The sequence below is a fragment of the Noviherbaspirillum galbum genome, from assembly GCF_010974945.1.
Taxonomy (GTDB): Bacteria; Pseudomonadota; Gammaproteobacteria; order Burkholderiales; family Burkholderiaceae_D; genus Noviherbaspirillum; species Noviherbaspirillum galbum.
The window spans coordinates 1-96569 of the sequence record NZ_JAAIVB010000010.1 but is presented as its reverse complement, the minus strand read 5'-3'; the positions used below and the strand labels follow the sequence as shown (position 1 = coordinate 96569).

The window sequence follows — 96569 nt, the reverse complement described above, 5'->3', positions numbered from 1 at the left end:
CCTCGGGTGCGCCCGGAGGAGGCCCGGGCGGCGGCCCTGCCTGCCCGGATGCGCGGAGGTCCGGCATGGGCGGCGCGCCCGGATGGTCGCCTCGGCGCTCCGGCGGCGGACCACCGGCGGCCTCGGGCCCGCCCGGTGCTGGCCCGGGTGGCATGCGCCGCATCGCATAGAGCAGCCAGTTGCCGCCGTCCTCGGCAACGATGGAACGTATGGCATGGGTATAGGCGTTCTGTTCGCGCAGTTGCCTGACCTGGGCCAGCGTGGCCTGGTTGACGTCGCGGCCGAGCAGGTCGCGTCCCTGGTCGTCGATCACGTAGATCTGCTCGCGGCGGTTCTGCTCGAGCAGCTCGCGCAGCGCCCGGGTGCCGCCCGCGCGCAGCGTGGCGACGGCGGCGTCCAGCAGGAAATTGGCCGGCGGCCCCAGTTCGATGCTTTCCGCCAGGCGGGCGCGATGCCTGTCCTTGATCCAGATGCCGCCGCTGACCGTCATGACGACGATGGCCTGGGCAAGCCAGATGGAGAAGAAGATCTTCCAGAAAAGCCGGCCCACCGTCAGGCCTTCAGCAGCAGGTAGCCCTGGCGATGCACGGTCTGGATGCAGGAACGTCCATCTGGCAGCACGCCCAGCTTCTGGCGCAGGCTGCTCATGTGGACGTCGACGTTGCGGTCGAAGCGCGCCAGCGGACGTCCGAGCGCCTTCTCGGACAGCTCGTTCTTGCTGACCGTCTTGCCGGCATTGCGCAGCAGGACTTCGAGCAGGTTGAATTCTGTGCTGGTGAGTTCGACGGGGGTGCCGCTCCATTGCGCGCGGCGCTGCTCGGGCCACATTTCGAGCGGGCCGGCAACGAGGTGCGATGGGGCATCGCTGTCTTCCTGCGCCGGCCGCGCGCGGCGCAGGATGGCGCGCAGGCGCGCGCTCAGTTCGCGCGGGGTGCAGGGCTTGGGCACGTAATCGTCCGCGCCGAGTTCCAGTCCGAGGATGCGGTCCATGTCGTCGCCCTTGGCGGTCAGCATCAGCACCGGCATCTGGCTGTCGCGGCGCAGGCGGCGCAGGGTGTCCACGCCATCGACCTTGGGCATCATCACGTCCAGCACGGCAATGTCGAAGTGCCCCGTCAGCGCGGCGACCAAGCCTTGCTGGCCGTCATGGGCGGCATGCACGGTGAAGCCGTCCTGCTCGAGGTATTCCTTGAGCATTTCAACCAGTTCCACGTCGTCATCGATCAGCAGGACTCTTGCCATGTGTTTACTTCATGCATCGGGTTGGGGAGGTGCGCCATGATAAGCGCGACCGTGAAAACGCGCCTTCTCGGGCAGCTTATCTTTACAGGAATTTACCGGAGATGCCACCGCCTTGAAATGGAAAAAGCCACGCCTTCATCGAAGGCGTGGAAATTCCCGTCGCCGCAATCACGGGAAGAAAGGGAGCGAAAGCGCTAGCGCTGGGCTGGAGGCATGGGAGGCATCTGCGCGCCAGGCGCACCGGGCGGCGTGCCCTGCATGCCGGGCATCGGCCTGCCCCGCTCCGCTTCCATGCGCTTGCGCGTGGTCTCGACGCTGGCCCGCTGCTCAGGCGTGAGCACGGCAAGGATCTGGCTTTCGGCACGCGCATGGAGCAGGGCCAGTTCTCCCGACGAGCGGGCGATCGCGTCGGCGATCGGCTTGCCCCTGGCATCGCTGTACTGGCCGGACAAGGCCAGCTCGGACAAAGCCTTGCGGGCTTTCATCAGTGCCTTGTGCTGGTCCCGCACCTGGGGTTCCAGCGCATGGTGGATCTGGAAGATCTTGTCCTGCTGCGCCTCGTCCAGCGTCAGGCCGTGCAGCAGCGGCATCAGTCCGCCGCCATGCGGTCCATGGTTGCCATGCCTATCCTCGCCGCGCATGTCGTGGCCGTGCGCCATGGGCATGTCCATGCCCGGCGGCATGGCTCCCGCGAACAGCGGCAGACTGGCCGCGATGGCGGCGATCAGCCTGGCCTTGCCGGAAAAGCGAAAAAGCGAAGTCATGTCTTGTTCTCCTGTGAACGTTAGCCTGGGATGCGCGAATGCATGGACCGGATTGTCCGCCCCGTCCCTGTAAATCGGTGACAGCGGAGGTAAATTCAGGTAAATGGCCAGCCTGGCATCGCTCTTTACTCTTCTTTACCGGCCTTTGCACCTTCAAGGCAGATCTGCCCCGAGGCCGTAGATATAGTCGCCCCATTCACAGGCAACCAAGGATGGGCACGATGAACGATCACCGATGCCACGGCCACCGCGACCATGGACGCCTCGGCAACGACGAATGCCAGCTGCGCGTCGGTGCCGGAATTCAGTGATGGCGTCAGCTTGCAGACGGCTACCGTGACCGGAAATGCAACGACCGGGTCAACGGCGACGCTGGTCGCCGGGCTCTGAAAAAACATTCGAAGGAAGGGTGAGTTGCCCTGTCCGGGCATCCCCGGCACGCGCCGCGACGTGGAAACACGGCCGCGGTTTTTTATTGCCGGTTCATTTGCGCGCCAAGCCTAGGCAAGGCGGAAATCCGTCAATTATTTCCGTATGGAAATACAACCGGAGGGAAATGCGTTCTTTCGGACACAACCCCTTGCGAGTTATTGTTGCCGATGCGAAATTCGAGGAAAACACAATTATAATTAACATCTAATTGCAAGCGGATTGCGCAAGGGTTGTTACGATTCATATCAACCCGATGGTACGCCAAGGTTGCCTGCCGCTTCGCCAAAAAAACATCTTTCGTTTCTGGGCCGAGGACATTTGCGCATGACTACAGACACTCTGGAAAAATACTTCCGTGGCCAACAGGTTTCGGTCCAATGGCTGCCCGTGCTGCGGGCAATGGGTTCCGAACTGGCGGGATCTGCCGACGAAGGCGACCTGGCGCGCCTGTTCCACGCGATCGGCGGCCGCATGGCGGCGAGCGCCAGCGAGCACTTCCAGAGCGTGCAAACCCTCGACCAGCTGCAGGAGCGCCTCAATGCCTACTGGGCCCATGTGAACTGGGGCTGGGTCGCGCTGAACGAGGTCAAGGGCGGCATGGACATCGTCCACTATGCGTCGCCACTGGCGGAGGCATTCGGCCAGCAGACGATCAACTGGACCGCCGCCCTGCTCGAAGGTTTCTACCAGTCGATCTTCAAGGTCCTCGGCGCGGGCGACAAGATGGCGGTCCGGCACATGGGCGCCGCTGCCGAGGGCATGGAAATCCACCTGCGCTTCGGCCGCTGAACCGACCGACAACCCACCGCTTGCCAGGACGCCAATGAGCCAATTCGATCACAACATGTCACAGCTGTTCCGGTCGGTCGCCGCAGACAGGTCGGAAGACAAGAGCGCTTCCAGCACGCTCGCGCAGGAAGCCGAACAGCGCTGGCCCCTGCTCAAGACCATGCGTCCGGCCAAGCCGGAAGACACGCCGCCGCTGCATCCGCGCGCGCGCCAGCACATCGGCCCGCCGGGACGTCCCGCCGCCAGCGCGCGCAAGCAGGCGCTGACCCTGCCCAGCCTCGGCGACAAGCTCGCCGAAAGTTTGAACAAGATGGCCGCCGGGAATGTCTCAGCACGATCGCCTTTGACCGCTCCCCCGCCGGATGACGACATCTCCATGAACGCCGTTGACAACCATGCATCCGCTCCCGCCCGCCAGGACGGCGCACGCGCGCTTTTCGCGCGCGCGAGCGAAGCGCAGGATGAGCAGGAAGACATGAGCGAGGCACGCGGCGGCCTTGGCATGTTTGCCAAGCGCGCGGCCAAGCCGCAGCCCGCACCGCAAACCGTAGCGCCGCCTGCGGAAATGCCTCGCGAGACCAGGGACGGCAGCCTGTTCGGACGCCCTGCCGCCGCGCCGGTGCAAGCCGCGCAACCGGCACAGGCCAACCCGGAACGGCCAGGCATGTTCGGCAGGCGCGCGGAAGCGGCGGCGCCGGAAGAGCGGCCCGGCCTGTTTGCGCGCCGCGCTCCTGCGGCGCCGGTCGAGGAAGGCAAGCCTGGCCTGTTCGGCAAGCGCAGCGAGGAAGCACAACCGGCGCGCCAGCCGATCGCCGAACCGGTGAAGGACAAGAACCTGTCGAGCGTATTCGCCCGCCTTGAAGAGAAGGATGACGACGCCCCGGAGCCGAGCCAGTCCCGCGGTTCCCTGTTTGGATGGTTTGGCAAGCGATGAGTGTCATTGGAATCGTCTCGATGAAGGGCGGGGTGGGCAAGACGTCCATCACCGCCAACCTGGCATCGGCGCTCGCATCTCGGCTCGGACACGGACGCGTCTCCGTGGTCGACCTCGATCCGCAGAATGCATTGCATTGGCACTTCGGCATCGAAGAAGGCACCCGCGACGGCGTCTGCGAAGCCACCGTGCGCGGCGCGGACTGGCGCGGCGTGGCCTGCGAATCGGACTACGACGTCACCTGCCTGCCTTACGGCGCCGGCGCGGAAGAAGACCGGCTGGCCTTCGAGGCCCATCTCGCCAGGCGCGCCACCTACGTCGGCGACCAGATCCGGCGCGCCGGCCTCGATGACAACGCGGTGGTGCTGATCGATACCCCGCCGGGGCCGTCGGTCTACCTGAAGCAGGTCTTTGCCTGCGCGGACATCCTGCTGATCGTCCTCCTGGCCGACGCCGGTTCCTATGCCACCATCCCCGCGATGGAAGCCTGGCTGGAGGAGATGGATGAATTCCGGCGCGGCATGCCCAGCGTGTACGTCCTCAACCAGGTGGACACCTCGGAACCGCTCAGCCGCGACGTGACCAACCTGCTGCGCCAGCACCTCGGCAAACGCCTGGCGCAAGTGAGCGTGCATGCCGACGAAGCCGTGGGCGAAGCGCTGGCATTCCAGCAACCGGTGATGGCCTACGATCCGCACGGCCAGGCCAGCCACGACGTCGCCCGCCTCGCCAACTGGCTGGTCGATATTCTGAATCGATGAATCCACGTTCGGTTCTTTCCTTGTGGCGCGAGCGCTGGGGCAAGGCTTCCACGGCCGGGCTGAAGGTGCCGTACGCGCGCGGGAAACCCAACGTGATCATCAAGCGTCTCGTCAACGCTTCCTTCTGGTCTTCCGCCATCCTCTCCGGCGTCGCCACGGTCCTGTGCCTGGCGGCGCTTGTTTTCGTGGTGACGGTGCGCTATCCGGTGCACGACCAGGTCATCATTTCCGCCGTCCTGCTCGGGATTTCGGTTTTCCTGAACCGGTATTCCGGGACCTGGATCACCCTGCTGCTCGGCGGCTTCTCGACGCTGGTGGCGCTGCGCTACGCGGACTGGCGCGTCACCGAAACGCTCTCGCCGGAACTGGGCCCGGACTTCCTGCTCGGCTTCGGCCTGCTCGCCGCCGAGGCGTACCTGTTCCTGCTGTTCGGCCTGCGCTTCCTGCGCGGCGTGTGGGCGATGCGCTGTCCACCCCTGCCGATGCCGGAGGATGCGCGGCAGGTCCCCATCGTCGACGTCATGCTGCTTTGCCATGGCAAGTCGCTGGAAGAACTGCGCGGACCGGTCATCGACATCCTGGCCCTCGACTGGCCGAAGAACAAGCTGAAGATCCACCTCGTCGACGAAAGGCTGCGCCCCGACGTCGCCGCCCTCGCCTCCGCCGTTGGCGCGCACTACGATGCGCAGGAACCCGGCCATGCCGGCATGGCCGGCGGCATCCGATACGGCATGTCGAAAAGCTATTCGGAAGTGGTGGTCCTTCTCGATGGCGATTTCCGCGCCGGAAAAGACCTCCTCAAGACCACCGTACCCTGGTTCACGCGCAACTACAAGCTGGCGGCCACCATGACGCCGCATCATCCGCTGGCGCCGGAGCCCGATGAGGACGTGCTCGCCCTGTGCGGCGAAGCGCATGCCGGACAGTGCGCCATCGTCAGGCGCGCCATGATGGAAGAAGCGGGGACGATGGAGCCGGCGTTCGACCAGCAGGCCGAGGAAACCGCGCTCATCTTCCATCGCCTGAACTATGGCACCGCCTATCTCTGCAAGAACGTACCCGCCGACGCCTACACCGACGCCATGCCCGGCCTGTCGGTCTTGCCGAGCCCGTTCTCGTATGTCGTCCTGACGGGAAAACGCTGGCTCGCCTCCATGATCGCGATGCTGGAGTTTTACTTTCCGCTGGCCCGCCTGCTGTTCTTCACCGCGCCCGCGGCCTACCTGCTGCAAGACGTCGAACTCGTGCGCGCCACGCCCGCCGCGCTTGCCAGCTATGCCATCCCGCACTACCTGCAGGGCTACCTCGCCCATGGCCGCGCGCAGGGGCCGAAGCGCCTGGGCATCTTCACGGACCTGAAGGAAGGCCTGGTGGCCCTGTACCTGCTGATACCCACCGCCATCAGCGTGGTCCGCACCGCCGTTTCCCGTCCTGGAAAGCGGGAAGCCGGCACGCCGCGGCCCGGACTGCCCTTCAGCGCCAGGCGGGGCGCGGCCTATGCCCTGCTCATCGGCCTGAACCTTGCGGCCTTCGCCGCCGGCCTGCTGCGCCTGGACGGCATGCCGCCGGCCGATGCCGACATGGCACTCGCTTATCTCGCGTGGAGCGGGTGCAACCTGCTGCTGCTGGCTTCCCTGATGGCGGTGGCGTTCGAAGCGCGCGAAATCCGCATTCATGCGCAGGCGATCAGGCGCATGCCGCTGATGATGCGCATGCCCCTCGGCCGCACGGTCTCCTGCACCACGCTCAACTTTCCCTCGACCACGCTGGACATCGAACTGCCAGGCGCGCTGTCCGCCCGGACCGGATCGGCGCTGCGCATCGCAATCTTCCATGGATACCGCGAGCTTGCCGTGGAGGCGACCGTTCTCTCCTGCGACGAACACCTGCTGCGCGTCGCCATCGATCCGAAGGCCCACGCCGACTACCTCGCCTTCGCGGAAGCCGTCATGGCGCGCGGCGACAACTGGCCGAAATGGCTGCCGGGACGCGAGGCGGACCGCCTCGTTCCGGCCTGGGCCACCAACGGAATCCTTGCCTTCCTCATCGGCATCGTGGATTTCGGAACGAACCCCGTTCAAACTATGAAGACCTGGCCCGGACTGGCCAAGAAGCTACGATTTTGGAAAAAAGACGAATCATGACAACAAGGACTTCCTGGATCCGGTCGGCCAAGTCGACACTGGCCGGCGTGGCGCTCACCACCCTGGCCGCATCGCTGCTCGTTGCCATTCCTGCCGAGGCGAAATCGCGCAAGAAGCACAAGGAAAACGCTTCGCCGGTCGAGGAAGTTGTCGAGCCGGCGCGCGACAGCAGCCTGGTCAACGGCGGCGACGGCAGCACCGCGGCGTCGGCCGGTCAGCGCACCGTGTCGCTCACCTTCAAGCAGCTCGGCGCGTGGTCCTCGCTCAAGCTGCGCGGCGTGGACGGTTCGCAGTCCATCGGCTTCACCCTGCGGGCGGACGAAGTGGTGGTCGGCGCGAAGCTGCGGCTGGCCTATGACTATTCCCCCGCCCTTCTTCCCGACCTGAGCCACCTGCGCGTGCTGCTCAACGAGCGCGTGGTCTCGGTCGAGAATCTGCCGCAGGGCAAGAACGTCGGCAACCTGCGCGAGATCCCGCTCGATCCGCGCCTGTTCAACGAATTCAACGAACTGCGCTTCAACCTGGTCGGCCACTACACCCGCCAGTGCGAAGACCCGTGGCACACCTCGCTGTGGCTGACCCTGAGCGACCTCGGGCGCATCGAACTGACGCTCGCGCCGGTGTCCACCAACAGCGACCTGAAGAACCTGCCGGCGCCCTTCCTCGACACGCGCGACATCACCGCGCTCAAGCTGCCCTTCGTGTTCGTGCAGGATCCGCAGCCAGGCCCGATCCGCGCCGCCGGCATCGTGGCATCGTGGTTCGGCATCCAGGCCGGCAGCAAGGGCGCACAGTTTCCGGTCAACCTGAACAAGCTGCCCGACGGGAATGCCGTGGTGTTCCTGCAGGGGAACGACAGTTTTGCTGGCCTGAAGCCGGCCAAGGGCGCGACGCTGTCGGTCCATCCGCATCCGACCAACCCGCTTGCCAAGCTGCTGCTCGTTGCCGGCAACAACGAGGAAGACATCCTGCGCGCCGCGCGCGCGCTGGCGCTGGTGTCGCCCACGCTGATCGGCCAGTCGGTCACGGTCACCAAGGAAAGCGACGCGCCGGCGCGCAAGCCCTACGACGCTCCCGCCTGGATTCCGGTGGATCGCCCGGTGCGCATCGGCGAGCTGTCCCGTCCCAGCGACCTGCGTGTGCAGGGCTTCTATCCCGGCGTGATCCGCGTGAATTACCGCGTTCCGCCCGACGTGTTCACCTGGCGCACGCCCGGCGCGCCACTCAAGCTGAAATATCGCGCCACGCGCCTGCCCGAGCAGCGCAATTCCACGCTGGCCGTCTCGCTGAACCAGACCTATATCGACACACTGGCGATCAACGGCCCCAACAAGGGCCAGGGCGCCAACGGCCTCGACAGAATCGTGCCGGTGAAGGCGGAAAACAATTCCGTGCGCGACGCCTCGCTCTACCTGCCGCCCTACGAGCTCGGCGGCCGCGACCAGCTGCAGTTCGCCTATACCTTCGACCTGATCAAGGAAGGCGAATGCAAGAACCTGCCGCCTGACAACATGCAGGGCGCAATCGACGCGGAATCGACGATCGACTTCAGCAGCTTCCCGAAATACGCGGTGCTGCCCAACCTCGGCTATTTCGCCAACGTCGGCTACCCCTTCACCCGCATGGCCGACCTCTCGGAAACGGCGGTGGTGCTGTCCGAAAGGCCGACGGCGGAAGAGCTCGGCCTCTACATGACGGTGATGGGCCGCATGGGCGAAGCGACCGGCTATCCGGCGATCCGCCATGCGCTGCTGCGCCCGAACGCCGTCGATGCCGCCGGCGACAAGGACATCATCGTGATCGGCGCATCCAACAGCCAGACCCTGATGGCAAAGTGGGCCGAGAAACTGCCCTTCGTGCAGATCGACGGCGAGCGCCGCGTGCGCGCGCCATCGAAGTCATGGTTCCCCTCCTACCGCTGGCGGCAGAACGACGAACGCGCCGAATCCGGCGGCGCGGGCAGCATGAGCCTGGTCAGCAACGGCAACCTGTCCGCGGTGTTCGGCTTCGAATCGCCGCTCAAGTCCAGCCGCAGCGTGGTGTTCCTGTATGCCGACCGTCCCGCCGACTTGCGCAAGATCAGCGACGCCCTGCTCGATCCGGAACGCATCGGCCAGATCCAGGGCGACCTGGCGATCGTCGACGACAAGAGCGTTGCCAACGCCCGCGTCGCCGAGCCTTATGTGCTCGGTTCGCTGCCGGCGTTCGCCATGATCCGCTGGTTCCTGGCCGACCATCCCCTGCTGTTCGCCTTCACGGCGCTCCTGAGCTGCCTCGTGGTCGCCACCGTGGCCTACCGCGCGCTGCGTAGGGTTGCCTCCAGGCGCAAGAAAATCAACCTGACTTGACATGCGCAACATGAAAAAGACGGTGTGCCTGCTGACCCTGCTGCTGCCGCTGGCGCAGCAGGCATGGCCGGCCGACGACCTCATGACGAGCCAGCTCGTGGATGAGGCGCGCGCCTGGCAGCAAAAGGATCGCGACGATTTGGCCGCCGACGTGCTGCGCAAGCTGCTGCGCATCAGTCCCAATCATCCGGAAGCGCTGATCCGTCTCGGCGGCATCGAGGCGCGCTCGGGCAACCTGAAGGAAGCCGACGTGCTGTATGCGCGCGCGGCGCGGTTGTCGCCCGCGCCGCGCGGCCTGCACGACCTGCAGGCGCTGATCGCGGAAAAGAAAGGCGCTCCGGTCGCGCGCAAGCCGGCCGACGTGCCGCGCGTGGCCGAGGCACCCAGGGCGGAAAGCGCGAAGCCGTCCACCCCGCCGGCGGCTCCCGCCAAGACCGACACCGACAAGCCGCGGCTCAAGCTGGAAGCCGAGCCGCCCAGGCTCGCGGCCGCGCAGCAATCCGCATCGGCGGCGAAGCAGGACGACCGCACCGTCAAGACCATCACGACCAAGCCTGAAAAGGAAAAGACCGAGAAGCCTGAGAAGGTAGAGAAGAACGATAAGGCAGAAAAGACGGAGAAGGCCGAGCCTGTGATTCCCGCCACCGCCGACTGGGCCGAAACCCGCCTGCTGCTCGAGGAACGCGCCCGCAAGCATCCCGGCGACGCGAACACCCTGTTCGCGTTGGCCAAGCACCTGGCGCAGCGCGAAGCCACGCGCAGGGAAGCCTTGCGCCAGCTCGCCTACCTTGCGGGACAGAAGAACGCCCCGCGGGACGTGAAGGCGTCCTGGCGCCAGGCCTTGCTGGCGTTGGAAAGCCATGCCGGCGACGCGCCGCTCTATTCCGCCTATCTCCAGGCGCATCCGGACGACGCCGTCGTGGCCGCGCGCCTGCGCGGGCTGCCGAGCGATCCGGCGTTCGCAGCAAGCCCGGCGTCCGGGCTGGCTGCCCCGATGGCGCAGAACGTGGCGGTGCCGGCGGAAGCCAGTTTCGAAGGCGGCAACAAGGCAAAGGCGGCTGCGCTGCTGCGCCAGGCGCTCGACGACGAGCAGCGCGGCACCTACCGCAATGCAGTCAGCAAGCTCGAGAACGCGCTGCTGCTGGATCCGGCGATGCCCGCCATCCGCCTCAGTCTCGCGCGCCAGTATGAACGCCTGGGTGCCTACGACAATGCCGGCAGCCTGCTGGACGACATGCTCGCCATCAATCCCGGCAATCCGGACGCCCTGTACGCGCGCGCCCGCATCTTCGGCGCGCAGCAGCGGTATGACGACGCCATGGTCGCCTTCGAGCGCATTCCGCAAAACGTCCGTACCGTCGAGATGGCGCAGGAGCAGCGCCGGATCTGGCTGACGATCCAGCTCGCGCGGGCGAAGGACCAGTACCGCCGCGGCGACGTCCGCCAGGCGCAGGCCACGATGGAAAGGCTGGAGCCCGCCGCCCGCGGCAACGACCAGATGATGGCGCTGGTGGCGGCAGGCTGGAACGACGCCGGTCAGCCGGCGCAGGGCTTGCGCCTGATGCGCGACATCCTGAGCCGCAGCCCGGTGCAAACCGCGAGCACGCGCATCCGTTATGCCGAGCTGCTGCTCAACAACTTCCAGGACGCGGAACTGTCCGCGGTGCTGCGCGACCTGTCGGCACCGGGCAAGCTCAACCGGCAGCAGCAGGACGAGGTCAACGGCATCATCCTGAGCTATTCCATCCGGCTGGCCGAAACCATGCGCGAATCCGGCCAGTATGGCCAGGCCACCGCGATCCTGGCGCCGATCATGCAGCGCTCCGACGACATCCGCGTGCTGGTGGCGATGGCACGCATCCACCGGAGCGCCGCCGAGCCGGCGCAGGCGCTGGCCGTCATCGAGCAAGCCATCGAGCGCCAGCCGCGCGACCTGGAGCAGCGGCTGATCGCCGTCGACTCCGCGCTGGCGGCGCGCGACAACGACAAGGCGGACCAGCATGCCAAGGCCGCGCTGGACATCGCGCCGCGCCATCCCCGCGCCCTGGCCGCAGCCGGCCGCGTGGAAAAGGCGCTGGGCAACGTCGACAAGGCCATCGACCTCTTCCGCCGCGCCCACGCCGCGGAACAGAACGCCGATTCGTTCACCGGAGTGCCGCCGCACATGCAGTTGCGCCTCGTGAGCAACGCGGTCGAGGTTTCCCCCGCCTCGCGCGCGCCGGCCCCCGGCGGCCCGAACCTGCTGCCCATTCCCGACCTCGGGCCGGCCAGCGGACGGCCCGCCCCTGGCCTGCTGACGATCCCGAACGCGGTTGCGCCGCCGGCCGAGACCGCGCCGGCCCCTGCCTACGACCTTCCCGCGCAGCAGGTCAAGCCGCCCGCGAAGCCCAAGATGCCGACCTCGGTATCGGTGCCGGACAAGCCGGTGGCGAAGGAAGAACTTCCGCGCGGCCGGAACGACAGCGTGCGTCCCGCCGCGCCGGCGCCGTTCGCCGTGCCGCCCGCCAATCCGCGCATCCAGGCTTCGGCCGGCGGGCATGAGATGCATCCGGCGCAGCCGATGCAGCAGGTGTCCTTCGACTACCGCATGCCGGCCGCCAGCGCGCCGGCCCCGCTGCAGTCCGCCGAGGACGACGGCCTGAAGCTGCGCATGACGATGACCCTCCGGCCGCCCGGCGGACGCAAGACATGGAGATCCTGATGAAACGCCTGATCCTGGCCGGCGCCCTGCTCGCCGCCGTACATGCCATGGACGCCATCGCCGGTCCGCAGGACGCGGCCCAGCTCGGACGCGCCTACCTTGCCGAAGGCGAGACCGTGGCGGCGGCGAAGAGCTTCGCCGAGCAACAGCGCATGGCGCCGTACGATCCCGTCGCCCTGAACAACCTCGGCGTGGCCCGGGCCGCCGCCGGCGACTACCTGACCGCCCTCGACTACATCTCGCGCGCGCAGAAGGCGGCGCCCTACCGCACCGACATCCAGGACAACCTCAACGCCCTGCGCGAATGGGTGAAGGCGTATTCCGTGCGCAGCGAGGACGAGGTCCTCGCGGATGACAACGTGCCGCAGGAACCGCCCACGCCCTGGCCCGTCGCCCTGTCCCAGCAGGCGATGGCCGCGGAACCCGCGTCGGCCCAGTCGACCGACACGACCGAAGGCAAGCGCGCCGAACGCAAACGCTCCAAACGCTCGTCCAACCGCTGCAAGGCATCATCATGCAAGTAATCTCCCTGATTTCCGGCAAGGGCGGCGTGGGCAAGACCACGATCACCGCCAACCTCGCGACCGCCCTCGCCCAGCGCGACAAGCGGGTTCTGATCATCGACCTCGATCCGCAGAATGCCCAGCGCATCCATCTCGGCCTCGACCCGGAAGAAATCGCCGGCCTGTCGCGCGAAGGCATCTCGCCGAACGCCATCTTCGACAGCCCATTCGGCGTCAATTTCATTCCCTTCGGCCGCCTGGCCGACAACGAGCTGGAAGTGTTCGAGCGCGAACTGCGCGAGGACCCTTACTGGGTGGCGCGCGGCGTGGCATCTCTCGAAGACAGCGATTTCGACTACGTCCTGCTCGACACCCCGCCCGGCCCGACGGTCTACCTGCACCAGGCGCTGCTGGCGTCGCAGCGCGCCTTCATGATCGTGCTGGCGGACGCGGCATCCTTCGCCACGGTGGGCAAGATGATGGGGCTGATCGGCGAGGTCACCGCGCACGAACAGAACTTCCATGGCGTGAACCTGCTGATCAACCAGATGCCGGCGCAAAGCCGGCTCGGCCACCAGGTCCGGACCGCCTTGTACGATGCCTACGCGGGCAAGCTGATCCCGGTCGCCGTGCACAAGGATGCCAAGGTTTCGCAGGCCCTGGCCTTCGAACGCCCGGTGCTCGAATATGAGCCGGGCTGCATGGCGAGCCTCGACATCCAATACGTCGCCGACTGGGTGATCGACAGCACCTCGCGATGAGTGCTTCCCTGTTGCGCGCCGGCTTGCTGGCTGCGCTCCTGCTGCTGCAGGGAGCGTCTCCGGCCCAGCCGCAGTCCGAGAACAGGCCGCAACCCCAGGCTCAACAGCAATCCCTGCCGCAGCCACAGGCCCTCGGCTACATGGCGTGGTGGATGCCTGACAGCTGGCGCAGCGCGTCAGCCGCCCGGCTCGACAGGGTGCTGTTCTTCGAACTCAGCATCAAGCCCGACGGGCGCATCGCCGACAGGAACGGCTGGCCCGACCAGTGGCAGGAATTCCGTGCCGGCATGAAGCAGCGCGGCACGCCGGTCGACCTGGTCCTGACCATGTTCGACATCAAGGCCTTCAATCACCTGTTCGGCTCGGCGCGCGCCCGCGCGCGCCTGGTGGGCGACGCTCTGGAACTGGCGCGGCATGAGGACGTGGCCGGCCTGCACCTCGACCTGGAAGTCTATGATCCGGTGCCGGCCGCCAGCCTAAAGGGCGTGCAGCAGTTCGTGGATGAACTCGCCCGCGCCCTGCACGCGCAGTCGCCGCGCCGTCACCTGTCGGTCTTCCTGCCCATCGGCGGGGCGGTCAATCTCTACGACAAGGCCACGCTCGCGCAGGTCGATACCGTGATCCTGCAAGGCTATGACGCGCACTGGGCAGGCGCGCCGACCGCCGGCCCGGTCAGTCCCCTGAGCGGCCCCGAGGCCATGACCTGGGAAAAGGCGCTCGCGAAGGGTCTTGAGCTCGGCGTGCCACGCGACAGGCTGCTGTTCAGCTTTCCCTTCTTCGGCTATGAATGGCGCGTGAAAGGCGATGCGCCGCGCGGACCGACGATTGGAAAGGGTGCCACGACCTCGCTGGTTCCGCTGCCGGAAGGACTGGTGCCCGCCATCCAGGCCAACACCCGCGAGCGGGCCGGCACGCATGGCGCGCGCCGCGACGACCTCAGCGGCACGGTGTTCTACCAGTACAAGGCGTCGGACCGCCGTCACTACGAGGGCTGGTACGAAGACACCTGGTCAATGCAGAAGAAGATAGAATTTTTGCGGCGCGAATCCCTGGGCGGGCTGGCCTTTTTCGTGCTTGGCTATGACGGCGATGCGCTGCTGGACCACTACCTCGAAGGCCGTGCGGCGCCCGCCGTCACGCCGGAAAAGAATGCGCCGAGCGTGGCCGGCTCGGCCTGGCCATTCTCGACGCGTTGAAGAGGAGGCGGACGCAAATCGTCCGCCTGCGAAATCTAAGCGGGTGCTTAAGGGTCCTTTGAATTAACCTAAACACCATTGATCGTGCTCTGTCATCCCCGCCTGCGTGGGGATGACGGCAGTGGTTTGAAAGCATGCGGTCATGTCAAAAAACTTCTATAGATTTGCTTAGGCCAGCACGGACACGCTCGCGCTGCTGCCCGAATCCGTGCTTGCCACCGAACCCGTCGTTGCCGAGTTGTTGCCATAGGCTTGCAGCAGCTTGAGCAGCTGCATTGCCACCCGGGCCTGCTGGTCGTCGCCGGTGGTTGCGGCGGCGGTGCCATCGCTGCCGGCTGCTTTCGCGTGCTTCTGGGCGTGGGCGAAGGAATGCGCTTCCTTAGCGCTGATCTTGCCGTCGCCGTCCGTATCCGCCTTGTCGAAGTTGTTCACGAGGCTGTTCAGGAGCTTGGAGCGGCGGCTGTCGCTGGAACCGGTCTCCTGCAACTGGGCAGACAATTCATCCTTGGTGAAACCCGCGGCATCGACGGCGTTCGTGCCGTCCGAAGACGAAGAAGACGAGGACGATGAGGAAGGCGGGGGCGGAGGTGGCATGCCTTGCAACCCGCCGGGACCACCGTGCCCGCCGCCATGCATGCCATGCATGCCGCGCTCCATGCGCGACTGGTTGAACTGGCCGTCGAGCTGCTCTGCAACCTTGGTCAAGGCCTTGGTCAGCTCGCTTTGCGTGACCTTGCCGTCGGTGTCGCCGTCCAGCTGCTTGAACAGCGCGGCGACGTCGGTCGACTGGGTTCCGCTGGCGCTTGCGGTTGAGGATGTGGTGGAGCCGATCTGGTCGAACGCGGACTGCAGGTCGCTTTGCTCGATGTACCCCTGCTTGCGGGTGTCGAGCGTGGAAAACAAGGCATTGCTCCATGCGGAAATCGTGTTGCTGCCGATGCTTGAAACCATGGTGGCTCCTCAAGGAAATGGGAATCGCGACGGCATCCGCGCCATCGCCTGACGATTCGATTTTCCGTTGCGCAATGGTTAAGGGCGGTTAAGGAAATGTAAAGCTGGGTAAAGGGATGCTCCCGGATGCGGCCAGCCGGCACCGTTGGGCGGACGCCAAGGGAGATAGGCGAACGCAACGATACGAAGTATCATCCAGCGTTCAACAGGGCGCCTTTCGATGGTCACTCGATGGCCGCGCCGCGATGTCGACAACATGACAGGAATACCATAATGTTTGGATGGTTCAAATCTAAGGAAGCCAGCGCCTTCGGCGAAACGCTCGCCGACTACTACATGAAGCATCTCCCCGTCCAGGGCGGCAAGAAAGGCCAGTACTCGGCGAAGAAGCAGGAACAGGTTCTCGACAACCTGTTCGCGCAGGCGGCGGAATTCAAGACCCGGCACAAGCTCAACCTGTTCAGCAAGGCGGCGCTCGGCAATGCCTTCCGCTGGAAGCTGGTGCAGCACCAGTACGAAAGCAACCAGGCCGATGCCTTGACCAAGCTGCTCATGCACCGGCTTTGAGCGCGGCATGCTCAAGGCAATCAAGGCATGGATAGGCCGCACGGAAAGCCAGGCCGCCGAGGCGCCCGCGAAGGCAGCTGAACCGGCAGACATCGCCGTCTCGGCGGCGGCGCTCAAGCAGGAAGCCGACGCGTTGTTCAACCAGGGGAAACTGGACCTGGCGGCGCAGCGGTACCAGGCGGCATTAGTGGCCGACCCCGGCCTCTTGCGTGCGCGCTGCAACCTGGGCATCGTGCTGCATGCCCTGGGCCGCGCCGACGAGGCAGCCGGTCACCTGCGGCTGGCCATCGACGGCGGCATCGCGGCGCTCGGCATCCCGCTGGCCCATCACACGCTCGGGCTGCTCGAACGCGGCGCGGGCAGTCACGATGAAGCCTGCCGACTTTTCCTCGCGGCGCTGGTCATTTCGCCGGCGCATGAAGAATCCGCCACCGCACTCTGCGACATGGCGGCCCGCCTCGCCGAATCGGGCGAGCTGGCAAGGGCGCAAGCGCTGCTCGAGCAGGCCCTGTCGAGTGCCCCGCCTGCCGCTCCGGCCGGCGGCCATTTCCATCATTTCCTTGGAAACGTCCTGCGGCAAAAAGGCGAAGCCAATGCGGCCTTGGGCCATTACCGGCTGGCGCTGGAAGCCAGGCCGGACGACCCTCAGGCGCACTACAACCTAGGCGGCCTGCTGCAGGACCAGGGCGAACTGGACGCCGCGATCGCGCATTACGCCATCGCCGCCGCCAAGCCCGGCTTCACCGAGGCCCGCTGGGCGCTGGCGCTAGCCACCCTGTTGTCCGGCGACCTCGGGAAGGGTTTCCAGATGTTCGAGATGCGGCTGGATGCCGACGGCATCGAGGGCCTGAAGGGCACGGCTACCGTCATGCGCACCCTTGCCGGCAAGCCGCGCTGGCGCGGCGAAGACCTGCGGGGCAAGACCCTGCTGGTCTGGCTGGAACACGGCATCGGCGACAACCTCATGATGATGCGCTACCTTCCCCTGCTGAAGGAACGCGGCGCACAACGCATCCACGTCCTCGGCCCGTCCTTCCTCAACCGCGTCGTCGACAATTCCGGTTGCGTCGACGGCATCGGCAACCAGCTCGACCCGGCCGCCTACCCTGCCTTCGATTACCACTGCTCGCTGATGAGCATGCCCGCGATGTTCGGCACGACCCTGGATACGATCCCGCGCAACGTGCCTTACATCCGTCCGGACGATGCCTCGGTTGCGCGCTGGCGCGAGCGCGTGCAGGCGCAGGACGGCATGAAGATCGGCCTGGTCTGGAGCGGCAATCCTCAGTTCCAGCACGACTACAAGCGCAGCGTGACCCTCGGCATGCTGGGGCCGCTGTTCGGCGTACCGGGCACGCGCTTCTTCAGCCTGCAAAAGGGAGGCGGGCCGGCGATCGCGGCGGCGAACCTGCCGCTGACCGACTGGATCGAGGAATGCGGCGATGTCTATGAAACCGCCGCCCTGATGGCATGCATGGACCTCGTGATCACGGTGGACACGTCGATGGCGCACCTGGCAGGCGCCATGGGCAAACGGGTGTGGATGATGAGCCGCTTCGAAAGCGAATGGCGCTGGATGCGCGGACGCGAGGATTCGCCGTGGTATCCGTCGATGCGGATCTTTCCCCAGCAGGCGGCCGGTGAATGGGCGCCGGTGGTGCAGGCCATGGCGGCGGCCCTGGCCGCCGAGTGACTTTCTTGCTGCGGGGCGCCGCCCGCAAAGGCACGGCGCCCCGCGAACCTCAGAACGACTGCATCTCCGATCCGGCAACCGCACGCATGCGCCGTGCATGTGCCGGGTTAGCCGGTACCACTTTCCCGGTCGTGCTCTCGGAACGCGTCCCCAGAGAACGGACGAGGGACAGGATGGGCGCCTTGGGAGCCGAGGATGCAAGGGTGGCGTCCTCGAACGTTTCGAACGCTTCGGCCGCCTTCGACGACTCGCCCGCGCCGAGCTTGAACACGCTGACCATCTGCAGCAGGCTGCCCGCCTGATCCTGCAGCGACTGCGCGGCGGCGGCGGCCTGTTCCACCAGCGACGCATTCTGCTGGGTCGACTCGTCCATCTGGTTGATGGCCTGGTTGATCTGCTCGATGCCCGCGCGCTGTTCGCTGGACGCCGCAGTGATTTCGCCGATGATGTCCGACACGCGCCTGACGCTGTCCACCACCTCGCTCATCGTCATGCCGGCCTGGTCCACAAGGCGGGTTCCGGCTTCCACCTTTTCGGCTGAATCGTTGATCAGCGTCGTGATTTCCTTCGCCGCGGCAGCGCTGCGCTGGGCGAGGTTGCGGACTTCGGCGGCCACCACGGCGAAGCCGCGGCCCTGCTCGCCGGCGCGGGCCGCTTCCACGGCCGCGTTCAGCGCCAGGATGTTGGTCTGGAACGCAATGCTGTCGATGACGCTGATGATGTCCACGATCTTCTTGGCGGATGCGTTGATCGCATCCATCGTCCCTACCACTTCGGCCACCACCGCGCCGCCGCGCGAGGCGACTTCCGATGCCGAGCCCGCGAGCTGGTTGGCCTGGCGGGCGTTGTCGGCGTTCTGCCTGACGGTCGAGGTCAGCTCTTCCATCGAGGATGCGGTTTCTTCCAGCGACCCGGCCTGCTGTTCGGTGCGCGAGGACAGGTCCAGGTTGCCGCTGGCAATCTGGCCGGACGCGGTGGCGATAGTGTCCGTGCCGCTGCGGACTTCCGCCACGATGCGCACGAGCCCGCCGTTCATGTCCTTGAGGGCCTGCAGCAGCTGGCCGGTCTCGTCGTGCCGGTCCACCTCGATGGCATGGCTCAGGTCGCCGCCCGCCACCTTGCGCGCGGCCAGCACCGCGCGCTGGAGCGGATTGGTGATGCCCAGCGTGATCGCCCGCGCCACGGCCATGCCAAGAACCACGGCGAGCACGGCGAGGATGATCATCATGTTGCGCGTTTGCTGGTAAGCGACCTGCGACTGCGCGACCATGTCTTCGTTTTCCCGGGACTTGAGCTTCGCGAATTCATTCAGGCCGGCCATCCAGTGGAACTGGACCTGCCGCAATTCGGTCATGAGGACGGTGGCGGCTTCCTCATGCATGCCCGCGAGCCCGAGCTCGATGGTCCTGGCGATCAGCGGCGCCGCGGCGGCGGAGTCGGCCGCGACCTTGTCCAGTAGCTGCCTCTCTTCGTCCGAGGCCACGCCATCGCCCAGGATCTCGTTGCGAAGCTTGCCCAGCGCTTCCTCGAAGCCGGCATTGCCCTTGGCGATACGCTCCGCTTCCGGCTTCATCGCCGCCTGGTCGGTCAAGAGCGCCAGGTTGCGCAGCGCGATCATCCTGTCCATGACGGTGAAGCGCATGTTCATGAGCAGGCTGACCTCGACTTCGTTATGCCGGGTGATCTGCGTCAGGCGGTCCTGCAGCTGGGACATGCGGTTGAGCGACAGGGCGGTCATCCCGATCAGCAGCAACAAGATCAAACCGAAACCAATGGATAGCCTGACCCCGATCCTGGCGTTTTTGAGTTTCATCGCATGTCCCTTGAAGTAATAGGTATGAGTGTTCCGCACCTCGGATTGCCGCGAGACCGCCGCCGTCATGGCAAGCCACGGGTTCCAGGCGCATGACAATCATATAACTCCACGGATGACCTTCATAATCTATTAGGGCGGATTAATAATTTTTTGGGTATTGGGAATGCCTGGCGGGGAAGAGTGACGGGGACAACAGGGGCCGACAGGATTGACCGAAGCCCCCTGGACACTCGAAACCGCCCGATCGCGACACCGAAACATAGAGGGCTCCCCTTCAGTACAGCACCCGATACGAGTAACTTCCCGCCCCGAGCCGGTTGAAAACGAACGCCGCCCGATGGTTGTCCACCAGCCGTCCTTCCACGGCCGGCGAATACGGCGTCATCGGTTCCAGGCGCGGCGGCGGACCGCCGGTCTCGGGTTGCGTCGCCATCAAGGTGAGGCCAGGCCCGATCCCGGGCGCGCGGACGGTCAGCTCGACCACTTGCCCCCTGCCCTCGCCGCGCACCTTCACGCTGGCCCTGTCGCGCGCGCGCCACCACGCGGCGATGTCATCGGCGCGGGCCACCCAGGTCTTGTCACGGGAATCGGCAAGCCGACGGAAGAAGGCCGGCAGCGCGGCATTGACCGGGGAACCGGACGCGTAGCTCGATGCATGGATCAGAAGCATGTTGAGGGCGCCCATGTTCAGCGCTTCCTCGTATTCCCGCACGAGCTGCATGCCGGCCCGCTCCTCGTTCATGGCGTCGCCGCGGTATTCCAGGTCTTCCAGGCTGGTGCGCGGCAGCACCACCAGGGCGCTTTCCGGAGGGACGGCCTTTTCGGCGCTGGAAAAGTAAGGAAGACGGTCGATGGTCGCCGCCGCGTCCGCCACGTGGTATTGCATGCCGTGCCGGCGCAGCAGGATCTCGGTGGACTGGTCATACGATTCGTTCGGCGCCCGGAAGCCATGCAGGGCGAGCGGTCCCGGGCCGCCGATCTTCCGCACGTCCGCGAACATCGCCAGCATGCGCTGTTCCTGGATTTCCGCGTTCTGGTCCTTGAAGCCGTCGGGAACGTCTGCCTGGTAGGCAAGTTCATGCCCGCGCCGCGCAAGGCTGCGCAGCAGGTCGGGGAAAGCGCCGGCCTGGCTCGTGATCAGGAAGAAGCTGGCGCGCAGGCCGAGCGCGTCGAGCTGCTGCGACAAGGCGGCGACGCTTTCCGCCGCGCCGTCGACCTCCATCGCGATCAGCTGCGCCGCCAGCCTGCCGCCGGGCCAGGCTGCCTTGTACACGCGCGGTTCGTGCCGCAGCCAGGCGAGGATGGCGTCCAGCATCCGGTAGATGTCGTCGCGCGGATGGAAATCCATCGCGGGTTCGGAGAAGCCGAAGTAGACGCGGCGTGAATCGTAGCGTTCGGAAAAGGCGATGGCGCCGTTCGCGAGCGCGGGATCGCGGCTGCGCTCCCAGGTCATGTAGCGTGCCGCGACGTTGCGGGCGTCGATGCGCAGCGGGTTTTCGGCGATCTTGCCGAGGTACATCCGCCGCCCGGCAGGCAGCGGCCAGGTGAGAGGACCGTCTCCCGACGGCGCGATGAACCATTCCTCCGATTGCCGCGTGATTTCGCCTGCGACGCGCAGGTCGAACAGGTCCTGGACGAACTGGAAGCCGCGCCATTCCCCCTTGCCATCGCGCGCGCCCACGGCCCAGCTGCCGAGTATGCTGCCGCCGCGGCGTCCGAATTCCTCGACCGCGCGGCGTTCCTGGTCATCTAGAAGCAGCGCCGATGCCAGCACCAGCACGCCGCGAGGAGGCTGGGCCAGCAGGTCGGCGCGCCCGAGTTCCCGGAAATCCTTGCCGGTGTCCCTCAGGTAGGTGCGCCACTGACCCAGGATGGTGTCGTAATTGCCTTCATTCGCCTGGAAGAAGGCTTGCGTCGCCGGGCTTGCGTAGAGATAGACGGGAAAGGATGCGCCGGCCGGCCCGGCATCCGCGCTCCTTGCGAAGGGCGACAGGACCAGGCCGGACATCGCGACCAGCAACACGGCCAGGCGCATGACCACGGCGCGTCTCCACCCGCTTGAACGCGTCCCCCTGCGTCTCGAGGACGCAGCCTCCGCCGCCAAAGCACACCTTGCGCTCATCTTGTTGCCTATGGGAACCATTTCTACGGGGACCGGTCTGCCTGATGACGGGAAACATGCCATCAATGCCATCGTTACGCCAACTATTTGATGGCAAACGTCTGAAATAGGGGAAGAAACAAACATGTAACGCAACAACCAGAGTTGCGAATCCGCAATTCGGGTTAAAATTTTACTTGAACTTCGGAAAGTTCAGCCCTGACTTTGCAGCGTTTTTTGTGTAGCGCGACCAGGTCAGCTGCAACGCCGATACAAGCAAAACACGAGATGCGGCTTCGCATGGAAAGAACCCGGCGTCCATGCCAGATGAAGACAGTCCGCCGGCACCCTTTCGACGCAAGGTGCCGGGAATCCGGATGTCGACCGGAACGAGAAAAGAGGAGCTTGCTGCCATGAATGAAACATCCCCCGACATGCAGGGTCTGCCTCCCGTCCGGCTCGGCATACAAGGCCTGCCCAACCTGACCAACAGCATGAATACGGGCGGCCTCTATGCCATGATCGCCGAGACGCCCCCGGCCCGCTTTCCCATCCTCGCCGCCAACCTCGCCAGTGCCATTTCCGACGGCATTCCCTGCTCCGTCGTCGTTCCCTCGAATCCCGAACTGTTCGTCGAGCGCATCCGCTCCTTCGGTCAGCTCGACATGCATGCGCTGCTGGCATCCGGCCATCTCGGCGTGTTCGAGATGCAGGACGAATTCCCGAAAAAGATGTTCCGCTTCGGCGCCGACAGCTTCGTGCGCGAACTGGAGCAACTGCTCGACGTGCCGGACAACAGCTACATGCTGTTCGACCAGGCCGATGAATTGCTGGCCCTGCATGACGTCACACTGGCGCTCGACCAGATCGACATCCTGCGCCAATGGTACGAAGAGCACAACATCACCGCCCTGCTGGTGTTCTCGCGCGCGACCGGCGCGCAGCTCGCGACGATCCACGCCCTGATGGACAGCCTGACCGGCATGGCGCGGCTGTCGTCCGGAAAGAATGGGCTGGAACTCGGCTTCGACTACTGGCAATCGCCGGAAGGCACCATCGCCGGACGCAGCTATTCGCTGCTGCGGCACGAATCGGGTTTCTACGAGGCGAGCAGCGCCCCGCTGGTGGAAGCCGGCCAAGCCGCCATGCGTGCCGAAGGCGAGGCCGACCTGCCGCCGCCCGAGGAAGATCCGCACTTCTTCTACATGGATCCGGAGCTCGGCAACCTCGCGCAGCAGCTGCCCGGCATCTGGCAGCGCGTGGATACCGTGGTCGGCCTGGTGCATGCCAGCCAGGGCATCCGTACCGCCACCCTGATCCTCAGCTTCCAGCGCGACACGCACATCCGCCAGCTCGCGGAAGCGGTGCACACCCTGCGCCTCACGCTCGGCAAGCATGCGCGCATCGTCGTGCAGGAAAAGAATTCCTCGCTGCGCTACCAGAACGAAGCCCTGCTGCTGCGCCTCGGCGTCAACCTGGTGGTGCACCGCGACGTCGCGCCGAACCGCCTGCCGCTGCTCATCGAATCGCTGCGCGGCCAGGTCTTCAGCCGGGACGTCAACATCAACTTCGAAGCGGCGCTGGGCAGCGTGCTGCCGACCCGGCTGCGCGGCTATCTCGCGCCGGGCCGTTTCCAGCGCGAGGTCGAGGTGGTGCTCGGCCGCGCCGAAACCCTCAGCATTCCCTTCGCCCTGGTCGTGGCAAGGGCGAAGGATGTTTCCGGCATCGCCCCCACCATCGCGGCAAGCTCGATCTCCCGCGCGGGCGACCTGGTGACCTCGGACGGCGAACGCTATTTCATCTTCCTCAACGCCTGCCCGCAAGCCGTGCTGCTGCAGACCCTGAACCGCATTCTCGGCCGCCCCCATGAAGACGTGCTCGACGACTTGCGCTTCCTCGTCAGCCGCGACGACATCCAGATGGAACTGGGGCTGCTGACCCGCGCCGCCGAGCAAGGCAACCTGCCCGACTTCTCTCCCCAGATGCCGGCACAGGCCGAACCGGAAGAGCCCGCGGCCCCCGTCGCACCCGCGCCGCAGGCGAATGAACCACATGCGCCGGTGGATACCTATACCCAGCGCGCCAGGCCGGCGACCGTTGCCGCCGCCAACCCGGCGCCGGCTGCAACGCCCGCTTCCGTGGCGCCGCCGGTGTCGATCTCCGTTTCCGTGCCGGTCCAACCGGTGGTCCCGCCGATGGCGCGGCCGGCTGGAATCCGCCCGGCCCCGGTGCCGGCAATGGCAGCGCCTGCAGTGACAGCCAGTGCCCCGGCAACGACTGCGCCCATGGCATCTCCGGCGCGCGCGGCCATGACGCCGCCCGCCCAGGAAGACGCAACGGACGAACAGCGCTATTCCTATTCCGGCACGCCGGTGGAAAACCGCTTCGGCAAGCGCGAGGCTCCGCGTGCCACGCGCCGCTCGGCGACCTCCGACAAGAAAGAAGAAACGACCAGTTCCGCGAACCCATGATCTGCGCACGGCGCGGCGGAACGGTCCGACCGCCTGCCGCGCCGTCCGACCACCGCCAGCCTCCATGACGAAAACGACGCCAACCTCCGACACATCCAGCCAGCCCCGCGGCCGGGCATCGCGCCTTGCACGGATGCTGTCGCCGCTCGCCTTGAGCCTGCTTCTTCCCGCAGGGGCGGCGCTCGCGCAGAACGATCCGGCGGTCGGCGCCATTCTCGAACTGCACCGGCAGGCGCAATACGAGGCGGCCGCGAGCCGCGGCCTCAACGAATTGCTGGTCAAGCCCTGGAACCACCAGCTGCGCTTCGTGGTCGCAGACAGCCTGCAGCGGCTTGGCCGCACCGAGGAAGCGATCGCCCAGCTAGAAGCGCTCGAAGGCACGCCGTATGCCGACACGGCGCGCACGCGCCTGCAGGCGCTCCGTGCATCGCGCCGTCCTGCCCCGCAGGCAGCCACCTCTGCTTCCATGCCGCAAGCCGCCGCGCCGCTGCCGGCCGCGCCCTTGCCGCAGATGCCGCAGCCCGCTGCCCAGACATCGCCCTCGTCGGCCTACCAGCCGACGCCCCAGGTGGCCCAGGCTTACCAGAACATGCCCCGGCCTCCCGTCGCTCCTGTTGCTCCTGCCGCTCCAGCAGTTCCTGAAGCCGCACAAGGCTCGGCGACCGCACCGCGCGGCAAGGCGATGTTGCCCTACGTGCCCAGTCCGCTGATCTCGCAGTCACAGTACATCAGCCCGACCGGCGCGGCCGTGGTCGACCGGCGCCCCTCCGCGCCCAAGGCTACCGAAGCCAAGCCCGAGGCCGCGGCGCCGGAACCGGCGCGCTCCGCCGCCGCCAAGGCGATCGTCGACCTCAACCTCGAAGAGAAATACTACGAGGTCGGCACCGAAGGCCTGGCGCTGCTCGCCACCGAAAAGCCGGACGACGAGGTTCGCCTCATGATTGCCAACGCGCTTGCGTGGACCGGCCGCCTCAAGGAAGCGCAAGGCATCTATCAGTCGCTCACCGGCGGCGCCTACGCCAACGACGCCAAGATCGGCATCGCCAACATCAACCGCTGGCGCGGCCGCGACGACCTCGCACTGCCGATGTACAAGGAAGTGCTGGCCGCGGATGCGTCCAATGCCGGCGCGAACGAGGGCGTCGCGCTCGCGATGCGCGAACTCCGTCCGCGCACCACGCTCAACGTCGGCAGCTACGAGGATTCCTCCGACATCCGGCGCAAGTCCGGCACGCTGACTCACCGCTGGCACGACGGCAAGGGGCCGAACGTCTATGAAGTCGAAGTCGCGCGCTTCAAGGATCGCCAGATCAGCAGCAACCTCGACGAGCACGAGAATGTCTTCACCGGGCGTTACCAGGCAAACAATCTCCAGCTCAAGCCGACCTTCGAGATCGGCATGTCGAACAACGGCGCCGACCGCGGGCTTTATGGCGGCGTCAGCGTCAAGGTCGGCGAGAACGAAGACATCCTCGAAGTGAGCAAGGTGAACTGGGGCGTGCTGGCCACCAATCCGCTTGCCATCAACACCAACCTTTCCGCCACCCACATCGGCCTGCAGGCGACGCGCGCCAGTTCGCTGGGCAACGTCACCGGCAGGCTGGACCGCTACAACATCTCGGACGGCAACAACATCACGACCGGCTCGCTGCGGCTGGCTTCGAACTGGCGCCCGCTGGGCAATCATGTCAAGCCTTTCGCCGGCATGGAATTCCGTGAGGCTAAGTTCTTCAGCCCGGCCTACTGGTCGCCGAACGAGGGCTTCGGCACCGTCTACGGCGGTCTGACCGCGGAGTGGGATTCGCCGGACGCGACCTTCTACGCCTCGGGCCAGGTGGGCGAACGCCTCTATGGCGAGGCGGGACAGAGCTGGAGCGCGAGCATGGGCGGCAAGTACTGGATCGCCACCGACATGAGCGCGGGATTCTCGCTGTGGAGCATGGCCAGCCGCCGCAACGGCGCGCCCTACCGGGCCAAGTCGGCGAACGTCATCGTGGAGAAACTTTGGTAACGGCCAAGTTCACGCGCTACGCCTGGGCGACGGCGGCCGTGCTCGGCTTCGCCGTGATCCTGGCGGTCAGCTACGACACGGTGCGCAAGTCCCAGGGCTCGATGAGCGTGCTGCTGGAAAGCTACGTGCTGGCCGCCATCACGTTCTACCTGCTCGCCTTCCTCGTGATCCTGGTGGCGCGCTACGCCATCCTCATCCTGTATTCCTTCATGGACCACATCGAAGGCTTGTACGGAAAGCGCGAGGCGCCAGCGCCGAAGTACACCGACGATGCCTCGCTGCCGATGGTTTCCCTGGTGGTCCCCGCCTTTAACGAAGGACTGGTCATCCAGGCCGCGATCCGATCGCTGCTCGAACTGGACTATCCCAACTTCGAGGTCATCGTCGTCGATGACGGCTCGACCGACGACACTTATGAAAAAGCCATCGCCGTGGCGCGCGAGCAGTTCGAGATCCCGGTGCGCGTGATCACCAAGCGCAACGGCGGCAAGGCGGAAGCGCTCAACACCGGCATGGCGGCCGCTCGCGGCGAGTTCATCCTCAACATGGACGGCGATTCGAAGCTGTCGAACAACACGCTGCGCGCCTGCATCAAGCATTTCGAAAACCCGCGCATCGGCGCGGTCGCAGGCAACGTCAAGGTGATCAACCGCGAAAACATCTGGAGCCGCATCCAGGCGCTGGAGTATGTGGAAGGCCTGGCAATGGCGCGCAAGGCGCAGAGCTTCATGCGCTCGGTGAACATCATTCCCGGGCCGCTGGGCGTGTTCCGCAAGTCGGTGCTGCAGCAGGTGGGCGGCTATGACCACGACACCTTCGCCGAGGATTGCGACCTGACCCTCAAGCTGCTGATGCAAGGCTGGCACATCGCCTACGAGCCGCTGGCGATCGCCTGGGTGGAAACGCCGAGCCGGCTGCTCGACCTGCTCAAGCAGCGCTATCGCTGGACGCGCGGCATCCTGCAGGCCACGAGCAAGCACAGCGACGCCCTGTGGCAGCCGCGCAAGGCGGGCATCAATTGCCTGATCTTGTGGTACATGCTCTTCGAAGGCATCATGTGGCCGTTCTCGACCATCCTCGGCAACCTGTTCTTCGCCTACGTCGGCGTACGCTATGGCCTTGCCACCCTGCTTTTCTACTGGTGGCTGCAGCTCACCATCCTCGACGTCGTGGCGGCGGCATACTGCGTCATCATCGAGGAAGAAGAACCGTCGCTGATCTTCTACGCGGTCATGTTCCGGCTCTTTTACATCAATATCATTGACATCTCCAAGGTCCTGGCGACAATTGAAGAATGGCGCGGCCAAGCCATGACCTGGGGTAAGCTCGATCGGGAAGGAAAGCTCTGACATGGATCTCGTTTCAATTCTGGCAACCGTCATCCTGGTGACGACGATCGGTACGACCGTCGTGGGCGTGGGCGCCTACGCCGCCTTCAAGCTGCGCGACAAGCGCCGTCCCAAGGCCAAGAAATCCACGACCGGGCCGGGACACGAAGAGCCGGTTTTCCTCAAGCGCTACCTGCCGCCGGCCGAACCGGCCAAGGCGGAATGAGATTCGCGCCTAACTGACCAGATTCGCACTCGATGAAAGACAAAAGAGATTTCCGCCGTTCCAGGAAGCCGCTGTTCAAGCGGCTGGGCACCTACCTGCCGCTGATGATCGTGCTCGGCCTGGGCCTGCCTGCCCTGCTTTACATGACGGTCATGCAGACGCTCGGCTGGAGCGTGCCGATGATCGGTATCAACGGCGCCGTGGCGGCCGTCGCGCAGTCAAGCAGGCAGATCGTGCTCTACGCGTCGCCCAGCACGCGCAGCTTCTTCGCCCAGAGTGGCGGCAACTACGACACCTTGCTCGTGCCATGGCGGAATTACTTCGCCAACCGCAAGCTGCGCTATGCCGAAGTCAAGGACCCGGCCGATCTCCATGATTTTTCCGACGCGGTGCTGATCCTGCCATCCGCTGTCGCGCTGAGCGACAGCGAACGCACCGAGATCGCCGCCTTGCGCAGCCGCGGCGGTTCGTTGCTGGCGACCTGGGCGAGCGGCGCCCGCAACGCGAAGGGCGACTGGTCGGGCTGGCAGTTCCTCGAAGCGAACGGCGCGCGCATGGTCGGCGAGATTCCGGCCACCACCGAGGCAGGCTACCTCGTCCTCAATGGCGAATCGCCGGTCACGCATACGCAGCCCGCCGGGCAGCGCATCGCCCTGATCAAGACTGCCGAGACGCTGCTGCGCCTGAAAGGCGAGAACGTGGCCGGCCGCTTCATGAACTGGGCGCGGATCCAGGACGAGGAGCGCAAGGAAGAAGGCGCGATCGTCTATGCCGAACCGACGCCGGGCGCCAGCCGTTCGGTGTTCTTCGCGTTTTCCGAGTCGGTGTGGGAAGGCCGGCCGCTGCTGATGTACGACGTGATCGACGACGCGATCCAGTGGCTGCAGCGCGACCCGGCCCTGGTGCGCGCCGCCTGGCCGCAGGCTCGCAAGGCGGCCGAGGTCATCGAGATGGATACCGAGGACAGCTTCCCGAATGCCATGGTCTTTGCCGAGATGGCGAAGAAGATCGACTACCGCCCGACCTTTTACGTCCTGACCTCGGTCGGCCGGCGTTATCCCGACATCCTGGGCAAGCTCGCGCAGGACTTCGAGGTCGGCTACCACGCCGACGTGCACGACAGCTTCAAGGGCCAGCCCGCCCGGCTGCAGGAGCAGCGCCTGGAAATCATGAAGGCGGAGATGGCGACCGTGGTGGAGAACACCAAGAAGCTGACCGGCTTCCGCGCGCCGCTCGAGGGATACGACGCCACCACCGAAGTGCTGCTGCAGAAGGCTGGCATGCGCCACCATACCGCCGATCCGAGCCGCTCCGACGCACGCCTGCCGCTGGTGTTGAAGATGGACGACGTGCCCCTCGAAGATACCCTGATCATCCTGCCGCGTACCCAGCGCGATGACATCAACCTCAATGGCCAGAACCTGTCCATCGAGCAGTACACCAAGGCCTTGGTCGATGATTTCGATGTCGCGATGGACAACGGCGGCCTCGGCCTGCTGAGCGTGCACACGCAGAGCTTCCACAAGGACGGCGTGCTCGCCAAGTCCATGGAAACCCTGCTGCCGCACATCAAGGAAAGGAAGAACAAGATCTGGCTGGCATCGGCCGGCGAGGTGGCGGAATGGTGGCGCGATAGGGAACGGTTCAAGCTGTCCTACAGCAAGAGCGGCCGCCGCCTGGAATTCAACATTACCGTCACCGGAAAAAAGCCGCTCAACGGCGCCAGCGTGATCATGATGCTGCCGCAGAAGAATGCGACCCTGGCCATCAAGCCGGTGAAGATCGGCGCGCCGGAAGCGAAGGTCGTGCCGCTGGACGAATATCGCGCTTCGGTCCAGTTCGCCTCGCTGCAGCCCGGCGATTATGCCTACCAGGCGACCTTCTCCGCCGCCGGGATGAAGTGACGTGTCTACCTCGCCAGCCCCTGAAGCGGGCTGGCGGCCATCACAGCCCGGCCCACTTCGCGACCGCTTCGGTCACCTGCCTTGCCAGATAGCTCGTCTTTACCGGCTTGAGCTGGTAGCGGATACGGTGGTCCATCAGGATGCCGGACAGGCGGTCCACCCGCTCCGGGTGCGGCTGGTTTCCCAGCACGAAGATCGGCGCATCCTTTTCCTCGCCCGCGCGAATGGCATCGACGAGGCGCTCGAGGGCGCTTGATCCGGGGCTCCAGTCGGCGAGGAAGTCGAGCACATAGGCATCGAAGGGAGACGCCATCCTCGCTTCCGCCAGGGATGCCACGTCCGCGAAGCAGGCGGCGGTAAAGCCGCTCTCCCGCAGCAGGTCGCACAGCGCATCCGCCAGGGTGTCGTCACTCTCGAGCACCGCGACGGAAAATGGCCTTGGACGCCAGGGCTCGTGGCGCGATGAGTTTTCCATGTGATTGCTACGTCAGTTGGATGTCGATGGATAAGGTAACGATGCCCTTGCCTGCAGGCGCATCGGCCGCGGCCTGCCGCGCTCCCGGCCATTCCAGGCGAGCCGAACCCGGGCGAACGCAGGCGCTCAGCTCCGAGGACTTCACCAGGGCTTCCGCGATCACGCGCTGCAACTGCTCCAGCATCGCCTGCGCCGGCTCGGGAAGCACGGCTGCCGCGGAACCGTAGCATGCCGCCATGAGGCGCTCGAATGCGCGGTCCGTGGTCACGCGCAATTCCACGGCGTGTCCGGGAAACAGGTTTTCCACGCCGCGGCTTGCGCGCAGGCGGTCGGGATCGAGCGCGGCGGCGACCAGCGAACGGTCGGCGGCCTCCGTGAGGACCCAGCCATTGTGCGCGGCATATTCCCGGCTGATGTTCTGCTGCAGGGCGGGCAGGCGATCGATCGCGCTTCCGCTTTCATAAGGCACGCCGAAGAAGTGCGCGTAGGCGGCGCCGAGCGCGTCCATGCCGACCTGGAATTCGTCGAGCAGCACGTCCTCGAGGCTGGCCATCTTGCGGCGGGCGGAGCGCTTGGCGAGTTCAAGCTCCGGGCCGGCGAGGAAACCGAGCGCCACGAGCGGATCGTAGCGCGTCGTAATCGGCAAGGGTTCCGCAAGCCGGTCTTCGAATACCGTGCCAAGGACCAGGCAGAGTTCGCGCACGCCCTCTTCGATCATCGGGTCGAAGGGCCCGCCAAGCCGGTTGTTGATGATCTGCAGCACCCCGAGCAGTTCTCCGTTGCGGCTGCCGAGGATGGGAGCAGCCACCATTTCACGGCTGCGATAACCGGTCCGCTTGTCGACCGCGTCGAGAAAACGGAGTTCGCTGGAATGCATGCGGAGTTCGTCTTCGTCGTAGACGTCCGCGATGTTGAAGGTCCGCTTATGCATCGCCACGAATCCGGCGATGCTGTTCGTGGAGATCGGCAGCGAGAAATCCTTGAAGCCGGTCATTCCCGTCTTGATGCGCGACTTGATGCTGGTCCGGCAAGGCGTGACCGCGTACATGGTCATGCGGTCGCAGGAGAACAAGCCGCGGATGTCGCTCGCCAGTCCGAGCATGATGTCATCGAGGTTCGTGCTGCCGCGCACGCCGGCGGCCACATCCTGCAGGCGCTGCATGAACTTCGCCCGCTGCTCGCGGCGCTTGTGCGCCTTGTGTTCTTCCCATACCGCGTCCACCTGCAACCCTCCCTTGCCCTCGCTTGATCGTTCTTGCCGATCCTTTCCGGACCGTTCTTTTTTGTTCTCGCATTATTGCATGCCAACGCCCGCGCAAACTCACCTTGGGCGAGCGTGGCAAGGGAACGACAACATGCAAGGCATCCGTTCGAAGGTCCGGGATGCCAGCGCCAGCCAAGCTCAGGCGCCATCCTATGGATATGGCTTGCGGAAACCGCCGACCGGGCGCCTTTGCGTTGTCGCGCGGCATCTTGCGAGTGCATGGAAAGTTCGCCGTTCCAGAGCATCCCGTGGCTGCAGCGCCGGTGATGGAAGAGTAAAATACTGTATCCATATACAGCTCATTTCACCACGATGGAACTGCGCGACAAACTCGAGATTTTGGCCGACGCGGCCAAGTACGATGCCTCCTGCGCCAGCAGCGGCGCCCCGAAACGATCGTCTCAAGGGCAGGACGGCCTGGGCGCGACCACCGGCATGGGCATCTGCCACAGTTATACCCCCGACGGGCGCTGCGTTTCGCTGCTGAAGATACTGCTGACCAACTTCTGCATCTACGATTGCCAGTACTGCATCAACCGCCGCACTTCCAATGTGCCGCGGGCGCGCTTCAGCGTCGAGGACGTGGTGAAGCTCACCACGTCCTTCTACCTGCGCAACTACATCGACGGGCTGTTCCTGAGTTCCGGCATCATCCAGTCGGCCGACTACACGATGGAGCAACTGGTCGAGGTCGCGCGCCGCCTGCGCGAGGACCATCATTTCCGCGGGTACATCCACCTGAAGACCATTCCCGATGCCGACCCGGCGCTGATCGAGGCGGCTGGCCGGTATGCCGACCGCCTGAGCGTGAACATCGAGTTGCCTACCGAAACCGGCATCGAGAAGCTGGCGCCGGAAAAGAACATGCGCACCATCAAGCTGGCGATGGGCAACATCCGCACCCGGCTCGACGAAAAGAAGGAAGAACCCGGCTCAGGCCGCTTCGCGCCCGCCGGGCAAAGCACGCAGATGATCGTCGGCGCCGATGCCACCGATGACAAGACCATCCTCTCCACCGCCGAGACCCTGTATGGCAGCTACCGCCTCAAGCGGGTGTATTACTCGGCATTCAGCCCGATCCCGCAGAGTCCCGGCACGGTGCCGCTGAAGCCTCCGCCGCTGCTGCGCGAGCACCGCCTCTACCAGGCCGACTTCCTGCTGCGCGGCTACGGCTTCCAGGTGCCCGAGCTGCTGCCCGCCGAGGGCAACCTCTCACTGGACATCGATCCCAAGCTGTCCTGGGCCCTGCGCCACCGAGAGCAGTTTCCGCTCGACCTGAACATGGCTGAACCCGCGATGATCGCCCGCGTCCCCGGCATCGGCCTGCGCAATGCAAAACGCATCGCCGCCCTGCGCCGGCACCGGCAGGTCCGCTATGCCGATCTGGTGCGCCTGCGCTGCGGCATGAAGAAGCTGGCGCCATTCGTGGTGACCGCCGATTATCGGCCGCCGCATGATACCCAGCCGTCGGAGGCTTTGCGACGCGCCCTTTCCGATGCGCCCGAGCAGATGAGCCTGTTCCCCGCGCTGGAGGCGGCATGAACGCCGCCGCGCGGACTGCCATGGATGCGATCGTGACCACCGCGCCGTGGGAGGTCGCGACCTTCGATGCATGGCGGGCGGTCGCGCGCGCCTTGCTGCAGCGTGGCGTGCCTCCGCACGCGGTCCAGTGGCGCGCCCCGGGTCAGGATGGCGATCTGCTCGATGGCATCGCGCCTTCCGGTGGATGGGAAGCCAGGGACGCCGGGGACGTCATGCAGGCTTCCGGCATCCGGCTGCCCCGCTCGCTTGTCGTCAAGCTGGAATCGGCCAGCTGTTTCCGCGCCGAAGACCGATGGGCCTTCCTGTACAAGATCGTCTGGCGCTGGAACCGCGGCGAACACGAAGTGGTGTCCGAGGCCGACATCGACGGCAGCCGCCTGCATTCCATGCTGAAGGCAATCCGGCGCGAGGAACACGACATGCATGCCTACGTACGTTTCAGGGAACGCCAGGAAGATGCGGGTCCGCGCTTCGTCGCATGGTACGAGCCGGCGCATGACGTGTTGCCGCAGGTGGCGCGACATTTCGCGGCGCGCATGGGCAACCGGAGCTGGATGATCGCCACGCCCGACGCGACCGCGGCATGGGACGGCGCGCAGCTCGAATTGACCGGCCCTGTCGCGCGCGGGCAACAAGACATCGAGGATGATGGCGAAGCGCTCTGGCTGGCGTACTACCGCAGCATTTTCAATCCCAGCCGGCTGAATGAAAAGCTCATGCAGTCGCATGTCCCATCCCGCCATTGGAAGAACCTTCCGGAAGGACGGGTCGTGCCGGCCATGGTCGCCGACGCCGCTACCGGAGCCCGGCGCGTGGGCCAGGCGAGGACGGTTGGCGCGCGCGCCGGCGCCATCATTCCCATCACTGCCGAGCGGGCGGCGCCGCTGCGCCCGGCAGCGACGAGCCTGCAGGACTGCCGCCGTTGCCCGTTGTGGCAGCGCGCCACGCAAGCCGTCGATGGCCAGGGCAATCGCGCGGCCGACGTCATGCTGGTAGGAGAACAGCCGGGCGACCAGGAAGACCTCCAGGGCAAGCCCTTCATTGGCCCGGCCGGCCAGCTGCTCGAAGAGGCACTTGCGCGCGCGGCGCTCGACCGGGAATCGCTCTACCTGACCAACGCCGTCAAGCATTTCAAGTGGGAACCGAGAGGCAAGCGCCGCCTGCACAAATCTCCTGCCCAGCAGGAAGTCCTTGCCTGCCGCCACTGGCTTGAACAGGAATTGCGCGAAGTCGGTCCGCGCGTGGTCGTGGCCTTGGGAAGCACGGCCCTCCTCAGCCTCGTGGGCAGCAAGAACGTCAAGCTTACAGAAGTCCTGGGGCAGGCGCTGCAGCATGAGGGCCGGTGGATCGTGCCCATCTATCACCCCGCATATGTATTGCGCGTCCCCGATCCCGCACTGAAAACCCGTGCGATGGAGGTCATGGTCGCGGGACTTGCCTTGGCTAAACAACTGGCGGGCGGGGACCTGCCCGAGCCTCAAGAACCAGCAGCACTGGCCGGAATCTAAGACGATTTACGGCAAGCATCATGTCTGAACTCGGCCTCGTTTGCATTACCCATTCGGATGAAGTTCGGTACAAGACCATCACCCGCAAGCGGCTTCTCCAATTCGAACATGCCACCCAGCAGAAGATGCTGGACGATCTCTATCGCGAAAACCTGCAGCGCCTCGAGAAAGGGCTGCGCTACTGCAAGAGGGAGGGGATTTCCCTCTATCGCCTGCCCTCTTCCATCTTTCCTTTTTCGGACGAACCCGTCGGCCGGGAAGTGTTCGACAAGCTTGAAGGCGCGGTCGCACGGACAGGCGAGTGGGCCACCGCGAACGACATCCGGCTGGTCATGCATCCCGACCAGTTCGTGGTGCTGAGTTCAGATTCGGAAAACGTCGTCGCTAACAGCATCAAGATCCTGGAGATGCATGCCCATGTGATGGACTTGCTGCGGCAACCCCGCAGCCCGTGGGCCTTGCTCGAAATCCATGGCGGGAAATCCGATCGTGCGCAGGCCTTGGTCGATTGCATCGCTAGGCTGCCGGACGGCATCCGCCTTCGCCTCGCATTGGAGAACGACGAGTATGCCTACAGCGCGCAGGAGATCTACGACATCTGCATGCGCAGCGGCGTGCCGATGGTCTTCGATGCGCACCACCATGTCGTGCATGAAAAACTGGATAGCTACGAGCATCCCAGCGTGAAGGAAATGCTGGAAAAGGCACGCGAGACGTGGGCGAATCCCGAGCACCAGCTCGTGCACATCTCGAACGGCCGGACGGATTTCAATGACCGCAATCACTCCGACCTGATCGAAGACCTGCCGTCTTCATATGAAGAAGCGCCCTGGATAGAAATCGAAGCGAAATGGAAGGAGCTGGCAATCCAGCGCCTGCGCGACGCGCATGCCTCGCACGGCCGCCGGCGTTCAGCCTGAGCGCTGCGGCACCCATAATGAAAAAAGCCTTGCAGGACATGCCTGCAAGGCTTTTTGCTGTTTGCTTTCGCGGTTTGGCGATTAGCAGATCTTCGGGCTGGCCGTGGAGCAGGTGCCGCTAACGGTCCAGTTGACCTTGCCGGCAACGACGGACGGGGTCAGGATGTATGTTTCGCCGTTCAGACCATTGGCCGAAACTGCGGTTGCGGTAATCACGCCAGCAGACGTCGTGAGAGAAGCCACGTTTCCTGCAGCAGTAGAAATGTTTGCAGGAACGCCGTTCGAACCCGCCGTGCAGCCAGTTTCCGCGCCCAGATCTTGCACGCACAGTTCCACAGCGGTCTTGACGCCGCCGGTTGCGGTCACGACTTCGCTGAACTTGGCCTTCTTGGTGTAGCCCTGGTAGGCCGGCAGTGCAACGGCGGCCAGGATGCCGATGATCGCGACGACGATCATCAGTTCGATCAGCGTGAAACCCTTTTGTGCTTGCTGTTTGAATTGAGCAGCTTTCATGTTAGAACTCCCTTGGTGGTTTGGTTGAATTGGCCGTTTCGCCAATGCTTGCTCTAATGCATGATGCATGCCAGGTGGAAATATCATCCAGATCACAAGTTTATTGCCTCAGTGGCAAGGTTTTGCTGGAAAGAAAACCCTGTCACGTAATAGTGCCTGTCAAAAAGGTATGCCAAAATGCCCATGGCACATATTTCCTCCATGACATAAATCAAAGAGCCGATTGTGAACTTGATCAGCATTGCCGCCGTGATGGCATTGACGGGACAAAGCGAACGGACCCTGCGCCGGAAAATCGCGGACGGATCCTTGCCCAAGGTCGAACTCGGGAATCTCCACAAGGTGATGATCCCGATCGTCTCCATCCAGTCCCAGCTTTGCATTCCCGTTTCGGGCGAGGAATGGCAATTGGTCCTGCTTGCCGACGGCGGAGATGCGCAAGCCCAGACCGACCTGGCGCTGCTGCTCCTGGAGCATGGCAAGGAAAGCGCAGCCGTGCCCTGGCTGGAGCAGGCCGCCAAGCAGGGAGACGCAGAGGCGATGTACTGGCTCGGCCGCCTGCACCTCGATGCAGGCGGCGTCGCTCATGATGACAACTTGGGGATGATGTGGCTGGCGAGGTCTGCTGCGGCCGGCAGCCTCATTTCGAAACAGCAGATGCAGGTCTTGCGGGAAAAGGTGACCGCGGCCGATCGCGGCTGAGGCCGGTCAGGCGTAGTCCCCACCTCCCGAATCCCCCGAATCTCCCAGGTCACCCGACGCTCCCAGGTCGCCGCCGTCGCCAAGGAGGTTATCATTGCCGCCGACGCCGATGTCGTCGAGTCCGGCTTCGCGCGCCATGTCGCCTCCGCCGCCGCTGGAGTTGCTTTCCTGCCCGCGCGTGCCTCCATCATCCAGGAACTGGCTGGAAGACTGGGATTCCGGGAAATCCCCCATGCGACCAGGGTCGCCGGACGCATGATGGCCCTCATGGTGCATCAGGTTGCTGATGCCGTTGTAGAGGAATGATCCGGCGGCCACGCCGGCGGCGACGCCTGCCATGCTGCCGAGGAAGCTTCCCATTCCGCCACCCATCAATCCAGGGCGCGCCGCCGGCAAGCCGGCATAGCCGGCCTGCGGATAAGCGGCCTGGCCATAGCGCGCGGGCATGGGCTGCTGGCTGCCGGCAACGGCATCGTTGCGGGCAAAGGCCTGGCCGCTGCGTCCCCATTGCGCGCTTTGGTCGAGGAACCCTCCCGACCCGGATGGCTGGCTCGCTCCCGAGTTAAGCTGCTGCTCGAGCGCCGCAATCCGCTGCTGCGCCGCATTCAAGGCCTGTTCCTGCAGCAAGGCCCGCTGCACGAGAAGATAAGCGGCATCCGGCTGGGAGCGCACTGCCTGGTTGATCCACGCGTCGGCTTCCCCATCCTTGTTCTGCAATCGCGCCCGCTGCAATTCTTCCAGAAAATTGCGCAAGGCCATCCGTTCCTGGTCATTCATGTCGTGCTCCAAGATTAGTCATGGCAATTTCGACCATCGCGCCCGGTGAGCGTTCGTTATCTGGCAGTCAGCCATCCCGCCCTCAGGCGATTCCCAGCACCCTGTTGATACAGGAATGCAAGGCTTTCCACTCGAATGGTTTGAAGATGTACCCATCCGCCCCTTCCCGGAGTCCGCGCAGGACGTCGGCCTCGCTGGCCTGGGCAGTCACCATGATGGCGGGCAGTCCTCGGGAGCGATCGCTTGAACGGGTGAAGGCAAGGATGTCGAAACCGTTCACGTTCGGCAGGTTGACGTCCAGCAGCAGCAGCCCCGGCAGCGCATCCGCTTCGAGGGACTTGATCGCTTCCAGTCCGTCGCCAATTACCCTGACGATGAATCCGTGGCGGGTCAGGTAAAGCTGGATCAGCTTGGCAATTGCCTCGTCATCCTCCACCACCAGCACCTCCCGGCTTGCAGGCGCCGTGGGCGCAGCCGAGGGGGCGCCCGCCTGGCCCGTGGTGTAAAACCCGTTGCGGGTCAACTCCTGCGCGCCGCGCCGCGCTTCCGCCCACGCGCGCACGCCTTCCTGCGGATCGAGCTCTACCACCTGGTAGCTCTGCAGCGAAGCGTCATCATCGCTTGCCGACGACAGCGCGGCCGCGCTGGCTTCGTCTTGCTGCAGGAATACCCGGATCAGGCGCCGCGCCTCCAGTTCCTTCAGCGACTCGGAAAAGGTTCGCGCCTCGCTGCTGTGCAATCCTTCGAACAGCCTGCCTACCGTCGTCTTGCCGTCGATGCGCCGGAGCGCGCGAGCCATGGACTCCGACATGCCCTTCGCGCCATCCTTCAGTTCGGCGACGCCCTTCGCGGTCTTCGTGAAAATCGTTGTGCTGATCATGATGCCTCGGTAAAAACGCTTTCTGCCGCAGCGGGCACGAGAGGAAAGCTGACGTGAAAGGTGGCGCCCTGCCCGGCAACCGAGTCGAACCCGATGCGCCCGCCCATCTTTTCGACCATCGTCTTGGCCAGGCTCAGGCCGAGGCCGGTACCTTCGTTCTTGACCTTGCGGTCCGACGGGCCTTGCGCGAAACGCTGGAATATCCTGGACCTGAATTCATCGCTGATGCCCGGGCCGTGATCGCGCACGCTGATGCGGACCATGCCGCCGTCTACCCTGCTCGAGACGACCACGGCAGCGTCACGGGGAGAAAACTTGCACGCATTCGAGATTAGGTTGGTCAAGACCTGGTTGATGCGGGAAGCATCCACGCGAATGCTTCCCTGCATATCGGCGCCCTCGCATTCAAGGCGAACCTTGTACTTGCTGGCAAAGGGCAGGTTCAGGCGGCATGCCTCGCTGACCAGGCTTCCGACTTGCACGACGTCGGCGCTGAACCGCATCATCCCGGCGTCCAGCTTTTCGATGTCCAGGATGTCGTTGATCAGCGACTGCAGGCGCTGGCCGTTCAGGTAAGCGATTTCCAGCAACTCCGTCGTTTCCGCCACGCTCAGGCCGGAAAACTCTTCGCGCAACAAACCGAGCGCGCCGACGACGGAAGTCAACGGCGTGCGTAGTTCATGGCTGACCGACGATACGAATGCGCTGCGGGCACGCTCGAGATGCCGCCGTTCCGAGATATCCCGCACCACGCCGGCATAGATGACCTGATCGCCGGAACCGAGCTTGCGCAAGGACACCTCGGCGGGGAACAGTTCGCCGTCTCCGCGCTTGCCCGTTACCTCGAACTCGAGCGGCTTTTCCGGGCCGCTGTCCAGTCGCATCCGCTCCATGAAAGCGTCATGCCGGGCGTGATCCGCCTGCGGCAGGATGTCGCGGACGTTACGTCCGATCAGGTCGGCCGCGCCCAACCGGAACATCTGGCAAGCCGCGGGATTCACGGTTTCGATCACGCCGTCGAGGCTGATGCTCAGCACGCCTTCGATCGCGTGTTCGAGTACGTGCGCCAGCCTCAGCTTGTATTCCCAGCGCCGCGCGGCGTCGGCATCGGAGATGTAGGCATTGACCTCGCGCTCCGCCCAGGCGCTCAGGCTGGTCAGCTTGCCTCTTTCCTCGTCGGTGAGCGTGTGCGGACGGGTATCGAGCAGGCAGAGCGTCCCGACCTTCTTGCCATCGAGGGAATGCAGGGGCTTTCCCGCATAGAAGCGGATGCCTGGATCCCCGGCAACGAATGCATTGTCGGCAAAGCGCGGATCGAGGCTGGCATCCTGGATCAGGAAGATGTCGTCCTGCAGGATCGCGTGGGAGCAGAACGACATGATGCGCGGCACTTCCGGCGCATCCAGCCCAAGCCGCGACTTCGACCATTGGCGGTCGGCATCGACCAGGTTGATCAGGGCCATGCGTACGCCGAACATGTCGCGTGCAATGCGCGTGATCCGGTCGAAGCGTTCTTCGGGTGGAGTATCGAGCAGGCGCAAGGCGCGCACCGCCTCAAGCCGGCTTGCCTCATCCCAGGGCATCGGGATCGTTCTTGAAGTTGCCACGGCAATCACTGGAAGGGAAAACACCGATCTTACTGCAGGTCAATGGCGTGCGCGTTCCTGCATCAACTTTCTTGACGATCCGCCATGACCATGACGAGTTCCGCTGCGCTATCCACCACACTTTTCAGCGAAGGGCGGTAACCATTGGCTATCCAGCACAGGGCGATCTGGATCACCCCGCCCGCCACGCCGGCGGAAAGGAGCGACTTGCCGGCGCCCTGCCGGCCGGTTGCGCGGGCTAGGCCGTCGCCCAGTGTCGAGACGGAAGCCTCGAAGGCGGCATCCATGGCCGGGCTCACCCCCCGTATTTCGACGAGAAACACGCGCGCCGACTTGGGATCCTGCTTTAGCGTGGAAAAATAAGCATGGAGCATGGCGCTGACCCGGTGCATCCGGCTCGGATGCGGCGCATGCCCAACCGCGGAAAGCGCGCGGTGCATCTGCTGCGTCACGATCTGGAAGGATGCGACCAGCAATTCTTCGCTGTTCCCGAACGACTCATAGAAGTAACGCTCGGTCAGGCCCGCGGCGGCACAGACCGCCTTGATGGTTGCCTGCCGGTAGCCGGTCTCGCCATAGACATTGATGGCAGCCTTGATCAGCTGTTCCCGCCGCTGGGCGCGCCGCTCCTCCGACGTCATGCCCCGGTAGGATCGTTCAGGAATGGTCTCTTGGGTCATACGATATTCTGACATGACTAATTGCAAACGCCAAACTGACAATATATAGTGTCAGAATCAGAAAAGCGCTCCGGCGACCGGTCGAAAATAACGACGACAAAATGACGACGACGACTTCTCCCCATATCACTTTCGATCCGGCGCCGGACGGCGACTTGCTCGACGTCCTGATCGTCGGCGCCGGCCTGTCCGGCATCGGCGCCGCGCACTTCCTGCAGCAGCGTTGCCCGGGCAAGCGGTTTGCCATCCTGGAATCACGCCAGGCCATCGGCGGCACCTGGGACCTGTTCCGCTATCCCGGGATCCGTTCCGATTCGGACATGTACACCCTTGGCTACGCATTCAAGCCCTGGACCAACCCCAAGGCCATTGCCGATGGGCCATCTATACGGCGGTACGTGCAACAAACCGCGGAAGAAGCCGGCATCGTCCGCCACATCCGCTTCGGTCAACAAGCCGTTTCGGCATCCTGGTCGAGCCGGGATGCCTGCTGGACGATACGCGCCAGGCGCACCGGAACGATGGAAGAGCAGGTCATTCGCGCCAGGTTCCTGTATCTCTGCAGCGGATATTACAGCTACGACGAAGCCTACCGGCCCGAGTTCGAGGGAGAAGCGGACTACCAGGGCAGGATCGTGCAACCGCAGTTCTGGCCGGAAGACCTCGATCATGCCGGCAAGCGGGTGGTCGTCATCGGCAGCGGCGCGACCGCGGTGACGATCGTTCCCAGCATGGCGCAGACCGCGGCGCATGTAACGATGCTGCAGCGCTCGCCCAGTTATGTGCTGAGCCGGCCGTCGCAGGACAAGATCGCCAACTTCCTGCTTCGCCATCTGCCCGCGCGGCTCGCCTATGCCATCTCGCGCTGGAAGAACGTGCTGGTCGCCATGTTCTTCTACCGGCTGTCGCGCAGGCGTCCGGATCAGGTCAAGCAATACATCCTGAAGCTCGCGGGACAGGAACTGGGAAGCGGCTATGACGTGCACACCCATTTCAGTCCGCGCTACAAGCCCTGGGACCAGCGGGTGTGCTTCGTGCCGGACAGCGACCTGTTCCAGGCGGTGCGCGAGGGTCGCGCTTCGGTTGTGACCGACGGCATCGCGCGCTTCACGCCGGCAGGCATCCTGCTGAATTCGGGCAAGGAAATTCCAGCAGACATCGTCGTGATGGCAACCGGACTCAAGCTCCAGCTCATGGGCGGCATGACGCTGCAGGTTGACGGCCAGCCCTTTCAACCGGCGGAAGCGATGGCCTACAAGGGCATGATGCTGAGCGACCTGCCCAACTGCGCGATGGCGTTCGGATATACCAATGCTTCATGGACCTTGAAGGCAGACCTCACCGCCGCCTACGTCTGCCGCCTCCTGAACTACATGGACCGGCACCGCAAGACGATTGCCGTGCCGCGGCGCGATGAACAGGTAAGGCCGCAACCCTTCCTCAGCTTCACCTCGGGGTACGTTCAGCGCGCGAAGGATGTGCTGCCCCAGCAGGGAGAGCGGCGTCCATGGCAGGTCTACCAGAATTATTTCCAGGACCTGATGACGATCCGCTACGGCAGGATCGACGACGGCGTCATGCGCTTTGGCACCAGGGAGGCGTTGCCATGAAACTTTCCGACCAGGTAGCCGTGATCACCGGCGCCGGCAGCGGTATCGGCCGCGCGCTTGCGATGTCGCTGGCCCGGCGCGGCTGCCATCTGGCATTGGCGGACATCCGCCGCGATGGCGCCGCGGAGACGGCCAGGCTGTTGCAGCAGACCGGCGTGCGGACGTCGGTGCATGAACTCGATGTTGCCGATCGCGAAGCGGTCCACGCCTTACCCGATGCGGTCCTCGCCGAGCACGGACGGGCCGGCCTGCTCATCAATAACGCCGGCGTGGCGCTCGGGGGAACGTTCGAGCAGGTCAGCGAAAGCGATTTCGACTGGCTGATGGCAATCAACTTCCATGGCGTGGTCAGGATGACGCGGGCATTCCTGCCATTGCTCAGGCAGAATGACGAGGCGCGCCTCGTCAACGTGTCGAGCCTGTATGGCCTGGTCGCACCGGCCGGACAAACCGCGTATGCCGCCAGCAAGTTCGCCGTGCGCGGATTTTCAAATGCACTGAGGCACGAGCTTGAAGGTTCCAGCGTCGGCGTGACCGTGGTGCACCCCGGCGGCGTTGCGACCTCCATTGCCGCAAATGCCCGCGCGCCGGCGGGCGCGAATGCGACGGAAATTGCCTTGCGCCGCGAACGGGCAAACAAGATGCTGCGCATGCCGCCGGAGCGTGCCGGCGAGATCATCGCGCGCGGCATCGAACGCAACAAGGCACGCGTGATCGTCGGCGCCGATGCCAGCTTCGTCAGCTGGATGGAGAGGCTGATGCCCGTTTCCTACTGGTCCCTGCTCAAGAAAGCCTATCCAACGTGACCTCTCTTTCCTCCCTTCCGACCGCCATTGTGGTGATCGTTGCCGTCGTCCTTGCGGCGCTTGCCTTGCTTCTCCTGCTTGCCCTGTTGACGCGAACGCTGGCCAGTCGCGTGGAAGAGGCCTTGCCACCGGCGGGACGCTTCGTCGACGTGCCCGGTGCGCGCCTGCATGTGCGGGAATGGGGCCTGGGCCAGCCCGTGCTCCTGCTGCATGGCCTTGCCGGACACATGGCGCATTACAGCTACGGCGTCGCCGGCAAGCTCTCCGACCAGTTCCGCGTGATCGCGGTAGACCGCCCCGGATCGGGTTATTCGCTGCGCGACCCGGGCACGCCGGCCGACCTGCGGACGCAAGCCAAGGCCATCGTCTCCTTGATGGACGCGCTGCATGTCCCGTCCGCCTTCGTGGTCGGCCATTCACTTGGTGGCGCCCTCGCGCTTACCCTTGCGCTGCACCACCCGTCGCGCGTCTCCGGGCTTGCCCTCGTTGCTCCGCTTACCGACCTGCCCGGCGACGTTCCCGCGGCATTCCGCGCGCTCACGATCGCCTCGCCCTGGGTGCGCAAGCTGGTGGCCTGGACGCTGGCCGCGCCGCTGACCATCCTGCGCGGGAAGCCCGTGCTGGAGCAGGTGTTCGGCCCCGAAGCCGTTCCGGCGGACTTCGCGACGCGCGGCGGCGGCCTGATGAGCCTGCGTCCGTCCCAGTTCCTGGCGGCCGCCGCCGACCTCCAGGCCCTGCCGGATGCCATGCCTGCCATCGTTGCCCGCTACGGCGAACTGCGCCTGCCTGTGTCCATCCTGTATGCAAGGGGAGACCGTATCCTCGATCACAAGGCGAACGGACACGGTTTCGTCGAGAAGGTACCGCATGCGCGCCTGCGGATCGTGGATGGTGGGCACATGCTGCCTGTTACCCAGGCGGAGGTCACGGCGGAATTCATCCGCGAGGCAGCCAGTGCCCTGACGCCCGGCGCGGACGTGCGCACGGCCTGAGTCCGACCAGTTCCCGCGGAACATCTTTCCAGCTGGCCCCCTGTCACCTGCATCCAGAAGGTGCCAGCGGAGAACTCGCCCACGCTCGCGCGGTCATTTTATGGTGGCAAGGTCAGGCCATGTCCTGCAATAATGCGATGCCTTGAAAAAACGGTCCGGCGACGGACCCTGGAAACACCATGCCAATCCGCGCGACCGCACTCATCCCCCTCCTTGCCTTGGCCATGTTCGGCATTTCGCCCGCGGGCTGGGGCCAGCACGATTCCCACGAGCACCGTAGCAGCCAAGCGAACAACCATGGGAAGACGGCGCATGCGCATGGCGCGGATCTCGGCACGGCCGCCGCGATGGCTGGCAGCGGCCTGCTCTGGTTGGCAAGCAAGGAAACACAGGATGGCGGCCAGTACGTGGTCGTGCGCAGTTCCGAGGACATGGGCAAGACCTGGACCGCGCCGGTCCGGGTCAATGCGCAGGCCGAGCCCATTGCGGCGAGTGGCGAGGCTCGCCCTCACCTCGCCTTCGGCCGAAAGGGCGAACTCTATGTCAGCTGGACCAGCACGGTAGCGCGCCCGCATATCGGCAATATCCGTTTCGCGCGGTCGCTCGACGGCGGCAAGACGTTTTCCCCGCCGCTGACGGTGCACGCCAATCGGGAGCACGTGACGCACAGTTTCGAATCCATGATCGTCGATGGAGACGGCAGGATATTCATCGCCTGGATCGACGGGCGGGACCAGGCATCGGCGAAGGCGAAGGGAAAGCCTTATGCAGGATCGGCGATCTATTATGCGGTGTCGTCCGACCAGGGCCGCAGCTTCCGCAAGGATTTCCGCCTCGCCGATCATTCCTGCGAATGCTGCCGCATCGGCATGAGCCTCGATGCATCGGGAACGCCGGTCGCCATGTGGCGGCATGTGTTCGAACCCAACGTCCGCGACCACGCCATCGCAAGGCTGACGGCCGATGGTGAACGGATCGCGATCACGCGCGTCACCTTCGATGATTGGCGCATCGATGCTTGCCCGCACCACGGCCCTTCCCTGGCCTTCGGCGCGGACGGCGTGCGCCACCAGGTCTGGTTCAACGGCAAGGAAGCGGAGGGCAGCGGCGCGATGTATGCCCGCGTCATGCCCGGCGAAACCGCCATCAAGCCGGTCGGCCTCGGCTCGGCGCAGGCCTCGCACCCGGATGTTGCCGCCCAGGGGCAGCGCGTTGCGATCGTCTGGAAACAGTTCGACGGCAAGTCCACCGCGCTGCTAGGCCGCGTTTCCGGCGACAACGGACGCAGCTGGCGCGATCTCGCGCTGGCAGAGACCGCCGGCGATTCGGACAAGCCCTACCTCGTCCCCACGCCAACAGGCATGCTGGTGTCGTGGCGCACGCAGGCGGAAGGCATCCGGGTCATTCCTCTGGAAAAGTCAGGATCATGAAAGCGTTCGCGTTCGCGGCGCTGGTCACGATCACCGCCATGGCTGCGCCTTGCCTCGCAGCGGAACCGGTGCATGAATTCGGTCCGGAAAGCCTTGGCAAGATAAAAGAGGCCCATGCCGGCAAGCCGCTCGTCATCATGATCTGGTCCCTCGACTGCGCCTATTGCCTTGAGAGCTTCCAGGCGCTCGAGCAGGGCCGCCGCGGGCAAGGACTCGACATCGTCACGATTTCCACGGACCAGGCCGACGATGCGGAAACGGTTAAGCAAATTCGCAAGAAGATCGGCGCCGCCGGGCTTCATGCCGAAACCTGGGCGTTCGGCAACGCATCGGCCGAGCAATTGCGTTTCGCCATCGATCCCAAGTGGCGGGGGGAATTGCCAAGGACTTACTGGTTTCCGCGCGATGCGCCACCCTCCGCCTACTCCGGCCTGGTAACGAAGGACCTCATTGCGCGGCGCATGACGTCTAAATAGATGAAACCTTGCTTCCATTGCAGTTGACTAAGGGGTTTGGCAATACCCTCACCTCCAAGTCATTTTGTAAAGGACAAGCCCATGGCCGCCAACACCAAGAACAAGTATCCCGCCGACAAGACCGGAACCAAGTACAGCGAATTCCGCAACACCAAGCGCATCGCAACCGGCAAGAAGCGCCCCGAAAAGGAATCCAAGCAATCTAACGCGACGGAACAACAAAGTTGATACGCTTGATGTGGGGGCGGCTTGCGTCGCCCCTCGCCTGCCGCCAAGGCAGCGAAAGCCCCTGCGGCTAGCCGGGTTTCCCGAACGGTTTCTTGCTTAAATGATGTGCGCCATTTAAGATATCTTAACCCTGGGAAATATCTTAAGATGGCACGCTCCGACCGCAAAACCACCGAACGCAATAATCACGCGATTGAACTCGCGGCCGCCCGGCTTTTCCGCCTCAAGGGAATCGAAGCGGTGTCGATCCCCGAGGTCATGACTGAAGTCGGAATGACACATGGCGGGTTTTACCGCCATTTCAACTCCAAGGCGGACCTCGCGGTGGCGGCATGCAACGATGCCGTGCGCAGGGCGCGCCACCTGCGCGCGCTTTGGGTCGACAAAGGCGCATCCTCGCCGAAACCACTGGAACAACTCGCCGAACGCTACCTCTCCGCCGATCATCGCGACCGCGTGGGAGAAGGCTGCCCCATCTCGGCTCTCGCAACCGACGTTGCCCGCGAGCCTGTTGAATCCGCTCTGCGCGCCGAGTACGTGCAGGGAATGAAGGAATTGGCGGCGGACATCCAGGCGCTCCTGCCGGGCGACGATGCGAAACGCCACTCCGATGCGCTCGCCATCATGGCGGCCATGGTTGGTGCCGTCATTCTTTCACGCGCTTCCGCCGGCAATTCCCTGTCGGACGAAATGCTCGACGCGGTCAAGCACCTGATCTCCACCAAGCTGGCATCCTCCGGCGAGTAAGCGCGAAACTGCCTGCAAGCAGATCGTTCCGGCGCGACGCTGGCGCTTCCGTGGCGTGAAATGAAGCGCGGCCAAGCGCCCGCTTGATCCGTCGGCACAAAAAAAGACCCGCCAGGACAACTCCCCTTATCCTGGCGGGCCCACTCCCCCTCCCAAAGCGTTACTGAGAGAAAGCATCGCATATTTTTCCCTCCAGAAAAAGCGGATTGCGCTGAAGGAGTGGAAGAGTTGTGCGGCCGCCACGAACGGGCGCGACGGGTCGTTGCGGTCAGTCCTGCGGCGGCAGGTCGTGCTGGAGATCGCGGGCGCGTTCACGAAAATCACGGGGACTCATCCCGGTGAGGCGCCTGAAGAAACGGGTGAAGTAAGCCGGATCGGCGAAGCCGGTGGCGTAGGACACTTCGCTGATGCTCATCGAGGTGTAGACGAGATTGCGCTTCACCTCGAGCAGCAGCCGCTCGTGAATGAGCTCGAGGGCGGACTTTCCGGAAGCCTGGCGGCAAAGATGATTCAGATGGGCGGAGGTAATGCCGATTTCTTTGGCATAGTGGTCGATGTGGAAATGCCTGTCATACCAGCGATCGACCAGTTCGCAGAAACCCTTGAAGTGCCGGGCGCCCCGGTTGAGCTCCTCCGTCGCATGACAAGCCGCGGCGATCCGTGACAACCAGATCAGCAGTGCGGCCAAGAGGCTTTCCAGGAGTTCGTTGCGGTAGGGAGCATGGTCACGGTACTCGCGATGGATCGCGTCGATCATCGTTTGCAGCTGGCGGTCCTCTTCCTCGCCGCCGACCGGATGCAGGACCGGGCGCGTCAGGCGCAACATGCCGCCGTCAGCCACCTTGTTCAGGCGAGCGGCGAATGCATGCGCCAGCGTGACGACCGTTCCCTGCGCATCGTCGTCGAAATGAAATCCGTGGATGCATCCCGCCGGCACGAGCAAGAGATGCGGACCCGACACGTTGCGCCGCTCGTCATCGAGCTGCACGATCGCGCGGCCGGAACGCAGGTACAGCACCTGGAAAAGATTGACGTGTTCATGCGGCTTGATGTGCCAGTCATGCAGGCGGCTTCGGTCGGCAATGGATTCGCAATGCACCATGTCCGGCGTCAGCCACGACTCGTGTTCACCGTAGAGTTGATAGACGGGGATGGATCTGGCGCGGTTCATGGCTGGGCAGGGATATCCGGTAGAACGACTCTACCATGTTCCCGGATTTGCTTTACTTCGCAAGGCGGATACCTTCCGCGGCCCGGTTCAGATCGGCGGTAAAGCGGGATGCGGCCCCGGAGGGTTTCCAGTCGCTGCGGCGAAGCAGGCCGACGGGCTCCTCGCCCGCGGAGGGAAGATCGAGCGCCTGGATCGCGCCATTGAGCATGTCGTTGCGGACAGCGCCCAGCGGAGTGAACCATACCGCATCGGTCTGCAGGACCATCTGCCGCGCCAGCGCGACATCCAGCGTTTCGAGGCAATCAGGGGGAAGCTTCAGGCCGCGGCCGCGAAGGTAACTCTCGACATGATGGCGCGGTATCGTGTTGGCGGGCCAGACGATGAGCGGGAAGGCGACCACCGCCTGCAATGCCGGGGCCGAACGGCAAAGCGGATGACCGGCACGCGCCGCGAACACCATGGGCTCGACATACAGGAGTTCGAAGGTCAGGCCCACCATCATTTCAGGATCCGAGAGCCGGCCGAGCACCAGGTCGAAATTTCCATTCTTGAGTTGCGCCAGCAGCTCGGCGTTCGCGCCGGTGCGCACCACGAATCCGGTTTCCGGATACGCTTCCCTGAACGTCTTGATCGCGGCGGGAAGCAGGTCCGGCGCGACCGTGGGCAATGCGCCCACGACCAGCGTTTCCGCCGCGTGCTGGCCCTTGCCGCCAAACGAGGCTTGCGCGGCGCCGAGCGCTTCCATGACGGCGAGCGCATGACGCAGGAAATCCTCTCCTTCCCTCGTCAGCCGCGTGCCCTGCCGGTTGCGCACCAGCAGTGCCGAACCGGTGATCTCTTCCAGCTCGGAGAGCGTCTTGGAGACGGCAGGCTGGCTCATGCGCAGGGCGTCGGCCGCCTTGCCCACATGGCCCGTCCTGGCGACGCAGATGAAGCAGTCAAGGTGGCGCAGCCGGATGCGGCTCTTGAAAATATCCTGGCGTAGGTCGTCCTGTTCCATCGGCGCAGGTTATCAAGGAACGCCATGGCATGCAATCGGCTCCGTGCCCGCCTCAACCGCGGGATGCCAGACTTGGTGCTGCTTCTGCTGCTGCTTCTACTGTTGCTTCTCCAGCCGCGTCACGATCAACTGGCCATTGGGGTTGTCGGCGACGAAATTGATCTTGTCGCCCACCTTGACCTCGTTGAGCATCGCCGGATCCTTGACCTTGAAGACCATCGTCATGGCGTCCATGCCAAGGTTCTTCAGGGGGCCGTGCTTGATGGTGAGCCTGCCTCCGCCCTTGTCGACCTTCTTGATTTCGCCTGTGGACATCGCCTCCGGCGCGCTGGCCGCGGATGGCGCACTCTGCGCAGTGGCGACGGTGACCGCGCCGAGCGCCAGGGCTGCGGCAACGAGGGAGTTGAGAATTGCCTTCATGAGATTTTCCTTCATTGCTTGAATATTGTTAAACGCGCCATCAGTGATGGCCGTGGCCCTGCGGCTTTCGCACGTTCAGTTCGATGCCCGGCGTGCCGGAAGCAGCCGCAGGCGCGGGAGCAGGGGCGCGTGCCGGATCAGGGACTTCGCCGGTCCATTCCCACGGCACGGTGCCCTTGGGATGTTGGTACCAGCCCGGATCGCGGTAATCATTTCGCCCGAGGCCTTCACGCACCTTCACGACGGTGAACATGCCACCCATGTCAACGCTGCCGAACGGACCTTCGCCGCCCATCATCGGCAGCGTGTTGTCGGGAATCGGCATCTGCATCGTACCCATGTCCGCCATGCCCTTGTCGCCCATCGCCATGTAGTCGGGAACGAGCTTGCCGACCTTGCCGGCGATGTCGTCCTGCTTCACGCCTATCATGGTCGGAACCTTGTGCCCCATCGCATTCATCGTGTGATGCGACTTATGGCAATGGAATGCCCAGTCGCCCGGCACGTCGGCAACGAATTCCAGGTTGCGCATCTGCCCGACGCCGATATCGACCACGGTCTCGGGCCAGCGTGCCGTCCTGGGGATCCAGCCGCCGTCGGTCCCGGTGACCTCCATGGAGAATCCATGAAGATGCATCGGATGATTGGTCATCGTCAGGTTGCCGACGCGGATGCGTACGCGATCGCCGCGGCTCGCCACCATCGGCGCAACGCCGGGGAAGACGCGGGAGTTGATCGCCCAGAGATTGAAGTCGAGCATGGTGTTGACGCGCGGCGTATAGCTGCCCGGGTCGATGTCATAAGCCGACAGCAGCATGGCATAGTCGCGGTCCACGCGGTGCTCCGCCGGGTTCTTCGGATGCGTGACCCAGAACCCCATCAATCCCATCCCCATCTGCACCATCTCGTCGGCATGCGGGTGATACATGAAGGTGCCGGCACGCTGGGCGGTAAACTCGTAAACGAAGGTCTTGCCCGACGGGATGCCGGGCTGGGTAAGCCCGGTCACGCCGTCCATGCCGGAAGGCAGGCGCTGCCCATGCCAGTGGATGCTGTGGTGCTCCGGCAAGCGGTTGGTCACGAAAATGCGCACGCGGTCGCCCTCGACCACCTCGATGGTGGGGCCCGGGCTCTGGCCGTTGTATCCCCACAAGTTGGCCTTCATCCCCGGAGCGAGTTCGCGCACGACCGGTTCGGCGACGAGGTGAAATTCCTTCACGCCATTGTTCATCCGCCAGGGAAGCGACCAGCCGTTCAAGGTAACGACCGGATAGTAGGGGCGGCCATTGGGAGGCAGCGGAGGCGGCGATGTGCCCGCCCCTTCCGCGGTCACCAGTTCCGGCAAGGTTGCCGCGCCGGCGCGGCTGACCAGACCGGCACCGACCGCGATGCCGGCACCTTTGAAGAAGTCTCTGCGGGAAATCATGTTCGTTCCTTTTAATCGTGTCCCTGTGCCGTGCCTGCAAGCTGCCTGTCGGCGGGGCGCGGCAGGTTCGACGTGCCGCCGCTGCCGTTGATGGCCGCCTGCAGGTTTGTCTCGGCGATCCAGAAGTCCCGCTGCGCCTCGATGGCGGCGTTGACGCTGACTATCTGTTCGCGGGCGTCGGTCAGGAGCTCGAAGACGGAGGCCAGCATGCCGTTGTAGCGCAGCAGGAGTTCGTCGGAAATCTTCTTGCGGAGCGGCACGACCTCGTCGCGGTAATGGCGTGCCAGGTCATGACTGGTCCGGTAGGCGGAATACGCCTCTCGCACCTCCGAGCGGGCGCGCACGGCGGCGTCCGCCGTGCGGTGAACCGACTGCATGTAGAGCGCCTCCGCCTTGGCCGTGCGCGCGCTGCCCCAGTCGAACAGCGGCAGCTCGAGGCTGATTTCATAACCGTTCTTCCTCGGGTTGCCGGTTTCGCTCTTGTTGCGGTAGCCAGCGTCGAGCACGTTGACGAAACGCGTCGCCTTGCTCAGGCCGAGGGCGCCCGCGGTTGCTTCCGCATCACGCCTTGCCATCTGCACGTCGAGGCGCTGCTGCATCGCCTGCTGCTCGGCATTTGCCGCCTCGTCCAGGACCTTGGGAAGGTCGGGCAGACGATCGGGTAGCGTAAAGCTGGCCGCATCGTCTCCCCACAGTCCCAGCAGGCGGGCAAGCTGCTCGCGGGCGGCAACGTTGTTATGCCTTGCCCGGGCGACCTGCGCCGTCGCTTCCGCATAAAACGCCTGCTCGCGGCTCTGGTCGAGCTTGCTCCAGTTGCCTACCCTGGCCATGCGTCGCGCCAGTTCGGCGCTGGCCTCCGCCGATTCCTGGACCTGGGCCATGTATTGCACCGTTTGCGCCGCGGCCACTGCATTGAAATAGGCACGGCGGGTGTCGGCTGCCAGGCCGACTGCCTTGCTCGCCGCCTGCAGCTTTGCCTGCTCGAAACGACGCTGCTCGATACCGCTGCGTACCGGGATGGTCAGCAGCCCGATCAGGTCGAACATGATGCCGCGCTCGATTTCCACATCCTCGCCGCCGCGCAGGCGGCTGAACGAAACGCCGGGATTGCGCATGCGGCCGGCCTGCACCAGGTCGGCTTCTGCGATGCCGAGTTCAGCGAATGACGCCTGCAGGTTCCTGTTATTGAGCAAGGCAAGCTCGACGGCAGCGTCCGGGCTGAGCGGAGAGGCGAGAAGCTGCCGCGTGCGGGACCGGCCGGTCGATTCATCCTGCGTGGGGCGCTCGACCGCGTGGCCCGTGCGTTCTCGAGTCAGCGTGGAGACCATGTCGAAACCGCCATCGGCCGAGAACGTGGCGCATCCGCCGAGCAGCACGCTCGACATTGCCAGGGGCGCCAGCAGGCGCCGGCTCGTAGTTGCCTTGCGCATTCAGTGCCCCTTTCCATGCTGCATGCCATGCATCTGATGGTCCGCGTGGGAAGCAGCCGGCAGACCTGCTTTCCCGGACGGTTCGGGAAGGGCGGAAACGGCGGATGCCGCGCCCTGGCCGTCATGCCCTGCATGACTCGCCTGGCCAACGATCTCCTTGTTGGCGGCGATCCAGACGGTGTCGGGCGTATCCGCGTCTTCGGCCATGCCCTTGTAATCCTTGAAGCTGGACTGGAAGCCCAGGGCGGGAACGGCAGCCTGGGCCGCGGACGGGTCGGCAATCCGGGCGTCGGCCGGGTCCTGTTCCGCAGCGGCGAGCAATGGAGACAGCGCCAAGGCTGCCGCCGCAAGCCATCGGTAGATGATCATTTCTTTCCTCTGAATCGGATATCGGGTACACACCAGAAGGCACGCACCAGCGTGCAACAGGCATGCGCGCAAGCAGCGGCTTGCCACCGTGAATGCGCGCGGTCGATCAAGCGGAAATTTGCCGTGGAGGTCGTTCTAGACGGCTCGGGACATGGCCGGCGAATCCGGCCGGCGGAGGCAGGGCGTCAGCCAGGCGGACGCCGGGAACGGGTTTCCAGGTCATGGCGGACGGTGGCGCCGCGGCGCCAAGGCAGCACGCAGCACAGGCACTGCAATAATCGCTTTTCTGCGCGCTCTTGTGCGGACCCTTGTGGGCATGGCCGGTATCGGAAACGGATTGATCGGCGTCCGTTGGAGCCATGCCGTGATGATGGCCATCCATCGCCTGGTCATGCTGGTGATGCATCATCGTGGTTTCATGCCGCTCCGGCCCGCAAGATGCCTTGACGACCGCGGCCATGCCCTGGATGGGCAAGGCTGCCATCAACAAGCAAAGCAGGAAGGTCTTGAGAAATCCGGACATGGCGTCAGCGTGCTGCGGTGGAAATTTTCCAGTTCGTCGAATGATAAGCCTTCCCATGGGGGGAAGGTCAAGGCCAACCGTCCCTGGTGCGCGTGATGGATCGCCTTGGGCCGAACCTCGATATGTCAAAATGGCGCTTGATGCGGATGACGCGTCGGCAACGACTGGACTGGCACCACGGCATTCACTGTCCCGCCGCCGAAGCGGCCCACCGGAGATTGACATAAAGGAAATCATGAAAAAGCATTTGATGGCCCCGGCCCTCGCCGCCGGCGTGCTGGCCGTGCATCTCGTGGCATCGGCGGCACAACCCGTGATCGAAGTGTACAAGAGCGCATTCTGCGGTTGCTGCAAGGAGTGGATCAAGCATCTGGAAGCGAACGGTTTCAAGGTGAAGGCGAAGGATGTGGAGAATCCTTCGGATTACCGCGAGAAGATGGGCATGCCCGACGACCTCGGTTCCTGCCACACCGGCGTGGTGCAAGGCTACGCGCTCGAGGGGCATGTCCCGGCCCAGGAAATCAAGCGCTTGCTGGCAGAAAAACCGAAGGCCAAGGGCCTGGCCGTACCGGGAATGCCGGTCGGGTCGCCCGGCATGGAAGGCACGCGCAAGGATGCTTTCGACGTCTTGCTCGTCGACAAGGATGGTAGGCACTCGGTGTACAAGCACTATAACTAAACACCTGCCTTACCCTTGCTTGTCGGTGCCCTCCTCGGACCTGTCGCGTTTTGGAACGAGGCAAAACGGAAGCGATAATGTTTGTTGACATTACTGTTTCCGCAACATAATTTGGCAGACAGATTCCACTTCTCCAGAGGTGACATGTCTGCCCCTTCCCGCCTCACGCCTGCAAGCTTGTCGTTTCCTGCATGCGCCTTGGTTGCCTTCCTTCTTGGTGGTCACGGCACAGCCGCCGCCGCGGACGCGAACATCAATGCCTGCGAGGATATCGGCGAGTGGCCGCCCTACACTTATCTCGAAAGAGAGAATGGCAAGCCGACGGCAAAAGTGACCGGCTTCGCCGTGGACGTGCTGCGGCAAATCTTCAAGGACCAGCCGGCACCGCCCGGCATAGAACTCCTGCCCTGGGCACGCTGCCTCAAGGAAGTCCAGAACGGAAGCCGTTACCAGATGGCGCTCAACGTCTCGTACAGCGACGAACGCGCGAAGACGTATCTGCTGTCGCAGCCTTATTACCTGACGAGCAGCAATGTCTTCTACTCGCGCAAGCATCATCCCGCGGGCCTTTCCATCCGCAAGCTGGCCGACCTGCAGCAGTTCAGGGTCTGCGGCGTCGCCGGCTACAACTACGAGACGTATGGACTCAAGCCAGGTATGGTGGACCAGGGCACGCAGAATTTCCCTTCGCTCATCAGCAAGCTGCACGCGGGACGCTGCGATCTCTTCATCGAGAAGTACGAGGTCATGGCGGGGTTTTCCGCCATCGGCCAGCCACTGCTCTCGGACCCGGATCTCGGCCGGGCAACGCTGGAAGGCGTGCCGCCCACCGCTTTCCACATGGCGGTGTCGCGGGATTATCCGCAAGGCGAAAAGCTGGTCGCCCGCATCAACGATGGCATTGCAAGCCTGAAGGCGTCGGGCGCGATGGACCGGATGCTCCGCCGGTATTTCTCCCACTAAGCAATTAAGCGACTAAGCGACTAAGCAACCAATCGGCGTTCCTCAGTAAACGCTTCCGCCGTCCTGCCGCGGCAAGGCGGCCTCGGCGTCCGCACCCGCGCGGAAGCCGCGCATCAGTTCACGCGCGGCCCTGGCAAGCAGGCTGACATCCACTCCCGTCGCCACGAACAGGCAACCCATGTCGAGGTAACGCCTCGCTTGCAGCGGGTCGCTGGTGAGGATACCCGCCGCCTTGCCCGTACGCACGATCCTCGCTACCGCGTCGTCGATGGCGGCCTGGACTTCCGGATGCCCGGGCTGGCCGCGATGGCCTAATGACGCCGACAGATCAGCCGGCCCGATGAACACCCCGTCCACCCCGTCCACCGCGCAAATCTCTTCCAGGTTCTGCAATGCCGTGCGCGACTCGGCCTGCACCAGCAGGCAGACGTTGTCGTTGGCATGATCGACGTACCCCCTGCGCAGACCCCACAGCGAAGCGCGTCCGACGGCAGCGCCTTCGCCGCGGCTGCCTTCCGGCGCGTATCGGGTGGCATGCACCAGGCGCCTTGCCTGCTCGGCGGTATCCACCATGGGAATGAGCAGCGTTTGGGCGCCGATGTCCAGCAGCTGCTTGATCAGGGCGGGATTGCCATCGACGGCGCGCACGACGTGATGGGAGGGATAGGCAGCGAGCGCCTGCAGTTGCGCCAGGATGCGCGGCACGTCGTTGGGAGCGTGTTCGCCATCGACCAGAAGCCAGTCGAAGCCCGCAGTGGCGCATACCTCGGCGGTATAGGGCGACGCCAGCGACAGCCACAACCCGATCTGTGCCTTGCCGTTTCGCAAGGCCTCTTTGAAACCGTTGTTCATGGAATCCTTCCTGAGCCATCAGGTGATGAAAGATCCAGCGCAAAAACCGCGCCAGTGAGGGGAAATCAAGGAACCAAGCGTCTGGGCGCTCATCCAAAAATCATCTTGCCAACATGGTATCTCATTCCCCTGAATGGACCGCGACCCTTTGCGTGTCATGCAGCGCGCTTCCTTCCGGCCTGACGTTTCCGAAGTGGACGCGGCGCGGGCGGACTGGTATGCCTTGCTTTCCCATCTTTTCCTGGCCCCTCCTTCCCCTTCCCTGCTCGATGCGCTGGCGCAAAGCCATGACGCGGAACTGCCGCTGGACAGCGGCGTGCTGGCCGTGGCAATGAATACCTTGTCGGCGGCCGCGCTTGCCTGCGACGCGCGGGCTGCGAGGGAGGAATTCGATGCGCTGTTCGTCGGCACCGGCACGCCGCTGCTGAATCCTTACGGGTCCTTGTACCTGTGCGGTTTCATGATGGACTTCCCGCTGGTGACCTTGCGCGAGGACTTGTCCGGACTGGGCCTTGCACGTAGGACAGGCACCTCGGAGTCCGAAGATCACCTCGGTCTGCTGTGCGAAACCATGCGCGTGCTGATCATCGGCGCGCCGCCGTTTCCGCCGCAGCCACTATCCTTGCAAATGGCATTCTTCGAGCGGCATATCGCGCCCTGGACGAAACGCTGCCTTGCCGATATCCGGAACGCCGGACCGGCGAACTTCTACCGCGTCGTCGCCGACGTGGCAGACCTGTTCTTCGATGTCGAGGCGGAGGCATTCGCCTTCGAAGACACGGTGCTTGCCCGGGACGATGCCGTTTCCCTGACCTGAAGGATAAACATCCATGAACGCGACTCTTTCCGTCTTCCGCCAACGCCGGCGCAGCCTGCTGCTTGGTGCGGCGCTCACGCCCGCGGCCGTCCTCGCGGCCGACATGCGCCAGGTCCGGCCGGCTGCGCCGCTGCCGTCCGCTTCCGAAGCGGAAGAACCGCAAAGCGGATATCACGAGACCGAGCATATCCGCACGTACTACCGATTGGCGTCATTGATGTAGCAGCGGCCTGTCGGCCTGCTCGAAAGGAGAATCAAGTGACCTTGCTGCGCAAACGTGGTAATCCGGCCGCAAGGCAAAACGGCGGCAATCGTTTCGCTCATCATGGCGGCGCATGCGCCGAAGGAAACACCATGAACCGGCGTTCCTTCCTGCTGCGCGCCGGCATCATCGGCGGTGCGGGCCTGGCAGCCAGCCGCCTTCCCATGCAGGCGATCTCTCCCGCCGAGGCCATCGAAGTCAACGTTCCTCCCGACGGCAAGGTGGAGGTCAAGCACACCGTCTGCAGCCACTGCTCCGTCGGCTGCTCGGTGGAAGCGGTTGTGAAGAACGGCGTCTGGATTCGGCAGGACACGGCATTCGACTCCCCGATCAATCTCGGCGCCCATTGCGCCAAGGGCGCCTCCGTGCGCGAGCATGGCCATGGCGAAAACCGCCTGCGTTATCCGATGAAGCTGGTCGATGGCAAGTACCAGCGCATCTCCTGGGACCAGGCCATCGCCGAAGTGGGCGGCAAGCTGCTGGAGATCCGAGAAAAGTCGGGACAGGATGCCGTCTTCTGGATCGGCTCCAGCAAGCATAACAACGAGCAATCCTACCTGCTGCGCAAGTTCGTTTCGATGTGGGGCTCTAACAATTGCGACCACCAGGCCCGCATCTGCCATTCGACCACGGTAGCGGGCGTCGCCCAGACCTACGGCTATGGCGCGATGACCAATTCCTTCAACGACCTGCACCACAGCAAGGCGGTATTGTTCATCGGGTCGAATCCGGCGGAAGCGCACCCAATCTCGATGCTGCACTTCCTGCATGCCAAGGAACTGGGCGCGAAGATGATCGTGGTCGATCCCCGCTTCACCCGCACCGCGCGCTTCGCCCACCATTACGTGCGCATCCGCCCCGGCACCGACATCGCCTTCGTGTGGGGAATGTTGTGGCACATCTTCCAGAATGGCTGGGAGGACAAGGAATACATCGCGCAGCGCACCTACGGCCTCGACGAGGTCCGCAAGGAGGTCGCGAAATGGACGCCCGACAAGGTGGCCGATGTCACCGGCGTGCCGGAATCGGCGGTCTTCAAGGCGGCCGAGATGCTGGCGACCAACCGCCCGTCCTCGGTAGTCTGGTGCATGGGCATCACCCAGCACCATGTCGGCACCGCCAACGTGCGCGCGCTGTCCATCCTTCAACTGGTGCTCGGCAACATCGGCATTGCAGGCGGCGGCGCGAACATTTACCGCGGTCACGACAACGTGCAGGGCGCGACCGACGTCGGCCCGAATCCGGATTCACTGCCTGGCTACTATGGCATCGCGGAGGGAGCATGGAAGCACTTCGCGACCGTCTGGGGCGTGGATTACCAATGGCTGCTGTCCCGCTTCGCGTCCAAGGCATTGATGGAAAAGCCCGGCATGACGGTCTCGCGGTGGTTCGACGGCGTGCTCGAGCAAAAGGAATTCATCGACCAGCCTAGCCCGTTGCGCGCGGTGGTGTACTGGGGCCATGCTCCCAACAGCCAGACGCGCCTGCCCGACATGAAGGCGGCCATGCAGAAGCTGGACATGCTGGTCGTGATCGATCCCTATCCCTCGATGACCGCCGCAATGCACGGGCGCAAGGATGGCGTGTACCTGCTGCCGGCGGCGACGCAATTCGAGACCCAGGGTTCGTGCACCGCGTCCAACCGCAGCATCCAGTGGCGCGAGCGGGTTATCCAGCCGCTGTTCGAGTGCAAGACGGATCATGAAATCATGTATCTCTTCGCGAAGAAATTCGGCTTCGCGGATCAGCTCTGCAAGAACATCAAGGTGGCGAACAACGAGCCGGTGATCGAGGACATTCTCCGGGAGATCAACCGTTCCTGCTGGACCATCGGCTACACCGGCTGCTCGCCGGAACGCCTGAAGCTGCACATGCTGAACAAGCACACCTTCGACCCGACCACGCTGCGGGCGGAGTCCGGTCCCTGCAAGGGGGATTACTACGGCTTGCCATGGCCTTGCTGGGGCGCGCCCGAACTCAAGCATCCCGGCACGCCGATTCTCTACGACCTCTCCAAGCCGGTAATGGAAGGCGGCCTGCCCTTCCGCGCCAACTGGGGCGTGGAGCACGATGGTAAATCGTTGCTGGCCGGCGATGGCTCGACCAACAAGGGCAGCCAACTGGACGTCGGCTATCCGGAGTTCGATCACGTCTTCCTCAAGCGGCTCGGCTGGTGGAACGACCTGACGCCGGAAGAGCAGGCGCAGGCGGAAGGCAAGAACTGGAAGACCGACCTCTCGGGCGGCATCATCCGCGTCGTGATCCAGCATGGCTGCGCCCCCTACGGCAATGCACGGGCGCGCTGCCACGTCTGGAATTTCCCGGACCCGGTGCCGGTGCACCGCGAGCCCATCATGTCGCCCCGCCGCGACCTAGTGGCGCAATATCCGACCTTCGACAACAAGAAGGCGTTCTGGCGCCTGCCCACGCTTTACAAGTCCGTGCAGCAGGTGGACTTTTCCAAGGACTTCCCGCTGATCATGACGTCCGGCCGGCTGGTCGAGTATGAAGGCGGAGGAGACGAGACGCGCTCCAATCCCTGGCTTGCCGAACTGCAGCAGGCGATGTTCGTCGAGATCAGCCCGGTCGATGCGCGCCGCATGGGAATCGCGAAAGGCCAGTTCGTCTGGGTCGAGACGCCGAACGGCGCGCGCCTGAAGGTGCATGCCATGGTCACGCCGCGCGTGCCCGAGGGCCTGGTATGGATGCCGTTCCACTTCGGCGGATGGTGGATGGGCGAGGACCTCGTTCACCAGTATCCGGAAGGGACCGCGCCGCTGGTTCGCGGAGAAGCCGTCAACACCGGCTGGACCTATGGCTACGACGCGGTGACGATGATGCAGGAGACCAAGGTGTCCCTGTGCCGGGTGGTCAGGGCTTGAGCAGGCAGAACAGGAGATCCCATGTCCGCGCGAATGAAATTCATCTGTGACACCGAGCGCTGCATCGACTGCAACGGCTGCGTCACGGCCTGCAAGAACGAACATGAGCTGCCATGGGGGGTCAACCGACGGAGGGTGGTCACGATAGGCGATGGGGCGCCGGGCGAGCACTACATGTCCGTGGCCTGCATGCACTGCACCGACGCGCCCTGCATGGCGGTGTGCCCGGTGGACTGCTTCTACCACACGGAAGACGGCATCGTGCTGCATGACAAGGACCTATGCATCGGCTGCGGCTACTGCTCCGTCGCCTGCCCCTTCGGCGCGCCGCAGTTTCCGCAGAGCGGCGCCTTCAATCATCGCGGCAAGATGGACAAATGCACCTTCTGCGCCGGCGGCCCCGAACCAGACACCAGCGAGGCGGAGTTCAAGAAATACGGCCGCAACCGCATCGCTGAAGGCAAGCTGCCGGTGTGCGCGGAACAATGCGGCACCAAGGCACTGCTTGGCGGCGACGCCAATGCCATCGCCACCATCTATGAACGCCGCGTCGAGACGCGCGGCTACGGCCCCGAACTTTGGGGCTGGGACATCGCCTACAAACCAAGGAACGGCAAGCCCATCGAGAACAAGGGCGACGGCCCGCGGGTGAACCAGATGCCGGGAGCGTACCAGAACAATCCGAGGGAGCTGCCGACATGACGTTCCTTACCGTCCGCCATGTTCTTGCGGGCTCGCGGGGCTTGCGCATCCTGTTCCTCGCGCCGGCATTGTGCCTGCTAGGCGGCTGCCTGGAGGTCCAGCAGCATCCGGTCTGGCGCGACGGCAAGTACGACGGCAAGCCCGACGACCAGCATGAAGCGCGCCTTTTCCACAACGACAAGCTGGCCTGGCATGCGGCGATCATCAATCGCAACATGCACCAGGATGAATACAATCGCACGCGTGACGCGGGGGAGAGAGTCGATGTCTTGCCTGACAAGAAAGCCCAGCGCTAAGTTTGGCGCCAAGGCCGCAGCATCAAGCCCGGCCGCCATTCCCGGCTGGCTGCACCTGTTCGCCGCCATATGGCTCGCCGTTGCCCTAGCCTGCCTTGCGCGCCCGGCCGGCGCGGCGGTTCCCAACGAATCGGCCAAGCCGGCATACGCGGAAGAGCAGACTATCCTGCAATCCGAGAAGGACCAACCCGAGCCGGGCTTCAACTCCTCCGCCTCCGGGCGCCAGCATTTCGACCGGCACTACCTCATCTCACCGGGCCTCATGCCGGAACAGGATGTCATTCTCCAGCGCGGCGGGAATACCTGGCGCAACCTGCGCAATGGTGCGTTCTCCACCTTCGCCGGCATCGTGCTGCTCGTCGTGCCCTTCCTGATCTTCGGCTTCTACCAGGCGGTCGGTCCGGCTCGCGTCGAGCAGGGCGAATCCGGGCGCCGCATCACCCGCTTCACCGCATGGGAACGACTGGTTCACTGGACCACGGCAATTACCTTCATTGCGCTCGCGCTGTCCGGCATCGTCATCCTGTTCGGCAAGAAGATACTGATGAGCTGGATGGGACATGGCGCGTTTTCCTGGGTCGCCATCATCGCAAAGTACCTGCATAACTTCGTCGGCCCGCTCTTCATCGTCTGTTCGATCGCGATGTTCCTGACCTTCCTGCGGCGCAATGTCTTCCATCGCATCGATTGGGAATGGGTCAAGCGCGGCGGCGGCCTGGCGTCGCACCAGCACGTGCCAGCCGGATTCTTCAACGCCGGCGAGAAGGTATGGTTCTGGGGAGGCGTCGTGCTGCTCGGCCTGCTGATGTCTGTCACCGGATTGATGATGGACTTTCCTTATCTGCGCGACCTTGGCAACGGCATCGGCCTGACGCGTTACCTGCTGCAGATCGCCGACTACCTGCACCTCCTCGCCGGCACCATGTACATGGCCGCGGCGATGGGACACATCTACATCGGCACCTGGGGCACGCCCGGCGCCTACGACGCGATGCGCTACGGAACGGTCGACGAAAACTGGGCCCGCGCGCACCATGAACTCTGGTACCACGACGTGATGGGAAGCCATCCCGACGTGCCGCCGATGCCGCCTGCCGATGCGCGGAGGATCTGACATGCGTCCACCTAACGGATTCGTTCACCGTGTCCCGGCGCTTTGCCTGCTGGTGTTCTGCGCCGCATGCCAGCACGACGGAACCGAGGGCGCGGCGGCCAATGTCCGCAAGACCTCGTTCCCGGGGCAGGTCACGGCCGGCGGCGGCACGAGCGGTGAAGTGCTTGCGCGCGCTCAGGCTGCCGTACCCTCCGCAACTTCTGCAACTTCTGCACCTTCTGCACCTTCTGCGCCTCCATCACCTGCGGCATCCTCGGCACCCGCCCCTTCTGGCAATGTGCCGGCCGCGGCGAACGCAACGCCATCCAGCATGCCCGCCGGCACGCCGGGCATCCCCCAGGGGAACGAAGGCAATACTGGCGGCACGGCGCTGGGAGGCACGACCCCTGCCGGCGCGGCCTTGAAGAACCAGTCCTCGGACCAGGGCGCGAATCCCAAGTCCGCGTCGGGAGCGCAGCCCCCCGACCCGGCGGCCGCCAAGGCAAAGGCCGACGCACAGGCCGAACTGGAAAAGCAGAAGCTCGCGGAGTCCATGGAGCAGGTGGCCGCCCACTGGCGCGAACAGGCCAAGGCCAAGGGCTGGCAGACGCATCCGCCGGTGGCCGTGGCGCCGGTGAAAGGCATTTCAGAGTCCGCTTCCCCACCCGGCAAGGCTGGACAGGAAAAGACTGGCCAAGGGGCACCCACGCCGCCGGTGAAGAGCGAGAAATCTGGCACCGCTCCGCCCAGCCCGGACGCCAAGCCGGACAATCCGGTTTCCATCCGCGCGCCAGAGCAGCCCGCGAAGAAGTAAGCGAGTCGTCACGGAATCCGAATGCGTCTTGATCACCTTCCGATTGCAGTACTGATGCAGCGCCGGATTGCGCGCCACCCATGGGCACAAGATCATTGGGCCGCGGTCGGCGTGGTCCGCGATCCCAGCCAATCGAGCGCGCCGAAGGCATGGCGCGGCGAGGGTGGGCAGGATTACATGCTCTTGCCTGGACTGGAGCTGGAACTGTTCGCGGACGAGAACGAAGGATATTTCGAGAACTGGGCCGCCCCCGAGCCCAAGGTGTTCGTGATGTGGCGCCAAGAGAATGACCGGCCGGCGCCGGTACTTGCCTCTGTCAGTTATGTCGAGGGGACGAGGATGTTTGATTCGGGGGAAAAGGCGGATGGCGTTCGCATGCCGGTGGACATTCACGCCTGGCTGGGCGAATACCTGCGAGTGCATTACCAGCCCGGGGAGCGCAAGGGGCGGGGCCATCATGGATGAGAGGACTTGATTTAATCTGATGCGCCCGGCCAGGACAGTCAGCCTCGACCCTTCTTCCTGTCGATCGCCGCCAGCATCGCGCCGATGCTGGCCGGGGCCGTTCCCATGCTTCCCAGCAATGCGCCCGTTGCCGCTCCTGCTTCCGGGGACGCGCCGAACAGCGCGGCGAGGAGCGCACCCGACATGCCAAGCAGGAGTCCGCCTGCCATGCTGACCATCATTACCGGACGCACATGAGGCCACCAGGGCGTTCGTGCCGCCGGGGCTGGATTACGGTCGACGTTCTTCACGTGTCTCTCCCATTCGAACTTCACAGCTTGCTGAGTTGCAGCAAGGCATGATCGGTTCCCGTTTTCCGGCAACGATCAGCTTGTGTGCATGTTGAATTGTCAACGTTTAGGACATGTCCGTTCGTCGAATTGCTCAAGGATGGCGTTCGGAATCGCTGTTCTCCGATTTTTCCTTGCCCAGAAATTCCATGACGGCAGAAAAACTTGCCCTTGCCTTTGCAGGACCATGTTGACGAGGAGCATGTCGTCCTTTTTTACAAGGGAAGTTGCCATAGAGATTTGTCACATTGATTATTAAGGAATTTTCCCCTTGGCATAGCAGTTGCTAACCGTCATGTGGTTCTGCAGGGAATGATCTACCGCAAGGCTTTACCCAAGGAAAATCCATGATGCTCAAAGCACATTCCACGACGGTTCGACGCTGCGTTTTCGCTGCCGCCACCTGCGGCTTGACGGCCTCCCTGGCCTGGTTGTCCAGCGCCGGCAGCTTGTTGGCATCGGCGCATACGCCGGACAAGATCGCCGGGCAGCAATCCGCCGCGCCGCCCGAAACCCCTTCCCCTCAAGCCGCCGCACCGGCATCGCTGCAGCCTGCGCCGTCCGTACACGCATCGCCACCGCATGTACCCTTGCCCCTGGACCCGCTCGTGCCCGATCCGGCGTCCGGCGAATCCGTGTTTGCAGGTTCGGACCTTGTCCATTCGCCTCAAGCGTTCGAGAGCGGTGGACACGCAGACGCGATTGGCGATCTGCCGCCGCTCATGGCAATGTCCTCGCCGTCGTTCTTTTCCTTCGGCATGGCAGCGCAGGCGCCGGCAACGTCTGGATTGCTGGCACCCAAGCCTGGTGGCCAGATGAGTTCGAGCAAGGACGGTGCGACAGAAAGCAGCGGAACGGCGAATGACGTGGCACCTTCTGGTTCTGGCGGCAGTGGTGGCAACGACAGTGTCGTTGGCAGCCATGGCAGTACCGAACGTGGCGGCACGTCCGGCACCGGTCCGACCGGCACGGGGGCCGGCAGCGGCGGAACGAGCGCCAAGCCTGCAGGAAACGGATGGCCAGGCAGCGAGGCATCATCGCCCGCTGCTAATGAAGGTGCCCCCACGGTGGCACTAAACGGCGGCAGCGGCAGCGGTTCATCGGGTGAAAATCCGCCTAAGCGTGATGGCGGAGCTGCGCCCGATGCCGGCGAGAAAATAACAGACACGGGCAATGACGGCGCGCCGGGCGGCGGTCCGCTGTCGAGCCAGCCTGGCCCTGACCTTCTCGTGAAGGAAGTGTTGCAAGACCTGCTGGATCCTCAGCCGGAAACGCAGTCGAAGGCTTCCGACCTCGCCGCCAACGAGGATGACATTACCAGGCCGGGCAGCGGCCCCAACGCAAATCAGCTTGCCGCGCGGTCGGCCGATCCGGTACGCGTACCGGAGCCGTCCGCCCTGCTCCTGCTGGTTACCGGGCTGGCTTGGCTCGGCGCATCCCTGCTGTTCGGAAGACGCGCCGGCCGATGAACTTGGCGACGGCCTAGCGGCTGTAATCCCCGGCGGTGCCGACGTCATTCGGATTGCCCACCGGATTGGCGCTCTCGTTGCCGGCTGGTTGCCCTTCGCCCTGCTTGCCGGATTGCCCGTCCGGACGGTGACCAGATTCCTTGCCGGCCTTCTTGTCCTTTTCGTCCATGCCGCCGGCTTGGGCACCGGCCTGTGACTGGGATTGCATGAATCTCTCCTTCTGTCATCAATGGTCCTTAGACCCGAGACGGAAGAAAAATTCTTGTCAATCCTTCAGGTTGAGCATTCGGTTCAAGCTCAGCGCCGCCACCGAACTCGCGGCGCCCGACAGCAGGTAGAGCGAGACGAAGGCCAGTCCGAACTCGGCCGACAAGCCCAACGCCACCAGCGGCGCAAATCCGGCACCGACCAGCCAGCCAAGATCGGCCGTGAGCGCCGCGCCGGTGTAGCGGAATTTCGGCGAGAGGTTTGCCGTCAGCGCGCCTGCCGCCTGGCCATACGACAGGCCCAGCAACAGGAAGCCGACCAGCACGAAGGTATTCTGGCCGGCCTCGCCGCCGTCGATCAGCGTCGGCACGAATCCGCTATATACCGCGAGCAACACCGCGAGTCCGCCGAGCGTGGTGCGTCGGCCGAGGCGGTCCGCAATCAGGCCGGACATGACGATGCCCGCGGCCGCGAGCACGCCGCCGATGATCTGCACGTCGAGCACGCCGACGATGGGGCGCTTCGAATACAAGCTGATCCAGGAAAGCGGAAATACCGTGACCAGGTGAAACAGGGCGTAGCTCGCGAGCGCGGCAAGCGCGCCGAGGACGACCACGCGCCCTTCGGAACGGATCAGCTCGCCCACGCTCGCCGGCTGCAACTCGCGCTCTTCCAGCAGGCGCGTGTATTCGCTCGTCGACACCAGCCTCAAGCGCGCGAAGAGGGCCACCACGTTGATGGCGAAGGCGACGTAGAAGGGATAGCGCCAGCCCCAGTCCAGGAAGTCAGACGTGGCCAGGTTGGACATCAGGTAGGAGAACAGGGCCGCGGCAATGATGAAGCCGGTCGGCGCACCGAGCTGTCCAAGCATCGCATACCAGCCGCGGCGGTTTTCCGGGGCATTGAGCGCAAGCAAGGACGGCAGGCCGTCCCAGGAACCGCCCATCGCCAGTCCCTGGCTGATGCGGAAAGCGGAGAGCAGCAGGATGGCGGTGAAGCCGAGTTGATTGAAGGTCGGCAGGAAGGCGATGCCTGCCGTTGAGAAACCGAGCAGGAACAAGGCCACCGTCAGCTTCACCTCGCGGCCGAAGCGGCGCTGTATGCTCATGAAGAGCACGGTGCCGAGCGGACGGGCGATGAATGCGAAGGCAAACACCAGGAACGCATAGAGCGTTCCCTGCAGCGGTTTTTCGAAAGGAAAGAAGACCGCGGGAAAGACGAGGGCAGAGGCAATCGCGTAGACGAAGAAGTCGAAGTACTCCGATGCGCGGCCGATCACCACGCCGACGGCGATCTCGCCGGGCGAGATGTGGTCGTCGCGGGCATTGAGATTGCGGGCATCGCGCACGGCGGCGCCGGAAGCGGGATCGACTGGCATGTTGCCGTCATGAATCTGTGTGGTGGACATACGAAACGTTCCTGGGATTGAGATCGCAGCGACCCACATGGTAAGCCGAGATCGGCCCGAAAAACGCGGGTGGGACAATTTGTCCAATGCCCAAAGGGGGTCTGGAGCAGTAAAGTTCTGGAAAACTTGATCCAGATCCTTGACCCCAACCATGTCCCACATTAGAGCCCGCCGCCTGCCTGCGATGGCGGCGCTGCTGGCAACCCTGCTCCTGGCCGGCTGCGACACCATCGTCATGAATCCCTCCGGCGTCATCGCCGCCCAGCAGGCAACGCTGATCCGCGTCTCGACCGCGCTCATGCTGCTGATCATCGTGCCGGTGATCCTGCTGACGTTGTTCTTCGCCTGGCGCTATCGCCAGAGCAACACGTCCGCGCCGTATACTCCCGACTGGGATCACTCGACCGTGCTCGAACTCGTGATCTGGGGTGCGCCGCTGCTCATCATCATCGCGCTCGGGCTGATCACCTGGACCAGCACCCACCTGCTCGATCCCTACCGTCCGCTGCAGAAGGTCAATGCCCAGGGGCAGAACGTTCCCGTCGCCGCCAAGCCGCTCGACGTGCAGGTGGTGGCGCTCGACTGGAAATGGCTGTTCATTTACCCCGAGCAAGGCATCGCCACGGTCAACGAACTCGTCACGCCGGTCGACGTGCCGGTGCGCTTCTCTCTGACCGCATCGACCGTGATGAATTCGTTCTACATCCCCGCGCTGGCCGGTCAGATCTACGCCATGCCGGGCATGAGCACCAGCCTGCACGCCGTGCTGGACAAGCCGGGCCAGTACGAAGGCTTTTCCGCGAACTACAGCGGCGCCGGCTTTTCCAACATGCGCTTCCGCTTCCGTGGCGTGCCACAGGAGGAATTCAACGCCTGGGTTGGGCAAGTCAAAAAGGACGGCAACGCCCTGCAGAAGACCGACTACCTGGCACTGGAAAAACCGAGCGAGCGTGACCAGGTGCGCCACTATGCCAGCGTCGCCCCCGGCTTGTATGACGCGGTCGTCAACCGCTGCGTCGAAGCAGGCACGACGTGCATGAAAGACATGATGGCGGCCGATGCCATGCGCAACCGCGAGCCGGGCCGCCACGGCGAGCAGCAGCCGCGCCAGGATGCCGGCCAGCCCGTGCATGCGGAAGGCAAGGAAGAGGAATCCCGCCAGCACGAGGCCATGAAGAAACCGGAAGCGGATGGCAAGCCGCGTCCCTCAGGACTTGAGCCTGCGCCGAACGGCGCCACATCGGGCAAGACACACGACCATCACCACGAGTAATGAACATGCAAGCCCCTCTGGACATGAAAACGCTGCTTCTCGGCCGGCTCGGCTGGGATGCCATTCCCTACCATGAGCCCATCCTGATCGCCACCTTCGCGATGGTCGTGCTCGGCGGCATCGCCGTCCTCGCGCTTCTCACCCGCATGCGCCTGTGGGGTCCGCTGTGGCGCGACTGGATCACCAGCATCGACCACAAGAAGATCGGCATCATGTACATCTTGCTGGGCCTGGTGATGCTGCTGCGCGGCTTCGCCGACGCGCTCATGATGCGCCTGCAGCAGGCGGTCGCCTTCGGCGACAACGCCGGCTTCCTGCCGCCGCACCACTACGACCAGATCTTTACCGCGCACGGCGTCATCATGATCTTTTTCGTCGCGATGCCGCTGGTGACGGGCTTCATGAACTACATCGTGCCGCTGCAGATCGGTGCGCGCGACGTGGCCTTCCCCTTCCTCAACAACTTCAGCTTCTGGATGACCGCCATGGGCGCCGCCCTGGTGATGGTGTCGCTGTTCGTGGGCGAGTTCGCGAAGACCGGCTGGCTGGCCTATCCGCCGCTGTCCGGCATCCTGCAGAGTCCCGACGTAGGGGTGGACTACTACATATGGTCATTGCAGATAGCCGGCGTCGGAACACTGCTATCAGGCATCAACCTCATCGCCACCATCGTCAAGATGCGCGCTCCGGGCATGAGCATGATGAAGATGCCGGTGTTCACCTGGACCTCGCTTTGCACCAACGTGCTGATCGTTGCCGCCTTCCCGGTGCTGACGGCCGTGCTCGCCATGCTGTCCCTGGACCGCACGCTGGGCACGCACTTCTTCACGAACGACCTGGGTGGCAACGCCATGATGTACGTGAACCTCATCTGGATCTGGGGCCACCCCGAGGTGTACATTCTGGTGCTGCCCGTGTTCGGCATCTTTTCCGAAGTGGTTTCGACCTTCTCCGGCAAGCGCCTGTTCGGCTACACCTCGATGGTGTATGCCACGGTGGTGATCACCATCCTATCCTACCTGGTGTGGCTGCACCACTTCTTCACCATGGGATCGGGCGCGAGCGTGAACTCCTTCTTCGGCATCACGACCATGATCATCTCGATCCCGACGGGCGCCAAGATCTTCAACTGGCTGTTCACGATGTATCGCGGACGCATCCGCTATGAGCTGCCGATGATGTGGACCGTGGCCTTCATGGTGACCTTCGTGATCGGCGGCATGACCGGCGTGCTTCTCGCGGTGCCGGCCGCCGACTTCGTGCTGCACAACAGCCTGTTCCTGATCGCGCACTTCCACAACGTGATCATCGGCGGCGTGCTGTTCGGCCTGTTCGCCGGCATCAATTACTGGTTCCCGAAAGCCTTCGGCTACAAGCTGGATGCCTTCTGGGGCAAGGTATCGTTCTGGTTCTGGGTGATCGGCTTCTATGTCGCCTTCATGCCGGTGTACCTGCTCGGCCTGATGGGGGTCACCCGCCGCATGAGCCATTTCGACGATCCTTCCCTGCAGCCCTGGTTCCAGGTGTCGGCGGTCGGCGCGGCGATGATCGCGCTCGGCATCGCGGCGATGCTCGTCCAGTTCTATGTCAGCTTCCGCCGCCGCCATGCCCTGCGCGACGTGACCGGCGACCCCTGGGACGGCCGCACGCTGGAATGGTCCACGTCCTCGCCGCCGCCCGACTACAACTTCGCGTTCACGCCGAGGGTGCACGACAACGACACCTGGGCGGACATGAAGCGCAACGGCTACCAGCGGCCGATCGCGGGCTACGTGCCGATCCACATGCCGAAGAACACCGCGGCCGGCTTCATCATCGCCGCCCTCTCCGCCGCGCTCGGCTTCTCGCTGATCTGGCACATGTGGCTGCCGGCCGGCCTGTCCTTCATCGCGATGATGGCGTCGATCATCATCCATACCTTCAACTACAAGCGGGACTTTTACATTCCCGCCGACGAAGTGAACCGTGTCGAAAAGGCACACGCAGAAATGGTGGCAAGCTATGCATGACATGTCATTCAACCCCGCCATGGCCGGGGCCGCAGCCCTGAGCAGGCAGGACGACCGCGCGCCGGCCGAGGCAGGCCAGGCGCTCGACGGGAGCCGTTTCCATGTGGTCGAGCACCATCCGCACAATGGCACCCTGCTCGGCTTCTGGATCTACCTGATGAGCGACTGCCTGGTGTTCGCCTGCCTGTTCGCGGCGTATGCGGTGCTCGGCCGCAATTACGCCGGCGGCCCTTCCGGCGCGGAACTCTTCGACCTGCCGCTGGTGGCGCTCAACACGGCCTTCCTCCTGCTGTCGTCGATCACCTATGGCTTCTCGATGCTCGCCGCCCAAGGGCGCAGCAAGCCGGCAACGATGCTCTGGCTGGCGGTCACCGGCTTGCTCGGCGCCGCGTTCATCGGCCTGGAACTTACCGAGTTCGCGCACCTCATTCATGAAGGCGCCGGACCCCAGCGCAGCGGCTTCCTGACGGCATTCTTCGCGCTGGTGGGCACGCACGGATTGCACGTCAGCTTCGGCCTCGTCTGGCTGGTGACGCTGCTGTTCCAGCTCGGCAAGCATGGCCTGGTGCCGGAAAACAGGCGGCGCCTCACCTGCCTGTCGATGTTCTGGCACTTCCTCGACGTGGTCTGGATCGGCGTGTTCACCTTTGTTTACCTGATGGGAGTGCTGCCATGAGCGAACGGCAATTCAACCCGACCGACAGCGTCGACCATGGACATGGCCATGAAGAAGAAGGCATCCACGTTTCCCTGAAGGACTATGCCGTCGGCTTCCTGCTCTCGGTCATCCTGACAGCCATCCCCTTCTGGCTGGTGATCGGCAAGGTGTTCGACAAGTCCAGCACCACGGCGCTCGTCATCCTCGGTTTTGCGGCGGTGCAGATCGTGGTGCAGATGATCTACTTCCTGCACCTGAATTCGCGCGCGGAGAATGGCTGGACCATGCTGTCGCTGATCTTCACCGCGGTGCTGGTGGTCATCATGCTTTCCGGCTCGATCTGGGTGCTGTACCACCTCAACACCAACATGATGCCCGGCATGCACCACCAGATGGGCGGCATGTAAGCGGCAATGGCCAGGGGACGCGATCCGCAGCGGCCTGACGACGGACCGTCCCCGCGTCCACGCTGGCAAGGCGCGCTCGCCGGCATCCTGCTGCTCGCCGCCTTTGCGGCGTTCGTTACCCTGGGCAACTGGCAGGTGCGACGCTTGGCGTGGAAGAACGACCTGATCGCACGCGTGGACAGCCGCGTGCATGCCCTTCCCGTCCCCGTGCCGGCGCGCGACCGCTGGGCCGCCATCACTGCGGCGTCGGACGAGTACCGGCATGTCCGCGTGGCGGGACGCTTCCTTCATGGCCTCGCCACACGGGTCGCCGCGACGAGCGAACTGGGAAGCGGCTACTGGATACTGACTCCTCTGGTCGCCGACGATGGCAGCGTGGTGCTGGTCAACCGCGGCTTCGTCGCCCAGGATGCGGCAGGTTCGGTCAAGCCGGCGTCGGGCGAAACGGCCGCCGAGGTGACCGGCCTGCTGCGCCTGTCCGAACCGGGCGGCGGTTTCCTGCGCGCCAACGATCCCGGCGCGGGACGCTGGTATTCGCGCGACGTGCCGGCAATCGCTGCCGCCCGCGGCCTGGCGAGCTTCGGACCGGTCGCCCCCTACTTCGTCGATGCCGACGGCAACGGCCAGGACCCTGCCAGCGCCGCGCCGGGCGTGCCCGTCGGCGGGCTGACCGTCATTCATTTCCATAACAATCACCTGATGTATGCCTTGACTTGGTATGCTCTTGCCTTGATGACCGCGGCTTGCGGCGCCTGGCTGGTCCGCCGCCGGGGTACGCGGCGCGCGGCGGCCGGCGTCCGTGCGGCACGCGGCGGACAAGGGCACAACTGACGAAACCGAGGAGCTGGCATGTCGGGCATGGCGCAGGAGGAAGCGAAGCCGATCAAGGGAGACGGGTTTTCCGCCAGCTGGATGGCTGGGGTGGAGCAGGCCGCCGGACACCGCAACATGCTGCCCCTGATCGAGCTGCGCTGGGTCGCCGTGGTCGGCCAGGTCACGACCATCAACATCGTCACGCTGGTGTTCGGCATCACCCTGCCGCTGCTGCAGATGTACGGCGTGCTCGCCTGCCTGATCGCCTTCAACATCTTCAGCCACCGGCGCTGGCGAAGCCGCCGCGCCGCCAGCAACCGCGAGATGTTCCTTGCCCTGCTGGTGGACGTTGCCAGCCTGACGGCCCAGCTTTACTTCAGCGGCGGCGTCACCAATCCCTTCGCCTTCCTCTACCTGCTGCAGGTCGTGCTGAGCGCGGTCCTGCTGCGCGCCTGGTCGACCTGGACGATCACCGCCATCACGATCTGCTGCCTGGGCGGCCTCTCGGTGTTTTCCACGCCGCTGGAGCTGCCGCTCGATGCCGGCCAGTCTTTCCCGGCTCTGTACATCGAGGGCATGCTGATCTGCTTTGCCTTGAATGCGGTGCTGCTGGTAATGCTGGTGCGCCGGATCATCGGCAACCTGCGCGAACGCGACGAGCAGCTTGCCGCCCTGCGCCAGCGGGCGGCGGAAGAGGAACATATCGTGCGCATGGGGCTGCTTGCGTCCGGCGCGGCGCATGAACTCGGCACGCCGCTGGCGACGGTGTCGGTCATCCTGGGCGACTGGCGCCGCCTGCCGGAGCTTCAGGGCAAGCAGGATCTGCAGGAGGACATCGCGGAAATGGAGGCCCAGCTTCAGCGGTGCAAGGCCATCGTCAGCGGCGTCCTCAGGGCGGCCGGCAAGACGCGCGGCGAGTCGTCGTCCAAGGCCATGATCTCGCGCTTCCTCGAAGACCTTGCGAAGGAATGGCGGGATACCCGTTCCCCGCGCAAGTTCGCCTTCGAGAACCGCCTCTATCATGACTTTGCCATGGTCTACGATTCGACCCTGAAGCAGATGATCATCAACGTGCTCGACAATGCGCTCGAAGCTTCGCCGGAATGGGTGCGCTTCGAGGCGGCGCGCGAGGCGGATACCCTCAAGCTCCGGGTCGAGGATGCGGGCCCCGGTTTTCCGCCGGATATGCTGGAACGCTTCGGCACGCCCTATCAGTCGAGCAAGGGCCGGCCCGGCCGCGGGCTGGGCCTGTTCCTGGTGGTGAACGTCGCGCGCGCCCTTGGCGGCAAGGCCACCGCGCGCAACCGGCCCGAAGGCGGCGCGGTCGTCGAGATCGCCCTGCCGCTTGCGGCCATCACCCTCGAACAGGAGGCGCGCCATGCCGTCTGAAAGCCATCCGGACCAGCGGGGCGAACGCCTGCTGATGATCGTGGAAGACGATGCCGCGTTCGCACGGACGCTGGGGCGTTCCTTCGAGCGCCGCGGCTATGCCGTGGTCACCGCTTCCAACCTCGAGGATCTGCAATCGGTGCTGCAGCAGAAGACGCCAACCCATGCCGTGGTCGACCTCAAGCTCGATGGCAGCGCGTCGGGCCTTGCCTGCGTGCAAGCGCTGCATGAACGGGACGCGGACATGCTGATCGTGGTCCTGACGGGCTTTGCGAGCATCAGCACGGCGGTGGAAGCCATCAAGCTCGGCGCATGCCAGTACCTGGCCAAGCCGTCCAACACGGACGACATCGAGGCAGCGTTCGGCCATGTGGCAGGCAATGCCGAAGTTGAGCTGACCAACCGCTCCACGTCGATCAAGAACCTCGAGTGGGAACGCATCCACGAAACCCTGGCCGAGACCGGCTTCAACATTTCCGAGACCGCCCGCCGGCTCGGCATGCACCGGCGCACGCTGGCACGCAAGCTGGAAAAGCAGAGAGTGAAGTGAACGCGGCCGGATGCCGGGGCGGAAACTTAAGGTCGATGTTAATATCCCAGCCACATCCCCATTCCACGAAGAGGCAACGCGGTGACCTTCAGTTTCCGGCTCATGCGCGAGGACGACAGCCCGATGCCGGCCGTCGTCTTCGAGGATTCCACCAATCCCGGGCTGGTGCCGGTCTGGGACGCGGCCGGCGTCTACGACGCGCTTTACAACAGCGATGGACGCCAGGCGCGCGAGATCTCGCGCACCGTGGCCTACGGGCTCGACCGGCTGCAGCAGAGCGCGTCGCTCGCGAAGCTGGTGCCGCCCACGGCCACCCTGGACGAGGCCATCCGCTTCCTCGAAAACGTGCATCGCGGCTGTACGATCCATCCCTCGGCGCGCGTCGCGACCGCATGACGAGCAATCTGACGAATGAGGCGAACCGCATCCATTGCCATGCAAGCCATCCTTGCCGGCGCGACTACATGAAGGACGACCATGCCATTTACGACTGAATCCTACCCCGGCGTAGCCACCGACCTCCCGCAGGCGACGCGCGGCTTCGTGCTGAACCATTCCATGCTCAGGGTCAAGGATCCGCAGATATCGCTTGCCTTCTACACGCGGGTGCTCGGCATGCGCGTCTTGCGCAAGCTCGACTTTCCGGAGATGAAATTTTCGCTCTACTTCCTCGCGCGCATGCAGGACGGCGAGCAGGCGCCGGAAGATGCGGGCGAGCGCACTGCCTGGACGTTCTCGCAGCGCGGCATCCTGGAGCTGACCCACAACTGGGGCACCGAATCCGCCCCGGAATTCCGCTACCACGACGGAAACGCCCAGCCGCAGGGCTTCGGCCACATCTGCTTTTCCGTTCCCGACCTGCAGGCGGCGGTGGCATGGTTCGACCAGAACGAGGTGACGTACGTGAAGCGGCCGGACCAGGGAAAGATGCGCAATGTGGCGTTCATCAAGGACCCGGACGGCTACTGGATAGAAATCGTGCAGGCGGACCTGCTGAAGCAGCTCGGCCAGCCCGGCTAGGCCATCGGCGTGGAAGGGGACGGCAAGGAATCCGCGCAGGCGGCGCTGCTTCGCGTCCGCGACCTTCGGTCCCGGATCGCCGGTCCGTTTTCATTCGACCTGCCGGATGGCGAGTGCCTTGCCGTGCTGGGTCCTTCAGGCTGCGGCAAGACGAGCTTGCTGCGCATGCTGGCCGACCTCGACGAGAATTCCGGCACGGTCATGCTTGAAGGCAGGGAGCGCGAATCCTGGGAAGCGCCAGCGTGGCGGCGGCAGGTCGCATACCACGCCGCGGAAGCGGCGTGGTGGCAGGTTCGCGTGGACAGTCATTTCTCCGCGGGCTCGCTTGAGTTCATGAGGGAAGAAGTGACGGACTGGATGGCAGCGCTCCGCTTGCCGAAGGACCTGTTGTCCGCGGAAGTGGGCCGCCTCTCTACGGGCGAGCGCCAGCGGCTCGCGCTGGTGCGCACGCTGGTGCGCACGCTGGCGCGCGCTCCAGCCATCCTCCTGCTGGACGAACCCACGGCGTCGCTGGACCAGCAATCCGTCGCCGGCGTGGAGCAGGTATTGCGGTACTGGCTGCGGCCGGGCCGGGGCATGGTCATCGTCACCCATTCCGAAGACCAGGCCGGGCGCATGGCGGGCGCGACGCTTCGCCTCGGCGGCAACGCAGCGGGCAGGCATGCATCCGGTTAGCCTGCACGCGTCCGACTTAGGCATCGCCGCACTCCTGGTGCTGCTGAACGCCGCGATCTCTCTCGCGCTCGACCTGCGCCTGCATCGCGGCATCCTTTGGTCGGCCTTGCGCATGGTGATGCAGCTGCTGCTGGTGGGACTGGTCCTGCGCACGGTCTTTGCGCTTGCCTCGCCCGCCGCCACCGCGGGCATCGGCATGCTCATGCTGGCGGCGACCGCGCGCGAGGTGGCGATACGTCCTTCGCATGCCTTGCGCGGCATGGCCGCGTACCGGCTTGCGGCGGTCGTGGTCGCGACGGCGAGCGTCATGACCGCCTTGCTGGCATTGCTGACGGCGATACGTCCCGACCCGTGGTACGAGGCGCGTTATGCCCTGCCCATCCTCGGTATCGTGCTGGGAAGCGTGCTGACCTCGGCCAGCCTCAGCCTGGACACCTTCCTGTCGACGGTGGTGCGCGACCGGCGCGAGATCGAAGCGCGGCTGGCGCTGGGGGAAACGATCCGGCACGCGCTCACCGGCCCGCTGCGCACCGGCATCCGGCGCGGCCTGATCCCGGTCACCAACCAGATGGCGGCGGCGGGCATCATTACCCTGCCGGGCACCATGACCGGCCAGATCCTGGCTGGCATGGACCCGCTGGAAGCGGTGAAGTACCAGATCCTGCTGCTCTTCCTGCTGGCCGGCGCAAGCGGCCTGGCGGCGGTCGGCGCGGTCTGGCTTGCGTCACGCGCCGTCACCGACGCGCGCCAGCGCCTGCGCGTCGACAGGATCATCCATCATGCTGCCGACGGATGATCCGGGTGCCTTGTTTCAGCCCAATGCACCTCAGTTCACGAAAGGCAGGCCGGCGGTGATGCCGCTGACGTTCACGTTGACCGGAAGCTTGGTGTAGTAGTTGAAGTACTGCGGATGGTAGCCGAACACTACGAGGCCGAGCTGGTCGGTGCCATGCAGGAGCATGCTCACGCCCGGCAAGGTGAAGTCATGCGCGCCGAAGCCGCGCACCGGCTGAACCTGGTCATGCACGAGCTGGAGCTGGCCGGAAGCCGTCTTGCGCGCCAGGCCGACGAACAGGATCGGCGCATTGTCGATCGAGCTGTTGAGGATGTCGGTGGCATCGATCGAGAAGTGCACCGTCGGCGTGCCGAACAATGAGCGGTCCCTGCCTTGCGCGGGCGCGAGCGGCACGAAGCTGCCTGCATCCGGCGCCGCAAAGGCTTTCATTGCCGGCTCTGCGAGCGTCGACGGGTCGTTGGGCTTGATCAGGCTCAGCAAGGGAGCCGGCGCGCCGGCAACGATGTTCTGCAAGGTAGCAGGCGTGGCCGGGAATGCGTCGCCGCCGCGCTTGACAAGAGGCGCGCCGGAGGGATTGCTGCCGAGCTTGGCGATCTCGTAGCACTGCCCTTCGGCGGTCTCGCCATAAGGACCGCTGGCGGCGTTGCCATCCTCGAGCACGGCGCGGACGTCGGGAACTGTCAGGTAGTCAGCGGAATAGCTGCCGTCGAGCCGTGAGTCGACCAGGTTCTGCGACAGGAAGGAAAACGCGAGGCGTGCGACCGGGATCGATCCGCCGCCGGGTCCGCGGCAGGCGATGTTCTCTTCCGTGAACTTCGATCCGCTGGTGCTGCTCACCAGGACGTCCGGATGACCGAAGCGCAAGGCCATGAGCTTGGAACGCGGATTGTTCTTGCGGAAGCATTCGAAGGACTGGAAGCCTTCGTTCAGGTTGAACAGCACGTCGTTCGACGACTGGATGAAGAAGGAGGGAATGCCCGGCTGCTGCATGTCGGGACTGTTGCCTTCGCAGTACGAGACCGGGCTGTGCTGGTACATCTTCTGGCTGAACTCGGGGCTGGTGCGGCCGGTGGTGTTGGCATCGACGAAGGCCTGGTAGGTAAAGGGCTCGGCGCGCCCGAGACCCGCCGCGCCGACGCCGACCAGCAGGGCCAGGTACTCGCTCTTGGGCATGTCGTACAGGCTGTAGCGCAAGTCGGCCCAGGTGGTGGTCGGTACGAGGGCATCGATGCGCTTGTCGACGCCGGAGCCGATCGTCTGGTAGCCGCCTCCGTAGCTGAGGCCGACCGCGCCGACGACCGGATCGGCGACGCCGTTCTTGTTCTTGCGGTAGGCGAGGCGCGGCAGGTTGGCTTGCGCCCAGTCGATGATGGCCTGCACGTCCTTTCCTTCGATCTTGGGATCCATCACGTTGGCGAAGCCGCCGGAGTCTCCAAAGCCGCGCTGGTCGAAACTGATCACATACCAGCCGCGCGTGCCCTGCTTGCCGCCCTGCGCCCCCGAGTCGAGCGCCAGCTTGGCGGTCTGCAGCGGGGTGTTGGCGAGATCGGCATAAGCGGTGGTATCGAGGTTGCGGGTCCGCTTGCCGCCCCAGCCATGTCCTTCGATGAGCAGGGGTGCGGAATTGCCGGCCGCGATGTTGGGCGTGTAGACCGTGAAGGCAATCACGGTGCCATCGGCCGACACCGTGCTGGCGTCGATGCGGCCGGCAGTGGCCGCCGGGGCGAGATCATTCAGGGGAGCCAGCGAGGCCTGGTCGACGCCGGGCAGCAGGCCGCTGGAATCGACCAGGGTGAGCTCGGGCGCGGCGCGGGAAACGCTTCCAGCGCCGACCGCGCTTGCGCCGGCAGTGTCACTGCCGCTCGCGCCGCAGCCTGCCAGCGCAGCGGCCACGCCAACAGCGCACAAGGTCTTGAGAGTGGTGAAGGTAGTAGTGCTTGTCTTCATGGGTGTCGTCTCCAGTCTGAATTGGATGGCCGGTATGCCAGCCTGCATGTTGTTCCGCATTGCAGAACGACGTCTTCTAATTTGGAATAATATGTTCCATCAGACAAGATGACCCTCTTCCATGTTCCTGAGCGAAATTGAGCAAGCTCAACCCGGAAGTGAGAAACTTCGTCTTATCCTGCATAAATGTGCCGGGAGTAGACAGGCAAGCTGGAGAGCCCTAATCTTTAAGGAAACATAGTTTGACGAAAGTCAATCCAAGGGTTCTTTGTTGCCGAACGAAAGGCGGAAACAGCTAATGTTTCTTATGAGAAATGATCCCGGTTACCGCACCGTTTTTATCAAGAAATGGCAAGGCCAGCTAACATGATCGAACGTCCCATCCCTCCCCTACTCGATGCCCTGCTAGACGCCTGCCACGACGCCTTCATCGCCATCGATTCGCAAGGCAACGTCATCCGCTGGAACAACATGGCGACCAAGCTCTTCGGGTGGCATCCCGGCGAGGCCATGGGGCGGCCGATGGCGGAGCTGATCGTTCCGGAAGCACAGCGCGACCAACATGAAAGAGGGATGAAGCGTTTCCAGGAAACCGGCGAGGTCCGCATGCTGAACCGCCGCGTCACCCTGCAGGCGCGCCGCCGCGACGGTGAAATCTTCCCGGTGGAGATGACGGTCTCGATGGGCGAAGACCAGGGACGCGTGGTCTTCTTTTCCTTCCTGCATGACCTGTCCGAGCGCCGGCGAACCGAGGACCAGCTTCTCGAAATCGCCAGGACCGACACCCTGACCGGCCTGCCCAACCGGCGGCACGTGCGCGAGCGCCTCGACGCCGCGATCGCCGCCGCCAAGCGCAGGGATCGCGGCCTGGCCGTGCTCTTCATCGATCTGGATCAATTCAAGGTCATCAACGACCTGCAAGGGCATCACGTCGGAGACATGGTCCTCAAGGAACTGGCGAAGCGCCTCAAGGCCAACCTGCGGCAGAACGACTTCATCGGCCGCCTGGGCGGAGACGAGTTCCTGTTGCTGATGGAAGACGTGGAACAAGACAAGGATGCGGTCATCGTGGCCGACAAGCTGCTGGACCTGATCGCCGAGCCCATGCAGCTCGAACCGGGCAAGCCTCTCGTCGTCACGGCCAGCATCGGCCTGAGCATCTACCAGGGCGACGAGACGACGTCCGACATCCTCATCCGGCAGGCTGACGAAGCGATGTACCGCGCCAAGCGCGATGGCCGCGCCCGCCTCGCGAAGTGGCATGACCGTACAACGCCCGCAAGCGTGCCGCCCGCCGCGCCGCGCGCCCCATTCTTCGATTTCATGGAAAAGGTGTTTGCGAAACCGCAGGCGAACCCGGGCTTCGGCGCGCGCGAGCAGTTCCTGCAAGACGCGCTGCGTGCCACGCGCGAACACTTCGGCATGGACGTGGCTTTCATCAGCAAGTTCGAGGAGGGAAGGCGCGTGTTCGAGCAGGTGGATCCGCCGGTGAATTCCGCGCTGATCCAGCAGGGGAACAGCGACCCGCTGGAAGAAACCTTCTGCCAGCGCGTCGTCGATGGGCGCCTTCCGGAGTGCCTGCCGGATGCGATGGCAAACAGCGAGGCCTCGTCGCTGCCTGCCACCCGCGAAATTCCGGTGCGCGCCCATCTCAGCGTGCCCCTTCTCAGGAAGGACGGATCGGTGTACGGCACGCTGTGCTGCTTCAGCCACGCGCCCGACATGTCGCTCAACGAACGGGACGTGGACATGTTGCGCGTCATGAGCGTGATGCTCAATGAGCGCATGTCATGACGTTGCAATGAAGGCCCGGAGTCGCTAGCGACAGATCAACGGTCATGCGGGTTGTCACCGAAACGTCATGGGAAATTCCTACAATGGAACCATGACTCTGGAGCTTTGATGGGACACTCGCTTTTTCAACGCATACCGACCAAGACATCCTTGTTTCGTGCCTTGCTGATCCGGTTCAGACGCGGCTGGCGGCTGCACCGGTTCTGAACCAGGCCCTCCGCCTGCATTTGCGACACCTGGCGCCCCGGCCTACCATCTTCGCTTCAGGCGGACGCTGCTTTCTGGATGGCCAGCATGACCCTGACGGCGCGTTCGATGACTTCCGCCTGACTCTGCGCTCCCATCGATTCCTTGAGCTGATGCAGGCCCTTGCGGGTTTCCTCAGTCACCGGCACGTTGATGAAGCCATCCTGTCGCGATTTGGCTGCTGCTTTTCTCATGATTGGCGAACCGAAGAGTAGGTTAAGGGATAAAGCTCTCGCACGATAGGCTTGTGCGAGGGATATGTCAATTCGCGCCGAGCAGAGAACCTGGCGTCTGCATCATTCCCGTTTGCCTCCGCCTTACCCGCACCCCTTGTCATTCCAGCGAAGGCAGACATCCCATTTCAATCACACGGTGCGCCTCACATCATCCCTCTCGCCTCGACAAACCAGACATCCACAAAGCAGTCTACGCTCCAATAAAAAAACCGCCGGACGAAGCCGGCGGTCGGTAAACTCCGCTGCCGGATGGGCCGGCGGAGCAGTCACGGAAAGAAGCGGGAATTCAGAACTCTTCCCAATGTTCCGTCGGCGAAGGTGCCAAGGCGACCTGGTTCCTGCGAAGCTGGGCCGGCGACAGCTTTGATGCCACGGTACGCGCTGCAGGCGCGGCAACTACCTTGGCGGCTTTCCTGGGCGGCTGGGAAGGCGCGGCCAGGCTGACGGCAAAGCGGTCCACCTTGAACACGCTGACTACCTGCGACAATTGCGCCGCCTGATCCTGCATGGCTTCGGCCGCAGCCGCGGCCTGCTCGACGAGGGCCGCATTCTGCTGGGTCACCTCGTCCATCTGGGTGACGGCCTGGTTGATCTGCTCGATGCCCGAGGTCTGCTCCTGGGTCGCGGCGGTGATTTCGCCCATGATGTCGGTGACGCGGCGCACGCTCTCGACGATTTCTTCCATCGTCGCGCCGGCGTCGGCCACCAGCTTGCTGCCGGTCTCCACTTTCTCCACCGAGTTATTGATCAATGCCTTGATTTCCTTCGCCGCGTTGGCGGAGCGTTGCGCAAGGGTCCTAACTTCGGATGCGACCACCGCGAAGCCCCGGCCCTGCTCGCCGGCGCGAGCCGCTTCCACGGCCGCGTTCAGCGCCAGGATGTTGGTCTGGAAGGCGATGCTGTCGATCACGCTGATGATGTCGACGATCTTGCCGGCGGACTGGTTGATTTCCCCCATGGTGCTGACGACCTGGTGAATGGCTTCCCCGCCGCGCCGCGCCACATCCGATGCGGCCTCTGCCAGCATGTTGGCCTGGCGCGCGTTGTCGGCGTTCTGCTTCACGGTGGAGGTCAGCTCTTCCATCGAGGACGCGGTTTCTTCCAGCGAGCTGGCCTGCTGCTCGGTGCGCGACGACAGGTCCTGGCTTCCCGCCGCAACCTGCGACGACGCGGTCGCGATGGTTTCCGTGCCGGCGCGCACGTTGCCGACGATGGCTGCGAGGCTGTTGCGCATCATGGACAGGGCATGCATCATGCTGGCCTTGTCGTTGGGACGGGTAACGATTTCCACGCTCAGGTCGCCATCGGCGATCTTGCGGGCCGCCTCGACGGCTTCGTGCGGCTCGCCGCCGAGCTGGGCGGACAGGTTGCGCGTGATCAGTACGCCGATCATGCCGCCGGCCAGCGCGCTGCAGATGATGAGCGCGATCATGAGGGTGCGGCTCGTCTCGTACAGGGCGGTTCCTTCCTCCGCCGTCGCCTTGGCGCGCTCTTCCTTCAGCCGGGCCAGGTCGCTCAGCAGGTCGTCGAGGACGTTCGCATCCTTCCTCACAAGCGCAAGCGCCTTACTCAGTTCATCGCCGCGCTCGGCAAGCTTTTCCTTGGTGGCGAGATCGATCACCTTGCCTTGCGCGGCTTCATATACCGCGGCGATCCTGGCGTATTCCTCGAAGATGTCCTTGGCCTTCTGCGACACGAACAGGCGCTTGCCCTTCTCCAGGTAGGCGTGGGTGTCCGCGGTGTACTTCCTGATGCTGGCGATCTGTTTCTGGCGATCGTCGTCCGTCGTCGCCAGCAGCATCTCGCCGCGCGCGCGGCCGATGTAGATCAGGTTGATGTTCGCTTCCTTGATATAGGAAAGCCCGAGCAGTTCCTGTTCGTACAAGCGGTCGTTCATGTCGTTGATCCGGCTCATGTTGATGATGCCGATACCTGCAACGACCGCTCCCATTATGCTCAATGACAGGAATCCGGTGAACAGCTTGGTACTGACCTTGAGTTGTTTGAACATGGCAGTATTCCTTGTTGAGGGCCTTGCGATGGATACGGTTCAGGGAAGTCCCGCGCGGCATTGACACCGGCCGCCGGTGCTTCGCGCCAAGATCTCTTGCAAGCACTTTGCACCATCCCTTCTTCAATAACAGTCAGTGTATTCAGAAGGGTTACTAGGAAATTCTCACCTTGCCATGTGGCAACTCACGTGCTACGACGCCGTCTTTTCCCGAAAGCGGGCATACTGAAGCCAGGCCCGGCGACGACCGGACATGGCCCAACCATGCAGGCCGATGTCGCTTGGCCGGCAACTGGAGGCTGATACCTTGAACGGCAACGACAGCGTGCGCGGCATCGAAGGAAAGGCATACGCCGTGCTGGCGCGCGCGGTTGACATTCGCCCGGGCGAGACGCGGCAATTGCTCGCGGGCTGCTGCGGCTTCATGTGCGTGCTGTGCGCGTATTACCTGCTGCGGCCGCTGCGCGACGCGCTCGGCATCGCGGGAGGCGCGGGCCAGTTGCCCTGGCTGTTCACCGCGACCTTCGTCGTCATGCTGGCGATCACGCCCGTATTCGGCGCAATCGCCGGCCGGTGGCCGCCAGCGCGGTTCGTGCCGCTGGCATATCGGTTCTTTTCCCTGAACATCCTCGCCTTCAGCGCGCTGTTCCTGCTCGACGTTGCTCCGCTGCTGGTGGCGCGGGTGTTCTTCGTCTGGCTCAGCGTATTCAACCTGTTCGTCGTCAGCGTGTTCTGGAGCGTGATGGCGGACCACTTCAGCATCGAGCAGGGCAAGCGGCTCTTTGGCTTCATCGCGGCCGGCGGCACCGCTGGCGCCCTGCTCGGTCCGGCGCTGGCGGCTATTGCCTCGGCCACGTTCGGCATAGCGGCATTGACGATCGCCTCCGCATTGCTACTGGAAATTGCCGTGCAAGGTTTCCGCGTGCTCCGCCGCGACGATGGCAGGCAAGACGAGCTCATCGGCGTTGCGCGGCACGGCAATGTTCGCCTTGATGGCAGCCTGTTGTCCGGATTGAGCGCATTGCTGCGCGACCGCTACCTGGCGGGCATCGCGCTGTATCTTCTGCTGCATTCCTTTGTCTCGACCGTGCTCTACGTGGAACAAGGCAAGATCGTCGCCGGGGCGTTTCCCGACACCGCCGGCCGGACACAGTTCTTCGCAGGCATCGACCTGCTCGTGTCCGTGCTCGCCCTGGTAACGCAAACCTTGCTGACCGGTCGCCTGATGCGCTGGCTGGGCGTGGCCGCCGTGCTGGCGCTGCTTCCCCTGCTGGGCATGGCCGCCTGCGCGGCGCTGGCCGCGCTGCCCTCGACCGGCATGCTGGCCCTGGCGCAGGGCGTGAGGCGCGCGACCGATTACGCGCTCTCGAGGCCGGCGCGGGAGACCCTGTTCACTGTGCTCGGCCGCGACGCCAAGTACAAGGCCAAGAACGTGATCGATACCCTGGTTTACCGTGGCGGCGATGCGGCGTCCGGATGGCTCATTGCGACCGCCGCTGCCGCGGGCATCGGCTTCTCTGCAATGACCGCGTTGATGGCGCCGCTGACGCTGGCCTGGGTGGGGTTGGCCCGCTGGCTCGCACGCCAGCAGTCGGCGCGGGCAGATGGAACTGCCACTGACAATTTCCCAATTGGAGGCAAGACCGATGAACCAGGAAAACGTTGATGATGCGGGACGGCGCGGGCATGGCATGACGCGCGCCGAATTCCTCAGGCTTGCCATGGCTTCCATGGTCGGCCTTGGCCTGTCCGGCACCGGGCGCGCCGCGGACGCGCCCGCGCCAGCGCCAGCGCCGCCGAAGCCCATGGGACCGATGCACACCCGTCCCATCCCGTCCAGCGGCGAGGCATTGCCCGTGATTGGCGTGGGCACCTGGCAAACCTTCGATGCCGGTCCGGACGAAGCGGAGCGCGCGCCCCTGCGGGAAACGCTCAAGGTCCTCTTCGCAGCCGGCGGAACGGTCATCGACAGCTCGCCCATGTATGGCAGGTCGGAGGCCGTCGCCGGCGAACTGCTCTCGGAACTGAAAGCGCATGACCGGGCTTTCGTCGCGACCAAGGTATGGACGCGCGGCCGGGAGGAAGGCATCAGCCAGATGCGGAAATCCATGGAGCTGCTGCGCGATCCACGCATCGAACTGATGCAGATCCATAACCTGGTGGACTGGCGCACACACATGAAAACCTTGCGCGGGTGGAAGTCCGAGGGGCTCATCCGCTACCTCGGGATCACCCACTACACAGCAAGCGCGTTCGGCGAACTGGAAGCCATCATGCGCGCGGAGCCGCTTGACTTCGTGCAGTTCAACTATTCCTTGGCCGACCGTGCCGCGGAACAGCGTCTCCTGCCCCTGGCCGCCGAGCGCGGCATCGCGGTCCTGGTCAACCAGCCTTTCGGCGGAGGCGGACTGCTGCGCAGCCTGAGTGGCACGCCGCTGCCGGGCTGGGCCAGCGAGATCGATTGCAGCAGCTGGCCGCAAATCTTGCTCAAATACGTGCTGGGCCATCCGGCGGTGACCTGCGTGATTCCGGGAACGGCAAAGCCTGGGCACATGATGGAGAACTGCCATGCCGGCACGGGCATCGTTCCCGATGGCGCGATGCAGAAGACGATGGCCGCATGGTGGAAGAACCGCTGACATGGCTTACCGGATCGGCACCATCGCGACCCGCTCAGCCCAAAAAAAAGCCCGCAACGGCCTGTTGCGGGCAAAATCCTCCAAAGAGGAGAGGGAGACATCCCCTATCTAGGGTGTGCCCTCCGCCTTTCAAGACTGCCTGAAAGAAATTTTTTCAGGAAATGCGCGAGGTATGCTCTTGCTCAATGTCCGCCCGCACCGTTGTTCCTGCCCTCGGCGAAGGTACGGCGGAACCATTGGTCCAGCATGAGCCGCTCATCGGGGAAGGATTGATCGGTGCGCCGGGCGTCGGGCCGGACGGTGGTCGAGAGCCCGTGGATGGTTTCTTCCCGGTCGGCGACCACGCGCCCGTCCTGCTCGAGCACGTAATGCAGGCGCATGACTGCCGGGCTCGAGAGGCCGCGTTCCACGCGGATGTCGCGTCCGGCGCGCACGGAAGGCACCAGCCTTCCCGCGAGGTCGAGGTCCAGCACCTCGACCCGCAGCATGGCGTTGGGCGGCAAGTAACGATCGGCCAAGCTGGCAATGGTGCTTTCGATGGCACGCATGGCGCGGCTGGATTCGTCGGAGAAGCGGTCGACGTCGGCGTACCTTTCGGGACTGACGAAGGCGACGCGTGTGCTTGCCGCGCCGGCCGGCGGCAAGCCGCAAGCCAGCACGGCGCACAAGGCGGTGAATGACACGATGGATGGCATGATTTTCATGATTCGGCTCCATGAAGAACAGGAGATCCAGGCTGCCGCGATCGCGCTGGACGTTTGCCTGGTTCGTGTTGGACAACATTGGCGAGCCCTGATTCCGGCAAGCCTGCTTCACACGCGCGAAATGAACGCAAGCATGAAGCAAGAAATAAAAAAGGGCGGTCGCCCGCCCTTTTCACGCCGCCAGTCGCGATCGGCTTAAAACTCGTCCCAGTCGTTGCCGGAAGTCGCGGTCGCTTTCGCCAGCGATGCGTTCTTCGGCACCACCGGCTTGGCCACGGCGAGGCTGGAGGAGGCTTTCCGGGCCGCTGCCTTGGGCTTGGCCGCAGGAGACACGGCATGCTGCCGGGTCTGGTGCAAGGACGCGTCGATGGTGAAGACCGACACCATCTGGGAAAGATTGGATGCCTGGTCCTGCATGGCATTTGCCGCGGCGGCGGCTTCTTCCACCAGGGCGGCGTTTTGCTGGGTCACGTCGTCCATCTGGGTAATCGCCTGGTTCACCTGCTCGATGCCGTTGCGCTGTTCCTCGCTGGCCTCGGCGATTTCCGCGATGATGTCGGTGACGCGCTTGACGCTGGAAACGACCTCGTCCATGGTGGCGCCTGCCTGGTCCACCAGCTTGCTGCCCGCATCGACCTTTTCCACGGAATCGTTGATCAGCGTCTTGATTTCCTTGGCGGCGGCGGCGCTGCGTTGCGCGAGGTTGCGCACCTCGGCGGCAACGACGGCAAAGCCGCGTCCTTGCTCGCCGGCGCGGGCGGCTTCCACCGCGGCGTTCAGCGCCAGGATGTTGGTCTGGAAGGCGATGCCGTCGATCACCGTGATGATGTCGACGATCTTGCGTGCCGATTCATTGATGGCGCCCATCGTGCCGACCACTTCGGAGACGACGGCGCCACCCTTCTGCGCGATCTCGGATGCGGAGCTGGCGAGGGTGTTCGCCTGGCGTGCGTTCTCCGCGTTCTGCTGCACGGTCGAGGTGAGTTCTTCCATCGACGATGCCGTTTCTTCCAGCGAACTCGCCTGCTGCTCGGTGCGCGACGACAGGTCCATGTTGCCGTCCGCGATCTGGCTCGACGCAGCGGAAATCTGGTCGGTGCCGTTGCGCACTTCGGAAACGATGCGGACGAGGCTTTCGTTCATGTCGCGCAGCGCGGCGATCAGCTGGCCGGTCTCGTCGGTCGACCTGGTGTCGATGCGTGCCGTCAGGTCGCCCTTGGCGACGCGCTTTGCGAGGTCGACGGCGTCCGCCATCGGGCGGGTGATGTTGCGGGTCAGCCAGATCGACAGCATCGCGGCCAGTGCGGCGCCGACGATGCCGCCAACGATGATGGTGCTGCTCGTCAGCGACTGCAGCGATGCGGCTTCCTGCGCCCGGACGGTCAGCAGGGAACGCTCTTCCTTGTCGAGGTCGCCAAGCAGCGCGCGCATCGCGTCCATTGCCTGCTTGCCCTTGGCGGCGCGCTCCATTTCCACGGCGGCGTCCATCTGCGACTTGCCGCCCTCGATGTCGCGGCGCAAGGCGATCGCGGGTTCGATCGCGTCGCCCATCCATTTCTGCTGGGCCGCCTGCAGCTGCGAGAGGCGTTCCTGCTGCTTCGGATTGTCGGAGGTCAGCGATTTCGCCTTTTCCCAATGATGCTTGAAGTCATTCTTGCCGGCATTCAGCGGTTCGAGGGACGCATCCTTTCCGGTCAGGGAAAATCCGCGTTGCCCGGTCTCGATGTTGACGAGGCTGGTAAGCATCCCGGTCACTTCCTCCAGCACTTCATAGGTGTGGATGTTCATCCCATTCGCATGGCCGAGCCGGGAAAAATTCGCGTAGGCCATGGATAGCAGGACGATCATCAGCACGACCATGGCGCCGAAACCGCCGTAAAGCCGCGTGCCGATCTTGAGGTTGGAAAGATTCATTGATGGCTCCCTGTAGTTAGCTATTTCTAGCTGTTCGTTCCCTGTGTTTTCGTTGTTCGCCGAGGACGGTTCAAGCCGCCAGGCGTTCCTTGCGTTCCAGCAGTCCGAGTTCGGCGCCGGACATGAGGCGATCGATATCCATCAGGATCAGCATCCGTTCCTCGATGGTGCCGAGTCCGAGCAGGTATTCGGTATTGATTGCGTTGCCCAATTCCGGCGGCGGCTTGATCTGGTGCTGCGCCATGGCGATGACGTCCGAAACGCCGTCCACCACCATCCCGATGGTCTGCCCCTGGAGATGAAGGATGATGACTACCGTGAACTGGTCATAGGTCGGCGTCCCGAGCTGGAAGCGGATGCGCAGATCGATGATCGGGACGATGATGCCGCGGAGGTTGACCACTCCCTTGATATAGTCCGGCGCGCTCGCGATGTGGGTACATTGTTCGTACCCGCGCAGTTCCTGAACTTTCAGGATGTCGATGCCGTATTCCTCATTGCCCAGCTTGAAGGCAAGGAATTCCCGGCTGCTCGTATCTGCGGTGTCCGTGTTGGCCGTGGTCGCGGCAACGGATGCGTCTGTCATTCGTGTTTCTCCAGAATGGTTTCCCGATGGGAGGCTTGCAGGCCGCTTTTGCCCGGCCTGCCAATCCCATCATAACGAAGAATATTTCCGTAAGAAAACTATTCAGTGACTTTAACTAATTTTTGAGACACACGCACCAGCAATCTGACGAAATTGATTGCCATTCGTCCACAGTTCATTGCAGTTCGTCCTGTCGTCGAAAGGAGGGACGCGGCGGGAGCAGCCGGGGTGGGCCCGGCTGCGGTGGGAGGGGATTGGTTCGCGCAATCAGCGCTGTTCGTAGGCGGCAAGCCGGCGCTGCTCGTCCTGGGTGAAATACTCGTCCCGCAGGTGCTGCAACGCCTGCGCATCGAGCGCGGGACCCGCCTGCGTACGCTGCATCAGGTATGCGTCTACCCGGCGCTTCCATTCTTGCTCGTCACGGTCCACCTGCGCGAGACGCGCGGCGGCGTCCGGCGAAAATGCCTGCGCCCGCTTGCGGTAGATTTCATCATCGGAGGCGCCGCCCGCACGCATGGCACGCACCTCGTCGTCCATTCGTGCGACGGCGAACGGTTCGAGCTTCGCTTCGCGCAGCGCGGGCGGCAAGGCGGCATCGAGGGCCGCCAGCCGTTCGCGTTTCTGTTCGAGGCTGGCATCCGGATCCTGGTCGATCTCCATCCTCGCCAGGGCGTCGCGATCATAGGCATCGCTCTCCCGGAACATCGCCTCGATCTCGGCGTCGTTGAAGAAACGCCGGCGCGTGTCTTGCATCGCAGAATAGCGCGCCCGGGCCATCCCGAGCGCGGATTCACCGCGCTGCTGCTGCTCGACATCGACCAGGGCTAGCTTGTAATCGAGGTAGCGGCGCAGGACGTCGCGGGCGGGCAAGCGCCGTTCCGGCGGCAGTTGCCGGTCGATTTCCGATTCGATCGCGGCACGGATCGCAGGCACTTCCTTTTCACCGATCGCGGACAGGTAATACTCGAAGAAGCGCAGCAGTTCCGCGCTTGCCACGCCGGCCTGGTTACCCGCAAACGCGAGCTTGCCGTCCGGCTCGGTGCCCTCGAGCGACCGGACGAAGGAAAACGCGTCTTTTTCGTGGCGAACAGGCGCCGGCGGCGCATCGCCACGGCCGGCGACCAGGCTAACGGCGAGTACGGCCGCGGCGCCCGCACCCGCCAGGCCGATGAGTTTCATGGCGATGCGCATCGGATCCTCCCGTTGCCTTACAGTCCGAGGTTCTTCAGCCGGTTGGCGTGCTGGCGATACAAGGTCACCGGATTGGTCTCGAAGAGGTTCACCAGCCCGATGGTCTGGTTCACTTCGTCGAGATGGTTCATGGCGTAGTCATCGCGAATGACTTGCCCGAGATGGCTGGAACAGGAGGACACAAGGCCGTCGTTCTTGGCGCCGCCGAAGGCGAGCGAAGTCAGGGCGAGCGCCGGGTCTACCACGTCCAGGACGTTGGTATAAGGCTTCGCGCCGCTCCACGAGAAGTAGCGAACGCCCTTGACCGAGTACGCGCCTTCGCCGCAGGCGGTGGCAGGAATGCCTTCCGGATGGGCCGCATTGAAACGCAGCGAGCCGGCCGTGCTCAGCGAGACGTTGGCGGCACTCGCGTTCTGGGGCAATCCGCTGCCGCCCGACAGGAAGCTGATCAGGTTGGATAATCCGTTCACAACGGAAGCGATCACACTCTGGCTCAGGGAACCGGGCGGCGCGATGCCGAGCAGCATGTCGGCGACCGCCGATCCCCTGTTGACGCCGCCCACGCTGGTGACGGAGGCCACGAGATCGGGCCGGACGGACGCCACGTAGCGCGCCGTCGGTCCGCCATGGCTATGGCCGACGAGGTTGACCTTGGCGGCGCCCGTCACGGCGAGGATCTGCTTTACCTGCGTCAGGAGCTGTTCGCCGCGCACCTCGGTGCTGTTAGATGCGGATACCTGGGTGACATAGACCCTGGCGCCATCATTCCGCAAGGCGGACGGGATTCCGTACCAATACTCTACGGGGCCAATGTTGTCGAAGCCGAACAGACCGTGCACCAGCACGATCGGGTACTTCGTCTGCGTGTATCCCTGCGCGAGGGCAGGCAATTGCGCGAAACCGAACAAACATGCGACCACCCACATCCACAGCTGCTGTCTCATCCATCTCTCCTGGTTATGTTTAAATCCGGCCCGCGGTGATCCGTTCTATAGCCGAAAAGTTTCCCTATGGGGCGAATCACCCGGCCAGCGCCCTGCTCCACGCAATGGGAGATGACCGGTCAATCCGCATACCGAGCGCTCGCTCGGTATGCGGATCATATACGTACGCCTCCAGCTTGCAAGTCGCAGTGCAGCATGACGAGGGGCAAGGTCGCCGGCCCGCCGAGCCTTTTGAAAACCCAGGAACGATTCAATTGTTGGGAAAGCGCGCCCGGATCAGGTCCAGCACGCTGTCCGCGAAGACGTCGACATGCACGTTCGCGGTGCGAAACTTCCAGCGCTTGACCTGCCACTCCTGGACAAGCGCCATGCAGTGCGCCGCAAGCAGGTACGCCTCAGCGGAGGGAAGCCGGGCGGCTTGCTCGAGCACCGCGGAGATGTGGTGCTGGGTACCGAGTTCGGTGTCCTTCGCCACGGTGCGCTGTTCCTGCGAGAGGGTGCGCGATTCCATGAACACGAAATAAAACCAGGGATGAAGCAACTCGGAAAAGTAAAGATAGGCCCGCAGGCGCGCTTCAAGCTGCTGCAGCGGCGCCTCGATGTGTCCGAACCAGACCGGAAAATATTCGCTCAGGTGGCGGACCACGTCCTCGATCATGAAGGCGAGACGGTCTTTGCCATCGATGTAGCCATAGAGGCCGCCCATCGAGAGGCCGGTTTCCCGGCACAGGTCGCGCAGGGTCATTGCATTGAACCCGAGCGTGTTCGCCAGCCGGAAGGTCGCGATGAAAATCCGCTCCAGGTTTTCCAGCGCCACGTCACGGCGCTTCACGCTGATGTTTTCCTGGTTCCGGTCCAGCACGAATTCCCAGACCTTGCGGCCGTCGACGGGCGCCACCGCCTGGAATTCCTCGAAACGGAATGCATGCCCCAGCGCCTGGAACGCGTCAAAACTGAAACCGGGAGCTGCTTCTCTTGCCATGGCTTGCCTCGTACCTGACCCGTTGAAACTATAGCACGGCACCCATTTTCACCACGACTTCCGGCGCATCCGGAAACGAGCGGCGAGCATGGCGGGCGTATTACTTCATGACGAGACCAATCGCGTCGCATAAGACAGCTTGTCCAAAATGGCCTGAAAAATGTCTCGCGCGGACACAGGCCGATTTCATGCGGCGCTGCACACTCTTCTTGTCATTCACTTGAACGGGAGATGAATCATGCAAGACCCTATCGTCATTGCCAGCGCAGCACGCACGCCGCTGGGAGCTTTCCGGGGCGAACTGTCCTCGCTGACGGCGAACGATCTCGGAAGTGCAGCCATCCGCGCGGCGGTCGAGCGCGCGGGACTTAGCTTCGAGCAGATCGACGACGTCGTCATGGGCAACGTCCTGGTTGCCGGTCAGGGCCAGGCGCCCGCTCGCCAGGCTGCCATCAAGGCCGGGGTTCCCGTTACCGCCGGCGCGGTGACCGTCTCGAAAGTCTGCGGCTCCGGGATGCAGGCCCTCATGCAGGCGCATGACGCGCTACTCGCCGGCTCGACCGGCATCGTGGTCGCAGGAGGCATGGAATCGATGACCAACGCGCCCTATCTGCTTGCCAACGCGCGCGGCGGCTACCGCGCGGGGCATGACCAGCTGTATGACCACATGACGCTGGACGGTCTGGAAGACGCCTACGACAAGGGACGCTCGATGGGCAGCTTCGGCGAGCAGTGCGCCGCCCGGTATGGGTTCACGCGCGAAGCCCAGGACAGGTTCGCGATCGCTTCGGTGGAGCGCGCCCAGGCCGCCGTGCGCAATGGCGCGTTCGACTGGGAGATTGCTCCCGTGCGAATCTCCGAGAAAAAGGAGGAAACGATGATCTCTCAGGATGAGCGTCCCCTCAAGATGAAGGTCGACAAGATCGCGTCGCTTCCTCCCGCGTTCATGAAGGATGGAACGATCACGGCGGCATCGTCTTCCGCCAACGCCGATGGCGCGGCCGCCATGGTGTTGATGCGCATGTCCATGGCAGACCGGCTTGGCATCAGGCCGGTCGCCCGCATCGTCGCGCACGCGTGCCATTCCCAGCAGCCCGAGTGGTTCACGACCGCGCCCGTGGAAGCGCTGCGGAAAGTGTTCGTGAAGACCGGCTGGCAATCCCGTAACGTCGATCTTTTCGAAATCAACGAAGCCTTTGCAGCCGTCCCCATGGCCGCCATGACGGAGCACGACATCTCCCATGACCGGGTCAACGTTCATGGCGGCGCGTGCATCCTTGGGCATCCCATCGGCGCCTCCGGAGCCCGCATCGTCGTCACCTTGCTCGGCGCTTTGAAGCAAAGCGGTGGGCGGCGTGGCGTTGCAACGCTTTGCATCGGCGGCGGCGAAGCCACCGCCATGGCAGTTGAACTCCTTTGATTTCCGTGAAACTCCTGTCACGGATTGCGTTCAATCCCGAAGGGAACTATGGTTCCTATCGCGGATATTGAACCAACGGGAAATCATGAGCGGCTATCTTGATCATGGAAAATGGCGTGACGGCTGGTACGACACTGCCCCCTCCAAGGGGCAATTCGTCAGAACCACGTCCGCGTTCCGGCATCGCATCGTGCCGCCGGACGCAGCAGCGGATGGAGAGGAGCGATTCATCGCGGAGCCGGGCCGCTATCACCTGTATGTTTCGCTGGCATGTCCCTGGGCGCATCGCACGCTCATCGTTCGCGCCCTGAAAAAACTCGAGCCGGTGATTTCCGTGTCCGTGGTCGAACCAGTGATGACCCAGGGATGGAGCTTCAGCGACGCCTTGCCCGATCATCTCTACCGGCACCAGTTTCTCCACCAGCTCTACGCGCAAGCAGATCCTTCCTACACCGGCCGGATCCTCGTCCCGGTATTGTGGGACAGAAAGACGTCGTCGATCGTCAACAACGAATCCAGTGAGATCATCCGCATGCTGAATGGCGCCTTCGAGCACTGGGCTGACCGGAGCGTGGATCTTTATCCGGCCGCGCTTCGCGGCGACATCGACGAGATCAATTCCTTTACCTATGAAGCCATCAATAACGGCGTCTACCGCTGCGGCTTCGCCACGACGCAGGAAGCGTACGAGGAAGCCTACGTCCGGCTCTTTGCGGCGCTAGACGACATCGAGCGCCGCCTTGAAGGCAAGGACTATCTGGTTGGCAATCGGCCAACGGAAGCGGATTGGAGATTGTTCACGACGCTGATTCGCTTCGACGCGGTGTATTACAGCCATTTCAAGTGCAACCGCAATCGCATCGCCGACATGCCGAACCTCGCATCCTACGCGCGACGCCTCTATCGCGTTCCCGGCATCGCCGCCACCGTCGACATGGACCACATCAAGCGGCATTATTTCATGAGCCATCCCCACATCAACCCGACGCGCATCGTCCCCGCGGGGCCGGCAACGAACTACTTTGATGCGCTGGATTGACGAGGATGCTACCAGGCCGGATCGTCGGCGCCCAGCACGGAGGAGGGAAAATCGAACCGCGGCGGAGTGCGCTCCATCCGTTCCACCGGTGCCATGGCGCGAATCGTTCCCGAGGCGGATCGGCTGGTTTCCTGCCATGGCGAGATTTCGGCGGCACTGAATTCCTCGCCATGACGCTCGGGCGAAACGCGCGCCATTGATTGCAACCACCGGCCCGTCTGGGCCAGCGAGACGCGCACCAGCCAACTGCCGCCCTCGGTCGCGCGCCGGTGCAAGGCCATCATGGTCGCGAAGGCCATGAGGTAACCGGTCCCATGATCAAGCGCCTGGCATGGGAGTTTTCCGTGGCCGGGCAACCTTGCCGCCTGCCCTTCTTCCCAGGCGATTCCCGTGGCGGACTGCACGAGACTGTCGAAGCCACGCCTGTCCTTCCATGGACCGACATGACCGTAGGCGGACAGCGACACGTAGATGAGACCGGGACGCTCCACGACGAGCTCTTCGGGGGAGAGGCCGAACGACGCCATGGCGCCCGGACGATAAGCCTGCAAGAACACGTCCCCTTCCTTGATCAAGCCGCGCATGAGTTCGCGTCCCGGAGATGACCGCAGGTCGACATGCGCGGATCGCTTTCCCCGTCCCGTATCCAGCAGGAGCGTCTCGAGATTAGGCAAATGTCCCGCACTGATCGCGAGCACGTTTCCGCCATGCTGCGCGAGCGTCCTCGCCGCGACTGGGGCAGCAATGACGCGTGACAAGTCCAGGATCTTCACGCCGCTCAATGGCCTGCCACCCTTCATGGCTACGGGCAGCGGCTGCGGCGCTGCATCGCCGATCCGCACGACTTCGAACAGCGGAAGGCTGTTGATCGCTTGCGCCTGCTCGCACGCTTGCCATTCTTCCGGTGACCTGATGAGCGCCGCGCACATTCCTTCTGCCGCCAGCCTGGCGTCCAAGTCGGCGGCTTTCCAGCGGCCGATCGCTGCCGCCACCTCCTTGCGCTCCGGCCCGCATCCCAGCACGCGAAGCACGCCAGCGCGATGATGCGGGAAGTTCGTATGCAGTTGTATCCAGCGACCGTCGCCGGCTTGGTAATACCCCGCGATCGGATCCCATAAATCGGGCGGAGGTTTGTCATCGATCGCAAGATAACGCTCGCTGCGGCACATTGCCAAAGCGCGGCGCGCATCCACTACGATCTTTTGTCTTTCGCCGCTGCGCAAATTCCAGCATGCCGACGCAGCCAGTGCCTGTGCAGCGATCGTTCCCGCAGCAAGTGTACCGACATCGAAGACCGACGGCAGATGCGCATCGGGACGCGTGATCGTGAGGTCATCCAGAAGATCCGGATCACCATGGGCTTCGCGCCAAAGAAACTGGAGAGCATCAACAGGAGTCACGAGCGCTTCTCCTTCAGGTGGGATGAATGAGCGAGTCACCGGAAAAGCATGCAGCGCTTACCGTCAAGCAGGTTCCCAGGTGCCGATTGTCTTGAGCAGATTGCTCCCCTGGAGCGGCTTGGTCATGTAATGGTCAAAGCCGGCCAGCAAAGCCTTTGCCCGATCTTGCGGTTGACTAAAGCCCGAGATGGCGATCGCCAGGGGCCGTGCGGTATTGAGATCGCGCCGGAGTTGTTCGATGACATCGTAGCCGTCCACGTCCGGCAATCCAATGTCACAAATGATGACGTCGAATAACTCCGATCTGGCGAGCGCGATTCCTGTCGAGCCATCAGGGCGCATCTGCACTTGATGTCCTTCCAACTCCAATATCGTCGCCAGGGTCGAGCAGAAATCGAGGTTGTCGTCGATGATGAGTATGCGTCGGTATTTCGTGACCTGCGCTTCCAGTTTGCGCGCCTCAGCCATGTTTCACCCACATGGATGAAGCCGGCGAGAATCTCGAACGAGTCGGGGCGAGACACGCCTGGACTGGAATGAGCAACGAACTAAGAGGAGAGGCCGGGGTGAGACGCACAAGTGTTCTTTCTCGCAAGCTCTAGCACTGCAGAAATATTGCATTTAGACCAAATGTACATGATTAGCGTTTATTCGTCATCACCGAGGTATTTGATTCTCCTCATCTTCGCTCGGTATGCCGTGGAGGGCGGGTCTACGGTATTGTTATTTGCCTAAGCTGATGCTCCGGTTTGGGTGAAGACGATACTCAGTCGGCGGTAAAGAGCAACGCAATGGCTTGGGTATGGTTTGCGCAACTTAGATTCTGAAAAATAATGACGGAGTTTTTATGAGAAAGATCTCGAACGGATATTAGGATGCACCTCGTTAGTTTTCATAAAAACTCATTTTTGTGTGAAACGGGAGTTTTAAGCCATATGGATGTATGGGACCCGTAGAGGCAGAGATGGGGTGAGCAGCGGATGCGGTAGGCGGTTGCCTAGTTGGGCGATACTCGGGGCTGGGATGGACGAGGCGGCACTCGTTGCGGACGGCGAGTCGCCGTCATCCCAGCGCCCTGCGGCTGCAGCACGCGCTGCGCATGGTCAGCATGGAACGTGCAACCAGCAACGTGCAGCCGGCGACGAGTGGCACACTTTTGGTGTGCGCAAAAGCAAAAACCCCAGCCGCGGGAGCGACTGGGGTTTGCATGGGGAGCCTGACGATTACCTACTTTCACACTGGTTGCAGCACTATCATCGGCGTGGAGTCGTTTCACGGTCCTGTTCGGGATGGGAAGGGGTGGGGCCAACTCGCTATGGTCATCAGGCATGACTTGTCGATCGTTCGCCGCACCATGGCACGTTCGCCATGGCTGCAGCCAACAACCCAATCCGGAAGAAGCAGCCGGTGCCGTCTGCCACGCACATCACTCCGATGGCGCAGGCAGGCGGTACCGCAGGGGTACAACTTATATTGGCGGTTGCGTGTATCAATCTCACACGCTGCATCCATAACCGGTCAAGGTTATAGAGACAAGCCGCACGGGCAA

At 64.1% G+C, this 96569-nt stretch carries 91 protein-coding genes, 1 rRNA gene and 1 pseudogene; 56 read left to right on the top strand and 37 right to left on the bottom strand.

All coding sequences use genetic code 11. From position 1 onward, the window contains the following. The 4 genes and pseudogenes from G3574_RS28055 to G3574_RS02990 form a co-directional block, all read right to left on the bottom strand. Window positions 1-550: pseudogene (locus tag G3574_RS28055) on the bottom strand (hypothetical protein); the annotation flags it as partial. Window positions 551-552: 2 nt separating this feature from the next. Next, a complete protein-coding gene (locus G3574_RS03000; protein WP_163960531.1) occupies window positions 553-1242 on the bottom strand; it encodes a response regulator transcription factor in 690 nt (229 codons plus the stop codon). A gap of 194 nt (window positions 1243-1436) precedes the next feature. Continuing rightward, window positions 1437-2006 (bottom strand): Spy/CpxP family protein refolding chaperone, encoded by a 570-nt coding sequence (locus G3574_RS02995; protein WP_163960530.1) that lies wholly within the window; start codon window positions 2004-2006, stop codon window positions 1437-1439. A gap of 125 nt (window positions 2007-2131) precedes the next feature. Beyond that, window positions 2132-2404, bottom strand: a complete 273-nt coding sequence (locus tag G3574_RS02990) for a hypothetical protein (RefSeq protein ID WP_163960529.1) — start codon at window positions 2402-2404, stop codon at window positions 2132-2134. Between the two features lie 358 nt (window positions 2405-2762). Between G3574_RS02990 and bcsD the strand changes: the two genes are divergently transcribed. From bcsD to G3574_RS02945, 9 genes are read left to right on the top strand one after another with little or no spacing between them, the layout of a single operon-like run. Continuing rightward, a complete protein-coding gene (bcsD, locus tag G3574_RS02985; RefSeq protein WP_163960528.1) occupies window positions 2763-3227 on the top strand; it encodes a cellulose biosynthesis protein BcsD in 465 nt (154 codons plus the stop codon). A gap of 34 nt (window positions 3228-3261) precedes the next feature. Continuing rightward, window positions 3262-4161, top strand: coding sequence for a hypothetical protein (locus tag G3574_RS02980; RefSeq protein WP_163960527.1), 900 nt, complete (start codon window positions 3262-3264; stop codon window positions 4159-4161). After that, window positions 4158-4922 (top strand): cellulose biosynthesis protein BcsQ, encoded by a 765-nt coding sequence (bcsQ, locus tag G3574_RS02975; RefSeq protein ID WP_163960526.1) that lies wholly within the window; start codon window positions 4158-4160, stop codon window positions 4920-4922. Before G3574_RS02980 ends, bcsQ (G3574_RS02975) begins: the two co-directional genes overlap by 4 nt. Continuing rightward, complete coding sequence (locus G3574_RS02970) at window positions 4919-7066, top strand: glycosyltransferase family protein (RefSeq protein WP_163960525.1); 2148 nt, start codon at window positions 4919-4921, stop codon at window positions 7064-7066. The genes bcsQ (G3574_RS02975) and G3574_RS02970 overlap by 4 nt, the downstream gene beginning before the upstream one ends. After that, window positions 7063-9414 (top strand): cellulose biosynthesis cyclic di-GMP-binding regulatory protein BcsB, encoded by a 2352-nt coding sequence (gene bcsB / locus G3574_RS02965; RefSeq protein ID WP_163960524.1) that lies wholly within the window; start codon window positions 7063-7065, stop codon window positions 9412-9414. The genes G3574_RS02970 and bcsB overlap by 4 nt, the downstream gene beginning before the upstream one ends. A gap of 1 nt (window position 9415) precedes the next feature. Further along, window positions 9416-12115: a tetratricopeptide repeat protein gene (locus G3574_RS02960; RefSeq protein ID WP_163960523.1), complete on the top strand. Its 2700-nt coding sequence runs from the start codon at window positions 9416-9418 to the stop codon at window positions 12113-12115. Continuing rightward, window positions 12115-12639, top strand: a complete 525-nt coding sequence (locus G3574_RS02955; RefSeq protein ID WP_163960522.1) for a hypothetical protein — start codon at window positions 12115-12117, stop codon at window positions 12637-12639. The genes G3574_RS02960 and G3574_RS02955 overlap by 1 nt, the downstream gene beginning before the upstream one ends. Beyond that, complete coding sequence (gene bcsQ / locus G3574_RS02950) at window positions 12630-13379, top strand: cellulose biosynthesis protein BcsQ (RefSeq protein WP_163960521.1); 750 nt, start codon at window positions 12630-12632, stop codon at window positions 13377-13379. The genes G3574_RS02955 and bcsQ (G3574_RS02950) overlap by 10 nt, the downstream gene beginning before the upstream one ends. Continuing rightward, a complete protein-coding gene (locus tag G3574_RS02945) occupies window positions 13376-14575 on the top strand; it encodes a glycosyl hydrolase family 18 protein (protein ID WP_163960520.1) in 1200 nt (399 codons plus the stop codon). Before bcsQ (G3574_RS02950) ends, G3574_RS02945 begins: the two co-directional genes overlap by 4 nt. Before the next feature lie 168 nt (window positions 14576-14743). Here G3574_RS02945 and G3574_RS02940 read toward each other — a convergent pair whose 3' ends face one another. After that, window positions 14744-15526, bottom strand: a complete 783-nt coding sequence (locus G3574_RS02940; protein WP_163960519.1) for an EF-hand domain-containing protein — start codon at window positions 15524-15526, stop codon at window positions 14744-14746. Window positions 15527-15799: 273 nt separating this feature from the next. Here G3574_RS02940 and G3574_RS02935 point away from each other — a divergent pair, with 273 nt between their 5' ends. Further along, window positions 15800-16093 (top strand): hypothetical protein, encoded by a 294-nt coding sequence (locus tag G3574_RS02935; protein WP_163960518.1) that lies wholly within the window; start codon window positions 15800-15802, stop codon window positions 16091-16093. 7 nt (window positions 16094-16100) lie between these two features. Beyond that, complete coding sequence (locus G3574_RS02930) at window positions 16101-17786, top strand: tetratricopeptide repeat protein (RefSeq protein ID WP_163960517.1); 1686 nt, start codon at window positions 16101-16103, stop codon at window positions 17784-17786. A 49-nt stretch (window positions 17787-17835) separates the two neighbouring features. Here G3574_RS02930 and G3574_RS28765 read toward each other — a convergent pair whose 3' ends face one another. From G3574_RS28765 to G3574_RS02915, 3 genes are all read right to left on the bottom strand, one after another. After that, window positions 17836-19599 (bottom strand): methyl-accepting chemotaxis protein, encoded by a 1764-nt coding sequence (locus G3574_RS28765; protein WP_163960516.1) that lies wholly within the window; start codon window positions 19597-19599, stop codon window positions 17836-17838. Window positions 19600-19876: 277 nt separating this feature from the next. After that, on the bottom strand, window positions 19877-21637 hold the full coding sequence (locus G3574_RS02920; protein WP_235952963.1) for a polysaccharide deacetylase family protein: 1761 nt from the start codon (window positions 21635-21637) through the stop codon (window positions 19877-19879). Between the two features lie 259 nt (window positions 21638-21896). After that, window positions 21897-22118, bottom strand: a complete 222-nt coding sequence (locus G3574_RS02915) for a hypothetical protein (RefSeq protein WP_163960514.1) — start codon at window positions 22116-22118, stop codon at window positions 21897-21899. Here G3574_RS02915 and G3574_RS02910 point away from each other — a divergent pair. The 5 genes from G3574_RS02910 (at window position 22117) to G3574_RS02890 (ending at window position 29643) form a co-directional block, all read left to right on the top strand. Further along, window positions 22117-24174 carry a BcsE family c-di-GMP-binding protein gene (locus tag G3574_RS02910; protein ID WP_163960513.1) on the top strand — a complete coding sequence of 686 codons (2058 nt, stop codon included), beginning with the start codon at window positions 22117-22119 and terminating at the stop codon, window positions 24172-24174. The genes G3574_RS02915 and G3574_RS02910 overlap by 2 nt on opposite strands. A gap of 64 nt (window positions 24175-24238) precedes the next feature. Next, a complete protein-coding gene (locus tag G3574_RS02905; RefSeq protein ID WP_163960512.1) occupies window positions 24239-26185 on the top strand; it encodes a hypothetical protein in 1947 nt (648 codons plus the stop codon). Next, window positions 26179-27534 carry a glycosyltransferase family 2 protein gene (locus G3574_RS02900; RefSeq protein WP_205609641.1) on the top strand — a complete coding sequence of 452 codons (1356 nt, stop codon included), beginning with the start codon at window positions 26179-26181 and terminating at the stop codon, window positions 27532-27534. The genes G3574_RS02905 and G3574_RS02900 overlap by 7 nt, the downstream gene beginning before the upstream one ends. Before the next feature lies 1 nt (window position 27535). Further along, a complete protein-coding gene (locus tag G3574_RS02895) occupies window positions 27536-27739 on the top strand; it encodes a hypothetical protein (protein ID WP_163960511.1) in 204 nt (67 codons plus the stop codon). Between the two features lie 32 nt (window positions 27740-27771). Further along, window positions 27772-29643: a polysaccharide deacetylase family protein gene (locus G3574_RS02890; RefSeq protein WP_163960510.1), complete on the top strand. Its 1872-nt coding sequence runs from the start codon at window positions 27772-27774 to the stop codon at window positions 29641-29643. A 40-nt stretch (window positions 29644-29683) separates the two neighbouring features. Here G3574_RS02890 and G3574_RS02885 read toward each other — a convergent pair whose 3' ends face one another. Both G3574_RS02885 and G3574_RS02880 read right to left on the bottom strand, forming a co-directional pair. Further along, window positions 29684-30118 carry a response regulator transcription factor gene (locus tag G3574_RS02885; RefSeq protein WP_163960509.1) on the bottom strand — a complete coding sequence of 145 codons (435 nt, stop codon included), beginning with the start codon at window positions 30116-30118 and terminating at the stop codon, window positions 29684-29686. Window positions 30119-30125: 7 nt separating this feature from the next. Continuing rightward, complete coding sequence (locus tag G3574_RS02880; protein ID WP_163960508.1) at window positions 30126-31340, bottom strand: GspE/PulE/PilB domain-containing protein; 1215 nt, start codon at window positions 31338-31340, stop codon at window positions 30126-30128. A 354-nt stretch (window positions 31341-31694) separates the two neighbouring features. Between G3574_RS02880 and G3574_RS02875 the strand changes: the two genes are divergently transcribed. Genes G3574_RS02875 through uvsE form a run of 3 tightly spaced genes read left to right on the top strand, consistent with a single transcriptional unit; the run spans window position 31695 to window position 35352 of the window. After that, window positions 31695-32924 carry a putative DNA modification/repair radical SAM protein gene (locus G3574_RS02875; RefSeq protein ID WP_163960507.1) on the top strand — a complete coding sequence of 410 codons (1230 nt, stop codon included), beginning with the start codon at window positions 31695-31697 and terminating at the stop codon, window positions 32922-32924. Continuing rightward, window positions 32921-34432 carry a UdgX family uracil-DNA binding protein gene (locus G3574_RS02870; RefSeq protein WP_163960506.1) on the top strand — a complete coding sequence of 504 codons (1512 nt, stop codon included), beginning with the start codon at window positions 32921-32923 and terminating at the stop codon, window positions 34430-34432. Before G3574_RS02875 ends, G3574_RS02870 begins: the two co-directional genes overlap by 4 nt. A gap of 20 nt (window positions 34433-34452) precedes the next feature. Next, window positions 34453-35352: a UV DNA damage repair endonuclease UvsE gene (gene uvsE, locus G3574_RS02865; protein WP_163960505.1), complete on the top strand. Its 900-nt coding sequence runs from the start codon at window positions 34453-34455 to the stop codon at window positions 35350-35352. An 81-nt stretch (window positions 35353-35433) separates the two neighbouring features. On the opposite strand, the gene G3574_RS02860 is transcribed toward uvsE, so the two are convergent. Beyond that, window positions 35434-35865, bottom strand: coding sequence for a pilin (locus tag G3574_RS02860; protein WP_163960504.1), 432 nt, complete (start codon window positions 35863-35865; stop codon window positions 35434-35436). A gap of 225 nt (window positions 35866-36090) precedes the next feature. Between G3574_RS02860 and G3574_RS02855 the strand changes: the two genes are divergently transcribed. Next, window positions 36091-36567, top strand: a complete 477-nt coding sequence (locus tag G3574_RS02855; RefSeq protein WP_163960503.1) for a sel1 repeat family protein — start codon at window positions 36091-36093, stop codon at window positions 36565-36567. Window positions 36568-36573: 6 nt separating this feature from the next. Here G3574_RS02855 and G3574_RS02850 read toward each other — a convergent pair whose 3' ends face one another. The 4 genes from G3574_RS02850 to G3574_RS02835 all read right to left on the bottom strand — a co-directional run bounded on the left by G3574_RS02850 (window position 36574) and on the right by G3574_RS02835 (window position 40511). Next, window positions 36574-37344, bottom strand: coding sequence for a DUF2076 domain-containing protein (locus tag G3574_RS02850; protein WP_163960502.1), 771 nt, complete (start codon window positions 37342-37344; stop codon window positions 36574-36576). 82 nt (window positions 37345-37426) lie between these two features. Further along, entirely contained in the window at window positions 37427-38224 is a 798-nt protein-coding gene (locus tag G3574_RS02845; RefSeq protein ID WP_163960501.1) for a response regulator, read from the bottom strand. Then, window positions 38221-39831, bottom strand: coding sequence for an ATP-binding protein (locus G3574_RS02840; RefSeq protein WP_163960500.1), 1611 nt, complete (start codon window positions 39829-39831; stop codon window positions 38221-38223). The genes G3574_RS02845 and G3574_RS02840 overlap by 4 nt, the downstream gene beginning before the upstream one ends. 62 nt (window positions 39832-39893) lie before the next feature. After that, window positions 39894-40511 carry a TetR/AcrR family transcriptional regulator gene (locus G3574_RS02835; protein WP_205609640.1) on the bottom strand — a complete coding sequence of 206 codons (618 nt, stop codon included), beginning with the start codon at window positions 40509-40511 and terminating at the stop codon, window positions 39894-39896. A 101-nt stretch (window positions 40512-40612) separates the two neighbouring features. Here G3574_RS02835 and G3574_RS02830 point away from each other — a divergent pair, with 101 nt between their 5' ends. The 7 genes from G3574_RS02830 (at window position 40613) to G3574_RS02800 (ending at window position 46800) form a co-directional block, all read left to right on the top strand. Then, the gene (locus G3574_RS02830) at window positions 40613-42121 is read left to right on the top strand and encodes a flavin-containing monooxygenase (RefSeq protein WP_163960498.1); all 1509 of its coding nucleotides are present in this window, start codon (window positions 40613-40615) and stop codon (window positions 42119-42121) included. Further along, the gene (locus tag G3574_RS02825; protein WP_163960497.1) at window positions 42118-42927 is read left to right on the top strand and encodes an SDR family NAD(P)-dependent oxidoreductase; all 810 of its coding nucleotides are present in this window, start codon (window positions 42118-42120) and stop codon (window positions 42925-42927) included. Before G3574_RS02830 ends, G3574_RS02825 begins: the two co-directional genes overlap by 4 nt. Then, window positions 42924-43919, top strand: coding sequence for an alpha/beta fold hydrolase (locus G3574_RS02820; RefSeq protein ID WP_328804707.1), 996 nt, complete (start codon window positions 42924-42926; stop codon window positions 43917-43919). Before G3574_RS02825 ends, G3574_RS02820 begins: the two co-directional genes overlap by 4 nt. Before the next feature lie 179 nt (window positions 43920-44098). Next, on the top strand, window positions 44099-45349 hold the full coding sequence (locus G3574_RS02815; RefSeq protein WP_163960496.1) for a sialidase family protein: 1251 nt from the start codon (window positions 44099-44101) through the stop codon (window positions 45347-45349). Continuing rightward, a complete protein-coding gene (locus G3574_RS02810; RefSeq protein WP_163960495.1) occupies window positions 45346-45825 on the top strand; it encodes a thioredoxin domain-containing protein in 480 nt (159 codons plus the stop codon). Before G3574_RS02815 ends, G3574_RS02810 begins: the two co-directional genes overlap by 4 nt. Before the next feature lie 81 nt (window positions 45826-45906). After that, window positions 45907-46053, top strand: coding sequence for a hypothetical protein (locus G3574_RS02805; protein WP_163960494.1), 147 nt, complete (start codon window positions 45907-45909; stop codon window positions 46051-46053). A 147-nt stretch (window positions 46054-46200) separates the two neighbouring features. Beyond that, window positions 46201-46800, top strand: a complete 600-nt coding sequence (locus tag G3574_RS02800) for a TetR/AcrR family transcriptional regulator (RefSeq protein ID WP_163960493.1) — start codon at window positions 46201-46203, stop codon at window positions 46798-46800. Between the two features lie 268 nt (window positions 46801-47068). On the opposite strand, the gene G3574_RS02795 is transcribed toward G3574_RS02800, so the two are convergent. From G3574_RS02795 to G3574_RS02770, 6 genes are all read right to left on the bottom strand, one after another. After that, window positions 47069-47971, bottom strand: coding sequence for a helix-turn-helix domain-containing protein (locus tag G3574_RS02795; RefSeq protein WP_163960492.1), 903 nt, complete (start codon window positions 47969-47971; stop codon window positions 47069-47071). 52 nt (window positions 47972-48023) lie between these two features. Next, window positions 48024-48971: a LysR substrate-binding domain-containing protein gene (locus G3574_RS02790; RefSeq protein WP_163960491.1), complete on the bottom strand. Its 948-nt coding sequence runs from the start codon at window positions 48969-48971 to the stop codon at window positions 48024-48026. Window positions 48972-49067: 96 nt separating this feature from the next. Beyond that, window positions 49068-49391: a copper-binding protein gene (locus G3574_RS02785; RefSeq protein ID WP_163960490.1), complete on the bottom strand. Its 324-nt coding sequence runs from the start codon at window positions 49389-49391 to the stop codon at window positions 49068-49070. Window positions 49392-49431: 40 nt separating this feature from the next. After that, window positions 49432-50817, bottom strand: a complete 1386-nt coding sequence (locus tag G3574_RS02780) for a multicopper oxidase family protein (protein WP_163960489.1) — start codon at window positions 50815-50817, stop codon at window positions 49432-49434. A gap of 11 nt (window positions 50818-50828) precedes the next feature. After that, the gene (locus tag G3574_RS02775; protein ID WP_163960488.1) at window positions 50829-52247 is read right to left on the bottom strand and encodes a TolC family protein; all 1419 of its coding nucleotides are present in this window, start codon (window positions 52245-52247) and stop codon (window positions 50829-50831) included. Beyond that, on the bottom strand, window positions 52248-52616 hold the full coding sequence (locus tag G3574_RS02770) for a hypothetical protein (protein ID WP_163960487.1): 369 nt from the start codon (window positions 52614-52616) through the stop codon (window positions 52248-52250). A 151-nt stretch (window positions 52617-52767) separates the two neighbouring features. On the opposite strand from G3574_RS02770, the gene G3574_RS28050 reads away from it, so the two are divergent. The 3 genes from G3574_RS28050 to G3574_RS02755 all read left to right on the top strand — a co-directional run bounded on the left by G3574_RS28050 (window position 52768) and on the right by G3574_RS02755 (window position 54781). Beyond that, entirely contained in the window at window positions 52768-53235 is a 468-nt protein-coding gene (locus tag G3574_RS28050; RefSeq protein ID WP_205609639.1) for a hypothetical protein, read from the top strand. A gap of 139 nt (window positions 53236-53374) precedes the next feature. After that, window positions 53375-53818 (top strand): DUF411 domain-containing protein, encoded by a 444-nt coding sequence (locus G3574_RS02760; RefSeq protein ID WP_163960485.1) that lies wholly within the window; start codon window positions 53375-53377, stop codon window positions 53816-53818. A gap of 144 nt (window positions 53819-53962) precedes the next feature. Then, complete coding sequence (locus tag G3574_RS02755) at window positions 53963-54781, top strand: substrate-binding periplasmic protein (RefSeq protein WP_163960484.1); 819 nt, start codon at window positions 53963-53965, stop codon at window positions 54779-54781. 42 nt (window positions 54782-54823) lie between these two features. Here the strand turns inward: G3574_RS02755 and hpaI are convergent, their stop codons facing one another. Then, window positions 54824-55633, bottom strand: coding sequence for a 4-hydroxy-2-oxoheptanedioate aldolase (hpaI, locus tag G3574_RS02750; RefSeq protein WP_163960483.1), 810 nt, complete (start codon window positions 55631-55633; stop codon window positions 54824-54826). 157 nt (window positions 55634-55790) lie between these two features. Between hpaI and G3574_RS02745 the strand changes: the two genes are divergently transcribed. From G3574_RS02745 to G3574_RS02710, 8 genes are read left to right on the top strand one after another with little or no spacing between them, the layout of a single operon-like run. Next, on the top strand, window positions 55791-56450 hold the full coding sequence (locus tag G3574_RS02745; RefSeq protein ID WP_163960482.1) for a TorD/DmsD family molecular chaperone: 660 nt from the start codon (window positions 55791-55793) through the stop codon (window positions 56448-56450). Window positions 56451-56463: 13 nt separating this feature from the next. Continuing rightward, entirely contained in the window at window positions 56464-56673 is a 210-nt protein-coding gene (locus G3574_RS02740; RefSeq protein ID WP_163960481.1) for a transcriptional initiation protein Tat, read from the top strand. 35 nt (window positions 56674-56708) lie between these two features. Continuing rightward, on the top strand, window positions 56709-59594 hold the full coding sequence (locus G3574_RS02735) for a formate dehydrogenase subunit alpha (RefSeq protein ID WP_407941593.1): 2886 nt from the start codon (window positions 56709-56711) through the stop codon (window positions 59592-59594). A gap of 21 nt (window positions 59595-59615) precedes the next feature. Beyond that, window positions 59616-60296 (top strand): formate dehydrogenase FDH3 subunit beta, encoded by a 681-nt coding sequence (fdh3B, locus tag G3574_RS02730; RefSeq protein ID WP_235952948.1) that lies wholly within the window; start codon window positions 59616-59618, stop codon window positions 60294-60296. Continuing rightward, window positions 60293-60592: a hypothetical protein gene (locus G3574_RS02725; RefSeq protein ID WP_235952946.1), complete on the top strand. Its 300-nt coding sequence runs from the start codon at window positions 60293-60295 to the stop codon at window positions 60590-60592. The genes fdh3B and G3574_RS02725 overlap by 4 nt, the downstream gene beginning before the upstream one ends. After that, complete coding sequence (locus G3574_RS02720) at window positions 60561-61706, top strand: formate dehydrogenase subunit gamma (RefSeq protein ID WP_205609638.1); 1146 nt, start codon at window positions 60561-60563, stop codon at window positions 61704-61706. The genes G3574_RS02725 and G3574_RS02720 overlap by 32 nt, the downstream gene beginning before the upstream one ends. 1 nt (window position 61707) lies before the next feature. Beyond that, entirely contained in the window at window positions 61708-62499 is a 792-nt protein-coding gene (locus G3574_RS02715; protein ID WP_163960479.1) for a hypothetical protein, read from the top strand. A gap of 21 nt (window positions 62500-62520) precedes the next feature. Then, on the top strand, window positions 62521-62964 hold the full coding sequence (locus tag G3574_RS02710) for a DUF3305 domain-containing protein (RefSeq protein ID WP_163960478.1): 444 nt from the start codon (window positions 62521-62523) through the stop codon (window positions 62962-62964). A gap of 38 nt (window positions 62965-63002) precedes the next feature. On the opposite strand, the gene G3574_RS02705 is transcribed toward G3574_RS02710, so the two are convergent. Continuing rightward, a complete protein-coding gene (locus G3574_RS02705) occupies window positions 63003-63173 on the bottom strand; it encodes a hypothetical protein (protein ID WP_163960477.1) in 171 nt (56 codons plus the stop codon). A gap of 467 nt (window positions 63174-63640) precedes the next feature. On the opposite strand from G3574_RS02705, the gene G3574_RS02700 reads away from it, so the two are divergent. Next, a complete protein-coding gene (locus tag G3574_RS02700; protein ID WP_163960476.1) occupies window positions 63641-64762 on the top strand; it encodes a PEP-CTERM sorting domain-containing protein in 1122 nt (373 codons plus the stop codon). A gap of 13 nt (window positions 64763-64775) precedes the next feature. Here G3574_RS02700 and G3574_RS02695 read toward each other — a convergent pair whose 3' ends face one another. Next, a complete protein-coding gene (locus G3574_RS02695; protein ID WP_163960475.1) occupies window positions 64776-64970 on the bottom strand; it encodes a hypothetical protein in 195 nt (64 codons plus the stop codon). 57 nt (window positions 64971-65027) lie between these two features. Next, window positions 65028-66377, bottom strand: coding sequence for an MFS transporter (locus tag G3574_RS02690; RefSeq protein WP_163960474.1), 1350 nt, complete (start codon window positions 66375-66377; stop codon window positions 65028-65030). Between the two features lie 151 nt (window positions 66378-66528). On the opposite strand from G3574_RS02690, the gene cyoA reads away from it, so the two are divergent. The 11 genes from cyoA to G3574_RS02635 all read left to right on the top strand — a co-directional run bounded on the left by cyoA (window position 66529) and on the right by G3574_RS02635 (window position 75967). Then, the gene (gene cyoA, locus G3574_RS02685) at window positions 66529-67650 is read left to right on the top strand and encodes a ubiquinol oxidase subunit II (RefSeq protein WP_163960473.1); all 1122 of its coding nucleotides are present in this window, start codon (window positions 66529-66531) and stop codon (window positions 67648-67650) included. Then, a complete protein-coding gene (gene cyoB / locus G3574_RS02680; RefSeq protein ID WP_407941592.1) occupies window positions 67650-69659 on the top strand; it encodes a cytochrome o ubiquinol oxidase subunit I in 2010 nt (669 codons plus the stop codon). The genes cyoA and cyoB overlap by 1 nt, the downstream gene beginning before the upstream one ends. Further along, the gene (gene cyoC, locus G3574_RS02675; RefSeq protein ID WP_163960471.1) at window positions 69652-70335 is read left to right on the top strand and encodes a cytochrome o ubiquinol oxidase subunit III; all 684 of its coding nucleotides are present in this window, start codon (window positions 69652-69654) and stop codon (window positions 70333-70335) included. Before cyoB ends, cyoC begins: the two co-directional genes overlap by 8 nt. Next, on the top strand, window positions 70332-70724 hold the full coding sequence (cyoD, locus tag G3574_RS02670) for a cytochrome o ubiquinol oxidase subunit IV (RefSeq protein WP_163960470.1): 393 nt from the start codon (window positions 70332-70334) through the stop codon (window positions 70722-70724). The genes cyoC and cyoD overlap by 4 nt, the downstream gene beginning before the upstream one ends. A 6-nt stretch (window positions 70725-70730) precedes the next feature. Next, window positions 70731-71555, top strand: a complete 825-nt coding sequence (locus G3574_RS02665) for an SURF1 family protein (RefSeq protein ID WP_163960469.1) — start codon at window positions 70731-70733, stop codon at window positions 71553-71555. A 27-nt stretch (window positions 71556-71582) separates the two neighbouring features. Then, window positions 71583-72926: an ATP-binding protein gene (locus G3574_RS02660; RefSeq protein ID WP_163960535.1), complete on the top strand. Its 1344-nt coding sequence runs from the start codon at window positions 71583-71585 to the stop codon at window positions 72924-72926. Beyond that, window positions 72916-73476, top strand: coding sequence for a response regulator transcription factor (locus tag G3574_RS02655; RefSeq protein ID WP_163960468.1), 561 nt, complete (start codon window positions 72916-72918; stop codon window positions 73474-73476). Before G3574_RS02660 ends, G3574_RS02655 begins: the two co-directional genes overlap by 11 nt. A gap of 81 nt (window positions 73477-73557) precedes the next feature. Next, window positions 73558-73872 carry a hypothetical protein gene (locus tag G3574_RS02650; RefSeq protein WP_163960467.1) on the top strand — a complete coding sequence of 105 codons (315 nt, stop codon included), beginning with the start codon at window positions 73558-73560 and terminating at the stop codon, window positions 73870-73872. 81 nt (window positions 73873-73953) lie between these two features. Further along, entirely contained in the window at window positions 73954-74496 is a 543-nt protein-coding gene (gloA, locus tag G3574_RS02645; RefSeq protein WP_163960466.1) for a lactoylglutathione lyase, read from the top strand. Between the two features lie 9 nt (window positions 74497-74505). Beyond that, window positions 74506-75171 carry an ABC transporter ATP-binding protein gene (locus G3574_RS02640; RefSeq protein ID WP_163960465.1) on the top strand — a complete coding sequence of 222 codons (666 nt, stop codon included), beginning with the start codon at window positions 74506-74508 and terminating at the stop codon, window positions 75169-75171. Then, window positions 75158-75967 (top strand): ABC transporter permease, encoded by an 810-nt coding sequence (locus G3574_RS02635; RefSeq protein WP_163960464.1) that lies wholly within the window; start codon window positions 75158-75160, stop codon window positions 75965-75967. Before G3574_RS02640 ends, G3574_RS02635 begins: the two co-directional genes overlap by 14 nt. A 30-nt stretch (window positions 75968-75997) precedes the next feature. Here the strand turns inward: G3574_RS02635 and G3574_RS02630 are convergent, their stop codons facing one another. Further along, window positions 75998-77914 (bottom strand): CocE/NonD family hydrolase, encoded by a 1917-nt coding sequence (locus G3574_RS02630; RefSeq protein ID WP_163960463.1) that lies wholly within the window; start codon window positions 77912-77914, stop codon window positions 75998-76000. Between the two features lie 366 nt (window positions 77915-78280). Between G3574_RS02630 and G3574_RS02625 the strand changes: the two genes are divergently transcribed. After that, a complete protein-coding gene (locus G3574_RS02625; RefSeq protein ID WP_163960462.1) occupies window positions 78281-79708 on the top strand; it encodes a diguanylate cyclase in 1428 nt (475 codons plus the stop codon). A 263-nt stretch (window positions 79709-79971) separates the two neighbouring features. On the opposite strand, the gene G3574_RS02620 is transcribed toward G3574_RS02625, so the two are convergent. Further along, complete coding sequence (locus G3574_RS02620; RefSeq protein ID WP_163960461.1) at window positions 79972-80148, bottom strand: hypothetical protein; 177 nt, start codon at window positions 80146-80148, stop codon at window positions 79972-79974. Window positions 80149-80476: 328 nt separating this feature from the next. Then, a complete protein-coding gene (locus tag G3574_RS28760) occupies window positions 80477-82201 on the bottom strand; it encodes a methyl-accepting chemotaxis protein (protein ID WP_163960460.1) in 1725 nt (574 codons plus the stop codon). 253 nt (window positions 82202-82454) lie between these two features. On the opposite strand from G3574_RS28760, the gene G3574_RS02610 reads away from it, so the two are divergent. Beyond that, window positions 82455-83867: an NTP/NDP exchange transporter gene (locus G3574_RS02610; protein WP_205609637.1), complete on the top strand. Its 1413-nt coding sequence runs from the start codon at window positions 82455-82457 to the stop codon at window positions 83865-83867. Further along, complete coding sequence (locus G3574_RS02605; RefSeq protein WP_235952944.1) at window positions 83848-84840, top strand: aldo/keto reductase; 993 nt, start codon at window positions 83848-83850, stop codon at window positions 84838-84840. Before G3574_RS02610 ends, G3574_RS02605 begins: the two co-directional genes overlap by 20 nt. A 182-nt stretch (window positions 84841-85022) precedes the next feature. Here the strand turns inward: G3574_RS02605 and G3574_RS02600 are convergent, their stop codons facing one another. Further along, window positions 85023-85544 (bottom strand): DUF3016 domain-containing protein, encoded by a 522-nt coding sequence (locus G3574_RS02600; RefSeq protein WP_163960459.1) that lies wholly within the window; start codon window positions 85542-85544, stop codon window positions 85023-85025. On the opposite strand from G3574_RS02600, the gene G3574_RS02595 reads away from it, so the two are divergent. Next, entirely contained in the window at window positions 85534-85743 is a 210-nt protein-coding gene (locus tag G3574_RS02595; RefSeq protein ID WP_163960458.1) for a hypothetical protein, read from the top strand. The two genes, G3574_RS02600 and G3574_RS02595, sit on opposite strands and share 11 nt — an antisense overlap. On the opposite strand, the gene G3574_RS02590 is transcribed toward G3574_RS02595, so the two are convergent. The 5 genes from G3574_RS02590 to G3574_RS02570 all read right to left on the bottom strand — a co-directional run bounded on the left by G3574_RS02590 (window position 85740) and on the right by G3574_RS02570 (window position 91161). Next, a complete protein-coding gene (locus G3574_RS02590) occupies window positions 85740-87458 on the bottom strand; it encodes a methyl-accepting chemotaxis protein (protein ID WP_163960457.1) in 1719 nt (572 codons plus the stop codon). The genes G3574_RS02595 and G3574_RS02590 overlap by 4 nt on opposite strands. 70 nt (window positions 87459-87528) lie before the next feature. Beyond that, entirely contained in the window at window positions 87529-88044 is a 516-nt protein-coding gene (locus G3574_RS02585) for a chemotaxis protein CheW (protein WP_163960456.1), read from the bottom strand. Window positions 88045-88311: 267 nt separating this feature from the next. Continuing rightward, a complete protein-coding gene (locus tag G3574_RS02580; RefSeq protein WP_163960455.1) occupies window positions 88312-89235 on the bottom strand; it encodes a lipase secretion chaperone in 924 nt (307 codons plus the stop codon). Window positions 89236-89252: 17 nt separating this feature from the next. Further along, on the bottom strand, window positions 89253-90161 hold the full coding sequence (locus G3574_RS02575) for a lipase family alpha/beta hydrolase (protein ID WP_235952951.1): 909 nt from the start codon (window positions 90159-90161) through the stop codon (window positions 89253-89255). Between the two features lie 268 nt (window positions 90162-90429). After that, a complete protein-coding gene (locus G3574_RS02570; protein WP_163960453.1) occupies window positions 90430-91161 on the bottom strand; it encodes a TetR/AcrR family transcriptional regulator in 732 nt (243 codons plus the stop codon). A 238-nt stretch (window positions 91162-91399) separates the two neighbouring features. Here G3574_RS02570 and G3574_RS02565 point away from each other — a divergent pair, with 238 nt between their 5' ends. Both G3574_RS02565 and G3574_RS02560 read left to right on the top strand, forming a co-directional pair. Next, window positions 91400-92581 (top strand): acetyl-CoA C-acyltransferase, encoded by a 1182-nt coding sequence (locus tag G3574_RS02565; RefSeq protein WP_163960452.1) that lies wholly within the window; start codon window positions 91400-91402, stop codon window positions 92579-92581. Next, complete coding sequence (locus tag G3574_RS02560; protein ID WP_328804704.1) at window positions 92517-93620, top strand: glutathione S-transferase family protein; 1104 nt, start codon at window positions 92517-92519, stop codon at window positions 93618-93620. The genes G3574_RS02565 and G3574_RS02560 overlap by 65 nt, the downstream gene beginning before the upstream one ends. 8 nt (window positions 93621-93628) lie before the next feature. Here the strand turns inward: G3574_RS02560 and G3574_RS02555 are convergent, their stop codons facing one another. The 3 genes from G3574_RS02555 to rrf all read right to left on the bottom strand — a co-directional run bounded on the left by G3574_RS02555 (window position 93629) and on the right by rrf (window position 96347). Beyond that, window positions 93629-95020 (bottom strand): CoA transferase, encoded by a 1392-nt coding sequence (locus tag G3574_RS02555; RefSeq protein WP_163960451.1) that lies wholly within the window; start codon window positions 95018-95020, stop codon window positions 93629-93631. A gap of 63 nt (window positions 95021-95083) precedes the next feature. Then, window positions 95084-95488: a response regulator gene (locus tag G3574_RS02550; RefSeq protein WP_163960450.1), complete on the bottom strand. Its 405-nt coding sequence runs from the start codon at window positions 95486-95488 to the stop codon at window positions 95084-95086. A 746-nt stretch (window positions 95489-96234) separates the two neighbouring features. Then, window positions 96235-96347 (bottom strand): 5S ribosomal RNA (rrf, locus tag G3574_RS02545). Window positions 96348-96569: the final 222 nt, after the last annotated feature.

Excerpts from the sequence above, each read along its gene's own strand:
- G3574_RS03000 (WP_163960531.1), bottom strand. The coding sequence starts at position 1,242 with ATGGCAAGAGTCCTGCTGATCGATGACGACGTGGAACTGGTTGAAATG.
- G3574_RS02995 (WP_163960530.1), bottom strand. The coding sequence starts at position 2,006 with ATGACTTCGCTTTTTCGCTTTTCCGGCAAGGCCAGGCTGATCGCCGCC.
- G3574_RS02990 (WP_163960529.1), bottom strand. The coding sequence starts at position 2,404 with ATGTTTTTTCAGAGCCCGGCGACCAGCGTCGCCGTTGACCCGGTCGTT.
- bcsD (WP_163960528.1), top strand. The coding sequence starts at position 2,763 with ATGACTACAGACACTCTGGAAAAATACTTCCGTGGCCAACAGGTTTCG.
- G3574_RS02980 (WP_163960527.1), top strand. The coding sequence starts at position 3,262 with ATGAGCCAATTCGATCACAACATGTCACAGCTGTTCCGGTCGGTCGCC.
- bcsQ (WP_163960526.1), top strand. The coding sequence starts at position 4,158 with ATGAGTGTCATTGGAATCGTCTCGATGAAGGGCGGGGTGGGCAAGACG.
- G3574_RS02970 (WP_163960525.1), top strand. The coding sequence starts at position 4,919 with ATGAATCCACGTTCGGTTCTTTCCTTGTGGCGCGAGCGCTGGGGCAAG.
- bcsB (WP_163960524.1), top strand. The coding sequence starts at position 7,063 with ATGACAACAAGGACTTCCTGGATCCGGTCGGCCAAGTCGACACTGGCC.
- G3574_RS02960 (WP_163960523.1), top strand. The coding sequence starts at position 9,416 with ATGCGCAACATGAAAAAGACGGTGTGCCTGCTGACCCTGCTGCTGCCG.
- G3574_RS02955 (WP_163960522.1), top strand. The coding sequence starts at position 12,115 with ATGAAACGCCTGATCCTGGCCGGCGCCCTGCTCGCCGCCGTACATGCC.
- bcsQ (WP_163960521.1), top strand. The coding sequence starts at position 12,630 with ATGCAAGTAATCTCCCTGATTTCCGGCAAGGGCGGCGTGGGCAAGACC.
- G3574_RS02945 (WP_163960520.1), top strand. The coding sequence starts at position 13,376 with ATGAGTGCTTCCCTGTTGCGCGCCGGCTTGCTGGCTGCGCTCCTGCTG.
- G3574_RS02940 (WP_163960519.1), bottom strand. The coding sequence starts at position 15,526 with ATGGTTTCAAGCATCGGCAGCAACACGATTTCCGCATGGAGCAATGCC.
- G3574_RS02935 (WP_163960518.1), top strand. The coding sequence starts at position 15,800 with ATGTTTGGATGGTTCAAATCTAAGGAAGCCAGCGCCTTCGGCGAAACG.
- G3574_RS02930 (WP_163960517.1), top strand. The coding sequence starts at position 16,101 with ATGCTCAAGGCAATCAAGGCATGGATAGGCCGCACGGAAAGCCAGGCC.
- G3574_RS28765 (WP_163960516.1), bottom strand. The coding sequence starts at position 19,599 with ATGAAACTCAAAAACGCCAGGATCGGGGTCAGGCTATCCATTGGTTTC.
- G3574_RS02920 (WP_235952963.1), bottom strand. The coding sequence starts at position 21,637 with ATGCGCCTGGCCGTGTTGCTGGTCGCGATGTCCGGCCTGGTCCTGTCG.
- G3574_RS02910 (WP_163960513.1), top strand. The coding sequence starts at position 22,117 with ATGAATGAAACATCCCCCGACATGCAGGGTCTGCCTCCCGTCCGGCTC.
- G3574_RS02915 (WP_163960514.1), bottom strand. The coding sequence starts at position 22,118 with ATGGCAGCAAGCTCCTCTTTTCTCGTTCCGGTCGACATCCGGATTCCC.
- G3574_RS02905 (WP_163960512.1), top strand. The coding sequence starts at position 24,239 with ATGACGAAAACGACGCCAACCTCCGACACATCCAGCCAGCCCCGCGGC.
- G3574_RS02895 (WP_163960511.1), top strand. The coding sequence starts at position 27,536 with ATGGATCTCGTTTCAATTCTGGCAACCGTCATCCTGGTGACGACGATC.
- G3574_RS02890 (WP_163960510.1), top strand. The coding sequence starts at position 27,772 with ATGAAAGACAAAAGAGATTTCCGCCGTTCCAGGAAGCCGCTGTTCAAG.
- G3574_RS02885 (WP_163960509.1), bottom strand. The coding sequence starts at position 30,118 with ATGGAAAACTCATCGCGCCACGAGCCCTGGCGTCCAAGGCCATTTTCC.
- G3574_RS02875 (WP_163960507.1), top strand. The coding sequence starts at position 31,695 with ATGGAACTGCGCGACAAACTCGAGATTTTGGCCGACGCGGCCAAGTAC.
- G3574_RS02870 (WP_163960506.1), top strand. The coding sequence starts at position 32,921 with ATGAACGCCGCCGCGCGGACTGCCATGGATGCGATCGTGACCACCGCG.
- uvsE (WP_163960505.1), top strand. The coding sequence starts at position 34,453 with ATGTCTGAACTCGGCCTCGTTTGCATTACCCATTCGGATGAAGTTCGG.
- G3574_RS02860 (WP_163960504.1), bottom strand. The coding sequence starts at position 35,865 with ATGAAAGCTGCTCAATTCAAACAGCAAGCACAAAAGGGTTTCACGCTG.
- G3574_RS02850 (WP_163960502.1), bottom strand. The coding sequence starts at position 37,344 with ATGAATGACCAGGAACGGATGGCCTTGCGCAATTTTCTGGAAGAATTG.
- G3574_RS02845 (WP_163960501.1), bottom strand. The coding sequence starts at position 38,224 with ATGATCAGCACAACGATTTTCACGAAGACCGCGAAGGGCGTCGCCGAA.
- G3574_RS02835 (WP_205609640.1), bottom strand. The coding sequence starts at position 40,511 with ATGACCCAAGAGACCATTCCTGAACGATCCTACCGGGGCATGACGTCG.
- G3574_RS02830 (WP_163960498.1), top strand. The coding sequence starts at position 40,613 with ATGACGACGACGACTTCTCCCCATATCACTTTCGATCCGGCGCCGGAC.
- G3574_RS02825 (WP_163960497.1), top strand. The coding sequence starts at position 42,118 with ATGAAACTTTCCGACCAGGTAGCCGTGATCACCGGCGCCGGCAGCGGT.
- G3574_RS02815 (WP_163960496.1), top strand. The coding sequence starts at position 44,099 with ATGCCAATCCGCGCGACCGCACTCATCCCCCTCCTTGCCTTGGCCATG.
- G3574_RS02810 (WP_163960495.1), top strand. The coding sequence starts at position 45,346 with ATGAAAGCGTTCGCGTTCGCGGCGCTGGTCACGATCACCGCCATGGCT.
- G3574_RS02805 (WP_163960494.1), top strand. The coding sequence starts at position 45,907 with ATGGCCGCCAACACCAAGAACAAGTATCCCGCCGACAAGACCGGAACC.
- G3574_RS02800 (WP_163960493.1), top strand. The coding sequence starts at position 46,201 with ATGGCACGCTCCGACCGCAAAACCACCGAACGCAATAATCACGCGATT.
- G3574_RS02795 (WP_163960492.1), bottom strand. The coding sequence starts at position 47,971 with ATGAACCGCGCCAGATCCATCCCCGTCTATCAACTCTACGGTGAACAC.
- G3574_RS02790 (WP_163960491.1), bottom strand. The coding sequence starts at position 48,971 with ATGGAACAGGACGACCTACGCCAGGATATTTTCAAGAGCCGCATCCGG.
- G3574_RS02785 (WP_163960490.1), bottom strand. The coding sequence starts at position 49,391 with ATGAAGGCAATTCTCAACTCCCTCGTTGCCGCAGCCCTGGCGCTCGGC.
- G3574_RS02780 (WP_163960489.1), bottom strand. The coding sequence starts at position 50,817 with ATGATTTCCCGCAGAGACTTCTTCAAAGGTGCCGGCATCGCGGTCGGT.
- G3574_RS02775 (WP_163960488.1), bottom strand. The coding sequence starts at position 52,247 with ATGCGCAAGGCAACTACGAGCCGGCGCCTGCTGGCGCCCCTGGCAATG.
- G3574_RS02770 (WP_163960487.1), bottom strand. The coding sequence starts at position 52,616 with ATGATCATCTACCGATGGCTTGCGGCGGCAGCCTTGGCGCTGTCTCCA.
- G3574_RS28050 (WP_205609639.1), top strand. The coding sequence starts at position 52,768 with ATGGCCGGCGAATCCGGCCGGCGGAGGCAGGGCGTCAGCCAGGCGGAC.
- G3574_RS02760 (WP_163960485.1), top strand. The coding sequence starts at position 53,375 with ATGAAAAAGCATTTGATGGCCCCGGCCCTCGCCGCCGGCGTGCTGGCC.
- G3574_RS02755 (WP_163960484.1), top strand. The coding sequence starts at position 53,963 with ATGTCTGCCCCTTCCCGCCTCACGCCTGCAAGCTTGTCGTTTCCTGCA.
- hpaI (WP_163960483.1), bottom strand. The coding sequence starts at position 55,633 with ATGAACAACGGTTTCAAAGAGGCCTTGCGAAACGGCAAGGCACAGATC.
- G3574_RS02745 (WP_163960482.1), top strand. The coding sequence starts at position 55,791 with ATGCAGCGCGCTTCCTTCCGGCCTGACGTTTCCGAAGTGGACGCGGCG.
- G3574_RS02740 (WP_163960481.1), top strand. The coding sequence starts at position 56,464 with ATGAACGCGACTCTTTCCGTCTTCCGCCAACGCCGGCGCAGCCTGCTG.
- fdh3B (WP_235952948.1), top strand. The coding sequence starts at position 59,616 with ATGTCCGCGCGAATGAAATTCATCTGTGACACCGAGCGCTGCATCGAC.
- G3574_RS02725 (WP_235952946.1), top strand. The coding sequence starts at position 60,293 with ATGACGTTCCTTACCGTCCGCCATGTTCTTGCGGGCTCGCGGGGCTTG.
- G3574_RS02720 (WP_205609638.1), top strand. The coding sequence starts at position 60,561 with ATGTCTTGCCTGACAAGAAAGCCCAGCGCTAAGTTTGGCGCCAAGGCC.
- G3574_RS02715 (WP_163960479.1), top strand. The coding sequence starts at position 61,708 with ATGCGTCCACCTAACGGATTCGTTCACCGTGTCCCGGCGCTTTGCCTG.
- G3574_RS02710 (WP_163960478.1), top strand. The coding sequence starts at position 62,521 with ATGCGTCTTGATCACCTTCCGATTGCAGTACTGATGCAGCGCCGGATT.
- G3574_RS02705 (WP_163960477.1), bottom strand. The coding sequence starts at position 63,173 with ATGGCAGGCGGACTCCTGCTTGGCATGTCGGGTGCGCTCCTCGCCGCG.
- G3574_RS02700 (WP_163960476.1), top strand. The coding sequence starts at position 63,641 with ATGATGCTCAAAGCACATTCCACGACGGTTCGACGCTGCGTTTTCGCT.
- G3574_RS02695 (WP_163960475.1), bottom strand. The coding sequence starts at position 64,970 with ATGCAATCCCAGTCACAGGCCGGTGCCCAAGCCGGCGGCATGGACGAA.
- G3574_RS02690 (WP_163960474.1), bottom strand. The coding sequence starts at position 66,377 with ATGTCCACCACACAGATTCATGACGGCAACATGCCAGTCGATCCCGCT.
- cyoA (WP_163960473.1), top strand. The coding sequence starts at position 66,529 with ATGTCCCACATTAGAGCCCGCCGCCTGCCTGCGATGGCGGCGCTGCTG.
- cyoB (WP_407941592.1), top strand. The coding sequence starts at position 67,650 with ATGAACATGCAAGCCCCTCTGGACATGAAAACGCTGCTTCTCGGCCGG.
- cyoC (WP_163960471.1), top strand. The coding sequence starts at position 69,652 with ATGCATGACATGTCATTCAACCCCGCCATGGCCGGGGCCGCAGCCCTG.
- cyoD (WP_163960470.1), top strand. The coding sequence starts at position 70,332 with ATGAGCGAACGGCAATTCAACCCGACCGACAGCGTCGACCATGGACAT.
- G3574_RS02665 (WP_163960469.1), top strand. The coding sequence starts at position 70,731 with ATGGCCAGGGGACGCGATCCGCAGCGGCCTGACGACGGACCGTCCCCG.
- G3574_RS02660 (WP_163960535.1), top strand. The coding sequence starts at position 71,583 with ATGGCGCAGGAGGAAGCGAAGCCGATCAAGGGAGACGGGTTTTCCGCC.
- G3574_RS02655 (WP_163960468.1), top strand. The coding sequence starts at position 72,916 with ATGCCGTCTGAAAGCCATCCGGACCAGCGGGGCGAACGCCTGCTGATG.
- gloA (WP_163960466.1), top strand. The coding sequence starts at position 73,954 with ATGCCATTTACGACTGAATCCTACCCCGGCGTAGCCACCGACCTCCCG.
- G3574_RS02635 (WP_163960464.1), top strand. The coding sequence starts at position 75,158 with ATGCATCCGGTTAGCCTGCACGCGTCCGACTTAGGCATCGCCGCACTC.
- G3574_RS02630 (WP_163960463.1), bottom strand. The coding sequence starts at position 77,914 with ATGAAGACAAGCACTACTACCTTCACCACTCTCAAGACCTTGTGCGCT.
- G3574_RS02625 (WP_163960462.1), top strand. The coding sequence starts at position 78,281 with ATGATCGAACGTCCCATCCCTCCCCTACTCGATGCCCTGCTAGACGCC.
- G3574_RS02620 (WP_163960461.1), bottom strand. The coding sequence starts at position 80,148 with ATGAGAAAAGCAGCAGCCAAATCGCGACAGGATGGCTTCATCAACGTG.
- G3574_RS28760 (WP_163960460.1), bottom strand. The coding sequence starts at position 82,201 with ATGTTCAAACAACTCAAGGTCAGTACCAAGCTGTTCACCGGATTCCTG.
- G3574_RS02610 (WP_205609637.1), top strand. The coding sequence starts at position 82,455 with ATGGCCCAACCATGCAGGCCGATGTCGCTTGGCCGGCAACTGGAGGCT.
- G3574_RS02605 (WP_235952944.1), top strand. The coding sequence starts at position 83,848 with ATGAACCAGGAAAACGTTGATGATGCGGGACGGCGCGGGCATGGCATG.
- G3574_RS02595 (WP_163960458.1), top strand. The coding sequence starts at position 85,534 with ATGATTTTCATGATTCGGCTCCATGAAGAACAGGAGATCCAGGCTGCC.
- G3574_RS02600 (WP_163960459.1), bottom strand. The coding sequence starts at position 85,544 with ATGAAAATCATGCCATCCATCGTGTCATTCACCGCCTTGTGCGCCGTG.
- G3574_RS02590 (WP_163960457.1), bottom strand. The coding sequence starts at position 87,458 with ATGAATCTTTCCAACCTCAAGATCGGCACGCGGCTTTACGGCGGTTTC.
- G3574_RS02585 (WP_163960456.1), bottom strand. The coding sequence starts at position 88,044 with ATGACAGACGCATCCGTTGCCGCGACCACGGCCAACACGGACACCGCA.
- G3574_RS02580 (WP_163960455.1), bottom strand. The coding sequence starts at position 89,235 with ATGCGCATCGCCATGAAACTCATCGGCCTGGCGGGTGCGGGCGCCGCG.
- G3574_RS02575 (WP_235952951.1), bottom strand. The coding sequence starts at position 90,161 with ATGTGGGTGGTCGCATGTTTGTTCGGTTTCGCGCAATTGCCTGCCCTC.
- G3574_RS02570 (WP_163960453.1), bottom strand. The coding sequence starts at position 91,161 with ATGGCAAGAGAAGCAGCTCCCGGTTTCAGTTTTGACGCGTTCCAGGCG.
- G3574_RS02565 (WP_163960452.1), top strand. The coding sequence starts at position 91,400 with ATGCAAGACCCTATCGTCATTGCCAGCGCAGCACGCACGCCGCTGGGA.
- G3574_RS02550 (WP_163960450.1), bottom strand. The coding sequence starts at position 95,488 with ATGGCTGAGGCGCGCAAACTGGAAGCGCAGGTCACGAAATACCGACGC.